This is a genomic window from Prochlorococcus marinus subsp. marinus str. CCMP1375 (genome assembly GCF_000007925.1).
GTDB classification, from domain to species: Bacteria; Cyanobacteriota; Cyanobacteriia; order PCC-6307; family Cyanobiaceae; genus Prochlorococcus_E; species Prochlorococcus_E marinus.
Window position 1 is genome coordinate 341,622 of the sequence record NC_005042.1, and the last position, 113,628, is coordinate 455,249.

Here is a 113,628-nt window from a genome sequence, read left to right on the forward strand (position 1 = left end):
CGCCTTCAAAAGTTGAATAAGGAAGAGCTTTTCCCCAGAACCCTAATGAATCAAAGTCGAATGAACCGACACCGCCAGTCAGGTCCCAACCATTCCAACTACTTGTAACCCCTAAGCGGGCCATAAAAGGCATGACATACATGCCTTGGCGCCACATAGGGTTCAAGACTGGATCGCTAGGATCGAATATGGCCAATTCATATAGGGCCATGGAGCCGGCCCAGCCGGCTAGCAAAGCTGTGTGCATGAGGTGCACGGCCAGAAGTCGGCCAGGGTCGTTAATTACGACTGAGTGCACCCGATACCAGGGCAATCCCATGGGTAAGATTTCGAGTAACGAAGCTGCTTATTATGCAGCTAGACCCGATGATCGTAAAGGTTCTTCTATCGAGAAGGGGCAGGTTGTGCTCAGCTGCAACGACTGTTGATATTCCAGCAACATTGAAAAATGAATTTAGAACCGAAAGAAAATCAGTGAAAATGTTCTTTTTGCCAGTTATTTAGGGACATTTGGCTGTTTGACAAGTCAAAATTGAATTGCAACTTTGTTGTTTTTCGAACTATGCCAATTATTCGTTTCGTTAGAGAAGGAAGAGATGTTAAGTGTCAATTTGGAGAAAATCTTCGAGAAGTTGCTTTGAGGGAAGGTCTGGAACTTTATGGATTCAAAGGAAAATTGGGAAATTGTGGAGGGTATGGTCAATGCATTACTTGTTATGTTTCTGTAGCAGAAGGGCAACAAGATTCTTTGTCACCTATTACGGACATTGAGCAAACCAAGCTGAGAGGTCGTCCAGGTAATTGGAGACTCGCTTGTCAGGCGGTTGTCAAAACTTCTGCAATTGTCCTCACTAAGCCACAGTCTCCGCCAGCTAACGTTGAATCATTGATGGATGAAGCTTTGTCTAAGGATTTACCAAAATAATTCCTGGTTTTTTGCAATTAAGCTTATGAATATTTTGATTGTTTCTCGTTACAACATCTAATTCTTCAAGCTCTTTGCAAATGAGTTGGCTGTTATCCCTTTATAGTCTGAATTAATTCCTAGCTTTTTAGCGGCTTTTTGAGTTCATGGAAACCACAAATTTCGGTTTTATTATCAGCTTGCTCTTTGTTGGCATCCCAACGATTTTCCTGGTAGGTCTATATATCTCCACCAGTGATGGAGAAAAATCAAGTTTCTTCTCTGATTCCAGTAAAGGAAAGCTTGGGCCAAAAAGTTAAGTAACTACTTAGCTGAAAATCAGAACCTAAGAGATTTAAAGACTTTTTCAATTGTTGAGTCTTTAGTTCTTTAAAGTTTTTTTTATGGCTGGAAATTCTGAAATTAAGCCTTGGGTTCTTAGAAAAACTGTCTTGCCTCAAAATGCAGATCATGCAGGTGTTATGTGGCATGGATCTTATTTAATGTGGTTGGAAGAGGCCAGGATTAATGCACTATCTAAAGTTGGCTTAGCTTATAGCGATTTATCAAATCAAGGATTTGAAATGCCAGTTGTGGATTTACAAATAAAATATATGCGCTCACTTTTGCATGGTGAAGAGGTTTTGCTTAAAAGTTGGATTTTCCAAGGCAAAGGTCCTCGATGGAGATGGAAAACAGATTTTTTTAATAATTCAGGAGAGATCGCTGCTTTGGCTAATGTTGATTTGGTATTAATTCAACGTGATAATTCAGGCGATCGTCTATTGAGGGAAGGGCCAGAGCAACTTTCCAAAGCACTTAGGGATTTGCAACGGGGACCATCTAAAAATTAAATGTCTTTTGAAAGATTTTTTTCAGCAGAAGAAATTTTAATTTGGAGAAAGCAAGAGTTGTCTAAAGGAGGCCGAGCAGTAGATCTTGATTGGTTATTAGATATCGGAGGAGGATTGGGTTGGAGTACTTTGCAAGAATTGAAAATTTTTCAAAGCTCTTTTCATAAGCTTGATTTATCACTTGAAGAACTCTCATTGATTTGGATGAGACATTTAAGTGATCAAATTCCTTTACAGCATCTAGTAGGTAAATGTCCTTGGAGAGACTTTGAGCTGAAAGTCAATTCTTCAGCTTTGATACCTCGCCAAGAAACTGAAATATTGATAGATATAGCTTTGAAAAAGGTAGACGCAGGATTAATGAAATATGGGAGATGGGCTGATTTAGGTACCGGTTCTGGAGCATTAGCAGTTGCATTGGCAAGAGCTTTGCCTTTATGGGAAGGTCATGCAGCTGATTGCTGCAATGATGCCTTAGCTTTAGCAGAATCAAACATAAATACCTTAACTGAAAATGCCAATGTTTCTTTGCATTTAGGAGATTGGTGGGAGCCTCTAAAACCTTGGTGGGGAAATTTTGATTTAGTTGTTGCTAATCCGCCTTATATTCCTAAGACTCATTTAAGTGAACTTGATCCTGTTGTTCGTGATCATGAACCAATTTTGGCGCTTAGTGGCGGGGATGATGGAATGGATTCATGCCGTAAAGTAATCAAAGGTGCAATGAAAGGCCTTCGTTCGGGTGGGTGGTTGCTGTTAGAACACAATTTTGATCAAAGTGAACAGGCATTAAATCTTATGGTTGACTCTGGCTTTTTGGAAGTTGATTTTGAAAATGATTTGGAAGGAGTAAGACGTTTTGGATTAGCTCTTCGCCCTTAAAGACAGTTTATTCCCTCAATCAATTATGAATTTCCCGTTTTGCGAATCTAAGGAGCTACTGCAATATCTTGACAAAGGATCTCCAGTTTTAATCCCTACAGATACTTTGCCAGCATTAGCTACTTTCCCTAAGAATGCAATTGAATTATGGAACATTAAGAAGCGGCCAAAAAGTAAGCCTTTGATTTTAATGGGCTCAACAACAGACCAATTACTAAAATATGTTTTGCCAGTTGCAATAAAAGACGCAATCAGAATGTGTTCTTCTTATTGGCCAGGAGCTTTAACAATTGTTTTACCTGCTTCAGGAGAAATAGTGCAATCACTTAATCCAAGTGGAGATTCAATTGGTATTCGAATACCTGCATGCGAAGTGTCTATGGATTTCCTTAATAAGAGTGGGCCACTTGCCACTACTAGCGCAAATTTATCTGGTCAAGAAACATTAATTGATCCTTATGAACTTTCTCAATGCTTCCCAAAATTGCCTCTTTTGAGCCCTGTCCCTTGGCCCACATCGTCTGGACTGGCAAGCACCTTAATAAAATGGAAATCACCAGGGAAGTGGCAGTTATTAAGAAGAGGTGCTGTTATACCTAAAGAGCTTTATTAAGAATGACTTGGCTTTTGATTCTAATTTTGATTCTTCAATCTGGATTCCATTGGATTTTAAAGCCAACAATATTTGTTGGAACTTATTTACTGGAATTCAGGAGCTTAGGTTTAATAAGTATATTTTTAATTTTATGGTTCTTTTCAGGAAGGGGATTTACGAAAGAAACTTATGAAGATTGAATTGATTCAAGAAAGGTTTAGATGCCGGCTAACAGATTTGAACTGATGACCTTCGCTTTACAAAAGCGCTGCTCTACCGCTGAGCTAAGCCGGCACTCATTATTAAATAGACTAGAGGAATGTTTGGCCTTTTCCAAACTTTTTTATTTTACTAGCAAAGCAGATTGGGTTTAGTTCTTCGTTGCAGGGACTAAATGTAATTTGTATAGATGAGTTTTATCAGGAAACGGCTTTTGCAGAATTATCTGCTGAAGACTGTTCTTTTATTTTTATTTCTCCAGAAAGAGTTCTTTTAATTGGAAGATTGGCAACTAATGCAGTCATTCTATCTTCAGTTTCAAGACTCACTGCACCTTCTTCAAAATCTATTTCTACATATTTAGCTACAACGCTAAGAATTTCTTCTCTCATTTGTTCCAAGAGATCTGGACTTAAATCAGTTCTGTCATGAGCGAGTACTAATTGCAGCCTTTCTCGAGCTTTTGCAGCACTCGCAGGCTGTCTGCCCATCAATTTGTTTAGAATGTCTCGAAGTGTCATTTCAGTTAAAAAATCTTTGTTTGCATCAGTCGGCGGAATTTGTCTGCTATTCCAGAACCTTCTTGAGAAGGGTCAATAAGAGGGATCTCTTCCCCTCGAAGACGCCCTGCGATATTTGAATAGCATCTAGCTGCAGGTGATTGACTCCCACTGAGAGTTAGAGGCTCTCCTCTGTTAGTACTAACTATTACTTGCTCATCTTCAAGAACTAGGCCTAATAAAGGTAGAGCTAGAATATCTGTCACATCTTCAATTGATAGCATTTCTTGGCTTTCCATCATTTTTGGTCGCACCCTATTCAAAACCAGTTGGACAGGTTTGATCCCATGTGTATTTAGGAGTCCAATTACCCGATCAGCATCTCTTACTGCAGACACCTCAGGGTTAGTAACAATAATGGCTTCTTTAGATGCGGCTACTGCATTCCTAAATCCATCTTCTACACCAGCAGGACAATCTATTAATACATATTCAAATTGCTTGGTAAGCATATCAACTATTTTTTTCATATCTTCTGGCTTAAGCCAATCAAGCATCCTTGGATTGCCAGCCGGTAACAGGGATAGGTTTGGCTCTTGTTTATGCTTTACCAAGGCTTGATCAAGGCGACAAGTCTCTTCTAGAACTTCTTGAGCTGTATAAACAATACGATTCTCTAAACCTAATAAAAGATCTAGATTACGTAAGCCAAAATCAGCATCAAGAACAGCAGTAGGGGAGCCTTTTCTGGCTAAAGAAATCCCTAGATTTGCTGTGAGAGTAGTCTTGCCGACACCCCCCTTGCCTGAGCAGATAAGTATCACTCGCGTAACTGACGTCACTGACCTCTTCGAAGTTGAACAATTTTAAGTGCATTCTCTCTAATAACAATGTCTAAAATTAAAATTATCAATTTAGATTGAAAGGAAAAATTTTTTTTCTAGATATAACTGGGTTTTTCTTTATGAAATGAAAAATGTTCAGGTGGTTCTTGCTGGTTTAATGACAATTACTTCCTCTTGGATAGTTGCCTCTTCTGCTAAACCTAACTCTGGTTTTTCTTTAGGACCTCTTGCAATTTTGTTTGCAATCCTTAATTGAACAGGCCTAAGCTGAAGAGCAGTTATTTTGGCTTGATTATTTCCATATTTGCCTGCATGCGCTATTCCTAGAAGCCTTCCCCAGATCATTACATTCCCACCAGCTAAAACTGTTGCGCCTGGATTCACATCTCCGAGAATTAAAATATCTTCATCAGCTTCCAATACTTCTCCAGACCTTAGAGTCCCTTTATGAAATAACAATGCTGCGTTTACTTTGCTTTCTGAGAGATCTTTAAAATCTGATTTTACTTCTGTAAAAACATTATCTTTTAATTTTAGGTTTGCATTTAGGCCTAATGCAGAAGCGCTAACAATACTTTCTGCGTTAGTTGATTCAATAGATATTATTTCCATTCCGACTCCATTACATATTCTTTTTAATTCATTTATGTCTTTGCAAGTTAGGGGTAATGCTCCAGAGTTAATTTTGATGAATCCTTTTTGGTACCCTTTAATACTTAATCTTAATTCCTCTGCCCAATTCTCTGATAATAATTGAATGGAAATAAAATTTTCTTTCTTGTTAAGATTATTAAGGCTCATAACATTTTAATATTATATAATTATATTTTTTGTGTTTGCCTTAATTTTGAGAGTTTCTTTTTGAGACTAGAATTAATTTCTTTAGGGTATATTAACCATGTATTTTTTGAAGGGCTAATTAATCTTTCAATTAGTAAAGATTCTTTCTCAAGAGCTTTGAGATTCTCTCCATCCCATAACCTTAATCCTTTTTTATAAGGTTCATAGCCATAGATTTTGTTATGTCTAAGACCACAATAAATGTTTGAATCTTTACCAAGTTCTTCTGTAAGTCTCTTTGTTATTGAAAGAGCTTCTAATTGAAATTCAACTTTTAGATCCTCAATATTGATTGCTTTAGGTAATTTTCGATTTAAAAAACATTCACATAGACCTCTTAAAGGTTGAGGTGCTTCATCTTTCCATCTTGATAAGTGATATATGGTTCTTACATCATCATTGGCCAAAAATGTTTCTATATTTATTTTTTTTGGATTCCAAAGCCATGTAGAAAAATAGCTATCTGCCCAAATTGCCTTAGGGCCCAATTGTCTTGCTAATTCAATAATTTTTTCTAGAAGCCAGTTGCAAACCTCATTTAACCTATGATTATATATGCTTCTATACATAAGATTCCTAACTACTAAATAATGTTCTACAGCTAAAAGTCCTTTAGGATTTATTGCAAGATCCCCATCAGGTGCAATTGTTAATGCTGAGAGAATTCTTTCTAAGTCAATTTGTCCATAATGAGTCCCACTGCTATGGCTGTCTCTCATTAAATAATCAAGTCGATCACAATCAAGTTGGCTACTAACCAAGGTTTTTATTAGTTTATGATTAGTATCTTCTCTTCTAAATAAATTTGATACTTCAAGGCTTAGTGAGCTTTTTAATTTGTTCAATATATTAGTTATTTCAGGATGCTCTTTTATTACTTTGAAAGACCATTCTTCATGATTTAGACCAAACATTCCTTCACTTGTATGACTTAAAGGCCCATGCCCAATGTCATGAAGTAGTGATGAAGCATATAAAAGACCTTTAAATTGAATTAATTCAGGTTCAAGTTTTAATAGTTTTTTTAAAGCTCTTCTTGCAATATGAAATACCCCTAGCGAATGAGTAAATCTGCTTGATTCTGCACCATGAAAAGTAAGTGAGGCTGGACCAAGTTGTTTGATTCTGCGTAAACGTTGAAAAGGAGATGAATCAATTAAACCTATTATCATTTCCTCTTCAGGTATTTTGTCGTCAAGAGTTATGCCTTGGTGAAGAGGATCGTAATAAGTTCTTTTTGCCATTAATTGTTATCTACAATTTGTAAGTCAGTGGAATTTTCAGAATCGTTAGAGCTGAATTCAGTTCTCTGAACCACTTCAATCTCTTCATTCAATTCAATATTGTTATTCTCCTCTTCTTTTTGAACCTCTTGCAAGTCAATATTGGCTTCCATCAAAAGCTCTGCGTCAAGAAGCCATCTGTCTTCTGATCCTCCAGGATCAAGGGGTTCAGGCATTTCTAAATTTCTATCAGGCTCGATACCCAGATTCTGAATATCTCTCCCTGATGGAGTGAGGTAGCTGGCTACTGTTACTGCCAAACCACTACCATCGCTTAAATTTGTAAGTGATTGAATAAGACCTTTGCCAAAAGTACGTTTGCCTAATAAAAGAGATCTTTGATTGTCTTGAAGAGCTCCAGCTAGAATTTCGCTTGCGCTTGCTGTCCCTTCATTTACCAAAGTTATTAGAGGACCGTCAAAAAGGGTTTCTTTGCCTGAAGGTATTGGATCATTGATTTCATTTCGATTTTTGGTCTCAACAATTGGCTTTTCACTTAAAAAGGCATCTGCTACAGCAAGCCCTGAGCTAACTAGACCGCCTGAATTATTCCTTAAATCTAATACGATTCCTTCAACTTCCTTTTCTGAAAGCTCTTTTAAAGCTTCTTTTACTTTTTCAGGGACTCCTTCACTGAATTGGGTGATTCTTAGGTAACCAAGTGTATGCTTTTCAGTTCTTATTCTTTTAGTTCTAACGGGGCGTAAATCAACACTTCTTCTTTCGAGAGTTATTTCTTTTGTTTCGTTCTCTGGGGATAAAAGGGTTAATAAAACTTTTGAACCAGTTTCTCCTCTTAATTTTGATGCTGTTGCTTCTAATCCAAGTCTCTTAGGCGATTCGTCATCAACTTTAATTAGAATTGAACCACTCTTGATTTGGGCATCTGCTGCGGGAGAACCCTCTAATGGAGAAATTACAACAATCTCTCCATCATCATTTCTTGCACCAAGTTGAAGCCCTACACCATTAATTTCACTTCCAATATTGCTTTCCTTGAGATTTTTGAAATCATTAGGCCTTAAAAGACGTGTATATGGATCTCCTAGTGGAAGGAGCATGGTTTCAATAGCTGAATATGCTTCATCTGATGTTGTAATTGGTTTTTCTATAGCTTGTTGACGTAATCGTCTCCATTGAACTTCATTGAATTTTTCAGGATTTAAAAATCCTTCATTTACAATATTCCAGGTCTCTAAAACCAATTGCTGACCATCGTTTAGAGCGATTAGAGGCTCTGCGCTTATTGAAAAAATAATGGCAAAACTGATTAAAACAGCGAAAAATTGCCGGATAATTTGTGAAAAGGTTTTTACAGTTGGAGGCATTGGATTAATCAATTGCGCGAACCATGAGGCACATTCAGTAGACTGTTTTTATTAATTATCAAGTTCATTAGATTCAATGGCGAACTCCTCACCTGTCTACGACTGGTTCCAGGAACGACTTGAAATACAAGACATCGCAGATGATGTCACTTCAAAATACGTACCTCCACATGTAAACATCTTTTATTGTCTTGGAGGCATCACACTTGTCTGCTTCTTGATTCAATTTGCAACTGGGTTTGCAATGACTTTTTACTATAAGCCCACAGTTACAGAGGCTTATAACTCGGTCAGTTACTTGATGACAGATGTCAGCTTTGGCTGGTTAATTAGATCAGTCCATCGTTGGAGTGCCTCAATGATGGTGCTTATGCTTATTTTGCATGTTTTTAGAGTTTATTTAACGGGCGGATTTAAAAGACCTAGGGAGCTTACTTGGGTTACAGGAGTTGTAATGGCAGTTATAACAGTTGCTTTTGGCGTTACAGGCTATTCTTTGCCTTGGGATCAAGTCGGATATTGGGCTGTAAAGATTGTTTCAGGCGTTCCTGCTGCCATCCCAGTTGTAGGCGACTTCATGGTTGAATTGCTTCGAGGAGGTGAAAGTGTTGGCCAGACAACACTTACCCGTTTTTACAGTCTTCATACTTTTGTATTGCCTTGGACATTGGCAATCTTTATGCTCATGCACTTTCTTATGATTAGAAAACAGGGTATCTCAGGTCCTTTGTGATTCAAATGCGTAAAAAATAATTTATGCAGGACTGTGGCATTCTTTTTATCCAAATCTTTTACCTAATTTAATTTTTAAATATGTCCACTCTAAAGAAACCAAATTTATCTGATCCAAAGCTAAGGGCTAAGCTTTCTAAAGGTATGGGCCACAATTATTACGGCGAACCAGCTTGGCCGAATGATCTTTTATATATTTTCCCGGTTGTAATTCTTGGAACAATTGCATGTGTAGTGGGACTTGCAGTTTTAGATCCTGCATTCCTTGGTGATAAAGCTAATCCCTTTGCTACTCCCCTGGAAATTCTTCCAGAGTGGTATCTTTACCCAGTCTTTCAAATTCTTAGAGTTGTCCCAAACAAACTTCTTGGTATTGCATTGCAAACACTTATTCCTCTGGGCTTAATCCTTATACCTTTTATTGAGAATGTAAATAAATTTTCTAATCCTTTTAGAAGACCAGTGGCAATGGCCTTTTTCTTATTCGGAACTGCCCTGACAATTTATTTAGGTATAGGGGCCTGTTTGCCAATAGACAAATCCTTGACTTTGGGACTTTTCTGAAACTTGATTTATTGATTTAAATCGAGCATTGAAACGTCCTCAGGAGATGTTTTTAAGAAGTGATGCATTAAAAGGAATCCGACAATAGTCCAAGTTTGATAAGTCCTAGATTGTTGGCCTACCCAAGTTCCAGTTGGGCCATCAAAATATTCAGCCCATTTTTGTTTAGGTAATTGGTTGAGTTGACTCCAATAACATTCTTCTAATAGTGATCTCATTTGACCCATTAGTAAAACATCAGCTTTTGGATATCTTTGTTCATGTAGGAGGATCGAAGCACCAAAGAACCAAAGAATGCTTGGCCAATGTCCTCCATTGTGATAACTCCACGGCCAATTTTTTGGGTCAGATCCAGTTTTGTTTTGCCATTCCTCTACTTCCATCGGAGGATGACATATTCTCATGGGCATTTGGGCCATTAAATGTTGTCGATTATGAAGAACTAATCTAAAAAGAGCTCTTTGTTGGGGAGCTGTTAATACTCCAAACATGCAAGCGAGTGAGTTGCCAAGGCTATAAAAACGAAAATCAGGACGACCGGTGCGAATATTGCCAATTAGATATCCCCCTCTATTCTCTAGCCAATCTTGTAACCAAGAAGGAACAATTTGAGGTTGAACATTGAATTCATTTTGGTGTTGATCTTCTCCATATTGTTCAGTGGGTCTTCGTCTAAGTACTTGCATTGTTTTACTTGTAACCCAGTAATGTTTAAGTAGGAATTGACGAAGATCATGTACCCATTGTCTTGTAAGAAGAAGCCTTTGATCTAGTAAGCGACTGACTTGATGCTTACTACTTAGATCCATTAACTCTATACAGCTACTCAAAGATGCATAGAGAAGCACCTCTACTTCCAAAGGCGCCCCCCATACATCCATTGGGCGATCAATCATGAATGAGCAGTCAGGGACAAACAGAACTGGCGTGCCTTCAAAAGTTGGATGTAGAACTAAATCTAAAAGCAGTTGAATTCCACGTTGTACTTTTTGACTAATTCCAAAAGTAGTGTCTTTACTTTTTCTTACGTATAGCCAACATAATATTGGCCACCACAAACTTGCATCAGCTGAAGTTATCCTTCCAATTGATCTTTGTCCATAGTCAGCAATTAATTCATCTTTTTCCTCTACAAAACTTGTAGGAAAAACACCTCGTGTTTGGTAACTAGTACTTTGAAGGTCAAGACATACAGTTAAGAATTTTTTGACTATGTCATATCGTTTTTGAGTTAGCAAATAAATCATTACCGGGACATTGTCCCTTAAAAAGATCTCTCCATAATTGAGGGCATCATTATTCGCAGGATGTTCAAGAGCAGCAACGCTCCCAGCCAAATGACCATTGATTTTGATTAAAGAACGCTCAAAATGCTCTTGAGCTCTCTTTACAACTGCTTCCTCATTTGAATTTGGCCGCACTCTTTGGCGCTGTTGACTAAATCTTTCTGGCATTTATGTGGTTTTTGAAGCAATTCCCAAAGTCTTGCTGTAGCAAGCTCTTTCTATCATAGAGAATAAAAAGAAGATCAACTAGACAGAAATTATTGATTTATCTATTGCGCATAAATAGGTTTGTAGTCTAAAATTGGGGACTGGACATGAGTTGGGCTAAAACCTGATTCAAGGCTATTACAAAGCTGGGTTTAACTCAGTTTTGCAGTGGCATCTTATATCAACTTCAGGAGTAATCCAATCGCTGATATAGGGCTCCAATGTGATCTTTGATCACAACGCTTAGGCTCTTTTTTTAAGGGGTCCAAGCAGAACCTGGACAACTAAAAAGTTTAGGAACTGACGCTTTTGTCGCGTTCAGTGAGTTTTATACTTGCTTGAATGTAAATGCGATAGAAGTGTGAGGTCCCGTCAAAAGAATTAATTGCTAAAACCTGTTCATTGATGAAGATTGAGTTATGGAGTTCACGCCCATACTTGATCGTTATTCAAACAAGTTTTTGCAATGACCGGATCTGAGATCTCGGAAAGTCACAAGAAAATATTCTTAGTGCACTCTTTAGAACCCTTAAATAATTTTAAGGAGGCTCAAACTACTATTCTGTACGCCAGTGCAGTAATTAGTGGATTTAAGCAAGTCATTCTGCGTTATTAAAGCTTCATCGCTTTTTAACAATAGGGTCTGATCTACAACGGAGAGTTTGATCCTGGCTCAGGATGAACGCTGGCGGCGTGCTTAACACATGCAAGTCGAACGAACCTTCGGGTTAGTGGCGGACGGGTGAGTAACGCGTGGGAATCTGCCCTCAGGAGGGGGATAACGGTTGGAAACGACCGCTAATACCCCATATGCCGAGAGGTGAAATGAATTTCGCCTGAGGATGAGCCCGCGTCTGATTAGCTTGTTGGTGAGGTAATGGCTCACCAAGGCTTCGATCAGTAGCTGGTCTGAGAGGATGATCAGCCACACTGGGACTGAGACACGGCCCAGACTCCTACGGGAGGCAGCAGTGGGGAATTTTCCGCAATGGGCGAAAGCCTGACGGAGCAACGCCGCGTGAGGGATGAAGGCCTCTGGGCTGTAAACCTCTTTTCTCAAGGAAGAAGATATGACGGTACTTGAGGAATAAGCCACGGCTAATTCCGTGCCAGCAGCCGCGGTAATACGGGAGTGGCAAGCGTTATCCGGAATTATTGGGCGTAAAGCGTCCGCAGGCGGCCTTTCAAGTCTGCTGTAAAAACGTGGAGCTTAACTCCATCATCGCAGTGGAAACTGAAGGGCTCGAGTGTGGTAGGGGCAGAGGGAATTCCCGGTGTAGCGGTGAAATGCGTAGATATCGGGAAGAACACCAGTGGCGAAGGCGCTCTGCTGGGCCATAACTGACGCTCATGGACGAAAGCCAGGGGAGCGAAAGGGATTAGATACCCCTGTAGTCCTGGCCGTAAACGATGAACACTAGGTGTCGGGGGAATCGACCCCTTCGGTGTCGTAGCTAACGCGTTAAGTGTTCCGCCTGGGGAGTACGCACGCAAGTGTGAAACTCAAAGGAATTGACGGGGGCCCGCACAAGCGGTGGAGTATGTGGTTTAATTCGATGCAACGCGAAGAACCTTACCAGGATTTGACATCCTGCGAACCTCTTAGAAATTTGAGGGTGCCTTCGGGAACGCAGTGACAGGTGGTGCATGGCTGTCGTCAGCTCGTGTCGTGAGATGTTGGGTTAAGTCCCGCAACGAGCGCAACCCACGTTTTTAGTTGCCAGCATTTAGTTGGGCACTCTAGAAAGACCGCCGGTGATAAACCGGAGGAAGGTGTGGATGACGTCAAGTCATCATGCCCCTTACATCCTGGGCTACACACGTACTACAATGCTACGGACAAAGGGCAGCAAACTCGCGAGAGCAAGCAAATCCCATAAACCGTGGCTCAGTTCAGATCGTAGGCTGCAACTCGCCTACGTGAAGCAGGAATCGCTAGTAATCGCAGGTCAGCATACTGCGGTGAATACGTTCCCGGGCCTTGTACACACCGCCCGTCACACCATGGAAGTTGGCCACGCCCGAAGTCGTTACTCCAACCCTTGTGGAGGAGGACGCCGAAGGTGGGGCTGATGACTGGGGTGAAGTCGTAACAAGGTAGCCGTACCGGAAGGTGCGGCTGGATCACCTCCTAACAGGGAGACAACAATCGATTGTGATGTCTAATTTTCAAAATTTAGGCCATAATCCTGTCACCTTAGGTCGATCGGTACCTCAAAGTAATAACTTAAAAAATTGAGCAATCACTTTATAAATAGTTTTTATTTTCAGTTCCTAAACTTGTCTAGGTCACACCCAACAAACTTTCTCCTGGGCTATTAGCTCAGGCGGTTAGAGCGCACCCCTGATAAGGGTGAGGTCCCTGGTTCAAGTCCAGGATGGCCCATTCGTTGTTGGGGGTATAGCTCAGTTGGTAGAGCGCCTGCTTTGCAAGCAGGATGTCAGCGGTTCGAGTCCGCTTACCTCCACTGATCAACTACCTGATAACTCAATTTGGAGATTATCGTTTGTTTAATGTGACTTAGAGTTGTTCGTCTGAATGAACCTAGCTTCCTATCATTCCTTTCTTTTAGGCCGATAAGACGCTGGGCTCAACTAATATTCTTCAGATTATTAGTTTGATTCAGCAGAACCTTGACAACTGCATAGGAAAAGTCTGGAAAGAATAAAGCATCTCATAGATGCACTGAAATTTACTTATTAAGCAAAGCTAAATAAAGAGATTTCAATGCTTAATTCTTGAGTTAGAGCATATTTACTAAAATTTAGTTATTTCAAATAACTTTTTAGTGATTATTAATGGTCAAGCTACAAAGGGCTCACGGTGGATACCTTGGCACACAGAGGCGATGAAGGACGTGGTTACCTGCGATAAGTCTCGGGGAGCTGGAAGCACGCTTTGATCCGGGAATTTCCGAATGGGGCAACCCTTAATACGGCCAGCTGAATATATAGGCTGGAACGAGCCAACCCAGCGAACTGAAACATCTTAGTAGCTGGAGGAAAGGAAAGTAAAAACGACTCCCTAAGTAGCGGCGAGCGAACGGGGACAAGCCCAAACCGATAGTTTCGACTGTCGGGGTTGTGGGACAGCAACGTGGACCAATGAACCTAGAAGAAGCGTTTGAATGGCGCGCCATAGAGGGTGAAAGCCCCGTAATCGAAAGGAGAGTTGGCCTAGCTGTATCCCGAGTAACACGGAGCACGTGGAATTCCGTGTGAATCTACGAGGACCACCTCGTAAGGCTAAGTACTCCTGTGTGACCGATAGCGAAACAGTACCGCGAGGGAAAGGTGAAAAGAACCCCGGGAGGGGAGTGAAATAGAACATGAAACCGTGAGCTTACAAGCAATGGGAGCCCGACTAATCGGGTGACCGTGTGCCTGTTGAAGAATGAGCCGGCGACTTATAGGCACTGGCGGGTTAAACCGGGAATGGTGGAGCCATAGCGAAAGCGAGTCTTAATAGGGCGTTTGTCAGTGTTTATAGACCCGAACCCTGGTGATCTAACCATGGCCAGGATGAAGCTTGGGTGATACCAAGTGGAGGTCCGAACCGACTGATGTTGAAAAATCAGCGGATGAGCTGTGGTTAGGGGTGAAATGCCAATCGAACCAGGAGCTAGCTGGTTCTCCCCGAAATACGTTGAGGCGTAGCGTCTAGTGCTCCAGCAGGGGGGTAAAGCCACCATTTCGGTGCGGGCTGCGAAAGCGGTACCAAATCGATATGAACTCTGAATACCCTGTGTGTAACTAGGCAGTCAGACTGTGGGGGATAAGCTCCACACTCGAAAGGGAAACAGCCCAGACCGCCAGCTAAGGTCCCAAAATCAGTACTAAGTGATAAAGGAGGTGGGATTGCTTAGACAACCAGGAGGTTTGCTTAGAAGCAGCCATCCTCAAAGGAGTGCGTAATAGCTCACTGGTCGAGCGATCCTGCGCCGAAAATGAACGGGGCTAAGTGCTGTACCGAAGCTGCGGATTTACTTGTAAATGGTAGGGGAGCGTTCTATGTGGGGTGAAGCGTTAGCGTAAGCGGGCGTGGACTGCATTGAAGTGAGAATGTCGGCTTGAGTAGCGAAAACATGGGTGAGAATCCCATGCCCCGAAACCCTAAGGGTTCCTCCGGCAGGCTCGTCCGCGGAGGGTTAGTCTGGACCTAAGGCGAGGCCGAAAGGCGTAGTCGATGGATAACAGGTCAACATTCCTGTACCGGTTATGTTTTGGGAAGGGGGACGGAGAAGGCTAGCCAATCCAGATGTTGGTTACTGGTTCAAGCGTTCAAGGCTATGAGGAACGGAGAAAACGTTCTGAGCTAAGGCGTGAGTACGAGTTGCTACGGCAACGAAGTTGGTGATGTCATGCTTCCAAGAAAAGCCCTATACCCGTTAAGGCATAACTGCCTGTACCCGAAACCGACACAGGTGGGGTGGTAGAGAATACCGAGGGGCGCGAGATAACTCTCTCTAAGGAACTCGGCAAAATGGCCCCGTAACTTCGGGAGAAGGGGTGCCAGCGAGAGCTGGCCGCAGTGAAGAGGCCCAAGCGACTGTTTACCAAAAACACAGGTCTCCGCTAAGTCGCAAGACGATGTATGGGGGCTGACGCCTGCCCAGTGCCGGAAGGTTAAGGAAGCCGGTTAGCGTAAGCAAAGCTGGCGACTGAAGCCCCGGTGAACGGCGGCCGTAACTATAACGGTCCTAAGGTAGCGAAATTCCTTGTCGGGTAAGTTCCGACCCGCACGAAAGGCGTAACGATTTGGGCGCTGTCTCGGAGAGAGGCTCGGCGAAATAGAATTGTCTGTGAAGATGCGGACTACGTACACCCGGACAGAAAGACCCTATGAAGCTTTACTGTAGGTTGATATTGGTCTCGGGCTCTGAATGCGCAGGATAGGTGGGAGACTATGAAGTAGTGCTTGTGGGTGCTATTGAGTCAATGGTGAGATACCACTCTTTCAGAGCTAGGGTTCTAACGCTTACCCGTTATCCGGGAAGCGGACAGTATCTGCTGGGCAGTTTGACTGGGGCGGTCGCCTCCTAAAAGGTAACGGAGGCGTACAAAGGTTCCCTCAGGCTGGTTGGAAATCAGTCGCTGAGTGCAAAAGCAGAAGGGAGCTTGACTGTGAGACCTACAAGTCGAACAGGGACGAAAGTCGGTTTTAGTGATCCGACGGTTCTGAGTGGAAGGGCCGTCGCTCAACGGATAAAAGTTACTCTAGGGATAACAGGCTGATCTCCCCCAAGAGTTCACATCGACGGGGAGGTTTGGCACCTCGATGTCGGCTCATCGCAACCTGGGGCTGAAGTCGGTCCCAAGGGTTGGGCTGTTCGCCCATTAAAGCGGTACGCGAGCTGGGTTCAGAACGTCGTGAGACAGTTCGGTCCATATCCGGTGTACGCGCAGGAATATTGAGAGGATTTCTCCCTAGTACGAGAGGACCGGGAGGAACGCACCTCTGGTGTGCCAGTTATCGTGCCAACGGTAAACGCTGGGTAGCCATGTGCGGAGTGGATAACCGCTGAAAGCATCTAAGTGGGAAGCCCACCTCAAGATGAGTATTCCCATGGCATAAGCCAGTAAGGTCACGGGAAGAACACCCGTTGATAGGCTCTACGTGGAAGCTTGGTAACAAGTGCAGCGGAGGAGTACTAATAGACCGAGGGCTTGACCTTCTTCTTCATTTAACAATCGTAATTAAGCTTTTTTTCAGATTAAAAAAATTCCTATGCAGTTCTCAAGGCTCAAACCTTGAACATGAAAATGTTTTCCTGGTGTTCATCGCGATGTGGACCCACTCCGATCCATCCCGAACTCGGTTGTGAAACGCATCAGCGGCGACGATATTTGGGGGGAAGCCCCCTGAGAAAATAGCTCAATGCCAGGTAAAACATTTTCAAAAAATTTTAAAAATAGTCTTTTATAATTCTTGCCTGCTCTTTCTTAAGAAGAGTAGGCTTTATTTTTGGCAATTGGGGCACCAATGAGTACCTCTACCAGCCACTTTTGCCTTTAAGATTTTAACTCCACATTTTCTACAGGGCTTGTTTTCTCGTCCGTAAACCCATGCCTGCCCACCATATTTTCCATTTACACCTTCTAAATCTCTAAAATCTTTAAAAGATGTTCCTCCTTCCCCAATACTTATTTTTAAAATATGCGTAAGACTAGTGCATATCTTTTTAATTTCAGTTTTATTGAGCTTTTTTGATTCTTTCGTAGGGAGAATACCAGCTTGAAAAAGACTTTCATCAGCATAAATATTCCCTGCACCTGCAACTATTGATTGATCTAAAAGAGATGATTTTATTGATCTTTTTCTTTTTTTGAGAGATTCTTGAAGGTAAAAAGGATTGAATTCTTTGCTGAAGGGTTCTGGCCCAAGTTTTTTTAGGCCAGTTATTTTTTCTGTAGGTAAAAATGTTGGAGATATCCACCACATCTGACCGAAGTTTCTAGTATCAACAAAACGAATTTCGGCCCCGTCTTTGTTCCATATCCTTACTCTTGTATGTTTGCAGCTTTTGGTTTTCTTTTGGAACCATTGAAACTGGCCTGTCATTCTTAAATGAACAACCCACCACCCAGCTATTTCTTCTCGGTCTGAGGAATGAAGAGAACAAATTAAATATTTACCTCTCCTTGTCCATTCACCTGACTTTAAGCCAATGATATTTTTAACAAAAGCCTTTGATCCTCCTTCGCTAGATATAGATCTTGGTGTAATTACTTCAACATCGTGAATATAAAAATCCTTTAGCCTATTTTTTAGACCTCTTTTAACTGTTTCTACTTCTGGAAGTTCAGGCAATAATCTTTAGACAGCTTCTAGTTCAGCTTCAGCAAAGTTGTTTGTATTATTACCGCCATCAACTCCACTAAATGCAGAATAATTTACTTTCTCAAAACGGACTACAACTGGGTATTTAATTCCAGAAGTGTCTACTGAAGCTACTTTACCTATCTCGTTATACCAATAGGATTCAGGTCTTTTGACCCTGACCTTGTCGCCTCTTGAAATAGCCATTGTTTTTATGCTGTTATTTCAATAATAAGATTATCGTGGGACAAGTGAAATTTCGCTCTAGCGTCACAGAATGTCGTCCCTTTCTGCTTTTTAAAGCAGTGTGAGCTCATTTTTAGGTTTTTGTGGAAACAATACTAAACCCAGACCCATCAACCCTTCGGTTGGATTTGCCTGATCCAGACAAGGATGATCTCAATAGCCTTCAGTTTTTAGATCGTTTGCAAGAAGCTTGGTCGATATGCGAAAAGTTTGATCTTCATACAGATATTTGGAGAGGTCGTATTTTACGTGTGATAAGAGATAGAGAAAAACGTGGCGGCGATGGGCGCGGAACGGGATTCTTACAGTGGCTCAGAGAAATGGATATAAGCAAAACAAGAGCTTATGCTCTGATTCAATTAGCAGATTCAGCTGATGAGCTTTTTGTGGGAGGTGTTCTTGAGGAGAGCAGCGTCAACAATTTTTCAAGAAGATCTTTTGTAGAAACTGCCAAATCTTCTCCTGAGGTTCAGCAAATGATTGCAGAATCGGCAAATAAAGGGAATGAGATTACTAGAAAAGATGTCAGAAGACTTTCTGATGAATTTACCTCTGCAACAAGCCCCCTTTTGCCAGAGGGAATTCGACAACGAACTCAAGAAAACCTTCTTCCGCCAAAAATAGTGGCACCTTTGGCTAAGGAATTATCGAAACTTCCTGAAAACTTGCAAGAAGATTTGCGCAAAACTTTGGAAGGGTCACCAGATGTTGAATCTATTAAAGGTGTTACTGCTGCTGCTAGATGGATAGGCAAGTCAAATGATGCAGCACTGTCCTTGAGAGCCTTGCAAGTAGAAGGATTGAATGTTGATAAAGCCACTCAAGAGGCACAGCGAATTGAAGCCTTGGGTTTTTTGGTAGATGCTTTTACTCAAGCAAAAAGCATTGAGACATCAGTGTTAAGACTTCACACTGCTTGGAGACGTTTAGGCGACATACACGAAACACTATGGATAGAAAGCGGTAGTAGTACCCCATACCTCAGAGATGTTCTTAAGGCGCTTCAAACGCTTAGTGGTTCAACTATGAAAGTTTCTTTAGGAGAACTGAGTGGAGGGAAAAAACTAAGATTGCAAATAGTGGAAGAAGCTGCTGATCAGTTAGATCCACCTAAGATAATAATGTAAATTAAACTCTAATATATGTTTGATAACTAATCAGTTTTTTTTGCTGCATAGCTCATCAAATAAGCTAAATTCAAAATCATTTTTAGGTGTTAACCATCTGTTCCATTTGCCATTTGAACCGCTCCAGTTAATTTTAGTTGAATTACAATTTATTGCTAAAAATAACGGCTGACCTTCTTTATTAATTGCAGGAGCAACTTTACTCCCATTAATAGTTTTCCAGTTAGACCAGTTTATTTTTAACGGACCAAAATTTCTCCACTCATAAGGTTCACTTTTACCTGAGCTGTTCCAAAAATTATGATCATTAACATCGTTCCCCTTATTGGTTAGGGCAGCACTATTTTGAGCATCTTCAAGTATTAACTTAGCACCAGGCTTAAGACGATTGGGGCTAATTATTTTATTAAATGCTATTATTTTTTTGACAGGGATGTTATATATTCTTGAAACCTTATACAATGTTTCACCTCTTTTAAGAATATGAAAATCCAATTTATTACTGTTGTCTAAGGCAGTTTTCTTTGCACTTTTTGGCAATTTAAGCACCTGCCCTAAAAGTAAAATATTAGCATCTTTAATGTTATTTAACTTTATTATATCCAGTTCATTTACTTCATATATATCTGATATTTTAGCTATGCTTTGACCAGCAGTAACAGTATGAGTAAAGCTGGCAATATCATTTACTTTTGAGGCATCCTTAGGTAACTTTATTTTTTGGCCGACTTTTAAATTATCAGCATTATATATACCATTAGTATCCATCAGTGATCTGACCGAAATATTATATTCAGCTGCTATGTCAGATAAAGTGTCACCTTGGTTAATAGTTATTTCTTCTGCACTTGAATAGGCTTGACAAATTAGAAATATTATAAAAAAGAGGATTGCGTTCCTTTTCATAATTTATTTTCATTGCTTTTCAAAGATAGACCTGCTTTATATATTTTGCTAGATTTTTAATTGTATTTGATCTAGCAATAAAAAATTGCACTATCTCATAAGCTTACTCATAAAAGAGATATCGATTTTATAAGGGGGGTAACGGAATTTCAAATCTAACCAAAAAGGTCTTTTCAAAATGGATTTGAGATGTGAAAAAGTTTCAAAACCTGCTTTGCCATGGTAGCGACCTATTCCGCTTAAACCTATCCCTCCGAAAGGGAGCTCTGGAATACCAGCTTGTATTACTACATCATTAAAGCAAACTCCCCCTGAACTTGTTGATGATAGGAGCTGGTTCTTCTCTTGCTCATTTCCCCCAAACATATAAATCGCTAGTGATTTTTCTTGTGATCTAATATTATTCAGTGCGCTATCAAAATTTGAATAAGAAAGGATAGGGAAGATTGGGCCAAAAAGCTCGTCCGAAATTATTGATTCTTCTAAGTTTTCTATATGTATTAAGGTAGGAGATACTTTCTTGTCAATCGAGTTTATTTCCCCTCCTGAAATTATTTTATTTTCTTTCTGAGCTTTTTCAATTAAGGAGATAATTTTTTCAAATTGATGATCATTAATCTTTGCTAAATCCTTAGATTTTTGGGGTTCTTTTCCATAGAAAGAATTAATATAATACTTCATTTTTTCTATTAATTCCTTCTCTATATCTTTATGAACTAGAAGATGATTTGGTGCTAGGCATGTTTGCCCAGAATTAATACTTTTCCCCCATATAAGTCTTTTTGCAGTTATATCAATGTTGGCATCTTTAAGAACTAATGCTGGGTTTTTACCTCCTAGTTCAAGTGTTATAGGAGTTAAATATTTGGATGCTGCACTCATTACCTTTTTGCCAGTCTCACTTCCACCTGTGAAAAAAATGTGGTCAAACTTGTGTTTTAATAGTTCTGCTGCAAAGTATTCATCACCTTGACAAACTTTTACGATGTCAGGAGGGAAATATTTAGTAAAGAGTTGTTCTATTAGCTCAGAAGTCGCAGGGGAATATTCTGAGGGTTTTAAGATGGCTGTATTGCCTGCGGCTAATGCAGATATTAAAGGTTGCAAAGTAAGCATGAATGGATAGTTCCATGCTCCGATAATTAGAACGCATCCCAATGGCTCAGCTATTACGCTAGCCTCGCCAGGTTTAAGCCATAAAGGAACTTTGATATTCTGTGGTTTCATCCAAGATGAAAGTTGATTCTCGTATAATTGCAGTTCTTGTCTGAGTGAAAGGATTTCGAAGAATGCTTCAGTAGAAGGTTTTTGGAGATCTTCAGATAATGCATTTAGAATTTCCTTTTGGTTTTGATCAATAATTCCTTTTATTTTTTTTAGTTGAGCTCTTCGCCATGATTCAGATCTTGTATGACCTGAAACCACTTTGTTGCGAAGGTTTTCTATTTGGAATCCTTGAATCATCAGTCAGTTAATAGATACTTTGTGCCAGATCAAGACCTATATGTTCATTCTAAGCATGTGAAGTTTAGACCTTCCTCTCTAGTAAAATTAGCGCTCCAAATTCCTTGACAGATATCAATAAGTTGTGAAATAAGTTGTTGATTATTCCCAGATTCAATCCATTGAGCTTTAATTAAAGGAATTTTTTCTTGCATAGGAAGCATGGGAATTTGAATTAATAAGAGACTATTGTCTGAATTAACTCTTTTGATAGAACCAGATTCACTTTTTTGGAAGACTCTAATGAGGAGTTCTTTTAGCAGCTCTTCCCCTGTTTCTTGATTGTTTTTTGGATCAAAGGATTTTTTTATAGATTTCCCTCCAAGCGGAATTGATCTCTTCCCTTCTTGCTCAATTAGAGCAAGCGCTATTAAATATGAATTGTCTTCCATTGTTCAATGATTTATAGATTAATGAATTAAATCATAAACAAGAATGTATCTATTATGTTTTGCTTGTAAATTTTAAAAAACAAAAATTATTTATTTAATAAATCTTTTGCAATAGCTCTTCCTGCAATCCAGCCACTAGACCAACAGTGTTGGAAGTTAAACCCTCCTGTTATACCGTCAACATTTAAAACCTCGCCAGCAAAATAAACATCTTTGCATCTCCTGCTCTCCATAGAGTGGATAAAGATTTCCTTTAAATCAACTCCTCCTGCAGTAACAAATTCTTCACCAAAAGGTCCTTTGCCTTTCAATTTGTGAAAGTCTTTTGCAATTAACTCTCTTATATATACTTCATCTGAACGGCATAAATTTGCCCATTTAGTGTCATTCTTAATGTTAAGCTTTTCGAGGATTGATAGCCACAGACGTTTAGGTATATTTTTAAATGGGCATGATGCTCTAAGAGTATTACGAGCGTAATCTTTTCTATAATTTCTCAAAGCAAGATCAATTGAATTAATATCATTCCCTGACCAATTGATTAGAAGTTTGCAGCGGTAGTTATCTTGCCTCATATGACGAGCTGCAAATGCAGATAGCTTCAAAACTGCTGGCCCACTTAACCCCCAATGTGTAATTAATACCCGACCATATTGCTGGAAATCTATTCCTCCTGCTATTAATTTTAGATTTACATTATCAACAGAAATTCCAGTACATTTGGTTAGCCATGGAGCATCTAGCTTAAATGTAAATAGAGAAGGAACGGCATCTATGATTATATGTCCAAGTTGACTTGCTATTTTTTTCCCAGTCGGACTATTTCCTGTTGCAATTAAGATCTTTTTTGAGTAAATAATTCTCTGGTTACGACATTTTATTTTAAATCCTTGGTCTCCTAGGCATTCAACACCTTGCACTCCCATTTGCGTTGCATAATGTACCCCGGCTTTTTCTGCAGCATTGTGAAGACATTTGATCACTTCGATTGATGAATTTGAATTAGGAAATATCCTTCCATCATTTTCAATTTTTAAAGATAAACCTTTTTCTTCAAACCAAGCAATAGCATCACCTGTTGCGAATCTACTAAAAGCGCCGAGCAAAGGCTTTTTCCCGCGAGGGTAATTTTCAACTAATTCTTTTGGATTCAAGCATGCGTTTGTTACATTGCATCGTCCTCCACCGCTAATTCTTACTTTCTCAAGGGTTTTTTGTGTTGATTCAAGTAATAAAACTGAAGGGACTCCTTCTTCAGCAGCTGTAATTGCACCCATAAAACCTGATGCGCCTCCACCGATAACTGCTAAGTCAATAGATTCTTGCAATTAAAAGTTGCATTTTTTCGTTCTAAAGAATAGGACCTTTTCTTCCTATAAGGAAATGAAGTACTTACTTATTCAGAAAACAAATACTCCAAATAGCTTCAAAAAGATAGTTCTTCTAGAAATGACAAAATTAAAATAGGTTGTTAGCAGTTCGGTCGTTGGATATGTTTTTACGTTAAGGCAGAAGAAAGCTTCTTATTCTCTCGAACAGATTATATGGAGCTCATAAAGAATCATCGATTTTAATGATTAGCTGTATAAAATAAAAAAACATGATTTATTTTGCTATAAAGTAATTATGAAGCAGTTGCTAAGAATTAAATTCCTTTCTAAATATTCATTTTTAGCCGTATTGGCAATAATTCTGATCTTTAGCTATCAAAGTTTTGATATAAACCAAATCAATAACTTAATTGAGAGTAGTCAAGAAAAAAAGTTAGATGCATTTTTGCCAGCAGTATTATTAATATTTTTCTTGAGATTTATAAGTATTATCATCCCTATATTGCCTGGAACATATTGCTCAGTAATCTCTGGATATTTGTTTGGAATTAAAGGTGGTCTGATACTTATTTTCTTTGCTGATTTTCTCTCGTGCTCATGTTCATTTTTGTTGTCAAGAAATCTAGGCAGAGGATTTGTTAGAAAGATTTTAGGTTCACAACAAATGCAGCGTGTTGAGAAGATTAGCAAAAATTATCTTGAAGATAATTTTTTTCTTATGACTGGTTTCTTGATGACCCAATTCTTTGATTTTGTTTGTTATGCAATTGGTTTAACAAAAGTATCATGGAAGAAATTTATGCCAGCATTAATAATCAGTATATTAATCTCAGATATACCATTTGTTGCAGGAGGTTATACTATTAGCGCTCTTAAGGATATAAGCATAAAGCAAGTTTTGAGTGGCGAGGTGCAGGCACTTAAAGGCCCTTACTTAATGCTATTTATCATATCAGTGATGATTATATTCGGATTAGGAGCACTGAATATCTTTCTTAAGAAAAGATCTAATTAATTACCTAAATGAAGTTGCTATGATAAGTAGAGACTGCTTGTATTTGAACTTCAAGCCTAGAAAAGTTAAATAAAATTATTTTGGGGAATTGGATTGCTTTCTTCTAGTAACGGAGAACTTTAAACCTTTTCTTACTTGCCTTACATAAAGGACAGACCCAACTGGCTGGTAAATCATCAAAAGGCACACCAGGAGGGACCCCTTGGGAGGGATCGCCTAGTTTGGGATCATAGGAATAGATGCAATCTTTGCATTGATGTTTCTTTTGAGTGAACGTTGAAGTCAAGACTGTCCATTAATCTAATCTAAAAATGGCAAAGATTATTACCCTTGACAATTAAATCTTTCGAGAAGCAGAGATTTTCTAGAATTTTTGTAGAAATTCTTCTTTGAAGGATTTAAATTTTAGATATCAAGCCAGCACTATCTAATAACAAGTCTTTTATATGCTCAATAGTCCCACGAGTTTCCTCTTCGGGACTTGAACCCTAGGCCACTCCCTTACTAAGGGAGTGGCTCTTCCGCTTAGCTACAAGGGCTTGTGGAAGGTGGACAGGGTTGGTTCACCTAAAGGACCTTGCAAGACATTGAATTGATTAATGCTCAAGCAATTTAGACCAAATATTGAGGCAGACCAAATCTTTTTTAGGGAGTGCTGGGATCTGTTCTTAGTCCATTTTAAGTATGTTTAGTCCACTGTAATTCAACCTTGATTGTTCTTTCTAATCGCTTGCTACTATAAATACATCAACTTGTATACATTAGTTTTATGAAATATAATAAATTAATCAGTTGGATAATTCCTTGCTTCAATGAACAAGAAGTTCTAGAAATAAGTATTCGAAGAATAATTGATTTTACTGCTTATTCTAGTCATTATGATTGGGAATTTATTTTTGTTGATGATGGAAGTAAAGATAATACAAGAGACATCATTAAGTCCTATAACTTGCAGGATGATAGAGTTAAATTAGTTGGATTATCAAGGAATTTTGGACATCAATATGCTGTTCAAGCTGGCTTAAATAATGCATATGGAGATGCAGCAATAATAATAGATGCTGATTTACAAGATCCTCCAGAGATTGCTAAAGAAATGATTTCAAAATGGGAAAAAGGGTTTGATGTGATTTCCGGTAGACGAGTTGAACGAGTTTCGGAAACTTTCTTTAAGAAAATAAGTGCTTCCTGTTTTTACCGCATATTAAATTTACTTACTGAAATCCATATTCCTTTAGATACAGGAGATTTTAGACTAATAGATAGGAAGGTAATTGATACACTAAAACAAATGCCCGAGAAAGGACGATTTATTCGTGGTCTAGTGAGTTGGACTGGGTTTAAGCAGACTCAAATTAAATATAAAAGAGAGCCTAGACTAGCAGGTAAAACTAAATATTCTTTAAAAAAAATGATTGTATTTGCCTTAGAAGGCCTTACAGCATTTTCAAGTCGGCCCTTGCGTTTAGCAACTATATTTGGTTTAGTTTGCTCATTCTTCTCCTTCTTGGCAATTTTGTATGTCTTATATATAAGATTATTTACTTTTGCTTGGGTTCCTGGTTGGGCTGGATTAGCAGTTGCAATATTATTTGCAACAGGCGTACAGTTAATTTCTATTGGTATATTAGGGGAATATATAGGAAGAATATATGATGAGTCTAAAGGGAGACCTATGTATATAATTGATGAAAATCTAGGTTTTAGTAAAGATAAAGACTAGATATTGCTTAATATAGTATAAGCAACTTTTTGTCCACCTAGATGATAAGAGAAAAGGCTCAACCAATAACTCTAACTCTCGAAGATAGATCTATTAAGAGAGTTTTTGCTTTATCATTTTTAATTGGATTTATATTTTGGTTTCTAGCAGCTTTTAGACATTTTCTTTTACAAAGTAATGCTTTTGACTTAGGCCTTTTTGATCAATGGGTTTGGCTGCAAAGCGTAGGTGAGCCTCCTTATTCATCTATGACAGGACTTCATCTAATGGCTGATCATGGAGCCTGGCTATTATATATCCCAGCTTTTCTTTATAAAATTCAACCTTCAATTCATTGGCTTTTAGCAACACAGTCTTTTTCCTTGAGTTTTACATCTTTACCTTTATGGATGCTTTGTAAGCAAAAGGGATTAAATAATCGTAAAAGTTGGTTAATCTGTTGCTTGTGGTGGCTTCAGCCAGTTGTATTTAATGTAAATATTTTTGATTTCCATCCAGAAGTCTGGGCTATGCCATTGTTGGCCTTTTCATATTTGTCTATTCGTGCTAATAAGAATTTCTTATGGATTTTCTTGATCTTCATAATTCTGGGTACTCGAGATGGTTTGGTTTTATTAACTCTTGGTTTAGGTTTTGAGCAGATCCTAAGAAGAAATTTCACTAGGGGAATTTCTGTAATTTTGTTATCTTCTTCCTGGCTATTATTTTTAAATAATATTCTCTACCCACTATTGAATCAGGGCAAAGGATCTATTATGGCTGTAAGTCGATATTCATATCTAGGCAACTCCCTCGAAGAAATACTTTTTAAAATAATTACTAATCCAATAATTATTTTTCAAAGCATTGATTGGTCAGGTTCGATTTTTTATTTGATTATTTTGTTTCTGCCATTTATATTTTTTCTTAGATCAAGCTCATTGATAGTTTTATCTGCTTCAATTCCTTTACTTCTGACAAATATTTTATCGGATTCTTTTTCTCAACGGACTTTAATACATCACTATAGTTTGCCAATCATAATGATATTAGTTGTTGCTTCAATCGATGGGATGGCTCAGAGTAATATTAAATCAGAAATATCGATCAGGAATAGATATTTATGGATTCTTCTGACTTGGTCATTATTAGCAAAACCATTATTTTTTATTGGGCCATATTTAAGTAGAATATCTTTAATTCAATCAGCTCATGAAGCTTTTTCACTGATCAAAAGTGATTCATCTATTCTTACAACAAGCTATCTTGCACCTCACTTAACACAAAGATCACAAATCACATTTCCAAGGGATACCAAAGATATTAATAGTATTGATATTTACGATGTTATTCTGCTAAACCCATTGGACCCAGGCTGGCAATCTGATAGGAAAATTCAGGAGGAATATTTGAGCAAGGCTAGATTAGAAGGTTGGGACTGTAAAGAATGGAGCAATGGCCAGGAATTATGCATATCCGATTAATAAGAAACTATTCTTTAAATATATACAGCTTGCATAAGATATAAAAAGTTATAGTGTAGCTTAGCATTGCAAAACCTTGAGCTATAGGGGAATTAATACTTTGCTCTAAGAGGATATTAAGAGTTGATAGATTGATTGTATAAGCCAACAAGAAACCTAGCAAAAATTTAATAAATTGACTGATCTTCTTATTGCCTCGTGATCTAAATACATATCGCTTATTTAAAATAAAGGAACATACAATACCTATTAAATAACCAATAATATTGCTAAGTTGAGGGTTCAATTTAAGAAGAGTTTCACAACTTAGAATTGTGCTATACCCTATACAAGTGTTTATAAACCCTACAGCAAGATATTTTATTAATTCTATTTTAATTTTCATATATTAGTTTGCTTGGGGAATAATTGCAGTAATATCATTGATTATTATCTGATAGATATGAGATGCAATCTAGAGCCATCATTTTTGAAATAGGATTTAATTCATAATTTTCTAAATTTATATTTACAGCTATTTTATTTGCGGTCTTAATATTATTTCTTGGATTTGAATGCATTATCATCGAGATGTTAGTCCACTCTTTTATTAATAGAAAGTAAAGATCATCGATAGAGTTTGCATAGTTAAGTCTATAAGAAAGCTTTTCTACTCTTTCTAAGAATTGTGAAATCCCAAGAACTCTCCCAGATATTTCTAAAAAGCTCTTCGGTATTTGTTTGATAAATAATAAAACTAAAGGCCGTAATTTGGGATCTTCCATGCCTCGTGAATCATGTGTTGGAGACGGCTGATCTAGCCTTTAATTTGAATTTTAGTCATTGTCTGGTCTCTTGAACGTCATAATTGGGTTTCATAGAGTACTATTTTTCGTTTCACCAAAGAGCAAAATGTCTGATGGAAAGTTCTTCGAGTCGAACTCCTTCCATCCAATTGCTGGCTATTGCCTTTAAGGGATATTGCTCGTTATGACCACTGCGGTGTTCTTGCAGCGGCCCATCGATATACAAATCAATGGCTTCTTTGAGGTTTTGCGGTGGTGTTGATCTAATTGAGCTGGTCTTTGTAGAGAACTTTCAACAGCATTTGCCCATAACAAAGCTTGGCTTTTGGTCCTTGATATTCCTTCTTTCTAATTAATGCTTGCCAGCTTTTGCCGCTCCTTCAAATAGTTGCCATTTCTTGAATTGCATCAGGTCAGATGCATCAAGCAAGAATGAATCGGAGAGCCAAAGTGGACTAAAAAGTGGAGGTCCACTTTCTTTCTTTAAGAACCTCTGGTGCCTGAGAGGTTTTCTCTTGGAAGAGGTTGAGGAAAGTGCCCTCGTCGGGACTTGAACCCGAGACCTCTCCCTTACCAAGGGAGTGCTCTACCGCTGAGCTACAAGGGCTTGTGGAAGGTGGGCCGGGTTGGATTTGAACCAACGTAGGCAGAGCCAGCGGATTTACAGTCCGCCCCCATTAACCACTCGGGCACCGACCCTAACCACAAATTGACATTACCAGTTAAAGCGACTCAATTTTTGGAATATGTTGGTCGTTTCATCGTGAGATCGATACGATTTAGGTGCTAATTGATTAATGAACACTGATGAAGTTCTTGTTGATTAACGGACCAAACCTTAATCTTCTTGGCCAAAGAGAGCCTTTGATCTATGGTTCTGAAACTCTTGAAAAAATTGAGTTAAACCTTAAAAAGAAAGCCAAGTTGCTGGGAGTTGAGCTTGAATGTTTTCAGAGTAATTCGGAGGGAACGTTGGTTGATTGTATTCAGCAAGCCTTGGGAAAAGTAGATGCAATTTTGATCAATGCAGGAGCCTATACTCATACTTCTGTAGCTTTAAGAGATGCCTTATTAAGCACTGGTATTCCTTATGTTGAGTTGCACCTGAGTAATACACATTCAAGAGAATCATTTCGTCAAAAGTCTTTGCTTGCCGATCGTGCAATAGGAATCGTTAGTGGTTTTGGGGCAATGAGCTACTCCCTTGCCCTAGATGGCGCTTTGGATTTTTTAAAGAGCCAAAAGTCAGGAGTATGAAAGTTTTAAGAGCTAAGGAAAAGTCTTTTTCACAAATCAAGTGGCTCCTTACATCAACTAGTAAAAGTTGGTTGGAGCAGGCACTCTCTAATCCTATTGAAGTGCTTATAGATCATGCTAATTGTGAAAGAAAAGCTGCTGGGGTTGCTATTCAGATGATGTTTAGATATTTGAGTGAGCCAGGATTGGCGGAAGTCTTAAGCCCTCTAGCAAGAGAAGAGTTAGATCATTTTGAGAAAGTTCTTGAAATTCTAAAATCCAAAGGGCGATATCTAGAGCCATTGGCAGCGCCTCCTTATGGAGCATTATTAACTAAAAATGTAAGAAAAGAAGAACCACTAAGAATGTTAGATAGCTTCCTTGTGGCTGGTTTGATTGAAGCGAGAAGTCATGAAAGAATGTCTTTGCTTGCATTGCATAGCCTTGATAAAGACATTAAAGATTTATATGCAGATTTGCTTGAAAGTGAGGCGCGCCATTTTGGAGTTTACTGGAAATTAGCTGAAAAGAGGTTTGAGAAATCATTGATTCTTTCTAGGATGAAAGAGCTGGCTGAGATAGAATCTAATATTTTATCTGAGCTTTATTGTCAACCAAGAATGCATAGTTGATAAATGGAGATTGTTAATATTTACAAGAGAATATTATCTATATTTAACCCTAGTTTAAGTAGCTTAAAAAGTAAAACAGGAATAACCTTTGTAGGAGTTGGTCCGGGTGATCCTAAATTGTTAACTATTGCCGCAGTTGAGGCGATTAAAAAAGCAACTTTAGTTGCTTACCCAGTTGCAAAGTTAGGATCAAAAAGTATGGCAAGTGAAATTGCCTGTAGTTTTATTAAAAATAAGAAATGCTTGCCAATAGTGTTCCCTATGATCACTGATAATGAAGCCCTAAAGAGGGCATGGGCTTTTGGTGCTAATAAATTAATAGAAGAAGTTAAGAAGGGAGAAGAAGTTGTTTTACTTTCGCAAGGAGATCCGTCTTTATATTCAACTAGTGCTTATATTCTTTTAGAAATTAAATCAAATTTTCCTTTAATCCCTTTAAAAGTAATTCCTGGCATTTCTTCTTTTAATGCAGCTGCTGCAGAAGCTCAATTTCCATTATCTTTGCAAAAAGAAGAATTATTGATATGCGCAGTGCCTGACAATCCAAATCATTTAAAGGAAATGCTTGATAATGCAATTAAAACTAAAAGAGTACTTGTCTTAATAAAATTAGGGAAGAGATGGGAATGGGTTAGAAAAGTTTTAGATGAGAAGGGCTTATTAACAAAAACTCTTTTCGCTAAGAGAATTGGATTCGCCGACCAGTTAACTATTAAAGCCAACAATATTAGCAATGAAGAAGCTCCTTATTTTTCTCTATTAATAATAAGAGAAGACGCTATTTTTTAAGATTACTATTAAAGAGCAATTCGTTATTTATTGTTTGTTTGTAAACATGCATATAATAAATAGAAAATATTTATATGTTTATAAAAAATATGTACTCCCCTTGGCCTCTTAGTAGGGATTTGTTTTGTAAGATTCTTTCTGATCAGATAAGCGATAGATTTGTATGTAATCTTGTTTGGGAAAGGATTGGTTATAAGGCTATAACGAACTCAGGGGAAAGCAATCCTGCAGGGCCTAATACACCTCGTTATTGGCGTGAAAAGTTCCCAGAGGCTCCTCAAATTATTTCTAAAAGAGCAGCTTCAATTCATTTAACTCGGTCAATACCTAAGGAATATAAGCAATCTCTCAAAGAATGTTTGAATTTTGAAGGCTACTCTATCAATCAGCTTTACCCTAGGCGAACTCGACGAGCTACAGCGATAAACTGGCTTTTAGCATGGATTTTAATGGAGGGAGAGACTATTCCTCAAAGTGGACCTTTACCTGTTTTAAATGCTGCTCCAGTTGATCCTCTTAAGGGACATCCTGGGGACCCTGAAATTTTTTGAATATTACTTTGTATAGGAAATAATATCTAAACTTTTCTCGATTTTCCTAAGAAGGATTTTTGCAATTTTAGGTTTTAGAAAAAAAGTTTTGTTTATTGTCCTATGCCTAAGTATTGTCAATATGAATCATGTTTAGAGAGAATGGCGCGGCCAATAGTCGCAATAATTGGACGTCCTAATGTAGGTAAGTCAACCTTAGTTAATAGGTTATGCCAGAGCAGGGAGGCAATAGTTCATGATCAACCTGGGGTTACTAGGGATCGTAGTTATCAAGATGGTTTTTGGGGGGATCGAGAATTTAAATTAGTTGATACTGGTGGACTTGTTTTTGATGATGAAACAGAGTTTCTTCCTGAGATAAGAGAGCAGGCTAATCTTGCGCTTTCGGAAGCGTCAATAGCCCTTTTGATAGTTGATGGCCAGCAGGGCCTTACTGCTGCAGATGAAGTTATAGCGGCGTGGCTGAGGCATTCTAAATGCGAAATTCTTTTGGCAGTAAATAAATGCGAATCAGTTGAATTAGGACTTTCAATGGCCGGAGAATTTTGGCGATTAGGTCTTGGTGAGCCCTATCCGGTTTCGGCTATTCATGGTGCAGGCACTGGGGAGTTGCTTGATCGCTTGATTTCAATACTTCCGCCCAAAGAATTAATCAAAGATGAGGAGGAGCCTATTCAAGTCGCAATTGTTGGTCGACCAAATGTAGGCAAGTCAAGTCTGTTAAATGCAATATGTGGTGAGAAACGGGCAATAGTTAGTGCTATCAGGGGGACTACACGTGACACTATTGACACTTCAATTGTTAGAGAGGGTAAGCTTTGGAAATTGATTGATACTGCAGGTATTAGGCGACGTAAAAGTGTTAATTATGGACCTGAATTCTTTGGGATTAATCGTAGTTTTAAAGCTATTGAAAGAAGTGATGTATGCGTTTTAGTTATAGATGCTTTAGACGGTGTAACAGAGCAAGATCAGCGACTTGCTGGAAGGATTGAGGAAGAAGGTAGAGCATGTTTAGTAGTAGTCAATAAATGGGATGCAGTTGAAAAAGATACTTACACTATGCCTTTGATGGAAAAGGAACTTCGCTCAAAACTTTATTTTTTAGATTGGGCTCAAATGTTATTTACTTCTGCTCTCACTGGTCAACGAATAGATCCCATTTTTAGTTGCGCATCTTTAGCTGTTGAACAGCATAGGAGAAGGGTTTCTACCTCAGTAGTTAATGAAGTTGTTTATGATGCATTAAGTTGGAGAAGTCCACCTACTAGTCGTGGAGGTAGGCAAGGGCGAATTTATTATGCTACTCAAGTAGCAAGCTCCCCTCCTAGCTTTACTCTATTTGTGAATGAACCAAAGTTATTTGGAGATTCATATAGACGATATTTGGAGCGTCAATTAAGAGAAGGCCTTGGTTTTGAGGGGACTCCGTTAAAGTTGTTTTGGCGAGGGAAACAAAAGCGTGAGGTTGAAAAAGATTTAAAACGTCAACAAAATAAGTCTTCTGATTAATTAAATGGAGTTTTTAAGAAACGTTCCTATTGGTCAGTATGTAACAGGGAAAACTGGTTGGTTAAGAAATTTAGACCCTAGGTTGAAATTTGCTTGGGTGTTGATGTTTTTGATTACACCCGTATTGGCCGGACCTCTTTGGAGAATAGGATTGTTGCTATTTCTTTTGGCAATTTCTGTACTTGGCGCAGTACCACTAAGAATTTTTTGGCGATCTCTTTTTTTCTTATTCTTTATTTCTTGTTTCTTTGGATTATTAGCGATTTTTCTTCCAACAAACTTAGCTGTTCCAATGGATACAGTTCGTTCTCCTCAAGAACTTAATGATGCAATTGTGGTAGGGAGTTCTTGGGAATTAATAAGAACAACATCAATACAAATAGGCCCACTTTCTTTGGGCTCAATTGTTGTTGATAGGCGCTCAGCTGAATTAGCTATCAAGACTTCGACATTAATTTTTACTGTCGTTCATAGTGTCAACTTGATGTTGATAACAACTTCTCCTGAGGATTTAATGTGGACTTTGAGGTGGTATCTAAGACCACTTTCATTCTTAGGACTTCCCTTAGATAGATTGAGCTTTCAACTCCTTTTAGCATTACGCTTTATTCCATTAGTACAAGAAGAGTTCCAAAATCTAATTAGGTCTTTAGTTACTAGAGCTGTTGATTTTAGAAAATTAGGTTTCAAGAGGTCCTTAGAGGTATTTCTTTCTATAGGAGAACGTCTGCTGGCAAATATTCTTTTAAGAGCTGAACAAGGTGCTGATTCGTTATTAATTAGGAATGGCGGCTATTTGCTACATCCAGAATTATTTAAACCAAAATGTCTGTTTAAGCCAAAAACGATGTTCTTGAACTCATTCTCTATATTGACACTTTTCATCATCTTACTTTTGAGACGAAAATTTGGATCTTTTTGATTCTTTCTCTACCTATAAAAACTAATATTGAGCAAATGAATTTTTGTTTGTTTTGGTTCCGTATTAGTAATAAGTGGTTTCTATAAATAGGTATTATCCTATCTTTTATAAATGCTTACTTTTAAAGCAAATTGAGCTCAGGTTCAGAGCGATATCTTAATCATCCCACTTTTGGGATGCTTTATTTAGTTGCTCCTGCAGGTGAGGGGAGAGATATTTATGCAACTTTGTATGCCCAGAAGATCTTCTTTTTAGTTACTCTTCAGCCGCGAGGTGCAGATTTTGAAGTAATCCCATACATGGATGCAAGGCATTACGCTGACATAAACGTAGCTCGTTGTAGAAAGATGAGAACTGAAGATTTAGAGGTTTGGGAGGAATTATTTAAACAGACCTTTATTTAGAAAATTTTGTAAAGTTGTTATGCATTTTAAGAGCTTTCTTAATTCTCTTCCTAATGGCGTCAAGTTGGTAGCAGTTAGCAAGGGTCAGTCAACTAGTCAAATTCGTTCCTTGGCTTCTCAAGGCCAAGTTGACTTTGGTGAAAGTAGATTGCAAGAGGCTTTACCAAAATTGAATTCATTAAAGGATTTAAAAACCGTTCGATGGCATTTTATTGGTAGTTTGCAAGCAAATAAAGTTAGGCAAGTAGTCAAGGCTTTTGATGTTATACATTCAATTGACTCTTTGAAGCTCGCTAAAAGAATCTCACGAATTTCTGCTGAAGAATGCAAGAAACCTAGGGTTATGGCTCAAGTTAAATTTCGCAATGATCCAAGTAAATTTGGATTTACTCCTGATGGGCTACTAGAGGTATGGAATGAATTTATTGCCTTACCTAATATTGATGTGATTGGTTTGATGACTATTTCTCCTAAGGAGCTTGATCTAAATCAAAGGAAAATTCTTTTTAGAGAATGCAGAGTTTTCTCGGAGAAGCTGGGTTTAAAGGATTGTTCAATGGGTATGAGTCAAGATTGGAAAGAAGCTGTAGAGGAAGGAGCTACTTGGATTCGTGTAGGGTCATTATTGTTTGGTGGGAGATAGTTTCGAACTCAAATACTCACAGATATCAATAAAATCAATTGAAAACCTTGCCCCTGCCTATAAATAACGTTATTTAGGTATTAAGGATACATTTTCCTTTCCCCAAGGCTAATCTCCTTAAAAGTTCGGTATTAGCCGAAACAGTAAAAATTATTCAGAGAGGATTCAACTGGTGTCGCTTATTTCACGCCTTAGAGCAGTTGTTGCTGGTGATGATTACTTAGACGGTGATTTTGATGAGCTTGACTATGAAACAGGCGATGATTTTGATACTGGGAATGATGGGGGTGGAAATTACTCAAGTGGATTAGCCGCTTTGTCAAATGCAAATCCTTTTAATAATCGAGGAGGATCTTCTAAAGTGATTGGAATGCCAGGTATCTCCACAGCTGCGGCAGAAGTTAGTTTGATGGAGCCAAGAAGTTTTGATGAAATGCCTAAGGCAATTCAGGCTTTAAGGGAAAGGAAAACGGTTATTTTAAATCTGACAATGATGGAGCCTGATCAAGCTCAAAGGGCAGTTGATTTTGTAGCTGGCGGTACTTTTGCAATAGATGGTCATCAGGAGCGTGTTGGGGAAAGTATTTTCTTATTTGCGCCCAGTTGTGTCACTGTTACAAATTCCTTTCAAGAAGAACCTTCCCCTTCAAGCGTAATGAATAAGGATAATGAAGGCCCTGTTAGCGAGAGTGTTATGGCTCCAGAGCCTGCTTGGGGAGCCTCTGTTCCATCGGCTATTTAAGGCTCTTAAGTGGCTTGTTCTCTTGGTGTTATTGGTTTAGGAAGAATGGCACAAGTCATTCTTCAAAGTTTATTTGAAGCAGGCCAATTTAATCCGGAAGAGGTTTTCGGTGTTGTAGGGAAAAAAAATAGTGTGGAGAGAGTACTCCATCAATTTAAGAGTCCCTTTACTGTCGTTGATGTAAATGATAAAAATGCTATTGATGTTTGGAACACACCTGTAAAGATATTGGCAGTAAAACCACAACAGTTGAATCAAGTTCAGGAGAAATGTTCTAAAGAATTCCTTGCAAAATTACCTGCTAAGCCGTTGTTAATTTCCATATTGGCTGGAGTGAAATTAAAAAGATTGCAATCGTTGTTCCCTGATCATGTATGTGTGCGTGCTGTGCCTAATACTCCTGCACTTGTAAGTGCTGGTTTAACAGGCCTTTCATGGGGGGAAGAAGTGACAGAAGATCAGAAGTCTTTAGTGGAATCTATTTTTAAGCCCATTAGCCAGGTATTTGAATTGCCTGAAGACCAATTAGATGCTTTCTTAGCTCTTACATCTTCAGGTCCTGCATATTTAGCTCTGATTTCAGAGGCACTAGCTGATGGCGCGGTAGCAGCAGGACTGCCTAGAGCTTTGGCACAGTCTTTGACAAATTTCACTCTTGAAGGCACAGCAATATTGCTTAAGAAAAAGGAGTTACATCCAGGGCAACTAAAAGATATGGTTGCTTCTCCCGCAGGTACAACTATTTCGGCTTTGCGCCATCTTGAAAAAGAAGGAGTTCGCTCTGCGTTGATTGAGGCTGTTATCCTTGCGGCAAAGAAAAGTCGTGAGATGGCTTGATTGATTCTAAAGGAATTTTTTGTAAACATTTTCCAGAGAATCTATGTTTTTTTCCAAGGTGTATTGATCTAGAACTCTTAAACGAGCAAGTCTTCCAAGTTCTGAGGTTAAGAAAGGATGTTCTTTGAGAACAGGTAATAGAGTCTTTAATTGAGAGGTCACTCCTTCAGTGCTGAGAATTATTCCTGCACCATCTTTGAGAACTTCTCCGTCTGCTCCGGCGTCAGTAGCTATACAAGCTGTACCGGTTGCCATTGCTTCTAATAAAGCCAGTGATAAGCCTTCAACCAAACTAGGCAGTATAAAAACTTCTGTGCATTGAAGAAGAGCAACTTTTGTTTTTAAATCTGCTTCATAACCCCACCAAAGAATTTTAGAATCTTGAGTTGACAAAAAATTATTTTCTAAGGTGGGTCTTAAAGGCCCATCGCCTACAATTACTAGTTGGCAACCTTCCGTGTTTGTTGCTTTCCAAGCTTTTAGAAGAGCTTCTACATTTTTCTCTGCAGCAATTCTTCCCATATAAAGAAAAGTTCTTTTTCTTCCAAGCCTTTTTTGAACCTTTAATAGTTCTGATTCTGCTGACTCATTGGTATTAGGTGCCCACAATTTTGCATCCACTCCATTAGGAATGACAGCAATACTTTTTTCTTTTACACCTAACTTTGTAAGCACCTCAGCTTGTTTGTCTGAAAAGACTATTACATTGTTAAATCGGGAAAGTGAAGGTGCATATAGTTGATAAGTAAGTTGTTGTGTACTTGCGGTTAGGCTTCTGATACTTGAATCAAAAGGGGGATGGAATGTTGCTAATAATGGGACTCTGATTTGTTGGCAAAGATCTGGGAGTCTGAAATCAAGAGGAGACAAAGTAAGACTTGCATGAACAATGTCTGGTTTTAATCTTTCTAATGATTCTCTTAATTCTCGTTGAGCTCTTGGTGAAGGAATTGTATAAACCTGCGATTTGATTAAATATGGAAGACTGACGTCTGGGTCATTTGCTAAAAGAGATGTTTTGGAATTCCCAGAGTCAGTTGGATTATCAAAGTGAATAAAACTTGTTTGATATCCTCTCCCTTTAAGGGCTGTTGTAGTACTTAGGCCATAGCTGACGTTTCCGCAAAATGGAGATTTTTTGCCAAGCCAGGCTATATGTGACACCTAAGTATTCTGAAATGAGCTTCTAGAAAGTTAGCAGGAGTTCAAGTTATCTTCTAGAAATTTTTGCTACCAAAAAATATATTTGCTTTAAAGAAGAATTTTTTTCAGCATTGAAAGCGCATTAATATTGCGATTTAAATGAGTCTCTATCCAAAGTTCTATTACTCTTAATAATTTCATCCAAACTTTCATTGGGCCCAAAAGTTCCCCAGTTTGCTTTAAAGGAAGTATTGGTTTTAAGAGACGTTGCAGCAGTGCTAGCTCAGAAGCATTTAATGTGATTTCTGCATTGGTAATTTCACCGATTGCGAATCCCTCGCTTTCTATAAGACTGCAACGCCATGTCCAGTCACCAATGGGAGGGATAAGATCTATTCCCGTCCAGCAACATTTTTGAATAGGTAGACCATATCCTCCTAGAGCAAGTAAATGAACACAAGCTTGAACGCAATTTGCTAAGGCTTCTACAGGTTTGATGTCTTCTTTTTGCAAACGTTCAAGATGAATTAGGACAGCTTGCAATATTTCAGGTTGTGGATCATTGGTACCTACTAATAACATTGCAAGTTCAGATAATGCTTGAGCTGCGGAAAGGGTCTCTAGTTTTTCACCTAGTTTGCTGAAACTTTTAATCACTTTGATTTGCCGTGCTCTGCGAAGAGTACTTTTCCCTCCGATGAGAAGCTCAAGGAAAGTCAATGCTGATGTTGCCGCAAGACGACTTTTTGGCCGCCTTGCTCCTGGGACAGCAATACGAACAATTCCTTCTTCATGAGTTAAGAGGGTTAATAAGCGGTCATTTTCTCCTAAAGGCCCAACTTTTAGGCAGAGGCCTTTAATAGTTCTATCTGCAATCAATTTTGATGATTGTAAATTTTAAATTGTTTTGCCAAATCTGCTCCGACTGATGTTCCGATCGAAGATGCGCCAGCCTCAACAAGCTCTAACACTTGATGAAGATTTTTAATGCCACCGGCAACTTTGAGTTCACAGCGGTTTTTTATCAATGCTCTTAATTTCAAAATATGTGAGGCTTGTATTGGAGTGCCAAATCCATTACCCGCCTGAATGCCTCTAGCACCTGCATCTATTGATGCTTCTATTGCTAAAGAAAGCTTTTCTTCAGGGATTCTTATTGAGTCTAAAATCACCCTATAAGGAAGCCCTATCTTAAATATTTCTGCAAGTTCTTCGGCAAAGCTGTCGATTTTTCCTTCGTAAAGCTTCAGGTAATTTGGAACTATGTCGAGCTCTTCGGCACCATGCTCTGCTGCCAATTCCGCTTCAGTTTTTTTTATTGAGTTAGGAATATCGCCAAAAGGAAAGGCTATAACAGCTATAAGTTTGGTTTGTTTGTTTTTCCCAAGACTTTTTCTGGCAGCTTGGATTCGAATAAGATTTGTACACAACCCTGCAAAATTAAAATGTTTGCATACATCACAGATTTGATTTAGTGAATCTAAATTAATATGTGGATCAAGAGCAGCTTGATGGATAAAAGAATTTATTTCACTTATTTCTAAATTATTTGATTTGTATTGCATTAGTTTTTTGCTTGTATTACACCATACCCTCCATTTTTTCTTCTATAAATAACCTGCAATTGTTCACTTTCTGCCTCTTTAAATAGATAAAAATCATGATCTATTAGATCAAGTTGATGTTGCGCTTGCTCAATGTTCATGGGATGCATTGGGAAATATTTGCGACGAATTCCAGGCTTTGGGAGCTTGGCTTCTTTGCCTTCTACAAGCGATCCATTTATTGATTTGTCTTCTAGTACTTCTTCAGTTGTTGGGGTTATAGAGGCTCTGTGACCAGGGCTGTGATGATGGTCACTATGTCTTTCTTTGTACCTTCTTAATTGACGACACAATTTGTTTGAGACTAAGTCAATGCTTGCATAAAGGTTCTGGCTGCGTTCTTGTGCACGAATTACAGTCCCATTAGCAAAAACAGTAACCTCAGCAGTTTGTTGGGGGACTCTTGGATTCTTTGCTACTGATAGATGGACATCAGCCTCTTTGACCATGTCACCAAAATGGTGAATAGCTTTTTCTAGCTTTGATTTTGTGTATTCGCGCAATGCAGGAGTCAACTCAAGATTTCGTCCATGAATCAGCACTTTCATTTGTACTTCTCCTTATCTAGAAGATATGCATAATTTAGTTATAAATGATTTACCAGAAGAAGGTCTCCCTACGGCTCTTTTTGAACCATCTGAATTAATAGATTTTAAGATTGCATGGGATTGGCAAAGAAAATGGCAAGAAAAACTTCTAGCAGAACCATCTAATAAGCAGGCAGTTTGGATGCTGGAGCATTTTGATTGTTATACCTTAGGCCGAGGGGCTAGCGAAGATAATTTGCTTTTTGATGTTGAGAAACCACCGATTGATTTTTATCGAATTGATAGAGGAGGTGATGTGACTCACCATTTGCCTGGTCAATTAGTTGTCTATTTAGTACTTGATCTTCGTCGCTATAAAACAGATTTGGATTGGTATTTGAGGCAACTTGAGAATGTTTTGCTTGATGTATTAGATGGGTTAGGTCTAAATGGTTATCGAATCAATGGGATGACAGGTGTTTGGTGTAATGGGAAAAAGGTAGCTTCTATTGGGATTAGTTGCAGAAGATGGATTACTCAACATGGTATAGCCCTTAATGTTGACTGTGATCTTTTAGGTTTCAATCAGATAGTTCCTTGTGGGCTGAAAGATTATCAAACTGGGCGACTCAATTCTTGGCTCCCAAAATTACAAATGAAAGAAGTTCGTTTTTTAATGAAGAAAAGCTTGAATAAGCGTTTCGGATTGTTATGGATATAGTAAAAAAAACTCTGAAAACAGATAAGAATTAAGTATTGGGAAATAAATTTTCAATGTCAAAAATTTGGAGAAAAAGCGTGGATTTTGATAAAAGAGTCAAACATTTCAGGAAAAGGAGCAATTTAGACTTAGCAGAATCCACTTGGATTCCTGCTAAGGAAGAGAAGCAAGCCTTAGAAGCTCATATTTCTGTAAAAGGAATTAATAGAGTTGATCAAATTTGGCCATGGTTGAAAGAAAATCACGGCAATGTTTTAGCTGTTAATTCACCTCATTATATTTTCCCAGAGCGTTATAACTATGAAGAACTTGCAGACAAGATTGCTGTTGCAGCAGCTGCTTTTGAATCCTTAGGAGTTGTTAGTGGAGATGTTGTGGCTTTATTTTCAGAAAATAGCCCTAGATGGTTGATTGCGGATCAAGGGTTAATGAGATTAGGCGCATCAAATGCAGTGCGAGGAAGTTCAGCACCAGTTGAAGAACTTCGGTACATCTTGGCTGATTCTCGTTCGGTTGGATTGGTAGTTCAATCATCGGAGTTATGGAAAGCCCTTGCTTTAAGTGAAGATGATAAGAAGCAATTTAAGTTTGTTTTACAAATAGAAGGCCAACCAGAAAATAATCTTCTTGGGTGGGAAGAGTTTTTACTTAAGGGTGCCAATAAAAGTCCAATTAATGCTTTTAAGGAGGCTACTGGGATTACAGCAAATTCTTCTATCGCAACTATTCTCTACACCTCAGGGACTACAGGAAAGCCAAAGGGTGTTCCGCTTACTCATGACAACCTTTTGCATCAAATGAGGTCTTTAGCATGTATAGCCAGTCCTCCACCAGGGACTCCTTTGCTTAGTGTTTTGCCAATTTGGCATTCTTATGAAAGAAGTGCTGAGTATTATTTTTTCTCTTGTGCATGTTCTCAACATTACACCACTATTAAGCATTTTAAACAAGATTTGCAAACAGTAAGACCTGTTGTTATGGCTACTGTTCCAAGGCTTTGGGAAGCTGTTAAAACAGGATTTGACGAAGCCCTAAAGAAAATGCCTAGATCGCGTCAAATGGTCTTAAAAGCAGCTCTTAATAACAGTCGTTTGTTTAAGGCAGCCCTACGTAAATCAAGGAATTTATTGTTGCTTGAGATCAATAAAACTAATAGAGCTATTGCTTTTTCTGAAGTCGTTTTTCGTTGGCCAATTCATGCACTTGCTTCTAAGCTTTTGTGGCCGAAGGTTCTTCAGCAGTTGTCAGGAGGCAGGTTACGTTTTCCTATTAATGGAGGAGGAGCGATAGCGCCTCATGTTGATACTTTCTTTGAGGCCTTAGGAGTTGAATTATTGGTTGGGTATGGACTTACTGAAACAAGCCCTGTTTTGAGTTGTAGGCGAACTTGGAGAAATATTAGAGGCAGTTCAGGCTTGCCCTTGCCTGAAACTGAGTTTCGCATTGTTGATCCTCTCAATGGTGGACCACTGAAGTTTTCTCAACAAGGGAGAGTTCTAGTGCGTGGGCCTCAAGTAATGAATGGCTATTTAAGAAAGCCTGAAGAAACATCCAAAGTACTAGATCAGAAGGGCTGGTTTGATACTGGAGATCTTGGGATGCTCCTTGCTGATGGTTCTATTGTTTTGACTGGACGTGCTAAAGACACAATCGTATTAAGTAATGGAGAAAATGTTGAACCAGGACCTTTAGAAGAGTTCTTGTTAGGAAGTCCGCTTATCGAACAGATAATAATGATTGGTCAAGATGAAAGACAATTAGGCGCTTTAATAGTCCCTGATATTGATCAAATTTTGAAATGGGCACATCAAAGAAATCTTTTCTTAAAAGAAGATTTAGGTGGGGGAATGGGCGATTTAAAACTCAGAAGATTGCTTCAACGAGAAGTGAATGACATTCTTTCAAAACGCCCAGGTTCTCGCTCAGATGAAAGGGTGGCAGGTATTGCATTGGTTAAACCATTCTCAATAGAGAATGGTTTGTTGACTCAGACGCTTAAGCAAAGGCGCAATAAAATCGTAGAAAGAGACCAAAAAGCAATTGAGGATATTTTCAACCGATAATTATTTACCTATTTAGTTGACCTAATTACCATTGGCTGAGAACCTTGGCGTTGGTAATAGTTTTTTCATGGCCGAAGTAAATTCCATCTCAATTAAGCGATCCATCACAATTCGTGCGGTGGTTACTCCTGCTTGGAAAGAAGAAGCAGAAAGGGAAATCAGTGCTGCAATTGCAACAAGTGATCAGCAATTAGCGCAATTAGAAAAAGAAGGCCAACAAGTAGTCGAAGGATTGAGGACTCAAAGTGCAAATCCTTTAGACCCAAGAGTGCAAGAACAAGTTGCGCAAGTTCAACAACAAGTTGCTGCAAAAAGATCTGAATTGGAAGAACAAAAAACAAATTTGCTTCAACAGCAAAGTCAAGTAAGGGAATTAGAGATGGAACAGATCGTTGACCAGGGACAGATAGAGAGCTTCTGTGATCTAAAAGTTGGGGATAATTTAGTTAAGAAAATGCAAGTTTCATTGCTCGTTCGAGATGGTGTTGTTGAATCTATTGATCAAGATTAATTTTTTGCTTTTGTTTCTTGGGGCAATAGGTCTTTAAGATTGGTTCAAAACTTTAGGGAGAAGGCATTGGCAAGTCACGACATTTTTATGCCAGCTCTTAGTTCGACTATGACTGAGGGAAAGATTGTTGAATGGTTAAAGCAACCAGGAGAGAAAGTCTCTCGCGGTGAGTCAGTACTTGTTGTTGAATCTGATAAAGCTGATATGGATGTTGAGTCATTTCAAGATGGCTTCCTGGCCGCGGTTTTAATGCCCTCAGGAAGCACTGTGCCAGTAGGAGAAACGATTGGCTTGATAGTTGAGACTGAAGCGGAAATCCCTGCAGTTCAGGCCGCTAACCCAACCAAAAGTAATGTTTCGCCTCCAGAGAATCTTTCTGTTTCTAAAGACTCCAAACAAACTTCAGATGATTCCAAACAAACTCCTGAAGATAAGCCCTCTACAGCTGAACCTTTCACTTCTCCAAAAGCATCAAGTGCATCATTGCCTGCTAAAGCAATAATCAATCAAGGTCGAATCGTTGCAACACCTCGTGCAAAAAAACTTTCTACTCAACTTGGGGTTGATCTTGCAACCGTTTCTGGTACTGGTCCACACGGAAGAATCCAAGCAGAAGATGTCCAAAAGGCTCAAGGGCAACCAATAACTGTTCCATGGATTGCTGAAAGCAATGCGCCTGCCTCTATTCCAACTGCACCATCAGTTGTTGTCACTGAGAGTTCTAGGAATAGATCGCAGCCAGTTGAAGTTCCAAAAGGCAATAGTTTTGGAAATCCTGGCGAAACTATCCCATTTAATACCCTTCAGCAGGCAGTCAATAGGAATATGGAGATGAGTTTGTCTGTTCCTTGTTTCAGAGTAGGGTATGCAATTACAACAGATAAGCTTGATGCCTTTTATAAGCAAGTAAAGCCTAAGGGTGTAACTATGACAGCGTTGTTGGCAAAAGCTGTTGGCAAGACTCTTGCAAGGCACCCTCAGCTAAATGCAGCTTGGAGCAATGAGGGAATGACATATCCAAAACAAATTAATGTTGCAGTAGCAGTGGCAATGGAAGAAGGAGGTCTTATTACCCCTGTCCTTCAGAATGCTGATCTCACAGATTTGTTCGAATTATCACGTCAATGGGCTGATTTGGTCAAACGTTCTAGAACCAAGCAACTTCAACCAAATGAATACAATAGCGGGACATTTACACTTTCAAATTTGGGTATGTTTGGAGTAGATCGTTTTGACGCGATACTTCCTCCTAATACAGGAGGCATTTTGGCAGTTGCAGCGTCTCTCCCTAAAGTCATAGCGGGGAGAGACGGATCCATTTCAGTTAAGCGTCAAATGCAAGTAAATCTAACTGCTGACCATCGAGTTGTTTATGGTGCAGATGGTGCTTCTTTCTTAAAAGATCTTGCTAATTTAATTGAGAATAATCCTGAAAGCCTTTCTTCTTGAAGCTGTTCTCCCTTCTTATTCAGGTGGTTTGTAATTATTTTTGAAATCCATTGGTTATTGATCCGAGAGATTTTTTACTTAGCTCTTACGACTATGAGTTGAATTCAAGCCTTATAGCGCAAGAACCAATTGAGCCTAGGCATAATGCTCGTATGCTTCATGTGTCTAAGCGAAGCGGGGAAGGGCTTAAGGCTTTTCACTTAAAGGTTTGGGACTTATTGGCTGAGCTAAGAGCGGGCGACTTGCTTGTAATGAATGACACGCGTGTTTTGAAGGCAAGATTGAAGGTGAGGTTGCGGAATGGTACTTTTGTAGAACTTTTCTTGTTAGAACCAAAAGGCCAAGGGCGATGGTTGTGCCTTGCGAAACCAGCAAAGAAGCTTCGTGCTGGTGATTGTATATGGATGGAATCTTCTGGAGAGGAATCCATTCCGTTGAAGATTATTGATCAAGACATTAGTACTGGAGGAAGAATAGTACAGTTCCCTGAACTTTTTAGTGATAGGCGGAAGATAGAGCCTCTTCTAGAGAAATTCGGAGAAATACCATTGCCTCCATATATAAATCGATGCGATTTCAAGGATGTTAATCGATATCAAACTAGATATGCATCTACTCCTGGAGCTGTTGCCGCACCCACGGCTGGCTTGCATTTAAGTGACCAATTTTTGGAGGCTTTATCTCAACAAGGTATTAAAGATGCAAAAGTGACTCTTCATGTTGGACTGGGTACCTTTAGACCATTAGTTGAGGAAAACCTAGCCAATTTGCATCTACATAGCGAGTGGGTTGAAGTAAAAGAAGAAGTTGTTTCAGCAATTAAAGAATGTCGTGATAGAGGTGGAAGGGTTATTGCTATTGGTACAACTACTGTTAGATCACTTGAGGCATCTTTCTTGGCAGGCGATGGTTGCTTGAAACCTTTTAAAGGTGAAGTTGATCTAGTTATCAAGCCTGGTTATAAATTCGGAATAGTTGATGGGTTACTAACGAATTTCCATCTTCCGAAAAGCTCATTGTTATTACTTGTGAGTGCTCTTATTGGACGAGAAAACTTGCTTGAACTGTATAAAGAAGCGATTGACCAAAAATATAGGTTTTTCTCTTATGGGGATGCAATGTTTATTTCCCCAGAGGGCGTTTTGCCATCTGCACGACTTTAGTTGGTTTTGGGTTGTTCGATAATACCTGTTGGGACTTCTGCGAACATTACTGATGAGAGATAGCGCTCAGCAAGGTCTGGTAAAACAACAACAATTGTTTTGCCAGCAAATTGTTCTTGTTCGGCCAATCGAATTGCAGCTGTTGCTGCAGCTCCGCAAGATATACCAACTAGTAAGCCTTCTTCTTTTGCCAAGCGAAGAGCCATTGCGATTGATTCTTCATTACTGACTTGCTCAACTTGGTCAACTAATGAGAGGTCTAAATTTTTAGGGATAAATCCAGCTCCGATGCCTTGTATTTTATGAGGTCCTGGCTTTACTTCTTGGCCATTGATGGTTTGGGAAATCACAGGGCTATGGGATGGTTCTACTGCTACGGAAAGAACTTGTTTCCTTTTCTCTTGCTTTAAAAATTTTGATACACCAGTAATAGTTCCTCCAGTGCCTACTCCTGCAACAAGTACATCAATGTTCCCATTGCAGTCATTCCAGATTTCTGGACCTGTTGTTTTGAAGTGAATCTCTGGATTGGCAGGGTTGTCAAATTGTCCAGGCATGAAATATTTATTAGGATCACTTTCTGCAATCTCTTTTGCTTTTGCAATAGCGCCAGGCATACCTTTTGCAGCTTCAGTAAGAATTAGTTCAGCACCAAGGACTGCCATTACCCTCCTCCTTTCCAAGGACATTGACTCAGGCATTGTGAGTGTTAGTTTGTAACCCTTTGCAGCAGCAGTAAAAGCAAGGGCAATACCAGTATTACCTGAAGTGGGTTCAATAATGGTTTGCTGTTTATTGAGGAGACCTTTCTTTTCTGCATCCCAAATCATGTTCGCTCCAATTCTGCATTTGACGCTATATGCAGGATTGCGACCTTCGATTTTTGCCAAAACTGTTGCTTTACAGTTTTTGGTAACAGAGTGAAGTTTTACTAGCGGGGTGTTGCCTATTGCAAGGCTGTTGTCTTCGTATATTGGGGTCATGATGATTAATCAACCATTTAATAATTAGCTAAGGAATTTGCTTCTTGCATAATTCTGATGTTGATCTAAAAACTGTTAAGGGCTTTATTTAGTTATTCAAGGCTTTTTGAAATCTATCCCAAAGGTCTTCGGTTGCTTCAAGACCAACGGAAACCCTTATAAGCGAAGATGGGACACCACATTGTTTTGCCCAATTTAGTTCGTTGTAATGGGCTAACAGAACGTATGGACATACCAAAGTAAAGATTGTTCCTAAGCTAGGCCCTTTGCAAACTTTTAATGAGTTATAAAATCTTTCTGCTTTTGAGACACCTCCATGTAATTCAAATGAAAACAAACAGCCGAATCCTGCATTTGGTTTCATAAGCAATTGAAAGTTCGGGCATTGTGCAGGATGCAGGACTCTTGCTACATCTGGGTGAGCCTCTAAACGATTCTTGAGATTTATGCATGCTTTGTTTAATTCAGGTATACGACTAGTGACATCTTTACTTGCCTTTTGAAGAGCGATTGCATCTGAATCAGATAAGTTGCTTACAGAGACCAAAGGAATTATTTCTTTTAAGACTTCTTTCCATGGAGACTTTGGACTGATTGTTAGAGAACCTGCCATGATGTCTCCTTGTCCTGCGAAGCTTTTAGTAAGAGAGCTAAAGACAAGGTCTGCATACGGTAGAGGGTCAATGTTTATGGCTGAACCAATAGTGTCATCTGCAATTACTGGGATTCCACGATCATGAGCCATCTTTGTAATTAGAGGCAGATCAACACATTTGAGCATAGGGTTACTAGGCAATTCAACTATTACGGCTGAAGGCTTTTTCTGGTCAAGTTGTTTGGCAAGCTCTATTGGATTAGGGTTAAGTAGCAATTCACTTCCATCAAATATCACTTGAGGAAGCTTTAAGACATCAACATATGGGAACCCCAGTTGAAATGCTGCTTTCCTAGGCCTGATTTCTCTTAAAGCCTCAAGAGCTGTGGTTAAAGCAGCCATGCCTGAAGGGTGCAGTTGAATTAAATCAGAGTTGCAACCATAAATTTTGGCAAGCCTTTTGCGGATAGAGTTTCTAGCTGCCTCACCTTCATTAATTGAAGGAGCCTTTTCTTTATTAAGAGCTATCGCTGCTTGTCTAGATGATGCCCCTAGCCCTGTATGTTGCCAGAATGCTTTTGCGGCAGGAGTTGCTTTATCGTCAACTATTAAACATTGAAGTCCAGAAAATTCTTGAATAATTACTTCTGAATTTGAATTTAATTTTTGGCAGTATTCTTTGGCTTTTTTTGCGGAGTTAATATTGGGATAAGGCCAGACGCTTTGTGACTCGTTTTCTTGAAAAACAAGTGCCTTTTTTGCTATTAGTTTAATTAAAGGGTTGAAACCAAAACGTGGATAAATTGCTTGAAGTGCATTTATGCAGTATGGATCTTTTTCCTCATACGCAATAACATCTTGCCAACGAGGTAATGCTACTGAAACTGCATGGGGACTTTGTGGAATTGCCTGCCCAAGATGTTTGGCTTCCCACAAGGGGTCTGATAGCAAATTGTTTCCAATCACTTCAGTTTTTCTAAACTTTGTTTTAGATCTTGATCGAGATCTAAAACGTCTTCACATCCTATTGAAAAGCGAACTAGTGATTCGCTGATGCCTAACTTTTCTTTTGTTTGAGATGATACTGATGCATGAGTCATAGTGGCTGGATGGCAAACAAGACTTTCCACTCCTCCAAGGCTCTCAGCCATGGTGAAATATTTAAGCCTTTCACAAAATGCATAAGTTTGATCAAGATTTGCTTTCAGTCTGATTGTGATAATTGCCCCTCCTGCTGCCATTTGCTTTTTTGCAATTTCATATTGAGGGTGGTCTGATCTAAATGGATAGCTAATCCATTGCACATATTCATTCTTAGCTAATTGATTAGCAAGAGATGTTGCATTGGAAACTTGCCTTTGCAAACGAAGAGGGAGAGTTTTAACGCCTCTAGTGATTAGCCAACAATCAAATGGAGAGGCTTGCAGTCCTAAAGCTTTTTGAGCAAATCTCATTTGCTCATGCCAATAAGAGTCTTGAGTGCACACTGCGCCACCTAAGGCATCAGAATGCCCATTAATGTACTTTGTTGTACTTGTGAGAGACAGGCTTGCTCCTAGGTCCAATGGTTTTTGTAAAATGGCCGTAGAGAATGTGTTGTCAACTACTACTGGGATTTGATTCTCTTTTGCTTTCGTACAAATTGTCTTCAAATCAAGAACTTTTAATAGAGGATTAGTTGGACTTTCTAACCAAATCATTGCTGGGCTTAGCTTCTTAATCTCATCGAAGCAAGATGGGTTCGAGAAATCTAACCATTTAGTTCGCAGACCGAATTTACTAAATACCTTTTCAAATAACCGAACTGTACAGCCATAAAGGTTTTCCTCACATAAGACAAGATCTCCTGATTTAAGGGAACTTGCGATAGCCGTAATAGCACTTACTCCGGAACCAAAAACTGTTGAATACTTGCAATCTTCTAAAGATGCTAAAACAGACTCTAATATTCGAAAGTTTGGATTTCCTGAGCGGGTGTAATCAAATCCTTCTTCATTACCTTGTCTAAAAGTTGAGCTTTGAAATATAGGCGGCATAACTGTGCCAGTGGTTTTAGCGAAACTTTCACCGTGATGAATTACCCTTGTATTTATTCCTGGGTGGGAGCCCTCCTTAAGTTCTGTTGATTCCAATTGCTTAAATAGTAATTTTTTAGGCTAGATGATAATTCTATAAAAACCGCTCTGTATAAATCAATCTAATAATAGCTGTCTTAATTAATTTCTTTTTAAAATCTCATCTTTCAGAATATATAAAATTTAAACTAGGCAATATATCTTTTCTAAATAGCTAGTTCTTTATTTCATTTCATAAGCCTCTAAAGATAAGATCTTTTTTACCAAATCTACTTTTTTTAATCTAGATATTTTTTCAACTCCCTTTAAAAGAGATTTTAACTCAATATTAGTTTTACCCATTAAGAATGATTCTCTTTCCTCTATTGCTAGTTTTTTGAGTGCTAGTGGACTTGAGGATATTAAGTTGATTAATTGATCCCTCTCTAGATTGGGGATTAGCTCAAGCCCTTTTAGAAGGTCCCTTAGCTCAAGATCACTTTTCTTATCTAATTGTTTAGAAATAGCTTTTTTATTAATTCCATTAGATGGCCCAGTACTATTAATTTGTGAATTATTCAGATACATTCTGAATAATTCAATAGAAGCTTCATATGTAAGCAAGAAAACCGTTAGAATAGGTAATGCAACTTTGTTTGTGTCAACACCTGTCTCTTTAAAGAAATTCTGAAAATGATCTTTCAAAGGAGTTCTTTTTCTAACAGGAACTTTTACTATTATATTGTCAGCTAAAGTTAACTTATCTGAAGAAAAATTTTCTTCCCCCTTTTTTTTAATTGCTAATTTTGGGCTTGTGATTGCAGATGCATTCTTTATTAGGGACTCTAGCTTTTTAGGATTACTTCCCTCTTCCTTCTTAATGCTCAAACTTAGACTTGTGATTTCAGATTTATCCTGTAGGGAAGTCTCTTTGCTTGAATTACTATTATTATCTTTTTTGGGAATTATTTTCATTGGTTTTATAGAGTCAAGATTTTGGACCGAATTTTTTAAATATCTTCTAGTTGAAAGATATATCACAAGAGAAGAAAAAGTGATTATCAAGAGTAATAGTAATCTATAGCCACTAAAAGATAAGAAATCGAACTTATTAAGGTCTAATAGTTTTGCATAGCTGATTGCTCCTTCTTCAGACCAGCCTATTAGCCTAAGCTCTTCAACAGTCTTTATGAGTTCGTTTGACAAAACATTTGTGCCTTTCAACCAATGTTGCTTAGATAATTGATGAATGTCTGTCCAATTTTATTTTTTGAAAAAAACCTTGCAATTATGCTTAAAGCAAAGCAAAATCAATATTTGCCTTAGTAACTATTACTTAGGTACTTTATCTTAATTAATAAAAGTCATTAAAAGAAAAATATTTGTGCTAATAATGTCTTCAATTTTAGAGGGGTATAGATCATGTCTAAAAGGGAAGGTGACTTGCTTCAGCTTAATGAGAGCGATGCAATAGATTCTTATTTTGAGTGCATTACTGAATGCAGCTTGGATCAAAAAGGTATGGAGTGTATTACGCAATGCGTAGAAGTGCATCTAAAAAAGGAGGATCAATAATGAAAAATAATTCTCCTAGACAACGCAAAACAACGCTTAAGTGGAATTCTGATGGTGAATTAACTGCTATTGATAAAGCTAGAATTTTAGAGAGGCTTACCAATAAAGAATTGACAGAATGTGAATTGTCCTGCAATGCATTGAGCACATTGAAAAACAAGAAATAAATTCAAATACCAGTAGATTTAATTAAGCTTTTCTATAAAATTTTTAGCTTTAACAAATTAATGTGGGATGTTTTCTTTTACATTACCTGAATTTTGTTTCTGTCTTGAATGCCCAACAAAAGTATCGATTAAAAATGGTTGAAAATGGCCTTAGCTAGCAGCAGATCTTCTTCTTACTGTTCTTCTTCCTTCTGAGGAAGATTCACTTGTGGAATCATTTTTGTTTGTTGACTCTTTAACTTCACCTTCATTACTACCTTCATCTTCTTCCATCTCTAAGCAAGTAGCAACTACCATTGCAGCTTCAATGGGATTAGGTAGATCGCCAATAGTGATTAGCGCTTTAAGCACAAGTTGCATTCTTGGATCTTTGCCAAGATCAGGACGCAATTTTTTGACTGATTGCCAAAGCTCTTTTGTGACTTCTTTCATCAAGGCTTTGTCAGTAACCACAGCAATTTCCTTATATATGATTACTTAACGTAACAGCTCATCAGAAAAAAGCTTCATCAAAGATAAAAAAAGGGCACTTAGTGAGCTCAATAAGAGAATCTTTACCCGTGGATGATCATTTGATTTTTTGCAAATACAAAAATACTTCAGAAAAAAATAACCCTCCAAAGTTTGAAGGGTCATAAATAAATTTTAAAACCTAAAGAATTAATCTAACTAGAATCATTTAGTTAGACCTTACGTGAGTAGTACTCCACAACTAATAGTTCATTTATCTCAATGGCCACCCATTCTCTATCACATTTGCCTGTGACTTTTGCTGTCATCTTTGACTTTTCAAGCTCAAGATGAGGTGGAACATTTGCAAGCCCAGGGAATTCAAGGTTCCCTTCAGCTAGCTTTTTACTGCCTTTCCTTTCACGAATAGCAATAGTATCCCCCGATTTGCATTGATAACTTGCTATATCAAGGGTTTTTCCATTTACAGTTACATGTCCATGGTTTACTAGTTGGCGCGAGCCTGGAATAGTTGGTCCAAAGCCAAGACGGAAGCAAACATTATCTAGCCTTCCTTCTAGTAATTTAAGAAGATTTGTTCCTGTAGAGCCTTCCATTGCCCTTGCTTTCTTGACATATCGAACAAGTTGTCGTTCCGAAATGCCGTAATTAAATCGAAGCTTTTGCTTTTCTTCTAAACGAATCGCGTATTCAGAGCGCTTGCGACGGGCATTGCCATGCTGACCTGGTGGATTAGACCGCTTTGCGGCTTTCCGGGTGAGACCTGGGAGGTCTCCCAAGCGACGCGTGATCCTCAATCGAGGTCCACGGTATCTAGACATAGATAAAATAAGTAAGGGACAATTGTGATGAAATGAGCCATGCTGGAAGAAATGCTCCTCCTGACGCTTTTTCACTCACTAATTTAATATTCTATCTTGAAGCATGATTAAGAAAATCAATGCAGTTATTAGTAATTTGTTTTTGACATTGATCCGCTTTTATAGATCTTGGATTTCACCCTTGCTGGGGCCAAGTTGCCGCTTTGTCCCAACTTGTAGTGAATATGGAGTAGAGGCAATTGAGAAGCATGGTCCTTGGAAAGGAGGATGGTTGACTCTGAAAAGACTTTTACGGTGCAATCCTTTGACTCCATGTGGTTACGATCCTGTCCCAGACAAATGAGGCAAAATAGATTAATTTTATTCAGCCGAGCAGGCTGTTGTTTGTGTGAAGGATTAGAAGCTCGCTTAAGAAAGCTTGCTTTAGAGCATTTAACCCCTCCTTTAACTCTTTCAGTAATAGATATTGATGGAGCAGATGTTACTAGCGAGGAGAATGCCCGTTATTCATTGGAAATTCCAGTTTTGTTTATTGAATTAAAGAGTCCAGTGAGAAGATTTGAATTGCCAAGAGTTTCTCCAAGACTTACAGAAGAGGGGCTTTTAAATTGGCTTAAGAAAAATCTTCAAGAAAAAATGGAAAGAATCTAGCTGTATTTATTTACATGAATTACCAATTACATGAACTTTTTAAAGCAGTGGGGATCCACCGGCAGATTGTTGGGAAAGATTTGATCATTGACAGTATTAGTTGTGACTCACGTCATATCAGTAAGGGCGGATTGTTTTTTGGCTTGCCTGGAGAGAAAGTTGATGGAGGAATTTTTTGGCGCAAGGCTCTGGCATCAGGTGCTGTGGCTGCTGTGATAGGGGAAGAAGCAGCGCAAAAAGATCCTCCAAGTAATGAAGATATGGTTTTTGTTGTTTCAGATCCAGTTGCACATTGGATGGGTGAAATGGCCTCAGTGTTTTGGAAGAGACCATCTTCACAGATTGATTTGATAGGTGTTACAGGGACTAATGGGAAAACAACAACGACATATCTAATAGAACATTTATGTAAACAATCTGGTATAACTTCTGCGTTGTTTGGAACACTCTATAATCGTTGGCCTAAACATAGCGAAGTAGCTATACACACAACTGCTTTCGGAGATGTTTTGCAATCGCAACTTGCACAAGCAGTTGCAGCTGGGGCTCGATTGGGAGTCATGGAAATTAGTTCTCATGCTCTAGATCAAAGGCGTGTTGCAGGGTGTAGTTTCTCAGGAGCTGTATTTACCAATCTGACTCAAGACCATCTTGATTATCATGAATCTATGGAGGCGTACTTTCAATCTAAAGCGCTTTTATTTCAAGCTCCTTTATTGAGAGATAAAGAAAGCTGCTCTGTTGTCAATATTGATGACCCATGGGGACTGCGATTGTCAAAGCAATTAAATAAGAGCTGTTGGCGTGCTTCGTTGGAGAAGCGCGTGATTGACTCTATTCAGCCAGAACTATTTCTTACGGATCTAAATATAACTAACAAAGGTATTGAAGGTGTTTTGCACAGTCCTTTCGGACAGGGACCTTTCGTTTCTTCGCTCATAGGTAGGTTTAATTTAATGAATATGCTTGAAGCTGTTGGTATTTTGATTCAACACGGCGTTTCATTGCAAGAGCTTTTACCCTCGATCAAAAGTTTTTCTGGAGTTCCTGGACGAATGGAACAAATCAAGGTCGAAGGTGACTTGCCAGTAGTATTAGTTGATTATGCTCATACTCCTGATGGTTTAAAAAATGCTTTGATTGCTTTACGCTCGTTTGGTTCAGGAAGACTATTTTGCGTGTTTGGTTGTGGTGGTGATAGAGATCGAAGCAAGAGACCTCTGATGGGAGCTATTGCCTCAAAGTTCGCTGATCATGTAACACTCACCTCTGATAATCCGCGTACTGAAGACCCTCAGCAGATTCTTAACGATGTTCTTCCTGGAATAGCTACTGAGACAGAGCTTATTATCGAGATTGACCGAGCCAATGCAATTCAAATGGCTATAATGAAAGCTTTGCCAGGTGATATTGTTTTAATAGCTGGGAAAGGACATGAGAATTATCAAATTCTTGGATTAGAAACAATCGAATTTGATGATAGAGAGATTGCAAAAAAAATATTGCATTTAAAATTAAACCCTTGAATATTTAATTATCATTTCATTGCCAACTCTGAAAGTGCTTCTATAAGTTTTGTTATTTCTTTTTGGGTGCTAGTGACATGTAAACATGCACGAAGCCAAATCGGGTCTTCTAGGACTCGTATCCAAATTGATTGCTTACCAAGAAGTTTAATAGCCTGATCAGGAGGAATTGAGCAATTCATTGAAAAACTTACCAGCCCTGCTTGGGGAGCATCTTGAAGAACTGGACTTACCTTGTTGATGTCCTTAAGTTCAGACCACAGTTGGTAGCTAAGTCGCTGAATCTTTTTAATTCTTTCATGTGCAGACCCTTCTTTTTCTAAAAGATTAAGAGAAGAGCGCAGTCCGGCTAATAAGGGAGTACAGGATGTTGCGATTTCAAAGCGTCTCCCATCTACATGAAAAGGCTCTGGGTTATTTTTATAAATACTTCCTTCGTGTTTAAGGCTTTTCCATCCAATAAATGTTGGCCTTGCTTGCTCTAGTATTCTTTCTGAAAGGATTACTCCTCCTAATCCCTCTGGGCCAAATGCCCATTTGTGGCCTGTAAAAGCATATATATCTGTTTTTGAGACAACTTGATCTATAGGGATTTGCCCAAAGCTTTGAGCTGCATCAACTAATAAGAAAGGTCTCTTATTATGATTTTGTAGTATGTCACCAATTAACTCTATTGGGATGATTTCACCAGTGTTCCATAGTAGATGAGATATAACTACTAGTTTGGTGTTTGTCGTTAGGCTTTCTTCTAATTCTGAAATTAACGCTTGATTCCGTGTGAGCTTTGGATTCACTCCTTTGTGCAGTCGTTGAAGCTTAAGAATGTCTATCTCTAAGCTTTTGTGTCTGGCTAATTCTTTGCAAGCTGCAACTACACCTGGGTGTTCGCAATCACTTATCAGCAGACGATCTCCTTTTGAGAAAGGCAATCCCCATATTGGCAATACACAGCCACTCGTAACATTTTCAGTTAGAGATACTCGATTAGGCTTTACACCACAAAGTTTTGAGACTTGTTCTTTTGTTTTCTGGATTTCATTGGAGACATATGGCCATACGTCATTTGTAAATGGCCCTAGTTCTTGGATTTTCTCCCAGCTTTTCACCATCGCCTTTAGCGATGGTGAAGGTAATGGTCCTTGCCCGCCATAATTAAAATAATACTTGTTTGATAATGCCGGGAGGTTTTTTCTAAGGTGGCTCATTTGGAAACTTGATATAAAGCTTTTCTCTTAAGTTAAGTTGAATCAGATAATTTATAGATATAAATCTAAAGTAAATAAGCTTATTTAATATGTTGGGGACATTTTAAAAGTGCAATAGCAACTGCAGAGAAATTTAATGCATCAGAATCTTTTATCACATTCCTTACTTCTTTGACTCCATATTTTTCACTTGCATCGCTGTAAGCTAAGAGTAGAGACTTGTATGTATCGCTTCCTTCAGAACGGTATGCACAGAACTGATCTCCAACAGTATTTAGAAGTACCATTAAAGTTAGTTCAACCATTGAATTGATTTCTTGCTAATTTGCAGATCATAAGACTTTTTTAACTAAAATTTTGGAAAGTAGTATTTAATTATAAATTTTCGAATTGTAATCTTGCCGTACTGTCGTTCCTACTTCAAATTATTATCTTGCATTTAAGCTAGCACTTAATCCAGCCAGATATGCTTTTTACGTTAATTGTTTAGGAAGACATTGATCAAAAAAAGCCTCCTTAAAAGAGGCTTTTTTTAGTTTTTCAGATTTATCAGATTTAATTTTCCAGCTATATCTGATAAGGGATACCACGATATGTTAGTTGAGCATGATCAGTTGAAGCTTTTTTCTTTCTGTTTGAATAGACATTGCGTCTATAAGTTAATTCAACGTACTGCTTTTTAGCAGCTTCTTTGTGTTGAACGTAGTTTGATCCTCTATAAACAAGGTTTGTCATTTGCAGTGTCCTCTAATTTGTAAGGTCCCCGTTCCGTGGCCTTATTGGGTCTGCGCCCTGAAGTATCAGGGTGAACGTTTTTGTAGCAATCGCTACAAAATACATTTTGCAATCTTCGCTCTTTGAGAGGAGTTCAGATTGATACAAATCGAATTAAACTATAGATTTTGTTAATGTTTTCAGATCATTGCTTTAGGGTATAAGTAATTATTACCTCTGACGCTCATTTTTTTCTAGTAGAAAATTGAGGTGGAGATTTTCTTTATTCTTTGAGAAATTAATTGAAGATGAAAGCTTGTTTGTTTTTCCTTGGATCAGCAATTAGATGGATGGGAAGTGCTCCTAGTCGATTCCTGTATTTTCATTTATATCTTTTATGTGTTTACTTCTTCACATATTTTGCCAAGTTAGGTTCACTAGAAGTTTATAGACTGATCTTCACTCTTGGAATATTAAGTCCTTTTTTGTTTGCAATATATAGGGGACTCCCTTTGGATTGCCTGAATTTTGAGTCAGCACTTAAAAAGGAATTCCCTGAAGCTTAAACTTATGATTTGATTATTTAAAGCACTTGAATAACTTCGCTAACTTCGGGGATCATTTCACATAGTTTTCTTTCTATGCCCATTTTTAGAGTCATAGTGCTACTGGGGCAGCTCCCGCAAGCCCCTTGCAATCTAACTTTTACGATAGGACCATCAATTTCTACAATCTCTACGTTCCCACCATCAGCCATTAGAAATGGTCTTAATTCGTCTAATACTTTTTCAACATTCGCATGTGTAAGAGCCATTGTTTGATTTTCCATAAGGATGTTTATTGTGTTTAATTAGGTCTAGCCTACTCATCTCTTGAACTAATAGGAAAAAAGGATTCGTGGTCTTATCTGATTCTCTAGCCTCTGATACTCGTTTTGACGCAGTATTAATAGGTGCTGGAATTATGAGCTCGACATTGGCTGTATTGCTTCATGAGTTAGACCCTGAAATGCGAATTTTGATTGTTGAAAGATTAGAAGCCCCAGCATTAGAAAGCAGCTCGGCTTTGAACAATGCTGGTACCGGACACGCTGCTAATTGTGAGTTTAACTATACGCCTTGTCACCCAGATGGAAGTATAAATATTCAGAAGGCATTAGTTATTAATAGTGCTTTTGAAAGAAGTTTGGAGTTTTGGGCTTCAATGACGGAACTGGGGAAATTGTCGCCAAAAACTTTTTTGAATTTGGTGCCACATATAAGCTTTGTGAACTGTGAAGAAGATGTTCTGTTTTTGCAGCAACGCTATAAAAAGCTCAGTGCTATTAATGCTTTTAGAGATATGGAGTGGAGTGCAGATAAAGAGGAATTGAGCGAATGGATCCCGTTAATAATGAATAATAGGAACCCTGATCAAAAAGTAGCAGCAACACGGGTTAAACGCGGAACAGATATAAACTTCGGAGCTCTTACATTGGCTTATCTGGAGACATTGCAAGAGTCTGGAGCTGTAGAACTAAAATTGTCTACCGAAGTTGTAGATATTTCTAGGCTTCAAGAAGAAACTTGGGAAATTTCTCTAGCCAACACTGCAGGAACCTATTGTGTTCAAGCACCATTTCTTTTTCTTGGAGCTGGTGGGGGAGCATTGTCCTTATTACAGAATTCAGGAATAGAAGAAGGAAAAAAATATGGTGGGTTCCCAGTAAGTGGTCAATGGTTGGTGTGCAACGATTCAAAACTCGTAAAAATGCATCATGCAAAGGTTTACGGTAAAAGTGCAATAGGTGCTCCTCCAATGTCAGTTCCTCACTTGGACACTCGTTGGATCGGGACAGAAAGGTTTTTATTGTTTGGACCATTTGCAGGGTTTAATACTAAATTTTTAAAAAATGGATCAAATTGGGATTTTTTACGATCAATTCAATTCTCAAACTTTGCTCCAATGATACAAACAGGTTTACGGAACTTTGATTTGATTAAATATCTGATTGGCCAACTTAAGCTTGATCACGATGACAGAATTGCTGTGTTGAAAGACTTTTTCCCAGAGGCTAGATCGTCTAATTGGACATTATCTCTAGCTGGTCAGCGAGTTCAGATTATCAAGAAGACCTCTAAGGGGGGTGTCCTTAAGTTAGGAACAGAAGTTGTGACTTCATCAGATGGTTCCCTAGCAGCATTGTTAGGGGCCTCGCCAGGAGCGAGTACTGCCATATCAATTATGTTGGAGGTATTACAACGCTGTTGGGGTAAGAAAATGTCAACAGATATTTGGCAGAAGAGATTAAGAGATTTACTGCCAAGCTTTGGCCAAGATATTAATCATGACAAATCTTTGCTTGATAAACTTAGAAATCGAAGTGATTCTCTGCTTGGATTGAGATAAGAGTTTTATGCAACTTTTCTTCTTGGCTAGGGTGCATATCATCCGAAACTCATCCCGTGAATTGAACGCAAATGACTGATATACCTGTTGCTCGATTGAGAAATTTTTGCATAATTGCCCACATTGATCATGGGAAGTCAACGTTGGCCGATCGACTCTTGCAAGAAACAGGAACAGTTTCTTCTAGAGATATGCAAGAGCAGTTTCTTGACAACATGGATCTAGAAAGGGAAAGAGGCATAACTATTAAGCTCCAAGCAGCGAGAATGAATTATTGCGCTAGTGATGGAGAGCAATATGTACTCAACTTAATTGATACGCCTGGTCATGTTGACTTTTCATATGAAGTGAGCAGGTCTTTGCAAGCATGTGAAGGCGCTTTACTAGTAGTTGATGCAAGTCAAGGAGTTGAGGCGCAAACCTTGGCTAATGTTTATTTAGCGTTAGAAAATGATCTTGAAATAATTCCTGTATTAAACAAAGTTGATTTACCCGGTGCAGACTCTGAACGAATTAAGCAAGAAATTGAGTCGATAATTGGCTTAGATACCTCTACTGCAATTGAATGCTCTGCAAAAACCGGAATAGGCATCCCTGAAATCTTGCAGTCTGTAGTAGATCGCATCCCACCACCTAAAGATTTGCTGAATGATCCTACAAAAGCTTTGATTTTTGATTCTTATTACGACTCTTACAGAGGAGTAATAGTCTATTTCCGTGTAATGACCGGTAGCATTTCCCGAAGAGACAAGATCCTTTTAATGGCTAGTAGAAAGAGTTATGAACTAGATGAAATAGGTATTATGTCACCTGATCAGAGAAAAGTTGAAGATCTTCATGCAGGAGAAGTCGGTTATTTATCAGCATCAATTAAAGCTGTCGCAGATGCTCGTGTTGGGGATACTATTACATTAGTTGATGACTCAGCAAGTGAGCCCTTGCCTGGATATACAGAAGCAAAGCCAATGGTATTTTGTGGATTGTTCCCAACAGATGCTGATCAATATCCAGATTTGAGAGAGGCTTTAGACAAATTGCAACTGTCAGATGCTGCTTTGAAGTATGAGCCAGAAACAAGCAGTGCAATGGGGTTTGGATTTCGGTGTGGATTTCTTGGATTGCTTCATATGGAGATAGTGCAAGAAAGATTAGAACGCGAATATGACCTTGATTTAATAGTTACTGCTCCATCAGTTATTTATCAAGTTAATATGATTGGTGGAGAGACTTTGTTGATTGACAATCCTGCGACATTACCTGATCCACAAAAGCGTGAATCAATTGAAGAACCTTATGTTCGAATTGAAATTTATGCACCTAATGAATATAACGGTACCTTAATGGGGCTATGTCAAGATCGTCGAGGTGATTTCGTTGATATGAAATTTATAACTACTGATCGAGTAACTCTTATATATGAGATTCCATTAGCAGAGGTTGTTACTGATTTCTTTGATCATATGAAGAGTAGAACTAAGGGCTATGCTTCTATGGAATATCATCTGATTGGATATCGTGAAAATGATTTGGTTCGCTTAGATGTATTAATAAATGCTGAAAGAGCAGACCCTTTAACAACTATTGTTCACCGGGAAAAAGCTTATGGGGTTGGGAGGGGATTGGTTGAAAAGTTGAAAGAACTTATTCCTAAGCAACAATTTAAGATACCTTTGCAAGCCTCGATAGGGAGTAGAATTATTGCAAGTGAAAGCATTAGTGCCTTGCGTAAAGATGTTTTAGCAAAATGTTATGGGGGGGATATTTCACGCAAGAAAAAATTACTTAAGAAGCAGGCTAAAGGTAAGAAAAGAATGAAATCAATGGGTAAAGTGGATGTCCCTCAGGAGGCTTTCATGGCAGTACTTAAATTAAATCAATAGGAAATTGATATTTATAGTAAAAATTCAATCAGAAACAACTTTTTTTACTTCTAGAGCTAATTTCTCATTGAACTTAGTAAGATGGTTGGTGAAGATTGAATGAATTTGCTTTGATCGGATTCTTGATTCCTTGAAATATTTGTCCAAATCAGACCAGCAATTATTACTATTGCAATTGTTATAGTTAACTCCCCAACAGTCAGACCTTGATCTTGCGAGTTCATGTTGATTCTATTTATTTACATATATTTAAGCGCTTGTGCATAAATTTTCTACCTTTTATTATGAATTTTATAGCTGAGTTTTTCTTTTGAAATATCTTTCTGCTTTTGGACTTCTAGAGACGAGGAAACTCTCTAGTAAAATGGCTCGCTGGGGAATTGTCTTACTAGGGCTTTACTTGATTGCTGCTTTTTTAACCCCTGTATTGGTTGGTTTAGGGTTTTTGCCTGATGGACAAATGGGCCTAGATAGCCCCATGTATTCCTCTCCATCTTGGGGACATTGGTGTGGAACTGATCGACTAGGCAGAGATGTTTGTGTGCGGACTTTGCAAGGAACGAATGTGGCACTCCAAGTTGTTCTTTTAGCAGTTGGTTTTGCTGTTCTTATTGGTGTGCCTATAGGTATTCTTAGCGCTTATATGGGTGGTTTTGTCGACAGAATAATGGTTTTGATAATGGAAACACTTTATACAGTTCCTGTTTTGTTGCTTTCAGTTGTTATTGCGTTCCTTTTGGGGAGGGGGATTCTGAATGCAGCAATTGCGTTATGCGTTGTATATATACCTCAATATTTTCGTGTTGTTAGGAATCAGACTATGCAAGTTAAAACGGAACTTTATATTGAAGCGGCAAGATCAATGGGAGCTGGCCCTCTTTGGATAATGAGAAGGTATCTTTTTAAAAATGTAATTACTTCTGTGCCTGTTCTTCTAACACTAAATGCTGCTGATGCAGTTTTAGTGTTAGGAGGACTTGGCTTTCTAGGACTTGGCTTGCCTGAAACTATTCCGGAATGGGGGAGTGATTTAAATATGGCTTTAGATGCTGTTCCAATAGGCATTTGGTGGACAGCACTATTCCCTGGAATTGCTATGTTTGGCTTAGTTCTTTCACTTTCTTTACTGGGAGAAGCTCTTGAAGATTTCATCAGTGGAAATGAACTTGTTAAAGAATAATTGTCTTACTGAAATTCAATTCTTTTAGTCTGAGCTCTAGTTAATACCGTAGTTTTATTGTTCTTGGAAGATTCTCTAGAATCTCTCCTTTTGAACCTAGCTTTGGATATTCACGCCCTTGATCCTTACACCAATTTGCTACTTCAGGGTAAGACCATTCGAACAAGGTTTTGTTATATAGGTCCGTGTTAAGCCCCTCTCCAGAGTTGGGTGATATCCCGACTTTTTCGCGCTGTCTTAATGCTTCAAAAAGGAGTGTTGCTGAAGCTACTGAGACATTTAAAGACTGCACCATCCCTCTCATAGGTATAAAAATAGATTCATCGACAAGACTTGTAGCCAACTGACTGAGCCCCCATTTTTCTGCCCCCAATACAAACGCTGTCGGGCCTTTGTAATCAAAAAGACGATAGTCTTTAGCCTGTTCATTGAGATTGGTACCATATATCTTAAACCCCTCTCCTTTAAGCGATTTTATTGCGACTTCAATATTTGGGTGTTTTACAAGTTTGACCCATTTTTGGCTGCCCTGAGCCGTACTGTTAAAAGTTGGTATTTTGCTTTGCTTGAAAACTGCATGTGCTTGTAATATCCCAATAGCATCACAAGTTCGAAGAATAGCGGAAAGGTTATGAGGCTTCTCTACTTCTTCAGCAAGGACGGTTAAATTGGACATCCTCCGATTAAGAACAGACTTGATGCGGTCAAATCGACGTGGCAAGAGAGGCATAGAAATAAAAAATAATTTAAGAAGATGTAGGTGTTGTGAATCACAAAATTCTTTTAATAGCCTATAACTACTTTTGCAATCTATGTGGAATTGTTGATTAGCTTTAAAAGCGAAGATGTTTTTGTTTCGAAGGATTTATATTTTATCAGCTTTTTAATTACTTGAGATGAGACTTTGTTGATAGCTGCTTTAAAATTAAGTTGTTAAATTGAATTTTCTTAAAGGAGTAAAAGAATTATTTCAGAACTGTTGTTAAAAAAAGGATTACTTTCCAGGCTTGCAGCCTGGGAAATTCTTCAGACTGTTGGTAGAGGAGCTTATTCTGATATCGCAATAGATCATTCATTCCGGAAATATAGTTTGAGTATTGCTGATAGAGCACTGGCGACTGAATTGGCGTGTGGTGCTATTCGTCAACGTCTTGTTTTGGATTGTTGGATTGATTGTTTAGCAAAGGTGTCAGCAGAGAAACAACCACCATTGCTAAGGTGGCTGCTTCATGTCGGCCTTTATCAGATATTTTATATGGATCGAATCCCCGTCTCGGCAGCAGTTAATACAACTGTGGAGTTGGCAAAAAAAAAGAATTTAAAGTCTCTTGCTCCTGTAGTTAATGCAATTTTAAGAGAAGCAATTAGAGCTCGTGATCTTGGTAAAGAATTACCTGGGTTAATTGAGCCGCAAGATCGTCTTTCGCTAAAACATTCAATACCAACTTGGTTGGCATACGAATTGATTGAGTGGAAAGGAGAAAAAGGGGCTGAGATTATTGCAAAGGCTTTTAATCAGGCTCCTGCAATTGATTTGAGAGTCAATTCTAAGCGTTCGAGTGTTAAGAGTTTAAGGCAGAAATTTCAAGATTCTGGGATAGAAAGCAAGCTTATAGAGACCTGTCCTTATGGATTAACTGTCACATCCGGTGCCGGAGACTTGCGTCAGTGGCCTGGTTATGAGCAAGGGGAATGGTCAGTTCAAGACAGGTCTGCACAGTGGGTAGTCCCTCTCTTAGAGCCAAGATCAGGAGAGGTGGTTCTGGATGCTTGCTCAGCTCCAGGAGGGAAAACAACTCATTTAGCAGAATTGATGAATGATATTGGTGAAATTTGGGCTGTCGATCGATCTCCAAAACGTCTGCAGAAAGTTTCTTTAAATGCAGCTCGTCTTGGACATCATTGCATAAAGTTCTTATCTGCTGATGCTACGAATCTGATAGAACTAAAGCCTTCTTGGAAGGGATATTTTAATAAGATCTTATTGGATGTTCCTTGTTCAGGGTTGGGGACATTAGCGAGGAATCCTGATGCTCGATGGAGGATGTCACCTTCTCAAATAGAAGGATTAATACAACTTCAATTCAATCTTTTGGAAGGAATCCTTCCATTACTTAAACCAGGAGGAAGGATCGTCTACTCAACTTGTACTATTCATCCGGATGAAAATTTTAGACAAATTGAGAAATTTGTTTCTATGCATCAGCCGCTAAACCTTGAGAGGCAAAAACAAATATGGCCTGGGGATGCTCAAGGCGGAGATGGTTTTTATGCAGCAATTATTGATTCGGGTTAGCCTTTAAAATAACTATGTCATTGGAGACCAGTTTTGGTGACTTAGGGGGAAGATGGCCTTTCAGGAAAATCTGACAATAATAAGTCTTTATCTATTCCTTTCATGAATTTCTTCCAAGCGAGTGCTGCATCCCCACTACTACCTTTTATTTCTTCGTTGTCATCTTTGCCAAACCAAATGCCAGTTGTGAGTTGTGGAACTGAGCCAATAAACCAAAGGTCTCGAGCCCCTTCAGAAGTTCCAGTTTTTCCTGCAACTTCTCGACCTTCCATCGAGGCAGCAAACCCTGAGCCTTCCGAAACAACTTTTTTTAACATCCAGTTCATTGTGTCAGCTACGTCGACATCTAATGCTCTAGTCCCCTTATTGTTATTAGCTCTCTGACTCCATATAACTTTATTGTCAGGTCCTCTTATCTCTTTAATAGGGGATGGCTTATGATAAACACCTCTGTTTGTAATGCCCGCATAAGCTGCAGTCATGTTAAGCACTGTCTCTTCATATGCCCCTATTGCTAAAGGGTAATAATGACCAAGTTTTCTTTCATTTCCTACACCTAGTCTATTAGCAATAGATATTACTTTCTTAAACCCTACTTTTGATAGTAGATCGACAGCTATAGTGTTCAAAGAATTTGAGAATGAATTGACTAGCGATATCTCCCCAAAGTACTTATTACCAAAGTTCTTTGGACAATACCCATACCAGCATCTTGGGGTGTCAAAAAGAATGTCTTCTGGCTTGTAGCCCTCGCTGATAGCAGCTGAATATGGGAATACTTTAAAAGTGGAGCCAGGGGACCTAAGTGCTTGAGTCGCTCTATTAAATTGATTCTTGTTATAATTTTTTCCTCCTATAAGAACTCTAATTAGTCCAGTGCTTGGTTCAATAGAGACGATTGCACCTTCCGCGTTATCTGGGCTTTGAGTTTTAGTTATTTCTCGAGCTTTTGATTGCCAATCAAGAATAATACTAGTGTAAATCTTAAGACCACCAATCTCCATTTGCTCTTTTGACAACAGATGAGGGAGCTTTTGCTCTACGTAGCTTGTGAAAAAAGGAGCTTTACTCTTTATAAATTTTGGAGCAGCAGGTTTTAGATTTAGTGGACTACTTAAAGCTGTTAATAATTCTGAATCCGAGATGAAATTTTCAAGCCTCATTTTTTTAAGGACAATATCTCTACGCTTTAGGGCTAAATTGGTGTTCACTAGAGGTGAATATAATGAGGGTGCAGGAGCTAATCCTGCTATTAGAGCGGCTTCTTCAAGGGTTAACTCGCTAGGGTCTTTTTGAAAGTACACCCACGCTGCATCTGAGATTCCATATGCACTAGACCCTAAGTAGACATTATTTAAATATTGCTCGATTATTTCTTCTTTAGTTAAATTTCTTTCTAGCTTGAATGCCAGAGCAATTTCTTTAAGTTTTCGAGTTATAGTTCTATCTTGATTGAGGAAGATTATTCTTGCCAATTGCTGTGTAATTGTGCTGCCTCCTTCAACTAATGACTTCTCATTGATATTTGCCATTAATGCTCTACTAATACTCCAAAAATCAACACCTTCATGTTTGTAGAAACGCCTATCTTCTGCTGAAATAAATGCGTCTTTGACAATTTGTGGCATTGCTCCTGAGGTCATTTTCTCACGAGTAACTGGCCCTCTCTTCTGAATTATTTCTCCTTTTGATGAAAAGAACTCAATAGTTCTAGGACGACTAAAGACATTTACTTTATTTGAAGGTGGTAGAAAAGAATCAATGGATTTACTTATGAACCCTTCAGATATTGCTGTGAGTGAACCTATGGCTAGTGTGCCTGTTGTTATGAACAGCCAATTTCGAAATTCAACATTCACTAAATATTAATTAGTGAGCTATGTCCAATAGCTAAGGCTGTGACTAACATCCCCAAGATTAAGAAAGGTTGTGCACTTGCTTGATATTTGACATCAAATTCCAAAGGATCTCTAAGCAACCAAATATCTTGAAAAGTAATCTGTGGAATGATTAATAGAATAAGAATAACTGAAGCAAGGTGTTGACCAATTAAGATCAATACACCAACCATTGCTAGTTGAAAGATATCGATCATCCCAGCACTAATGAAGCTGGCGTTCCTAATTCCAAAAACTACAGGAAGTGATTGCAGCCCTAATTTTTTGTCCCCTTCAACACTTTTAAAATCATTAATTACCGCAATCCCCAACCCTGCCAAGCTGTAGGCCAACGTTAACAGTGCTGTTGTCCAAGTTAGTTGACCAAAAAGTGCCTGGCCAGCCCACCAAGGTAGAGCTATATAACTGGCGCCAAGTGCATAATTGCCAAGCCATCCGTTTTGCTTAAGTTTTAATGGCGGAGCTGAATATATATAACTAACAAGGGATCCTCCAAGGGCTAGATATAAGACTGATGGTGATGAGTGTCCTGCCCATCTATCAAGCCCATAAGCAAAAGATAGTCCTAACAAAAGAAGCACCCAAATTTGTATTCTTACTTGTGTTAGGGATATTGCTCCAGAAGGGATAGGTCTACTTGGCTCATTAATCGCGTCTATTTCCCTGTCATAGTAGTCATTTATAGTTTGTGTGTAACCTGTAAGAAGAGGACCACTCATGACCATGCACGCCAGAGAGGCAAGGAAATTGCTTAAGTTCCAGTGATAATTGCCGCTTGCAGCTGCACCACAAATGACTCCCCATAGTAAAGGTATCCACGTAATAGGTTTCATGAGCTGCAGACGCAGCTTCCAAATATTTGTTGTTTCTGATCCTCCTTTTATGCCAAGGAGCTGACGAGTATCACTCACTTTGTTAATCCTCAGCTAGGTCCAATTTCATTCTCAAAAAACCAATTTTTTGTTCCATCAGCAAGCTTAACTACAAGACCCACTCCTCCTCCATCAGTCATTTTGTAGTCAGTGACAGTAGCTCTAGGATCAGAGTAGATCTTTTTAATCAAATTACTTGATATTCTATCTTGAACTTTATCAAGATCAATCTTGATCCTTGAACCTATTCTCGTAAGATTTGCTGATTGGGGCATGACCGACAAGACTTAAGTAGTTGGGCAACCCTAACAGTCGCTGTACTATAAATTGGAATTATGGTTGCTCTTCGTTTAATTCCTTGTCTTGATGTTGCAAATGGACGGGTTGTAAAAGGTGTTAATTTCGTTGGCCTTAGAGATGCTGGAGACCCTGTAGAACTGGCCTGTAGGTATAGCAGAGAGGGGGCTGATGAATTGGTTTTCTTAGATATAGCTGCAAGTCATGAAGCGAGAGCAACGTTGGTAGAGATTGTCCGTCGCACTGCTGAATCTGTAACTATTCCATTTACAGTTGGGGGTGGAATTAGCTCAATAGAAGGTATAACTGAACTTTTACGTGCAGGTGCTGACAAAATTAGCTTGAATTCATCTGCAGTTAAGGATCCTGGCTTGGTGTCTAGAGGGGCATGCCAGTTTGGATCTCAGTGCATAGTTGTTGCAATAGATGCTAAACGTCGTTTGGAAGAATCATCTGGATGGGATGTATTTGTAAATGGGGGGAGAAAAAATACAGGCTTAGATGCATTGTCTTGGGCGAGAAAAGTTGTGGAATTAGGCGCTGGGGAAATACTTCTAACTTCAATGGATGGAGATGGAACTCAAAAAGGGTATGACTTGGAATTAACAAAAACAATTTCTCAGTCAGTACAAGTACCAGTTATCGCTTCTGGAGGTGCAGGCTGTCTTGAAGATGTTTTTGAAGCCTTTGAATATGGGAATGCATCTGCTGCTTTATTGGCATCTTTATTACATGATCAAGATTTAACAATAGAGGAAATCAAGAATTATTTATTAAAAAAGAATTTAATAATAAGACCTACTAATTATTGAGAAAGCTCAATTGAAAATTTTTTCTCATTTACTTCTACAGTAAGTCTTACTTAATATGCTTAATTTCAATTAAAGTAAATAATTATTCGTATAGGCTTACTTTTTTTATATAAGTGAAACCTCAAGATCCCATAGCAATTAAAGAATTATTTGACTCGGTTTCTAAAAACTATGATTTTCTCAATGATTTATTTAGCCTTGGGTTTCATAGGATATGGAAAAGACAATTGTTGACATGGCTTAAGCCTGCTTCAGGAGAAAAATGGATTGATCTTTGTTGTGGAACTGGAGATCTAAGTTTACCTTTGGCTCGACTAGTACGTCCTTTTGGAAGTGTTATAGGAGTTGACTTCTCTAGAGCGCAAATAAATTGCGCGCATAAAAGGAGCCTAAAGGAACCATGGTTACCTATTTCTTGGTTGAATGAAGATGTTCTTAAGGCAGGACTTCCTTCTTCTACTTTTGATGGTGTAGTAATGGCATATGGTTTGCGCAATCTTTCAAGTCCAGAAGCTGGCTTAAAAGAAATACACCGTCTTTTGAAGCCTGGTGCAAGAGCTGGGGTTTTGGATTTCAATCACACAATTGAGGGCTCGAAAAACTCTTTTTTTCAGAAATTTTATTTACGTAATTTTGTTGTTCCAATCGCTTCAAAAATGGGGCTAAAGGAAGAATATGCTTATTTGGAAGAGAGCTTAAAGAAGTTCCCTGTGGGACTTATTCAAGAACAAATAGCTATTAATGTAGGGTTTCAAGAAGCTAACTACAAAACTCTTGCTGGAGGTCAGATGGGAGCTCTTTTATTAAGAGCATAATTCAAACTCTTCTCTTAGGAGTGAGATCTTGCCTTCTACAAAGAAGACATTTCCCCCATAAAGATATTTCTCCAGAAGGTGCAGGAACATTGCATATTGGGCAACAATTTTTCCCGTGTATATCTGATCTACTTGGATGTTCTTCCCAAATAGCATTTTCAGTTTCTTTTTGAATACTTTTTTGAGGATAGTGTTGTTTGATTCTTATATCTTTGATTTCATGTCCTTCTGCTTTAAGTGCTGCTAGAAGTTGGATACGATTGAACATTAGCGCTTGTATCCATTGAGGGTGATTTGCTCCAATTGTTAAAATGCCTCCATGGAAAGTTAAAGGAATACAATTTGATGCAATCTTAGGACCTGCTATCTTTGGCCAGTCTTGCCAAAGTGAAGCAATGCTTTGATTTTTATTCCATTCAACTTTTAATTGGTCTAGGCATTTAGATAAAGAAGATGGATTTGAAGTATTACCAGAGTTTGAACCTTCCCCAACATTGATTTTTGAGTTGGCGTAATTATCGAAATTCATTGCTTAATATTAAGCCGATTTTACTAAAAAACTTGGTTTGCTGGATTAATTCCTTAGTGAGTTTATAGATTAAAATCAAAAGGGATATGCTTAAGTTATAGAAGTTGTAAGAGCTAAAACATAATTGCTGTTTTATGCAGAATTCTTTGCCATGGACTGGAGCTGCCCCAATCACCTGTCTTATAAAAAGATCGGAGGTGTTAAAAAAATCTTGGGTCTTAAGATGGAAGCCCGTTTGCGGGAGTACAGATATTGAACTCTCTAGGTGGTTAAAGCAAAAACCATTGTCAGTAAATAATCCAAGAGCATTTTTAACTGGTAGACAATCACATGGCAGGGGACAGAGAGGACGTATTTGGGATTCGCCGTTAGGTGGAGTTTGGCTTAGTGCAGCAATGACTTGTGATGTATCAGTTAAATCTGCTGGATTGTTTGGACTCGCAGTGGCTGTAGCATTGTCAAATAGGCTTGAGAGAAGCTTGATACCAGTTCAAATCAAATGGCCTAACGATTTATTAGTTAATGGCAAGAAAATAGCGGGATTATTGCCTCGTGTTTTTAGTAGAGGGCAAGAAGCGAATTTTTTATCTTTGGGAATTGGTTTAAATGTTTGCAACCATGTTCCAAAAGGAGGAATTTCGCTTTTGAAATGTTCAGGAAAGAAGAATATTTCCACATTAAAATGGTCTTTAGAAGTTCTTTTGGCTATTGAGCAAGCGAAGATGCTTTTGCTTGATCCAAAGCATCTATGTAAAGAGGGAGAGAAATTTCTATGGGCAAAACAAATAAAGAAATCTCAATCAAATGAGATTTGGGATGTTGAAGGATTAGATCTCGATGGGAAACTTAGAGTAAGCAGAGGTTTTATAAAAGAGAATTGGAACCGTTGGGAATAAAAAACTTTTTGAGTTTTAAGAAAGTTGAATGATTTTTCCATCTTTAAATAGAGCCTTCTTTTTTGCTCTCAAAGCCACTTCATCTTCGTGTGTGACTAGCACTAGAGTTATCCCTTGACTATGCAAATCATCAAATAAATTCAGTACATCCTCAGTAGTATTAGAATCAAGTGCTCCTGTGGGTTCGTCTGCAAGTAGAAGCGAAGGTTTATTTATGATTGCTCTGGCAATAGCAACTCGTTGTTGTTGACCTCCGGAAAGCTGATTTGGCCGATTATTCATTCTTTCCGTTAAACCGACTCTCTCAAGTGCTATTTCTGCCAATTCTTTTCTTTCAGCAGGAGGTATGCATGCGTAAAGCATTGGCAGCATTACATTTTCTAGTGCAGTGGCATCTTGCAGAAGATGAAATTGTTGGAAGACGAAACCAAGCTCTTGATTGCGCAGATCTGCAAGTTCATCGTCACTAAGCTCCTGGACGGCATTCCCATTAAGTTGATAGTGACCGTAAGTTGGCCTATCAAGGCAGCCCAAAATGTTCATAGCAGTACTTTTCCCAGATCCACTTGCTCCCATGACAGCAAGATAATCTCCTTTATTAATTTCTAGGTTTAATTCGTCTAGAGCTTTTACTACTAAATCTCCTTCTCCATAGTGTTTGCTTACATTAGAAAGCTTTGCGACAAGATTATTCATTCAATTAATTCAACCTATTGCACCTTTTTCTGCTGCAAGAGTCAGGGCTTCTTGAAGTAAGGGCGTTCCAGCAACTGCACTATTTGCCCATTTGAATAATGGATTTGATAGAACACCCCCTATCGCAGTTGCAAAAACACAAGTCAGGAGAGCAAATCTTAAAGTAGGCATTCCAATGGAATTCCATTGGATTAATGGATAAGCTTTTACAAGTTCGGATGCTTCTTGAGGTTCTTTAACTACCATCATTTTTATTACCGAGATGTAGTAATAAATCGAAACTACAGATGTTACAAGCCCCACAATTACTAATAAATATTGTCCGTCCGACCAACCTGCAAAGAAAAGGTATATTTTGCCGAAGAATCCAAGCATTGGGGGGATGCCTCCTAAAGAAAGCAGACATAAACTTAGTCCTAAAGTAATTAAAGGATCTTTTTGGTATAGACCTGCATAATCTGCAATCCGGTCGCTACCGGTTCTAAGTGAAAAAAGAATAATGCATGCAAATGCCCCAAGATTCATAAATAAATAGGCAGCCATATAAAGGATCATTGCGGCATAGCCTTCTTCAGTTCCACAAACAAGCCCAATCATGACAAAACCAGCTTGCCCTATAGAGCTATATGCCAACATTCGTTTCATTGATGTTTGAGCAAGGGCTACAACGTTCCCTAAAGTCATACTCAGGACAGCTAAAACAGTAAAAAGAAGTTTCCATTGATCATCAAACGCGTTAAAGCAGCCAACTAGAATTCTTACTGCTAAGGCAAACCCTGCAGCCTTTGAACCGACTGAAAGGAAAGCAACTACAGGTGTAGGAGACCCTTCATAGACATCTGGAGTCCATTGATGGAATGGCACTGCCGCTATCTTGAAGGCAACAGTTGCAAGAATAAATACAAGAGCCAACGCTGCTAATGGGGTTGGACTTGTTTGAAGTGCTATCCCAATACTTTCAAGACTTGTTGATCCACTTAACCCATAAAGCAATGATGCTCCGTATAGAAATACGGCAGCGGCAGCAGATCCAACAAGTAAATATTTTAGAGCCGCTTCAGAACTTCTGGCATCTCTCTTTAGATATCCGGCGAGTAGATAACTTGCTACTGATAGGGTCTCAAGAGAAATAAAAATGCTTATTAAGTCTGTAGATCCACATAAAAGCATTGCTCCAAGAGTTGCCGCTAAAAGAATTGCTGCATATTCTCCAACTGGGCTACCACTTTGTTCAGCATATCTCCAACTGATTAGAAGTGATATAAGAGTGGAGAGTGCAACAACTGCTCGAAATGCAATTGAAAAATTGTCGGCTATAAATGCACCAAGGAACGCAGATTCAGGTGATTGGTTCCATCCAAAGCCAAGAATGATTAATGCAGACCCTAGACCTGCATAGCAGATAGGGGGTGACCATCTTTTTGAGATTTCTTCCCCGGCAAGATCAACCAACAAGGTCCCAATCAAGGCTAAGAGAACAAATCCTTCAGGTAAAATTGCTTTTGCATTTAGCGAAAGATTTAAGAGTTCTCCAGGGGAGGCCATCCCTTGGATAGTTAAAAGAGGTGTACCCATATCGGGCATTGTTTTTACGAAAAAATACCTGCTTTTTTAACTCTAGCGATGTTATGAAATATGCCTTAGTTATGACTATGGTCTATGCATTTTGGTGGTTGATGCGATAAAGATAAATAACAGTTATTTCTTCGCCTGTGGGGCACACCTTGGTCATCGTAGAAAGTCCAACCAAAGCAAGAACTATAAAAAGCTTCTTGCCCAAGGGTTTTCAAGTGATTGCTTCTATGGGGCATGTTAGGGACCTTCCAAAAGGTGCCAGTGAGATTCCTGCTGCTATGAAGAAAGAAAAATGGTCAAGGATTGGAGTTAATACAGCAGAAGATTTTGAACCTTTGTACGTAGTTCCAAAAGATAAGAAGAAGGTAGTGAGAGAATTGAAGTCAGCATTAAAAGATGCAAAAGAGGTTTTATTAGCAACTGATGAAGATCGAGAGGGGGAAAGTATTAGTTGGCATTTGTTGGAGCTATTGAAGCCCAAGGTTCCAACAAAACGAATGGTTTTTCATGAAATTACAAAACAAGCTATTACCAAAGCTCTGCAAAAAACCAGAGACCTTGATATGGAACTTGTCCATGCTCAAGAGACTAGAAGAATTCTTGATAGATTAGTTGGATATACCCTTTCACCACTTTTGTGGAAGAAAGTTGCATGGGGACTTTCTGCTGGTCGTGTTCAGTCTGTTTCAGTAAGACTATTGGTTAAACGTGAAAGAGAAAGGAGGGCCTTTCAACGAGCAAGTTATTGGGATCTGAAAACAATTCTTGAAAAAAATAATGTTCCTATTGAAGCGCGTTTGATTAATTATGCTGATCAAAAGATTGCCAAAGGGAGTGATTTTGATGAAAAAACGGGGAAGCTTAAAGTGGGAAACAAATCAAATTTGCTTAAGGAAAAGGAAGCAAAAGAGCTGGTAACTTTATTGGCAGCAGACAAGTGGATAGTTAAATCTGTAGATAAAAAACCAACTATTAGGAAGCCTGTTCCTCCGTTTACAACAAGTACTTTGCAACAGGAGGCCAATAGGAAGATGAGGCTTTCCGCTAGAGAAACAATGCGTTGCGCTCAAGGCTTGTATGAACGAGGGTTTATCACATATATGAGAACAGATTCTGTAAACTTGTCGGAACAAGCAATTAGGGCTTCTAGAAAATGTGTTGAATTGCGCTATGGAAAAGATTATCTAAGTGAAGCCCCTAGACAATTTGCTTCAAGCACAAGAAATGCACAAGAAGCTCATGAGGCTATTAGACCCGCAGGAGAAACTTTTAGAGCTCCAAATGATACAGGACTAAATGGTCGTGATTTGGCTTTGTATGAGCTGATATGGAAAAGGACTGTTGCTAGTCAGATGGCGGAAGCTCGTTTGACAATGCTTTCGGTGGATATCAGTGTTCGAGATGCGATTTTCAGAGCATCGGGTAAAAATATTGATTTCCCTGGTTTTTTCAGAGCTTATGTTGAGGGTAGTGATGACCCAGAAGTTGCTTTAGAGGGACAGGAAATTGTTTTACCTGTTCTCAACGTAGGTGATGTGCTCTCTCCTAAGTCAGTTGATGCTATGGGACATGAAACGAAACCTCCCGCTCGTTATAGCGAAGCATCTTTAGTAAAGACTTTAGAAAAAGAGGGAATTGGAAGACCTTCTACTTACGCAAGCATTATTGGAACGATTGTTGATAGAGGGTATGCATCTTTGAGTGCTAATTCTCTTGCACCTACTTTTACAGCCTTTGCAGTAACGTCTCTTTTAGAAGAGCATTTCCCTGATTTAGTAGATACTACATTTACAGCTCGCATGGAATCTTCTCTAGATGAGATTTCTTCTGGCACGGTTCAGTGGCTTCCTTATCTAGAATCTTTTTATAAAGGTAGAAAGGGGTTGGCTGCGCAGGTTGATAAGAGAGAAGGTGATATTGATGGGAAAGCTTATAGAAAAGTTGACCTTGAGGGGATCCCTTGCACAGTTCGCATTGGGTCTAATGGACCCTGGCTGGAAGGGAAGAGGATTAATGAGGAAGGTGAAGAAGTTGATGCAAAAGGGAATTTGCCAATAGATATTACCCCCGGAGATCTTGATGAAGAGAAAGTCAAGCAAATATTGGATGGTCCTTCAGATCTTGGAAATCACCCTGATACAGGCGAAAAAGTTTATCTTCGCTTTGGTCCATGGGGACCATTTGTTCAACTTGGAGAAGCTTTAGATAAAAAAGAAAAACCTCGCCGTGCATCACTTCCTAAAAATATAAAAACTCAAGAACTGTCTTTAGATGAAGCTGTAAAGCTTTTAAGTTTGCCTCGCTTACTTGGAGAACACCCTGATGGTGGAACAATTGAAGCTCGTACAGGGCAGTTCGGACCATATGTTGTTTGGGATAAAGGTAATGGTGAAAAACCTGATAATCGTTCTCTAAAAAAAGAAGATGATGTATATGAAATTGATTTAAAGAGAGCTATTGAACTTTTAGCAATACCTAAACTTGGGCGGGGAGGACGAATGGCCTTAAGAGATTTAGGTGTACCTAAAGGAGGAGAAGAAAATATTCATGTTTATAACGGACCTTATGGTCTTTATGTTAAGCAGGGGAAGATAAATGCATCTTTACCAAAAGGGAAGGGTGCTGAAGAAATTACAATTGAGGAAGCTATCCAATTATTAGAGGTAAAGAAATCAAGTAAAACATCTTCAACAACAAAGAAAAAAAGTACAACAACAAAGAAAAAGAGTACAACAACAAAGAAAAAAAGTACAACAACAAAGACAGGTCGTTTAAGAGCAAGTCAAGTAAAGGTTATTAAGCCAAAAGATAAGTAATGATTATTTTAAAATTAGTCATTTCTAGAAAATCATGAAGATATTTTTGGCACTAATTTGCTTTTTTGTGATTCAGTCATGTTCAAATTCGAAAGTTGGCGAAAGACTTGCCAATAGCTTTGAAGCCCCCGTTCAATCACAAGGAAAGGATAGGAAAAAAGATGAACCTATAGGAGATAAAACTTCTAAAGCAAAAAGTAATAAGATTACAATTGCTAAACGCGCTTCAAAACAAAAAGTAAACTTAGAAAAAAAGAAAAAGCCTCATATTACTAAAAAAAAATTGACTCCTTCCCCTAAAAGAGATAGATCTTTTAAACCTAAACCTTATAGAATTATTATTAGATTGTCAGGAGCAAATCCTTCTGCTCCAGCAGAAGAAGTAACAAATGCCTTGCGTGATGCTGGCGTGAGTTTTGAAATTGAAAAAATAGAGAGTTTTAATAAAAAAACAGTTTCTAAAGATTCATTCTCGAGGTAAGTGATTTGAGGAGTCTTAATAAGGCCATGGTCAGGCAAAAAAATGCTTTTCGTATACCTCTCTCACGAAGGAAGTCGGTTCGCATAGTAGAAACCTCTTACTTGGCTGCTGCTTCTGCATTGATATGGATAGCTCTTTATTATTTACCTATCGGGGGGGCTTTTTTCAGGATTGCCTTGCCCCTTCCTTTAGCTCTTTTGCAAGTCAGGAGAGGCCCCTCTTCAGGTATAGAAGGAACAGCTCTTTTAGTGATGCTTTTAGTGGGATTAATGGGGCCTGTGAGAGGTCCTTTGGTTTTGTTCCCCTATGGATTTCTTGCTCTTTGGCTTGGCTGGAGTTGGTTTAGAGGCTTTAGTTGGTGGGTGAGTTGGTCTATAGGTGTGATGATTGGAACAATAGGTTTTCTTGTAAGAGTTTTTTTGCTTTCTTTTTTAGTTGGCGAAAACCTTTGGGTTGTTGTTACTAGAGCAGGATTAATTTTACTTGAGCGAATAATAGATCTATTGAATCTCTCATTCGTCCCAGATTTATTCTTTGTTCAAATAGCGGCGTTAATGTTAATTATTCTTCAAGAATTGATTTTTGTTCTAACTTTGCATGCTGTTGCGTTTTGGATCTTTCCAAAATTGCAAGCACCATTGCCATTGCCCCCACGACTATTAAATAATTTGATTTTATGGGACCCAGTTTGAATCAGTTTGAATCTACTCAAAGCAATATCTTTTCATTAAGGTCATCTGATAGATGCAATGTATTTGGGTCATCATCATCATCACCATCTCTTTTGAATCGTTGGATAGATATTTGGAGTACTTCTATTAGTGATATAACAAGTATTTTGGTTTTAGCAGGTACTAAGACTGCCGAAATAGAAGGTATATCAGCAGCTGGCGCAACTAAGGAGTCTAGACGTTTTACTGCTGTTGCAGATGCAGAGTTTCTTTTGCACGGTCCTACTGCTTCAAGAAGGTGGCCTTTGCCCCCTCTCTCAGCAGGTGTTTCTCCTGCACTAATTAGTTATGTGGCTTCTGACTTAATAGGTGTTAAGTCACTAATTGCTCAGGCTGGCATTCTTCAAACTCCTTCTTTCCCTTGCCTTTCAATTGAATCACCTTCCCAGGGCCCCTCTGAATGCATAACCACTGGTAAAGCTATGGATATCAATAGAGTAGAAAACCTTTTTGAAGAAGGCATGAAGATGGGATTAGAATTAGCCAGCCCATTGCTACTTACAGAATGTGTTCCAGGAGGAACGACTACTGCACTAGCGGTATTAACTGGACTTGGTATTACAGCAAGTGAATTGATCAGCGGTAGTAGTCGTACCCCTCCTATGACTTTAAAAAAGAAGATAGTTGAAAAAGGTTTGCAGTCCTTATCTTTAGGAGCAAAACCATGCCCTAAGGAGTTATTAGCGGCGGTGGGAGACCCGTTTCAGCCATTTGCAGTTGGCCTTTTGTTAGGTGCAAGAAAAGTTAAACAACCTGTTTTGTTAGGTGGAGGTAGTCAGATGTTAGCTGTATTAGCAACTGCTCTAGCATCTATTGATTCTTCATTAAAGGATGATTTTGTAGAAGATATTTCGATTGGGACAACATATTGGCTTGCAAATGAATCATTATCTTTATCCATAGGTCAGAGTGCTTTCCAATCTTTGATTAAACTTGTAGAAGATTCTTTTGAGGTATCTCTTTTAGGCCTTTCTGCTGGATTACGTTTTACGAAAAGCTCTAAGCAGGTTCTGCGAGATTATGAGATTGGATATGTAAAAGAAGGAGTAGGTGCAGGAGCATTTGTTTTGTTAGCACAAAATAATGGCGTTAGTTGCAAGAAACTAATTGAAGAATGTGAATTTGCAGTTGATCAATTAGATAAAATTTAATAGGTATGCTTTTGATAGTTTTAGGGTCTTGACCATGAAAAATTTGACCCTTGGGAGAAGAGAGTTTATTCGTTTAGGGGCTTTGACTGGATTGTTGAGCCTTTCAGGTTGTTCTTATGCGTCCAATAGAGCAACTTTAGTTTTGCCTAAAGATGTTTTACCCAGAGAATTTTTGCAGAGTTTGCCATCATCCTGGAGATATCAATTTTTGGCTTCTTCAACAGAAGTAAAATTCAATAAAAATCAATTAGACAAACAGATTGATTTAATAGCGCTTGGAGATGGATGGCTTAGTAATTGTCCTTATGAGCATTTTCAAGCTATTGGAGACGTTACTTTATATGAGGAGCTTAATAGCCAAGCAATATCATTCTTAAATAGTTTTAAGGCTGATATCTCAGCTCGGCTTTTACCTCTAGCAGTTAGTCCTTGGGTATTGATTTTTCGAGGAGGAGATCGTTGGTTGCCTAAGGCAAGAGAATCTTGGGAAGTTCTTTTAGAATCTGATCTAAGAGAACAGGTGATCTTGCCCAGTAGCCCTCGAGTGATAATGTCCTTGGCTGATCGAATGCGAGATACAGATTCATTAAGACTTTTAAAGCTTCAAGCGAGAAGCTTTGACGATAGGAATGGATTGAATTGGCTGCTTTCAGGAAAAGCAAAAGTAGCTGTTTTACCACTTCATTTTTGCTTAAAAGCTCTTGCAAGTGATCCTCGCTTAAGTATTGCCTTCCCTAAGGAAGGAGCTCCTTTAAATTGGACATTGTTGCTGCGACCAAAATCAACATCTCAACCATTGCCATCAGAATGGATCAAGAAAAGTAGGGAGTTGCCGTTGTTGCTTAAATTGCTTGCAAGAGGTGTTATCCCTCCTGTCAAGTACGCTTATCTCAAGGAGGGTATAAATTCTTTGCCTAATAGATATCAAACCATTTATCAATTTGAAGAAAATTTTAAGAATTCTTGGTCACTTCCTCCTTTAAATAGTCTTGAAAAGGAAGCTCTTGAGGACCGTTGGAATAATTCATCCCCATAATCTTCTTTCTGGTTTATCAATTAATTTAGAATGAGTTTCTTCAAGAAGTTCTGGAATATTTAGGTTATTTGGACATCTAGGCAGGCAATCTCCACATTTCATACAAGCACTTGCATCATATTTTTCCCACCAATGCCCTGCTTTCCCAATGAGATTATATCTTTCTTTTGAGAAAGTTTGAAGATTAAGTCCAATGTCGAGGTTTCGGAGGCGTAAAATATTTGGGATTGGGACTTCATTGGGACAAGGTAAGCACTCTCTACATTGGCCACAAAATGTATTCCCCAAGCGATGAGTGATGTTTTTCATTAGGCGATCAATTAAAAGCTTTTCGGAACTAGATAGTGGTGAATTTGAATCCCCAAGCTTTTTTGCAAGGTATAAGTCTTTAGTCTTATTTGCTCCTAAGGTAAGAGTGCTAATTCCTTGTGATAATAAGTATCGATAAGCCAACTCGAGTGGCTTGAATGGGGAACAATCTTCAATCAGAGTTTGACTTGGTGTATGTAAATGACCTCCTTTATCTGCAGGTGAAATGGCTATAACTCCCATTCCTTTTTTTAAAGCTGCCTGTGCCAGCGGTATCCTTTCTTGATCTAATAAATGTAGATGAAGACTGCAGAAATTAAATTGATTACTTTCAATTGCCTCATTGATTAATTGAAATGAGCCATGAGAGCTGAAGCCTACTTGTCCAATTAGGTCCTCAGATTGGGCCCATTTTAGCAATTCAGCACCTTCTCCTTGTAAAGCCCAGTTAAGGTGCTCAGGGAGATTTAAGCCATGAATTGCAAGATTATGAACTTTGGATATTCCTAGTCTCTTGATGATTCCTTTAAGTTGTTTTTTGCCATTGGAGAATTTAATGCTTGGAAGAAGTTTGCTGGTTATTATCCAACCACCTCTAGGCTCAATTCCTTTGGCTTTCAGCTTTTTTAGAGATTCCCCTAGGAAAATTTCTGCTGGTCCATATGCAGGAGATGTTTCTATATGATTAATTCCTGCAAAATAAGCTTCCTTAAGAATCAAATACATCTGATCTATTGATTCAATTGCGCGCATTGTCCCTAATGTAAATAAACTCACCTCAGGGCCAAGACCAAATGGATTTCTTTTATGACTCATTTTCCATTGATTAGAACGCATTTCATGATCTCTTCGCTGTAATCTTAGGTATCGCCATTTAATTTTCTTCGCTTTAGATTGCTTGCTTGATTATGGCTCAGTATTTTCTTTTTAGGACTATCTAATGTTTACGGGTCTTGTACAAGCAGTAGGAACTATTCATCGTGCTGGCAAGAAAGTATTGGTAGAGGTTCCTACTTCCTTCCCTTCTATAGCGCTTGGAGATAGTATCGCTGTTGATGGCGTTTGTTTAACAGTTGCTGCATTAAGGAATAAAGGTTTTTTTGCTGATGTAAGTGAAGAGACTTTAGCCAGGACTTCGTTGGGAGAGAAGGCTACGGAAAGAGGCTTTGTCAATTTAGAACCTGCTTTGAGGATTTCTGATCGCTTAGGAGGACATTTTGTTAGCGGTCATATTGATGGTTTAGGGAAAGTTGTTTCTATTAAAGAGTTAACTAGTTCTTGGGATTTGCAAATTCGCTGGCAAGAAAATATTTTTGCAAAATATACCTGTGATAAAGCAAGTATTGCTTTGAATGGTGTAAGTCTTACTATTGCAAAAAGAAAGGAAGGCAACATACTTTCAATAGCAGTAATTCCGCATACTTGGGCAAATACCTCATTGCAATACTTGCTTGAAGGTGAATTTGTTAATCTAGAAGCAGATTTAATAGCTAAATATACTGAAAGCTTGCTTGAACAAAGATCTGATATGGCTGATAAAAGTAATCAATTGAAAACAAAACCTCTTGAAATATCTGATAATTGGCTTAAAGCTAATGGATATTCATAAAACTTGAACCTATTAATAAAATAGAAATATACCAGTTGAATTCTGTTTAATTGTTGATTTCTAATTTTTTACCCCCAAGTGGGAGTAAACATATGGCCCCAGAATCTCTCCTTACATCGATTCGAAACTCTTGACCAGGCTCTAAGCCCATCTTTTTTGTATATGCATGGCCAATTAGAAGATTGCCATTCCCATGGACTTTTGTTTTAAATTCTGCCTGCCGTCCACGTGAGGATCTATTGCCAGGTCTTCCAGGACCATTTGAACGTAGCTTATATCCTTTGGCTTGTACTAATGCTCTGTAGTAACTTTTACGCAAAACCCTTCCGCTTGGGCCTACGTAACCACAGCCTCTTGCGATTTCATCCTCAGAACATTTGCTTAAGGATCTGGCTTTGTCGAGTAATTCCTTGCCTACCAGCATTTAATAGTTCTATTAGTTTCTATTAATTCTGACGAATAAGTGCAATTGTGGCAATAAACCATGTGAAATATTTTTTTTGCTATCAAGAATTCAAGATTAAAGTAGATAAAGGATGATGAATAAAATTACCCAAATCCCATCAACAAAGTGCCAATAGAGTTCTGCGGCTTCCAAAGGAAATTTATTTTCTGTGGTTATTCGCCCCCCTGGAGAACGTGCTTGCCACCAGACAATTAAAATCATTATCGCGCCTAGAGTTACATGTAGGCCATGAAAACCAGTGAGAGCATAGAAAGTACTTGCGTAAAGATTGTCGGTAAGCCCAAAGGGCAAAGTAAAGTATTCAAACATTTGACTTACAAGGAAAGCTATTCCAAGGCCAGCGGTTATTAGTAACCATCTTTGGCATTTTTCTGATTCTTTCGCCTCCAAAGCCTTCCCAGCTCTATGGAAGGTTGCACTGCTAACAAGCAGCAAAATGGTATTTAGTGTTGGTAGAGGTAGTTCTAATTCGTATATAGCGTCAGGTAGCAGTGGGTTGACTGCTTTGAAAGTTAAATATGCTGCAAAAAAGCCGGCAAATGTCATTCCGTCTGCAACCAAGAAAGAAACTAGGCCAAATAATCTGAGATCGGGATGTTCTTCTGTTTGCGAAGTTAATTCTTCAGCTTTTTTGTCAACAGATGAAATAGTTGTCATTATTTTTTGTCCTCAATAAAGGAATTGGGAATTTCTTTGGACAGTTGGCTTTGTCCATAGCCATAAGGCTTAGTTACTAGAGGAGGCTCTCCAACCCAGTTCTCAACGGGAGGGGGGGAACTGGTAAGCCATTCAGGCGTGAGTGCTTGCCATGGATTATCCCCAGAAGATTCTCCGCGAAAGGCACTATGGAAAACATTCCAAAGGAATGGAAGAGTACTTAGAGCCATTAGGAGAGCCCCAACACTACTAATTTGATTGACAAAAGTGAATTGAGGGTCGTATTCAGCTACTCGTCTTGGCATTCCATTAAGTCCTAGCCAGTGTTGAGGAGCAAAACAGAGATTAAATCCAATAAAGGTTAAAAGGAAATGAATCTTTCCAAGTTTCTCGTCAAGCATTTTTCCTGTGAATTTTGGATACCAATGGTAAATAGAAGAAAATATTACAAAAACTGACCCCCCATAGACTATGTAATGGAAGTGAGCAACTACAAAGTAGGTGTCATGAACATGAACATCAAAAGGCACTTGAGCCAAAGCTACTCCAGTAATGCCTCCTAAAACAAAGTTAACAATAAAACCACAGGAAAATAGTATTGCGCTATTAAGAGAGATACGCCCTCCCCATAGAGTTGCTACCCAGTTAAAGAATTTTATTCCTGTCGGTACAGCAATAAAGGAAGTGGCAATAGTAAAAAAGAGTCTCATCCAAGGAGGAGTACCACTTGTAAACATATGGTGAGCCCACACCACAAGTCCCAAAACTACAATCCCCATGATTGAGTAAACCATTGTGGCATAGCCAAAAAGAGGTTTACGTGAATGAACTGGAAGGATTTCACTTACTAATCCAAAGGCAGGCAAAACCATGATGTAAACAGCAGGGTGTGAATAAAACCAAAAAAGATGTTGATAAACAATTACGTTGCCGCCAAGAGACGGATTAAAGAAACCTGTATGAGCAACAATGTCAAAACTCAGCAGGATAAGAGTGCCCGCTAAAACAGGTGTTGATAGAACTACCAATATGCTTGTACCTAGCATTGCCCAGCAATACATAGGTAATTGCATCAGCTTTAATCCTGGCCGTCGAAGCTTGAGAATAGTCGCGATGAAGTTAATTCCACCAAAAATAGAGCTTCCTCCTAAAAGAAGAACACTTAATATCCATACAATTTGGCCTGCTGCAGGCGTCGTAATACTTAGAGGAGGGTAAGCTGTCCATCCTGATTGGGCTGCACCATTTATAAAATAACTACTAATGAGCATTAATCCTGCTGGAGGTATTAACCAGAATGCAACTGCATTTAGGCGAGGGAAAGCCATATCTCTAGCCCCTACATAGAAAGGTATTAGATAGTTACCAAATGCTCCATTTACTACTGGAACAATCCAGAGAAATATCATTATAGTGCCATGAAGAGTAAGAACTTGGTTATATACATCTCTAGGCATAAAGTCAGAGATAGGGCTGGTTAATTCGATGCGTATTGCACTTGCAAGTGCTCCACCAATTAAATAAAAAATGAATCCACAAACTAAATATTGGAGTCCGATGACTTTGTGATCAAGGCTAAAACTAAAATAACGCAACCACCCTGTTGGCTGAATGCCTTTAGAGCTTTGTTCAGTGTTTGGTGGAACTGAAATACTCATAGCGCTACCTCAGGTATTTTTGAGTTTTTGTTGAACCAAGATTCATATTCTTCCGGCTCCTCAACTACTACAGTTGATCTCATTCCCCCGTGGTATGGCCCACAAAGCTCTGCGCATATTATGGGATATCTACCGATTTTAGTAGGTGTAAAATTTAAAATTGTTGGTTGACCGGGAATTATATCTTGCTTTAGTCGGAATTCAGGGACCCAAAAGGCATGGATGACATCTTTTGAATCCATTTTCATACTTACGGGACGACCTGCTGGAACATGAAGTTCTCCAGAGATTATTTCTCCTTTGGGATAATTAAAAAGGAATGCAAATTGCATTGCAGTTACTTCAACATTAACGGGGGATAGAGCTCCTTCAGGATTCTCTTCTTGCGCCGTGCCAATACCTCCCCATATTCTTTCGTCTTTCATCATTAAGCTGTGATCATGTGAATTATTAGAGGCTAATTGCATCCCACCCATTCGTTCGTATATGTCGTAGCTATAAAGACCAACAAACAGAACAACTATTGCAGGTACAGCTGTCCAAAATATCTCTAAAGGCAGATTGTCTTCTATTGCTATGCCGTCACTAGTTTGTCCTGGTCTTTTTCTAAATGTGATAAGACTATAAATTACTAAGGCTGTCATCCCAACAAATAAAATTATTCCAATAACAAAAAGAACCCTGAAGAGTTCATCATAAATAGGAGCATTTGAGCTAGCGACAACTGGCAATAAATTTAGATTGTCCTCAGCCCATATACCCCCCAAAATGAGGGCTAGGCTAATTAATATCGTATATATAGCCGTTAGTGGCAATACAAAACTCCTCAAATCTATATATATCTAACTTATATATAATCTTTCCTTTTAGCATGAACAACGAATGTATTTTGATTAGATTCATTAGAATTTCTTCCTTTTTTGGACTTTTTGGTATTGAGAAACCCGCAAGAGAATATTTTTTGTCAGGAATGGGAGATTTTAGGAACAATTTAAGGTGAAGTCCTGAGAAATATCGTGCCGTAATTCTCTGAATAGCTAACTTGCTATACAAGAAGACTATTTATTGCTGAGCTTGACTATTAGTCTGACTTCAAATTTGATTAGAGACCGCCTTGGTAAATTGGCTGCTCATATTGTTGTAGCACTAGTTTTTCTAGTTGTTATTGGGGGTGCTACACGTGTTATGGAAGCAGGGTTGGCATGCCCAGATTGGCCTCTTTGTTATGGAGTCCTTTTCCCGAAAGGACAAATGAATGTTCGGGTTTTTCTTGAGTGGTTTCATCGTTTAGATGCTTTTTTTGTTGGAATAACTATCGCAATACAATTTTGCTTGTCTTTAATCTTTAAATCTTATTTGCCTAAATGGTTCCCTTGGATTAGTGGATTGATATTTGCTTTAGTTATTTTTCAAGGTGGTCTAGGTGCTATTACGGTTGTAGATCTTTTGCCATCAACTATTGTTATGGCACATTTGTTTTTAGCTTTAACACTTGTTGCATTGATGAGTGGTCTGACTAGGAGATTACTCTCTCCTGCTGGTATAGAGCCTCCTCTTTGGTGGAAACTTTTTAGTGGAATATCTCTTTTTGCTGTAATTGCTCAAAGTTTGATAGGGAGCAGAATGGCAACCACTTGGGCTGCTCAAAGATGCCTTGCCAATGGACTTGACTGCAAATTGCTTGACTTGCATAGATTTTTATCAATACCTGTTTCCTTATGGCTTTTTTCTTTTGTTTTAACTGCGATTTTTTTAGGCGGTTGGTTTCGTGCTCAATGGCCATTCCTTTTATTTGTATTAGTCCTCTTATCTATGCAAATTATGTTAGGGATTCTTTCTGTTCATTCAATCCTAAGCGAACCTCTAATTCGAGTTTTTCATCAATTATTTGCATCTTTGTTAGTGGCCTCTTTATCAGCACTTTGCTGTAGCAAAGATCTCTATTCTGTTTCGATTTCTTCTGGTGAACCTGAAGGAATTTCTTTGGAGGCTTGTCATGGTTAGTTCAACTTCTCAAATCATTTCCACTTCTCCAAGTCGTGACGATGTTGTTCCTTCTAGAAAGAAAGTTACTCTCCCGCCTTGGTTAGAGGTGGCCAAGCCTCGCCTCATCCCTCTGCTTTTAGCTACAACACTTGGTGGGATGGCTTTGAGCGAGGGTTGGCCTTTACCTTCCCCAAGACTTGCTTGCACTCTTGGTGGAGGAGCTCTCGCTGCTGCTGCTGCTGGAGCTCTTAATTGTCTTTGGGAGCAGGACTTAGATGGCCGAATGAAACGAACAAGCTCTAGGGCATTACCTGCTGGCAAGTTATCTCCTTCAGCTGTTTTTACAGGCGCTATTTCTTGTACTTTGGCCGCAGCAGCTCTATTGGTAAGTGGTGTTAATTGCTTGGCTGCAGGTTTATCTTTGCTTGGTTTATGTAGTTACGTTCTTCTTTATACAGCATTTTTGAAGCCGCGCACTTCTCAAAATATTGTTATAGGAGGAGTGGCAGGTGCAATTCCTCCTTTGGTTGGAGCTGCAGCCGCAACAGGTCATATAGGTCTTAGTGGATGGTGGCTATTTGCATTGGTAATGGTATGGACTCCTGCGCATTTTTGGGCTTTGGCAATTCTTCTCAAAGATGACTATCGATCCGTAGGGATACCAATGTTACCTGTAGTGAAAGGATCTGTATTTACTGCGAAAGCAATAGCTCAGTATGGTTGGGCAACAGTACTATTGAGTTGTTTTGGTGTATTTGCCTTGCCAGAAGGCGGTGCTTTGTATGGGATTTTGCTAGTACCTTTCAATGTACGACTTTTACAGATGGTTCGTAGATTAGCTGCTGATCCAGAAGATTTGCAAAGGGCTAAAGGACTTTTTCGATGGTCTATTCTTTATATGTTTGGGATTTGCCTTCTACTAGTTGTTAGCAGATCTACTTTGGCCGATCAATTTCATAATCAGGCTATTTATCTTTTTACTAATATGGGCAGTGTCTTTTCTATTGCCTAAAAAGAATATGATTAATAGCTTTCAAAATACACTTAATTTGAATTTACTATCTAGATTATAAGAAAGTAATTAATTAGCTGATTTCTTCTTTAATGTCATTTGTAGAGTTAAAAGATATAGAGAAGTCCTATGGCCCTGTAAAAGCTTTAAGGAAGTTTACTCTTTCAATTCCTAAAGGGTCTCTTTTTGGTCTTCTTGGGCCAAATGGATCTGGGAAAAGCACTACCCTTAGGATTCTTTGTACGTTGTTGGAACCTGATTCTGGAGAGGTCATTGTCGGAGGAGAAAATGCTTTGAAAAACCCAAGAGGTGTTAGAAAAAAGATTGGTTATGTTGCTCAAGAAGTTGCAATAGATAAAATATTATCCGGCAGGGAACTACTTCAACTGCACGGAGATCTTTATCATTTACCTAGAACTTTTCGAAACAGCAAAATACAGGAGCTAATTGCTCGACTTGATATGAGTGAATGGATAGACCGTAGAACTGGCTCTTATTCAGGGGGCATGAGAAGACGCCTTGACCTTGCTTCAGGTTTAATGCATGAACCGGAGTTATTGGTTTTGGATGAACCTACTGTTGGCTTGGATATCGAGAGCCGAGCCGCTATTTGGTCTTTATTAAGAGAACTATGTGCAGATGGCACAACTATTCTTTTGAGCAGTCATTATCTTGAAGAGGTTGATGCACTTTCTGATCAAATGGCAATCATTGATTCAGGCAAAGTTATTGCAAGTGGATCACCTGATGAACTAAAAAGTAAACTAGGTAATAAAAGAGTAAGTTTAAAAGTAAGAGAATTTAGTAATGAAGAAGAGGCTGAAAAAGTCAAGTCTATTATTGAAAATATTAAAGGATTGCATGACATTATTTTAAATCGTTCCCAAGGGTTTTCTTTAAACTTTTTTGCTGATGATTCAGAGCCTCTGAATATTTTACGTACTCAATTAACTAACGCAGGATATGATATTTTTGCGCTTGCCGAAAGTCGCCCAAGTCTAGATGATGTCTATCTTCAGGCAACTGGCCAAACACTTATGGATGTGGAACTTGAGATTGCAAGCAAGAGAGATTTGAAGAAAGAGGCTAAACAGGCAATGAGATAAAAATTTGCTTTTACTTATTGCACTTCCTTAAAAAATCTCGGTATTTTAAACTTATGGACATGACTATCTCTTCATCAATCTCAGCTAAAACAAATCAAGATTTTAAATTTCTGCAATTTAGCCAAGAAGTTCTAGCTCTTACCAAGAGGCTTTTTCTACAGTTAATACGTAGACCTTCGACATTAATTGCTGGAATACTTCAGCCTTTGATATGGCTTATTTTATTTGGAGCTTTGTTTTCAAATGCTCCCGCAAATTTTTTGCCAGGAGGAATGGATTATGGAAGCTTTCTTGGTGCAGGAATAATTGTATTTACAGCATTTAGTGGTGCTCTTAATGCTGGGTTGCCAGTGATGTTTGACCGTGAGTTTGGTTTCTTAAATCGTTTATTAGTTGCTCCATTAGAGAGCCGAAGTTCTATTTTGATCTCTTCAGTGATTTATATAACCACTATTAGTATATTGCAGAGTTTTGCGATTATGACAGCAGCATTTTTTCTTGGATATGGATGGCCAGCTAATGGAGGTATTTTTCTCGTTTTGATAACTCTTTTAATATTAGTTTTTGGTGTAACAGCATTAAGTTTGGGTTTGGCATTTGTTTTGCCAGGACATATTGAATTACTAGCAGTGATATTTGTTACCAACCTTCCTTTGCTTTTTGCAAGTACTGCTTTAGTTCCAATTTCTTTCATGCCTGCATGGTTGGGCTGGCTAGCAGCACTTAATCCTCTTACCTTTGCTATAGAACCTATTCGAGCTGCATATAGCAGTTCCTTTAATTTAGGTAGTGTTCTTATTCATGCTCCTTATGGAGACATATCAGGATATGGATGCTTATTCCTTTTAACGGTTCTAACAATAGGATTGTTCTTTGCTATTAAACCACTCCTAAATCGCAAACTCATTTAATTCCTTGATTACAAACAATGCCAATAGAAATTTCCCCTCGTAGAAAAGATCAACTCCGATCACAAATTCAAGAAGCAGTCGAGCTTGATGCTAACGATCATCTTCATTGCTTAAAGGCTCAATGGGTACATCGTTATGGCATTGAAACTCTTCAAGAAATTGAATTAAAAGAAAAAATTCTTGAGGTTTCGACAAATAAGGATCTCGAAATTTTCCAGCCTTCTAAGAGCGACATGTTTGATGAGCAGAAAAGCATAGAGGAAAATAAAACCCTTGCTAATACCCTAATTCAGGAAACTTCTTTGCAAGACAGTTCAAATTCTCAAAGCTGTCAACTTGATAATGTTGAACTTGAGACTACTGAATTAATTGATAAGGCTCAAAGTTGTAGCTCTGATGAAGATAATGATCAATTATTTACTCCTCTAAGTAGTCCTAACTCACCACCACCACCACCACCATCTTTAAACCATTTGAGACGTTGGCTTCCGTTGATTGGTGATTCACTCCCTAAAGCTTCTTAGTTGATTCAAAAACACATTAGGTATATAGATTTTGTATGAGTGATTTTTTATATAGATAATCAATCACATCATCCCAGGCATGCCCATTCCGCCCATCCCAGGCATGCCCATTCCGCCCATTCCGCCCATTCCGCCCATTCCGCCCATTGGATCTCCACCACCTTCTCCACCAGCAGGAGATGGCGGTTCTGGTTTGTCTGCAATAATTACTTCAGTTGTTATAAGAAGAGATGCGATTGAGACTGCATCTTGTAGAGCTAGCCTAATTACTTTCACAGCATCAATAATGCCAGCTGAAATTAAGTCTTCATATTGTCCTGTGGCGGCATTAAATCCTTTCCCAAGTCGCTGTATTTCAGAAACTACAACATCTCCATTCTCCCCTGCATTTAAAGCAATTTGTTTTGCAGGAGCAGAAAGAGCTTTCTTGATAATATCTACGCCTGTAGCTTGATCACCATCTAAACTTTTAGAAAGTGAATCAAGCTCTTCTCCTAACTTAATTAGAGTAGACCCACCTCCAGCAACAATACCTTCCTCTACGGCAGCACGAGTTGCATTTAGTGCATCTTCAATTCTTAGCTTGCGATTCTTTAATTCGGTTTCGGTTGGGGCACCTACTTTGATAACGGCAACCCCTCCAGCGAGTTTCGCAATCCGCTCATTTAACTTTTCTTTATCGTAATCAGAATCTGTTTGATCTAGTTCTCTTTTTATAGACGCCACTCTAGAGGCAACCTCTTTTTTTGTGTCGTCATTGGCAACTATTGTGGTCGACTCTTTTGTAATTGTTATTTTCCTAGCTTTACCTAAGTCAGCTAATGAAACTTTATCTAATGTCATAGCTTTGTCTTCGCTAATTAATGTTCCTTTTGTAAGAACTGCAATATCTGCTAGAGCAGCTTTTCTTCTTTCTCCAAAAGATGGTGCTCTTACTGATGCAACTTGTAGAACTCCACGATTTTTATTGACTACAAGAGTAGCTAAAGCTTCTCCATCAACTTCTTCAGCTAAAATAACAAGAGGGGAAGAACTTTTCTGAACAGTTTCTAATACCGGAACAAGATCAGCAATTGAACTTATTTTTCTATCAGTAATTAATAATAAAGGGTTTTCAAATTCACAAATCTGTCTTTCTGCATCAGTAACAAAGTATGGAGAGCTATATCCTCTATCAAAAGCCATTCCTTCTGTTATTTCTAACTCGGTGTTCAATGATTTTGACTCTTCTACTGTAATTACTCCGTCAACCGATACTTTATCCATTGCTTCGGCAACCATTGCTCCAATTTCTTCATCACCACCTGAGCTAACTGTTGCAACTTGAAGAACTTTGTCCCCACTAATTTTTTTGCTTTGTTGTTGGAGTTTGTCAACAATATGAGAAACAGCTTTTTCCATCCCTCTCCGAATTTCAATTGGACTTGCTCCTGCAGCAGTATTCTTTAGACCTTCATGCACCATGACTTGAGCTAAGACTGTTGCGGTAGTAGTACCGTCACCCGCTTTGTCTTTTGTTTTAGAAGCAACTTGTTCAATAAGTTTTGCCCCTAAGTTCTCAAAAGGATTTTCAAGCTCAATATCTCTAGCAATGGTAACTCCGTCATTAACGATGTCTGGAGCTCCAAATTTCTTTTCAAGTACGACATTCCTGCCTTTTGGACCAATAGTTACTTTGACTGCATCTGCAAGAGAATTCACCCCATTCTCTAGAGCTCCTCTGGATTCATCGGAAGATCTAATAATTTTTGACATTTTTGTTTTTGGAGCCTGTTCACAATTTGTGTATTAACACTCTTACGCAAAGCTTGATGTTAATAAGTGGGGAAATCCGAATCCTTTGAATTTTAGATTCAAATAGTGCTTAATGCCTCTTGGCAGATTATGGTTCAAAGTATGAATGATTCAGGATCACTGTTTTTCATATTGATGGCTGGCCTGGCAGGGACAATGACTTTGATTTATTTCCCTTTACGCCTTTTCTTAACAGCCACAGCTAGAAGTAGAAGGTTAAAGCTATTACAGCGTATTCGGAAGCTTCGCGATGAGCTTGGCCAACCGATTGAATAACTTGTGATGGAGCTAGTTTTTCTTTTTTCATAAGAGAAGGTTGTTTAACCAATTTTTTTTGAGTTGAGACTTCCTTGAGTAAAGGCCTTTAAATTTATTCACGCCTATTTGGTAGCTCTATTTTCCCTTTTGATTATTATTTCTTGGCATTCCGTGAGAATAGATTCCTTTGTTAGTTAGAAGCTTTTAGCAGATGGAACTTGAAAAACTTGATTAAGGGCATTTTTGAGTAGAGTATGTTTGAAATTTTGCTCTTAAAAGGCATTATAGAAATATGGAAAATGATTTCGCAGCAACTCTTCAGAAATACTTTCTCTTTGTGCTCTTAGGCATTGCTTTGTTTGCAATCCTTGGGCTCTTTGTGTTTTTTCTTTTATCAACTTATTAAATAGTTGTGTATTTAATAGCAAGTCTTTGAAACTTTGTAGCTAAGGCGCCATTATGAATTTATGAAAAGAGTTTTTGGCCGTTGGATAATCCCTAGCTGGGCAAGCATGTCATCTCAAGAAAAATTGCAGTGCAAAAGGTTTTGTTTGTTACCTTTATTTGCTTATGGGGTACTCATATTTCTAAATAAATATGCGCTTACTCTTCTGATAATGCTACTTATATATTTTGCATATCAATACTTTGAAAAGAAGAAGAGATAAATAGTCAATCTTTTCTTGTGTGAATCCAACCAAAGTATTTTAACATTCGTTGATGGATATAGAACATCTGAGTTTTGTTTAAGATAAATGGTTCATTGCGTTTATTTTTAAAAACTTGCAAGGCTATATAAGACTGTATCCCTAGGAAAGCAATCAGTATTGTAGCAAGACCAATCACCTCAAAAATGCTTTGATTTAAGTCTAATGATCTTAGATTTAAATTGCATGATAGCCTTTAAAAAAGTTCTTAAAGTCACTTTAATTGTAATATTTTACTGGTCTTGCTGATAAATTTACTTGAAGAATCCTCTAAAAAGTGTTTTTTATTTTTGATCTCTATTGACTTAATTCAAGTATCTCCAGAAAGGTATATAGAAATGGTTGAATTACAGTGCTAAAAGTTTCAATGCATTGAATTAATTTATAAGATTTAATTCTTAGCTTTGAAAATATTTAAAGGAAAGGGGCCAAAAGTATTCGCAATTTTCTGATCTTTATTGTATTGACAACTTAAGAGGACTCCTTCGCCTAAGCCATATTCAACTCTGATATGAACATCTCCTGTGTTTTGATTAGCTTTAAGGAAAACGGGCCCATCTTCTTGAGGCTTTGTTGCTACTTTCATTGGGGACCAACTAAAAAGACTTTCCATTTCTTTTAAAACAAAAATCGCATGCATGCATGAAGGAGCCATTATTCCAACAGTGAACCAATCAGCGTCATCCATATATGAACTAAGTTCTTTTAATAATCTTTTCTCTTGGTTTATATCTAGCATTGGAGCTGAGCGAATCTTTCTAAGATCATTAAGAGAATTAATTTCCGCATTAATCATTCCTTGCTATAGCATGTATCATTTGTCTTCATAACGTTCCAAAAGGCAGCTGTCTAGAGAGCTGCTTCTCTTGCAAGTGTTTTATACAATTATCATTGGAAAATACTTAATTATTTTGTTTGGAAATTCTTAGCTCATAACCATTCCACCATCAACTTGAAGAACTTGCCCTGTTATATAAGAAGAGGCTGGATCTGCAGCTAGAAAACGAACTGTCCCAGCAACATGCTCAGTACTCCCAAAATGCCCTAATGGGATCGCTGAAAGTATTGGTTCTGCATCTAACTCTTTTGTCATATCTGTTTCTATAAAGCCAGGTGCAACAGCATTTACTGTGATACCTCTACTAGCAAATTCTTTTGCAGCACTCTTTGTGAAGCCAATTACCCCTGCTTTTGCAGAAGCGTAATTTGCTTGTCCTGCATTACCCATTAATCCTACAACTGAAGTGATATTGATGATGCGCCCTTTTCTTTGTTTAAGCATTGATCTTGAAACTGCTTTAGTGCACAGGAAAACACCAGTGAGGTTTAGATTTAATACTGATTGCCAATCTTCAGTTTTCATCCTCATTAATAGACCATCTTTGGTTATACCCGCGTTGTTTATCAAAATATCTATATGATCACTTTTTTCTAATACAGTATCTACCAATTCATTTACAGAACTCTCGTCTGCCACATTTGCTTGCAATGCATATGCTTTCCCTCCAGTGCTTTTGATTAAGGAGACTACTTCTTCTGCTTTGGTTGCTGAATTTGCATAGTTCACTACAACTTCTGCGCCTGCCTGAGCAAGGTTCAAGGCAATAGCTTTCCCTATTCCTCTGCTTGCCCCTGTGACAATTGCAGTTTGGCCAATAAGAAGTGATGAAGAAGTCATACGATTTTTGTTTCCTTGATCCAATAGATCAACGTAGTTTGTACTAAGCCTAATAAATTAGATCAGTGTTGATTAAGTTGAAAGGAGTTAAGACCTTTCTTAAAAGGAGAAAGTTTTGCATTTATTAATTGCTGCTGCCGGTAGTGGTAAACGCATGGGAGCTAATTGCAACAAGTTATTGCTAAAAGTTGCTGGTAGATCAGTTTTAGCATGGACCTTGGATGCGGTTAAGAGATCGAATTCTATAAGTTGGATAGGAATTGTTGGCCAGCCTTCTGATAAAGAAGCAATAGTTTCTATTTTTGATGAATGTGCTCTTCAAGCTAAATGGATTAACGGAGGTGATTCGCGCCAAGAGTCTGTGCAATTAGGTTTAGAGGGTTTGCCTCTTGATGCAAAACATGTTCTTATTCATGATGGTGCGAGATGTTTGGTAGAACCAGAATTGTTTGACAAGTGTAGTGAGATGCTCAGGCAAGGGGTTTCTGTGATTGCAGCAACTCCTGTAATTGACACGATAAAAAAAGTTTCTTTGGATGGCTTTATCAACAAAACCTTCAATAGAGCTGAATTGTGGGCAGCTCAAACACCTCAGGGCTTCAATGTTGAACAATTAAGACAAGGACACAAAAAGGCGCTTGTTAACAATTGGACTGTTACTGATGATGCATCACTTTTCGAAAAACTAGGTTGGCCTGTGAAGATTTTGGAATCTTCTCCATCTAACATTAAAGTTACTACTCCATTTGATTTGCTTATTGCTGACGCATTGCTTTCTAGCAGGGGTGCAGACTAAGACGACCTGAGTAACCATCAAGGGTTGCTTCCCATCCAAGAGGCAGAGCAGCATTTCCGCAACAATGACCAATCGGCAAGTTTGCTATCACAGGAATATTTAGATCAATAGAGCGTTCTTTAAGAATTTCGTTCAGAGTAAATGCTTGTGAAGCATTGTCTGTGTCTTGATCTACGCAATCAATGAAGCTTCCAAAAGCTAGTCCAGCAAGATTCTGGAGAATCCCATTTAGACGCCATTGAGTTAACATTCTGTCAATACGGTATGGTGCCTCTCCAATGTCTTCAAGTACCAAAATTACACCTCTTAAATCTGGAATATGTCTACTTCCAAGTAGATGAGAGGCTACGGTTAGATTAGTTGCAACTATTGGACCTTTGGCAATGCCTCCAACCCATGGCTCACCATAGAGGTCAGGTGCAGACTTGTTAAATAAAATAGATTTCAGCCTTTCTTTGCTCCATTCAGGCTCTTTAGCAATAGAAGTGACTAGGGGACCATGAATTGAACCATCAAATCCTGCGGAAAGTCTCGCAAGAAGAATTGATGATAAATCTGAAAAGCCAAGGAGCCATCCTTTTTGCCATGGTTGATTATGTTCTAATAGACGTGCTGCCCCCCACCCTCCTCTTGCAAAGGCAATTAAATTGGGCGTTTCTTCTGGGTGTAATTCCTTGAGCCTAACTGTATCTTCGCCTGAAAAATAACCCCAATGTCTTCCTTTTACAACTTGATTTTTGCATATTAAGCCCCATTCTTTAAAGACTTGCAATCCCTCAAGAAGAGAGGTGTCATTATTAATGACTGAACTGATCGACACACTAAGCACATCATCGCCTTTTTGTAGTCGTGGTGTAATGGTGTAAGGCTCAAGTAAAACCATTCTTAAAAATTTCCAAGTATCAATCCGAATAGTATTAGGCCACCTAAAAATACTTGATTGCGAAAATGCTTGCCAAATTTGTTTGTATTAGCCTCAAGCTCTTTTAAAGAAAAAACCTCTTTTTGCATCCCTATACTTGCTATAAGCCAAAAAGGCCAGAATATTATTCCTATGTCTTTGGTTAAGGCGCTAAACGCGATCAGTGTTGATGTAAGTGCATAGCAAATAAAAACCGATTTTAAAGCTTTTTGACCAAGAGATAAGGCACTGCTTTGCAAACCTAGTTTTTTGTCGTCATCCTTGTCGGCCATTGCGTAAACAGTATCAAAACCAAAAGTCCATACCATTGTCGCCAACCAACAGGTAAGTAATGGAAAGCCACCATTTAATGAATGTTCACTTGCTGCCCAAGGAATTAGAACAGCAAAGCCCCAGCAGAACGCAAGAAGAACTTGTGGATATCTAAACCATCTTTTAGATGATGGATATATAAGTATTGGAACCAATGCCATTGCCGCCAGTTTTAAAGAAAGGTTTTGGCTAGGGGTTGGTAGCAACAAAATGACTTTCAAGCTTATAATCAGTAGAAATATAAGCAGAGAAAATGCCTCTACTATTGAGAGACTGCCATTGGCTAAAGGTCTGTTTTTAGTCCGTTTGACCTTTGAATCTATTTTTCTATCCCAAAGATCATTAGCAATACACCCTGCGCCGCTAACAGATATCGCTCCTGCAATTATTAATGTAACCAACTCTTTAGAAGGAGGTGCATTAGGAGTGAGCCATAATGACCACCCCGCAGGAATTAATAAAATCAGCCTTCCTGTAGGTTTATTCCAACGAAGAAGATGAAAAATATTTAGGAGTTTTTTGGTTAATAGGAAAGATTTCACTTGCAGATTGTTTTAGTAAGGTGAATCAATTGCTGCTAGATTCAATTTTGATCCTTTGGGACTTGTTGTGTCAAAGAGCCCTGTTGAAATTACAGGTGAGGAGTCAATATCAACTAGTCATGCCGAAATTTATCAAAGTAAAGATTCCAGGTTTAGAAATAATGAAAAAATCCGTCGAGTAGCTGCTGTTGATATAGGAACAAATTCCATTCATTTGGTTATTGCATCAGTAGACCCTAGTTTGAATACCTTTAGCATTGATCTTGCAGAGAAATCTTCTACTAGATTAGGTAATAGAGATCCAGAGAATGGTGATCTGACTGAATCTGCAAAAGAGAGAACTATTGAAACTTTGAAACGGTTTAAAGATCTTGCTTTCAGTCATAAGGTAGATGAGATTCTTTTAGCAGCAACAAGTGCAGTTAGAGAGGCTCCAAATGGAGCAGGTTTTTTGCAGCAAATTAATGCCAATCTTGGCCTAGAAGTAGAGCTGGTGAGTGGACCTGAAGAGGCTAGGCTCATTTATCTGGGCGTTCTTTCAGGAATGCCTTTTGGTGAAACTCCTCATATCTTGCTTGACATTGGTGGTGGATCAACAGAATTAGTGCTTGCTGATGGCCAAGATGCGAGAGCTTTAACTAGTACAAGACTTGGTGCAGTAAGCCTGCAAAGAGATTTCGTAAAGGAGGAGCCAATATCATCTCAGCGACTTGAGTTCTTGAAAACTTTTATACAGGGATCTTTGGAACCAGCTATTAATAAAGTTTGTTCTCGTATTAATGAAGGAGAAAAAACTGCTTTAGTTGCCACTAGTGGGACTGCACTTGCAATAGGAACTTTGGCCGCATCAGAACAGCAAAACTTTGAATTTAGAAAACATGGTTACAAATTCACTAAAGAACAATTAGACAAATTAATTGAAAAATTATTAATTATGACTCCTGATCAAAGGAGAAAGCTCCCTTCAATAAGTGATCGACGAGCTGAGATTATTGTTCCAGGTGCATTGATAATGCAAGTTGCAATGCAGATGCTTGATATAGAAGAGGTTATTCTCAGTGAAAGGGCCTTGCGAGAAGGCTTGGTTGTAGATTGGATGTTTAGGAAAGGGCTATTAAAGGATCGCTTTAGTTTTCAAGGAAGCATTCGTGAAAGAACCGTAATTCATCAACTAGAAAGGTTTTCAGTTAATAGACAACGTGCCGAGCGTGTAGCAGCAAATGCATTGGATATTTATGACAATACACACGGAGCATTGCATCACGATGAAGGGGATGGGAGAGATTTGCTTTGGGCTGCTGCTTTGTTGCATTCATGCGGCCAACATATCAATTTAGCCTCTTTTCACAAACATTCTTGGTATTTAATTCGGCATGGTGAATTATTAGGTTATTCACAGGCAGAGCATTTAATGGTTGCTGCTATTGCTAGATATCACAGGAAAAGTCTGCCTAAAAAAAGACATGAGGCTTGGCAATCTTTGTTTAATAAAGAGCATCGACGAATTGTTTCTGAAATGTCTTTAATTCTTAGATTGTCAGCTGCATTAGATAGACGCCCTGAACCAGCAATTGCTTCTCTAAGAGTTGCATGCAGTTCTTCTGAAATTATCTTTTACCTTGTCCCAGAGGGTACAAAGCAAAATTTAGCTCTAGAGATTTGGAGCTTAAGTAATTGCATCCCAATAGTAAAAAGTTTAACTGGATTTGATTTAAAAGTTTTAGTTGATTGAAATTTATATTGAGCGATAAAAGATAATTTCATTGATATACTTTAGGACTTGATTTATTGTTTTTTGGTACTTTAATAGCTTTTTTTAGTCACCTTTAAAACAAAATTAATCCCAAACTTCGTTGTTGATGCAGCTAAAAACAAATCAATTAAAGACAATATAAGTACAAAAATCTATGTTCTTTTCTTTTTTGATAGGGATCACTTATTTTTTTCTAAATAAATGCTTGTGTTCATCAGAATAAAGCTTTGAGCGTTTGTCATGTGATTTTAATGCAGGGCTAATGATGTAGAGGGTAGTCCTAAAAAGTCCTTTGTCTCTTGATGCTGCTGCCATTTGATTCAAAGGAACTATTTTTAACCATTGATCTTTCCATGTGACTCTATAGCCAATTGCTACTGGGGTGTCTTTCGGGTAATAAGTCAATAATGTTTTTTGGACATCTTCTACATGCCTTGCGCTTAGATATAAGCATAAAGAAGCACCTATTTTGGCCAGGTTTTCTAATTTTTCTGCTTCAGGGATACCAGTCCTCCCTCCCGATCTGCTAAGGACAATAGTTTGAACTATTCCTGGAATTGTCAGCTCTTTTTTTAATTCTGATGCAGTTGCTTGATATGCGCTAATACCTGGAATAATTTCAACATCAATGCCTTCTTCTGCCAGAGCATAGATTTGTTCTGAAATTGCTCCATATAAGCAAGGATCACCATCATGTAATCGAACTACTCTCTTGCCTTGCTGGGCTTTACTTATAAGTAGAGCAAGAATTTCTTCAAGAGTTAATGAACTGGTAGCAAATTTCTCACAAGTTTTTGATGTTAACTCAGCAATTTCAGGAGAAATTAATGAATCTGTCCATATCAAAACCTCTGCATTTTGTAATCTATTTAATGCTCTTAGAGTTAATAAATCTGCAGAGCCTGGACCTGCTCCAACTATTGCAATTTTGTTCATTTCTTTCTATTCCTAGTGATACCAAAATTTGGCATTTTTCTTTTGCTTTGATAAATCCACCAAAGCCCAAAGGAGCCAAGGCAAATCAATAGAAAACTTATTAATTGGGCGATTCGAAGTCCTCCTTCACAGAAAGGTGGGGAACCGCCTAAACAAAGAGGATCAATTCTTAATCCTTCAATCCATATACGTCCAAGACTATAGGTAATTAAATATATGCAGCTCAAAGCACCTGAAGGTAGTTTCATCAATCCTCTAATATTTAATCGAAATAAGAAAATTAGTATTAAAAAAATGCAAATATTCCAGAGTGATTCATAAAGAAACGTTGGGTGAAAATAGCTTTGATCAGAAAAGGATTCTGGCCTTGAAGAGAAAGGGATGAATAGTTTCCAAGGTTGGTTAGTTGGTAGTCCAAAAGCTTCATTGTTAAAGAAATTCCCCCATCTACCTATTGCTTGTCCCAAGGCAACTGATGGTACAAGAACATCTAGAACATCCCAAAATCTTTGTTTTTTTATTCGACAGAAAAGAATTATAGAGATTGTGCCCATAATTAATGCGCCATGTATAGCAATACCTCCATTCCAAATTTCAAGAAAACTTGGTATGGGAATTTGTAATCCTAAAAGATGTACTTTGCTCCAAAAATTAACTCCATTGTAGTTATTCCATTCAAAGGAAACGTAATAAAACCTTGCGCCAAAAATCGAGCTTAATATTAGTATTGGCATTAGGTCATTAATTATTCCAGGATTGATATTTCTATAACTCCCAAGACGGGTGGATAGCTTTAGGCCAATTAATACTGATATTGCAATAAGTATTCCATACCATCGAACAGTTAAAGTACCAAGTTCTATTAACTCAGCACCTGGAGATCTAAAGGTAGCAATTATACCTTCCATTTATAAAGGAAGTTTTATTCTTTTAGATTCCCTCTGCAGCTTGAACTTTTTCAACTTGCTTTTTCTTTAAAACTAGTAATATTTGAGTTAGTGCAACTCCTGCAAAGAATGCAATTAAGCCTATAACTCTTGCAGGACTTTGAAGAACAATTTCTGTATCCAATTGTCCAAAACCTCCAACATTAGGATCTGAAGTTAGAGGTATTCCTATATCGATAGTTTGACCTTCTTTAACAACTAAGCTAGGACCTACAGGTATCTCCTCTATAATTGCTTCCCCTGATTCAGTCTGAATAGTTATATTCGTACCACCATCTTTATTAGGCTCAATGGTTGAAATTAACCCAGCTGCTGTAGAAGTGAAAATAGAATTATTGCTTTTTTCTCCTGTGGGATAAACCTGCCCTCTTCCACGATTACCTCCTACATTAATTGAATATTTTCCGAAATGAATATTCTTATCTTTTGCAGGATCAGGAGAAAGTATAGGGAAAACTATTTCTTTATTTTGATCTCCAGGTAAAGGGCCTACAAGAATAATATTGTCTTTTTCTTCACTATATTGAGTAAAATAAACACCTTTGGTTTCTTCTTTTATATCTTCAGTCCAACGATCTTGTGGTGCAAGTTTAAAGCCGTCAGGAAGCATTACTACTGCACCTACTTGAAGAGGTACTTTGCTGCCATCTGCGCCGATTTCTTCAGTACCAGGTTTGTAAGGTATTTTGACAGCTGCTTTAAATACACTATCTGCACCAACTGACTGAGGAACTTCTACTTGAGTTGTCATCTTTGCTAAGTGACAGTTAGCACAAACTAATTTCCCTGTAGCCTCTCTGGGATTTTCATAATTTTGTTGGGCCCAAAAAGGATAAGCAAAGCTTGAAGATGGAGAAATTATTATAGAAAGCCCAATAATTATTGAGCCTAGGAAAAAAGTAAGTATGCGGCGCATGATTTGATTCTAATGATTGAGAAAGAAGTAAGGAAGAATTGACATTCTGGAAAAATTTATGCCCACCATGGCTTATCTCCAGTCCTGAAATCTGTTTCAGTCCATTGACTAACCAATACGTTGTCATCATCTATATCTATATGAGTTAAAGCTAAAGAAAGTGGAGCAGGCCCCCTTACAACTTTCCCATTTGCATCGTATTGGCTTCCATGACAGGGGCAAATGTATTTATTTGCTCCACTATTCCAAGGAACTACACAACCTAGATGAGTACAGATTGCATTTATTCCAAAATTGCCGATAGCTGCATCACCATCAACAATTAAATAAGTCGGATCTCCTTTTAGACCCTGGACAAGACTTCTATCACCAGCAGGATGATTGGAAAGCCATCCAGTAGCTGTTACTGCATTGCCGAGTTCATCTTTAGCAGTTGTTCCTCCAGTACCTCCCCCTGCTCTTAATGGCATGAAGAAATTGGCAACAGGGTACAGAGCACCTAATGCAACTCCAGTAGCAGTGCCAAAAGTAAGAAGGTTCATGAACTGACGCCTGCCCATGGAGGGCACATCACTAGGACTCATTTGTGTCATGCCAGATGTTCACACAGCTCATAATTGTTACCATTATGACCTGTAAAGGTACTCTCCTGCTTGAAAAAATAGGGATCTAAATATGATTTAGTTGATTTTGAGGCTAATTCCATTTCTGGTAGTGCATCTTCTCCATTAAAAGTTGATGAGGTGATCGGATTTCTTCGTAATAAATGGGGGGTTAGATATGAATTAAGACTTTTAGTCAAAGGTAAAAGCATGTACTTACAAATAATGTGGGGATACTTGGAGCAGCAATCTTTTCCTTTGTCTGAAAGTGAATATCGGGCAATGCTAGCTGAAATACTTGAAGTTATAAATCGTTTAGGAAGAGCTTGCATGGTTAGATCTTGGTTATTACAAGTAAAAAGGAAGCCTAGAGTTGGAAAAGCACTTAGTTTGCCTCTTAGGGTGGATGAACGGTCGGAGGAATTTGTTCTTTGAATTGATCTGTAATTGCTACAAGTAGAATTCCTAAAAGGAATAAAAACAATATTGAAGTTGCTAGTAGCAACATTGTAATTGGATCAGTAGAAGGCGTAATAACTGCACCTGCTATAGCCGAGCCCATAAGTACCCATCTCCATGCTGACAGCATTTGTTTCCATTGAACAAGACCAAACAGTCCTAAAAGGAATTGTAAAATTGGAATTTGAAAAGATAAACCTGTTCCAACCATTAGAAGCAAAACAAAATCTAAATATTTTTCAATCGACCAAAGAGGCTCAACTACATCTGCTCCATAACTTATTAGGAATTTTAATGCAGCAGGAACTAGAGCCCACCAAGCAAAAAATATTCCAAATATAAATAAAATTCCTGAACCGGCTACTGCAGGGGCAATTAACCTTTTTTCATTTTCATTAAGGCCAGGTAAAACAAAAGAGAGTATTTGAAAAACAATATATGGCAGTGCAATTATTAACCCTGCATAACCGGCTACTTTAATCGATACAAACAGAAATTCTCCTGGGGCAAGTTGAAGAAAATGAATGGAGCCAGCAGGTGCTTCTAATATCTTCACTAATGGCTTTACTAGAAGAAGCGATAAAACAGCGCCAAGTACAATCGCAAAGAAACTTTTCAGCAATCTTTGACGCAATTCTTCAAGATGATCAAAGAATGGCATTTGTTTGTCCTGAGAAGGCTCTTTTGACATTTTTTTTTGAGCTGTTCAGGAAAGTTGTAAATTCTTTTTATTTATACTAATGATATTAATAATAAAATAGAGGCAGATTATTTTTAAGATATAAATTTGAAAAGGTTAAATTATTGAATACCTTTAATATATTGGTTCGTAGATTTATAAAAGGTTTTAAGTATTCCTTTAGGCAAATCTCCCTCGTTTGGAGGTGTTTTGCCGGTTATTGCTAGATTTAGATTTAGGGTTTGTTGGATCAGGAAGTATGAAAGGAGGACATTCGTTTAAAGTTGATGCTCCATAAGTCTCATATTCTTTATAGCCTCCCATCTTTCCATTGGTTTTCATTAAGGCACTTATAAATGCTAATAGGAGAAATACGGTTGGTGCGCCAATGATTAATGCTGCCCCAAAAATGTAGCCGACTAGAAACTCCGCAAAAGTATGATTCCCTAGGAATTCATGCGATCCAACAATAAATTCAAACATTCAAATTACTCTGCTTGGCTACAGATGATACGTCATTCTAGGCATTTTTAGTTGATTGCTCTAAATACTTTTGACCATTAGATGGGTAGCCCCATAAAACTTTGCTATCTCTTGGGCTTACCATTCCAGGGGCAGTGCCTTTAAGTTTTTTAAGTTTATTGGTTGGAACCATTAGAATAGAAACTTTTTTGTTTTGTTTCGCTTTGCTAAACAATGCAGCCAAATCAGCTCCTACTTTTAAATCATCTTGATCTATTTTTCCATTGGATGCTTTTATAACGACATGGCTCCCAGGACTCTCTTGAGCATGAAACCATATATCACCTTTATTAGCTTTCCTGATACTGATTAATTCATTTTGATGATGATTGCGACCTATTTGTATTATTAATCCACTAGGGCTTTGCAGTTGAAGTATATTAGTAATATCTTTTTTTTGTTTAATCTTCTTAGTTCCTTTTTGTTGTTTTAATAAGAGATAGTTTTCTATATCTTCTTTAAGAATTAAAATATCTTCTATTTTGCTGGCTTTATTTTCTTTAGTATTATTCATAATATATTCTAGAAATAGCTCAATTTCATTAGCAAAACTAAGTCTTTCTTTGTGATAGGAAATTCTTTCCATTAAAATTGCTTTTGATCTTTTAAGCTTTTTGACTTTGTTATAGAGCTTTTGAGCTTGGGCTACTTGTTTTTTGGTTGGATTATTTAAACAAAGTATATTTTCTGCTTGAATCTGAAGTGATTTAATTTCAGAGATTTTAGAAAATAACTCTTCTTGGGTTTTAAGAGATTTTTCCTCATTTGCCTTTATTCTGATGATGTCTTCAGAAAGTCTTTTGTAAGTATGGTTTAATTTTTTGGCTTCTAAGTTGTTTTTGTAATAATTGCCAAGGGATAGACTTATCTTTTTGTAATTATCATCATTTGAGAGATTTGGTTTCCATACTCTATAGGCACTAGGTCCACTAAAGCTAATGCAGAAATTTTCTCTTTCTAAATCTTTTAGCCATTTAGACCATCTGTAATGAAGGCGCTTCCAATCAGTTTGTGATAATGCTTGAACTTGAAGGTTCAGAAATTCTTCGGCAGATTCTTTCTCTTCACTTGCTAATTGAAGAGATAAGGAGGGACTAATCCCTTGATAGCAATCCTTTAAAGCTTCTTTTAGTGTTTTTGGAAGCATCGATAAATTACTTTTCCATTCCTCAAACGATTCACTTCTCTTAGGGGGCTGGCCATTTAAGGGAGGAGGAGGCACATACTTATCACCTGTACCAATTGGCCTTAGACGAGATTGATTTTTGCGCACTTGTTTACCAAGAGTTATTACTTGTCGAGATTCATTGAGTAACAAAAAATTGCTATGACGTCCCATGATTTCTAGAACGAGGAACTTTTCAAAATTTTCATTTGGTCTAAATGCAAGACCGAATTCAACTATTCGTTCGAATCCATTCTGCTTTAATTCGATTAAAGCCATTCCTTTAGTCCCAAATTTTATTTGCTTGCATAAAGTGCTTTCACCAGAAATTTTAGCTGGGGGGTCTATCTGAACAATGCGAGCTGAATCTGCGTGCCAACAAATTTCGATCCAAATTAAATCTCTTAATGTACGAAAACCGATTTGCAAGGTGTGATTGTCAGATTGCTGAACTTTTTCAAGGCGACTTGGCACTATTTCTTTTCGCAAATCTGCCAGCACAGCCTGCAGACTGGTTATGTCCATCATTTGAAGAGGTAAATCATTCATATGATTAGAAAGATCATTTGGCGCAGAAATTCTTTTTGCTTATCCACTGGATTCAATCAATGCTATGACTAATTACAATGGTTTGATAGTAATTACTGGACCCAGTGGGGTTGGTAAAGGAACTCTAGTAAAGAAATTGCTTCTTGAAAATCCAGAGATTTGGCTGTCAATTTCGGCCACTACTCGTACTCCTAGAGAAGGAGAAATTAATGGTAAAGACTATTTCTTTTTAAATAAAAAAGAGTTTATAGACCTTGTAGACAAGGAGGGGTTTCTTGAATGGGCTGAATTTGCCGGCAATTTTTATGGAACCCCTCGAGCCCAAGCTCAAGAGAAAATCTCAGTTGGTAAGAAAGTTTTGCTAGAAATTGAGTTAGATGGAGCTAGGCAGGTTAGAAAGACTTTCCCAGAAGGATTCCAAATATTTATAGCTCCTCCTAGCTTTGAAGAACTTGAAAAACGTATTAGAACAAGAGGTACTGATTCTGAGCTAGCCATTCAAAGTCGTCTGAACAGAGCAAAAGAAGAATTATTAGCTAAGAATGAATTCGATGCGATAGTAATTAATGATCAGCTAGATATTGCTTTATTAGAAATAAAAAAACTAATTAAAAGCTAGTACTTTTTATTAGTTATAGGCCAGGATGGAATAATAGATCTGGTACAAATCTATTCCATTCAACAAGAATACCTGCAGTAATAACAATCCAAATTGTTGCTACTACTGGAGCAGATCTAAACCATTTGGTAGAGAAGATTTTAAACATTTACTTAAGTTTGTAGTGGTAAGTGAATAGTTGGTTAAGTAAGTGATGAAATATTTTTATTAGCGAGGACCATTTAAACTAATGTTTTCATCTTTCTCTCTAAGATCACCACTTCTACCTTGTTTATTAGCCTCTACAGGCCATGCAGCTCCTTTGATTAAACATTGTCTTGCAAGGGCAAAATCAATGATTATCTCATTTTCAGCAGGGTTTTTAGTCTTTTTAGATGCTCTTAGGTATTCTCTGCCAGACCATCCAATAATGCCTGCAACATAAATGAAAATATGGCCCGGAATTAAAATATCCCCTTCATGATGCCTATTTGCAAGAGCACCCCAAGGTTCGATAGTCGCAGCTATTACAAGATGTGGTAACCCATCATCTCCGCAGGAAGCTTTGCTATATCTCTCGAATCTGGCTATGTCTTTGGGAGTAGTGGCCTGGCTAGCACGCTCGTTAAATCGAGTATTCTCAGAGCATGTGGTCAGTGCTGAGGCTGTGAAGTCAGTGGCTGCCCTGTCGGCATTGACAGCTTCACCAGCTGCATTAACGATTGGAGCTAAACCTAAAAGAAGGAAAGCTGATAGAAGAATTGAGAAGAGACGACGCATTAGTTCGAATCCTTATTTAACCTGTCTTAATTAGAACAGGATTCACTACAACTACGTTAAATGAGATACGCCTAAATGATGCAAACAGTACTCTCCCTCGAAACAAGTTGTGACGAGAGCGCCGCAGCTCTAGTGAAATTTAATGAAGGAAAATTTGAGATTTTGGCAAATTCTATTGCCTCTCAGGCCAATGAGCATGCTAAATGGGGAGGAGTTGTCCCAGAAATAGCATCAAGAAGACACCTTGAGAGCTTGCCTTTTTTAATTCAAGAGGTTTTCAGTCAATCTGGGATTAATTTCTCTGATGTAAATGCAATTGCAGCAACAGTTGCTCCTGGTCTAAGTGGAGCATTATTAGTTGGTTCAGTAACAGCTAGAACATTGTCCTGTCTTCATGATCTCCCGTTTTTAGGTATTCATCATTTGGAAGGACATCTTTGCTCTGCTTTGCTTTCGGAGAATCCTCCCGTTCCTCCTTATTTAGTGTTGTTAGTAAGTGGTGGTCATACTGAGTTAATCCAAGTAGACAGAAATTTTACTTATAAAAGGGTTGGGAGAAGCCATGATGATGCTGCAGGAGAAGCCTTTGACAAAGTTGCAAGGCTATTAGGTCTTTCTTATCCAGGAGGACCTGCTATTGAGAAATTTGCGAAAAAGGGAGATCCTGCCAGCTTCCATTTCCCTAAAGGTAGAGTTTCAAAGCCAGAAGGGGGGTTCTATCCTTATGATTTTTCGTTTAGTGGACTTAAAACAGCTGTATTGCGAAAGGTAGAAAGTATTAGATCAGAAGGAAAACAAATACCTTTAGCCAACCTTGCGGCAAGCTTTGAAAATGTAGTTTCTGAGGTTTTAGTGGAAAGAAGTGTCAAGTATGCTTTTGATCATGGACTGCATTCATTAGTAATGGTTGGAGGAGTTGCAGCTAATACTTGCTTGAGAAAGATGATGGTAAGCAAAGCAGAAGATAAGGCTATTGATGTTTATATGGCACCAAAAGCTTTTTGTACTGATAATGCTGCAATGATAGGCACCGCTGCATTAGTACGTTTAATATCTGGAACAAGTCCTAGTTCATTAGAGCTTGGTGTCTCAGCAAGGTTTGAATTAGATCAATCTGATCTTTTATATAAAAGTGAACCCCCTTTTTAAATGCCATTTATAGCTTCCTTTTTAATAAGCTTAGATTTATGAACTCTCAATCCACTAATAAAGAAAAAAAAGAATCTACTCAATCTGTTGAGAAGAGCGAACTTAATGCCTGGAAAAGAGGGTTTACGCCTCAAGCAGAAATATGGAATGGACGTATGGCTTCAATAGGATTAATTTTAGGGTTGATTGTTTTGATTCTTATTAATAAATTCTACGGGTAAAAAAATTAGCTTTTTTTCTCTAATGTTTTTTTTTCATTATCTCCTATGGATCGCTTACATTATTTAGGTTATTAATTAGTTTTGCAGGGATTTAAAATACGAAATTCAAACTCTTTCAGAATAGTCATTAAGGTGATTAGTCTTATTCAAGATCATTTTGGAGTTAATTCTTTTGATCGGATTTATTGCTTTCTATGACTCCTGAGCGTCTAGGACTGCTTTGGGGAGTCACTGTTTTTGCAGGTGCTGGAGCAAGACTCTTGTCAGTTATTACTGGCTTCCCTGGAGTTGTTTTGCTTCTACTCTCTGGTTTATTGATAGGTAGATCTGGACTAGGACTTGTTGAGCCGCTTGACTTGGGTCAAGGCCTTGAAATAATTGTGGGCTTACTAGTGAGTCTAGTTTTGTTTGATGGAGGCTTAAACCTTCGATTACCTGGAGACACTATAAAAACAACAGTTTTTCGTATTTTAGTAATCAGGCTGTTTATTTCTTTTGCGGCAGTATGGATAGCTGCTCATCTTCTTGCGGGATTGGCTTGGAATGTTTCTGCTGTATATAGCGCAATTGTTCTGGCAACTGGTCCAACTGTGGTTACTCCTCTTGTACAGCAGATTCGATTGGCTGCACCGCTAGGAGATGTTCTTGAGGCTGAAGGATTGGTTTTAGAGCCTGTGGGAGCAGTTTTAGCATTGCTTTTACTTGAATTATTGGTTGGAGACCTTCATGGATGGAAAGAACTGGTGTTTGGTTTATTAGCAAGATTGGGTGGAGGAGTTGCTATTGGATCATTCGCAGGATGGATTCTTTCCGAAGGCCTTAAAAGAATTAAGGCTGATTCAGCAATAGGAATAAGGCTTCAAATAACTTTGGGGGTTTTGTTTTTGTTATATGGAATTTGTGAATGGATTCTGCCTGAGTCAGGATTACCTGCTTCTGTTGCTGCAGGTTTCATTGTAGGAAGAAGTCCATCGATTGAGGTCGACAAATTAGATGAATTGATTAGAGAGTTGGCACAATTAGCTATCACAATGCTTTTCCCACTTCTTGCTGCAGATGTTTCTTGGAGTGAATTAAGCCCTTTAGGATGGGGAGGTGTGAGTTGTGTATTGGTATTGATGCTTGTGGTTCGACCAATGGCAGTAAGCCTTGCAACTATTGGCTTGCCATTGGATTTTAAACAACGTTTATTCCTTGGTTGGTTGGCCCCAAGAGGCATTGTTACTGCTGCAGTTGCGTCACTTTTTGCTATACGACTTGAACAAGCAGGAGTATTAGGCGCTGGTCGACTTCAAGGGTTAGTTTTTTTAACTATTTTAATGACTGTAGGTATTCAAGGGCTAACAGCAAAGCCATTGGCTAAAAAACTGGGATTACTTGCTGAGGATTAGAGAAATTAAAAAACTTTATTTATAAACACCTTTTAATTCTTGCTTGGTCATTCTCCATCATTGCGAGAAGTCCCCATGATGTGATTAAGTCGGGGCCTTGAAGGGTACCAAGTAAAGCTGCTCTAAGACTTTTCATTATTATTCCTTTCTTTATATCTAATGATTTAGAACAACTAGTTATTAATTCAATAGCTATTTCATTTTCTTTCCCATGCCAAGGAGTTTCCTCCAATTTTCTACATATGAATTTCAAAGCTTCTTTAGCTCTTGGTATTTCTAATTGTTGAATCGCATCTTTTTTTAGCAAGGGCTCTTCAAAAAAGACTCTGCTTTCTTCAATCCCATCATTTATGAGAATAAGTGATGGCTTAATTAGATGGACAAGTTTTAACCCCCAGTCTTTACTGGATAAATTCCAACCTTCTTTTGTCCAAAGAGGGATTAGGGAATCAAGAAGTTTTTCATTTGACCAATTATGTATTTCTTGAGAATTTAGCCATTGAAGTTTGTCCCAATCAAACTTTGCACCTGCATTATTAACTCGATCAAAGTCGAATACTGAAGAAGATTCTTTTAAGGTAAATTTTTCTCCCATCCCTTCAGGAGGAGACCAGCCTAGAAGAGTCATGTAGTTGGTCATTGCTTGAGATGTATAACCCATGGTTTTAAAATCGCTGATTGAAGTAACACCATCGCGTTTAGAAAGCTTTCGGCCATCCTTATTTAGGATTAAGGGTGTATGAGCAAATGATGGCTCTTTAAAACCAAGGGCCTTATATAAAAGCAATTGTTTTGCTGTATTCGCTATATGGTCTTCTCCTCTGATCACATGAGTAATTTCCATTGCCGCATCATCTAATACAACAACCAAGTTGTATAAAGGATCACCAATTTCATTTGCTGGAGCTCTTCGAGATATAACCATATCCCCCCCTAAATCTTTACTATTCCAGTGAATAGGACCTCTAACCATGTCGTTCCAATGGACAGATTCTTCATCCTCAATTCGAAAACGGATCACAGCTGATCTTCCATCTTTAATAAATTTTTGTTCTTGTTCTTTCGTTAGTTTTCTATGACGATTGTCATAACGAGGGGCTTCTCCAGAATTGATTTGAGCATCTCTCATTGTTTGCAACTCTTCTTCAGTTGCGAAACATCTATATGCAAGACCTTTATTAATCAAGCTCTTAATAGCTTCCTTATGTTCATGAATTCGCTTGCTTTGAATGATTGGAGCTTCATCCCATTTCAATCCAAGCCATTGAAGACCTTCAAGGATATTAGAGGTGAATTCATCTTTCGATCTCTCTTTATCAGTATCTTCTATTCGAATCAAGAAGGAACCTTTGTTTCTTTGAGCAAATAACCAGTTGAATAAAGCAGTTCGTGCAGTGCCTATATGCAAAGAACCTGTTGGACTAGGAGCAAGTCTTACTCTAACTTTCAAGTTTTTAGTCAATTTGGAAACGGGACCGACGGGATTCGAACCCGCAACTTCCGCCGTGACAGGGCGGTGCTCTAACCAGTTGAACTACGGTCCCAAGGATTAGCGAACTTTTTTAAAAGTCCTGCTGGAGGTGTCTTAATGCCTTAAGTCTGGCAAAAGAAGTATCAACCTATCACCTCACTTACGTCAACCCTTTAAAAAGCTTGCTTTAGAGATTTTTCGTTCTTTAAAACAATTTGTTAGAGATGAACACTTCCAGCTTTAAGGGCGAAAACCAGCTGGTTCAATAAGCCTAACTTGATTCCCTCTAGCAGTAAATTCTCGACCTTGATCGCTTTGTACTACAACCCTCCCACCAGATTTGACTCGTATTACACGTGCCCTAACCCAGCCAAGAGCTGCAGACTCAAGGACTTTTACTACATCACCTGGTTGAAGATCTAACTCCATTCGTAAAACAAAGAAACTGCTATAAGGGTTGTCGAACGCGCCGTGGAGGACTTGAACCCCCGACATCAGGTTTTGGAGACCTGCGTTCTACCAACTGAACTAACGGCGCATTGTAGATGCCCTAGTACCAATGTTGTGACAATGGTATTTGGATCGAACGAGGTCAAGACCTCAGCGATCGAAGCGCTGCTTGACTCGAGTGGCTTTACCAACACGATCACGCAGATAAAAAAGCTTCGCTCTTCTCACTTTACCGCGACGCTCAACTTTAATAGAAGCGACTTGTGGGCTATGCACCATGAATACTCTCTCGACACCAACTCCTTGGAAGATGCGACGGACAGTAATAGTTTGATTTAACCCTCCATGACGTTTAGCAATAATTACTCCTTCATAGGGCTGAACTCGTTCTTTATTCCCTTCACTTATGCGCACTCCTACACGAACAGTATCTCCTACATAGACCTCAGGGACTTTCTTTTTTTGTTGTGACTTCTCAAACTGAGCAATAAGAGCCTGAGCGCTTAGCTTTGTTTTTGAAGGAGAGTCCTTAGGTTTAGTCTCACGGGTTGCCTTTGGAGTTGCTTTGGAGGACTCTTCAATTTCATTGCTTTCCTCTTTGCTTGGAGAGGTATTTTTTAAATCTTCCGTCATCCCAAATACAATTTTATTTTCCGAATAATTATTGTAACTGTTCATAAATCACTTTTTGATAATATTTTGTTTTTTTTCTTGGTAAAACTTTTTTTAGAAAGAACACTTCCTCCTCTGAAGAGCATCGAGAAAAGCCCAAATGTATTTCATGATCCCTCTTGTAGCAAAGCCTTCAGCTTATATATGGTCTTAACCAGTTCATCTGGCCTTTTAAAGGTCCCTCCTTCGGGATTTTTGGTCAGGAGATAACAAAGCAATGTTTAACAGTCATTAACAAGGGTATTGTCGCTTAGGGTGCAATTGAAAGATGAAGATATATAGAAGTTATGACCAAGCTTGTTTTGGGAATTTGATGTATATATGAATATTGATAGCTTGGAGCAACAGTTTCAAGCAAGCTCTATTAGTGAGCATGGGAAATTAAATTATTTTATTTTCGAAGATGAACAAACTATTTGCTGATTTACTTGCTTCATCTTCAGGGTCTAAGAACAATCAAGGGCCCCGCATTCAGAAGAGAAGAGGAGTGGAAATAAAGTCAGCTAGAGAGGTTCAGATCATGCGTAAGTCGAGTCATATAGTTGCAACTGTTCTTAGTGAAATAAATAAAATTGTTGAGCCTGGAATGACTACAGGTGGGTTAGATGAATATGCCGAAAGGAGGATTAGAGAGATGGGAGCTGTGCCAAGTTTTAAGGGTTATCATGGCTTCCCTGCAAGTATTTGTGCAAGTATTAATAATGAAGTTGTTCATGGAATACCAGATTTAAAAAGAGTAATTAAGGCTGGAGATTTATTGAAAGTTGATACGGGTGCATTTTTTGATGGTTATCACGGAGATAGCTGCATAACAATTTGTGTTGGAGATGTTTCTGAAGAAGCGAGTAAATTAAGTAGAGTCGCAAATGAAGCATTAATGGCTGGATTATCACAAATAAGGGCTAATAATACCCTTTTAGATATAGCTGGAGCAATAGAAGATCACGTAACAAAAAATAATTTCAGTGTTGTTGAAGATTATACAGGCCACGGGGTAGGTCGGAACCTTCATGAAGAGCCTTCTGTTTTTAATTTTCGTACAAACGATCTTCCAAATATTAGACTGCGTGAAGGAATGACTTTGGCTGTTGAGCCAATACTTAATGCAGGGAGTAAAGGATGCAGAACACTTCAGGATCAATGGACAGTTGTTACCAAAGATGGAAGCTTATCTGCTCAATGGGAACATACAATTTTGGTAACTAAAAAAGGTTTTGAAATATTGACAGACCGCTCTTGAGATTAACTTTTAATCTCCATATTCATTTATTTTCAAAAATTCTAAAATATAAACCTCTAAAAATCTCTGTGATAGGCATTACAAAATAAGTTATAGGATTTGGCGTTACAATTATCAATTTAAACCCTAAAGATGCTTGGCATATTACTTGACTTGCCACCCATTGCACATTCATTATGCCAATAGGATTTAATTTTGAACGGAATGGACCTAATATAATTTTCCTGATTTTTAACTTAGATTTTTCTATTTGAGTCAATGAATTATATTTAAAGCTAACTAATTGTCCAATTAGTCTTTTACTTATTTCATAAGATGGGCTGAATGCAGGTTGTATTTCAGCTTCTGAGGTATTAACCCAAATTTCTTTCTGAGTTGTATTTTCTTTTTCATTAAAAATAATCTTTTCAAAATTTTCAATTAAACGCCAATTACTTAAAGCATTTATTTCAAGTGCAAGGTTTAGCCCTTCACTATCTAGGTTCCCGCCTGGATTGATTCCATGATTAAGAACTAAGACATCGATAGTTTTAAATAGTTCTTCAAGTTCTTTCTCTTTCCCGCATTCCCAATGCACCCACTGCTGGGGACCTTCATCCGAAGTATTATTTTCGTTATAGTTTGATTTATGTGTTAGGCCAATCACAAAACCTCCCTTTGCACGAATTGCTTTGGATAGCGCCATTCCAAGAGTGCCTGAAGCACCAGTGATTGCAATTCTGCGCTGTGCCCAAGGTTGCTTAGAAGCCTCTCTATTAATCATTTCCTTTAGAAGAAAAGACATTTGTTAGAAAAATTTTTAATTATGGAATTTAAGGATGAGATTGAGAAGAGCAATGGACTTTGTAAGAGATAATTCTTTTGATCCCAAATTATTTTGGCAAATACTATTCATAAGGCTAATAGATGATTAAGATTAGCCAGATCTGATTAATGGAGTCCGGTCATGGGTAAGACCTTAATGATCGGGT

122 protein-coding genes, 7 tRNA genes and 3 rRNA genes (2 of these 132 running past the window's edge) are annotated in these 113,628 nt (G+C 38.4%); 65 read left to right on the top strand and 67 right to left on the bottom strand.

The window, feature by feature from the left end:
• Positions 1-319: the 5' portion of a photosystem II chlorophyll-binding protein CP47 gene (psbB, locus tag PRO_RS01795; RefSeq protein ID WP_011124509.1), read on the bottom strand. It extends 1,235 nt beyond the left edge of the window; 319 of the gene's 1,554 nt are visible here — the first part of the coding sequence; the start codon lies at positions 317-319; its stop codon lies off the left edge, out of view.
• Between the two features lie 243 nt (positions 320-562).
• Between psbB and PRO_RS01800 the strand changes: the two genes are divergently transcribed.
• The 5 genes from PRO_RS01800 to PRO_RS01820 all read left to right on the top strand — a co-directional run bounded on the left by PRO_RS01800 (position 563) and on the right by PRO_RS01820 (position 3,253).
• Positions 563-925, top strand: coding sequence for a 2Fe-2S iron-sulfur cluster-binding protein (locus PRO_RS01800; protein WP_036891667.1), 363 nt, complete (start codon positions 563-565; stop codon positions 923-925).
• A 146-nt stretch (positions 926-1,071) separates the two neighbouring features.
• On the top strand, positions 1,072-1,224 hold the full coding sequence (gene psbM / locus PRO_RS01805) for a photosystem II reaction center protein PsbM (RefSeq protein WP_011124512.1): 153 nt from the start codon (positions 1,072-1,074) through the stop codon (positions 1,222-1,224).
• Positions 1,225-1,308: 84 nt separating this feature from the next.
• On the top strand, positions 1,309-1,758 hold the full coding sequence (locus PRO_RS01810) for an acyl-CoA thioesterase (RefSeq protein ID WP_011124513.1): 450 nt from the start codon (positions 1,309-1,311) through the stop codon (positions 1,756-1,758).
• Positions 1,759-2,640, top strand: coding sequence for a peptide chain release factor N(5)-glutamine methyltransferase (gene prmC, locus PRO_RS01815; protein ID WP_011124514.1), 882 nt, complete (start codon positions 1,759-1,761; stop codon positions 2,638-2,640).
• 25 nt (positions 2,641-2,665) lie between these two features.
• Positions 2,666-3,253: an L-threonylcarbamoyladenylate synthase gene (locus PRO_RS01820; RefSeq protein WP_011124515.1), complete on the top strand. Its 588-nt coding sequence runs from the start codon at positions 2,666-2,668 to the stop codon at positions 3,251-3,253.
• Positions 3,254-3,457: 204 nt separating this feature from the next.
• On the opposite strand, the gene PRO_RS01825 is transcribed toward PRO_RS01820, so the two are convergent.
• From PRO_RS01825 to ctpZ, 6 genes are all read right to left on the bottom strand, one after another.
• Positions 3,458-3,529: transfer RNA gene (locus PRO_RS01825), tRNA-Thr, on the bottom strand.
• Between the two features lie 125 nt (positions 3,530-3,654).
• On the bottom strand, positions 3,655-3,975 hold the full coding sequence (minE, locus tag PRO_RS01830; RefSeq protein ID WP_011124517.1) for a cell division topological specificity factor MinE: 321 nt from the start codon (positions 3,973-3,975) through the stop codon (positions 3,655-3,657).
• Between the two features lie 5 nt (positions 3,976-3,980).
• Complete coding sequence (gene minD / locus PRO_RS01835; RefSeq protein ID WP_011124518.1) at positions 3,981-4,796, bottom strand: septum site-determining protein MinD; 816 nt, start codon at positions 4,794-4,796, stop codon at positions 3,981-3,983.
• Between the two features lie 138 nt (positions 4,797-4,934).
• Complete coding sequence (gene minC, locus PRO_RS01840) at positions 4,935-5,600, bottom strand: septum site-determining protein MinC (RefSeq protein ID WP_011124519.1); 666 nt, start codon at positions 5,598-5,600, stop codon at positions 4,935-4,937.
• A gap of 20 nt (positions 5,601-5,620) precedes the next feature.
• Complete coding sequence (locus tag PRO_RS01845) at positions 5,621-6,883, bottom strand: HD domain-containing protein (RefSeq protein ID WP_011124520.1); 1,263 nt, start codon at positions 6,881-6,883, stop codon at positions 5,621-5,623.
• Positions 6,883-8,250 carry a carboxyl-terminal processing protease CtpZ gene (gene ctpZ, locus PRO_RS01850; RefSeq protein WP_193328861.1) on the bottom strand — a complete coding sequence of 456 codons (1,368 nt, stop codon included), beginning with the start codon at positions 8,248-8,250 and terminating at the stop codon, positions 6,883-6,885. The genes PRO_RS01845 and ctpZ overlap by 1 nt, the downstream gene beginning before the upstream one ends.
• 76 nt (positions 8,251-8,326) lie before the next feature.
• Between ctpZ and petB the strand changes: the two genes are divergently transcribed.
• Together petB and petD are read left to right on the top strand one after the other, a co-directional pair.
• Positions 8,327-8,983 (top strand): cytochrome b6, encoded by a 657-nt coding sequence (gene petB / locus PRO_RS01855; protein WP_011124522.1) that lies wholly within the window; start codon positions 8,327-8,329, stop codon positions 8,981-8,983.
• A gap of 80 nt (positions 8,984-9,063) precedes the next feature.
• A complete protein-coding gene (petD, locus tag PRO_RS01860) occupies positions 9,064-9,546 on the top strand; it encodes a cytochrome b6-f complex subunit IV (RefSeq protein WP_011124523.1) in 483 nt (160 codons plus the stop codon).
• 8 nt (positions 9,547-9,554) lie between these two features.
• Here the strand turns inward: petD and PRO_RS01865 are convergent, their stop codons facing one another.
• Complete coding sequence (locus tag PRO_RS01865; protein WP_011124524.1) at positions 9,555-11,000, bottom strand: glycoside hydrolase 100 family protein; 1,446 nt, start codon at positions 10,998-11,000, stop codon at positions 9,555-9,557.
• Positions 11,001-11,689: 689 nt separating this feature from the next.
• Here PRO_RS01865 and PRO_RS01870 point away from each other — a divergent pair.
• From PRO_RS01870 to rrf, 5 genes are all read left to right on the top strand, one after another.
• Positions 11,690-13,174 (top strand): 16S ribosomal RNA (locus PRO_RS01870).
• Between the two features lie 177 nt (positions 13,175-13,351).
• Positions 13,352-13,425: transfer RNA gene (locus PRO_RS01875), tRNA-Ile, on the top strand.
• A gap of 9 nt (positions 13,426-13,434) precedes the next feature.
• Positions 13,435-13,507, top strand: a tRNA-Ala gene (locus PRO_RS01880).
• Positions 13,508-13,840: 333 nt separating this feature from the next.
• A 23S ribosomal RNA gene (locus tag PRO_RS01885) occupies positions 13,841-16,714 on the top strand.
• A 95-nt stretch (positions 16,715-16,809) separates the two neighbouring features.
• A 5S ribosomal RNA gene (gene rrf, locus PRO_RS01890) occupies positions 16,810-16,926 on the top strand.
• The 16S, 23S and 5S rRNA genes sit together here with 2 tRNA genes alongside, the layout of an rRNA operon.
• 72 nt (positions 16,927-16,998) lie before the next feature.
• Here the strand turns inward: rrf and PRO_RS01895 are convergent.
• Together PRO_RS01895 and PRO_RS01900 are read right to left on the bottom strand one after the other, a co-directional pair.
• Positions 16,999-17,850, bottom strand: coding sequence for a DNA-formamidopyrimidine glycosylase (locus tag PRO_RS01895; RefSeq protein WP_011124525.1), 852 nt, complete (start codon positions 17,848-17,850; stop codon positions 16,999-17,001).
• Between the two features lie 6 nt (positions 17,851-17,856).
• Positions 17,857-18,066, bottom strand: a complete 210-nt coding sequence (locus PRO_RS01900) for a photosystem I reaction center subunit IV (RefSeq protein ID WP_011124526.1) — start codon at positions 18,064-18,066, stop codon at positions 17,857-17,859.
• Between the two features lie 122 nt (positions 18,067-18,188).
• Between PRO_RS01900 and PRO_RS01905 the strand changes: the two genes are divergently transcribed.
• Positions 18,189-19,232, top strand: coding sequence for a hypothetical protein (locus PRO_RS01905; protein WP_011124527.1), 1,044 nt, complete (start codon positions 18,189-18,191; stop codon positions 19,230-19,232).
• A gap of 30 nt (positions 19,233-19,262) precedes the next feature.
• Here the strand turns inward: PRO_RS01905 and PRO_RS01910 are convergent, their stop codons facing one another.
• The 4 genes from PRO_RS01910 to PRO_RS01925 form a co-directional block, all read right to left on the bottom strand.
• Entirely contained in the window at positions 19,263-20,138 is an 876-nt protein-coding gene (locus tag PRO_RS01910) for a muramidase family protein (RefSeq protein ID WP_011124528.1), read from the bottom strand.
• 90 nt (positions 20,139-20,228) lie between these two features.
• On the bottom strand, positions 20,229-21,602 hold the full coding sequence (locus tag PRO_RS01915) for an aldehyde dehydrogenase family protein (protein WP_011124529.1): 1,374 nt from the start codon (positions 21,600-21,602) through the stop codon (positions 20,229-20,231).
• 44 nt (positions 21,603-21,646) lie between these two features.
• Positions 21,647-22,033, bottom strand: coding sequence for a hypothetical protein (locus tag PRO_RS01920; protein ID WP_011124530.1), 387 nt, complete (start codon positions 22,031-22,033; stop codon positions 21,647-21,649).
• A gap of 86 nt (positions 22,034-22,119) precedes the next feature.
• Positions 22,120-23,361 carry an NAD(P)/FAD-dependent oxidoreductase gene (locus PRO_RS01925; RefSeq protein ID WP_011124531.1) on the bottom strand — a complete coding sequence of 414 codons (1,242 nt, stop codon included), beginning with the start codon at positions 23,359-23,361 and terminating at the stop codon, positions 22,120-22,122.
• Between the two features lie 298 nt (positions 23,362-23,659).
• Here PRO_RS01925 and PRO_RS01930 point away from each other — a divergent pair, with 298 nt between their 5' ends.
• Complete coding sequence (locus tag PRO_RS01930) at positions 23,660-24,379, top strand: TVP38/TMEM64 family protein (RefSeq protein WP_011124533.1); 720 nt, start codon at positions 23,660-23,662, stop codon at positions 24,377-24,379.
• 103 nt (positions 24,380-24,482) lie between these two features.
• Here PRO_RS01930 and PRO_RS01935 read toward each other — a convergent pair whose 3' ends face one another.
• Complete coding sequence (locus PRO_RS01935; protein WP_011124534.1) at positions 24,483-24,665, bottom strand: rubredoxin; 183 nt, start codon at positions 24,663-24,665, stop codon at positions 24,483-24,485.
• Positions 24,666-25,148: 483 nt separating this feature from the next.
• Here PRO_RS01935 and PRO_RS01940 point away from each other — a divergent pair, with 483 nt between their 5' ends.
• A complete protein-coding gene (locus tag PRO_RS01940; RefSeq protein WP_011124535.1) occupies positions 25,149-26,102 on the top strand; it encodes a glycosyltransferase family 2 protein in 954 nt (317 codons plus the stop codon).
• Positions 26,103-26,143: 41 nt separating this feature from the next.
• Positions 26,144-27,565: a DUF2079 domain-containing protein gene (locus PRO_RS01945; protein WP_011124536.1), complete on the top strand. Its 1,422-nt coding sequence runs from the start codon at positions 26,144-26,146 to the stop codon at positions 27,563-27,565.
• Positions 27,566-27,572: 7 nt separating this feature from the next.
• On the opposite strand, the gene PRO_RS09665 is transcribed toward PRO_RS01945, so the two are convergent.
• From PRO_RS09665 to PRO_RS09570, 3 genes are all read right to left on the bottom strand, one after another.
• Positions 27,573-27,950: a GtrA family protein gene (locus tag PRO_RS09665; protein WP_011124537.1), complete on the bottom strand. Its 378-nt coding sequence runs from the start codon at positions 27,948-27,950 to the stop codon at positions 27,573-27,575.
• Positions 27,951-27,984: 34 nt separating this feature from the next.
• Positions 27,985-28,329 (bottom strand): hypothetical protein, encoded by a 345-nt coding sequence (locus PRO_RS01955; protein WP_011124538.1) that lies wholly within the window; start codon positions 28,327-28,329, stop codon positions 27,985-27,987.
• Positions 28,330-28,441: 112 nt separating this feature from the next.
• Positions 28,442-28,576: a hypothetical protein gene (locus PRO_RS09570; RefSeq protein ID WP_268741276.1), complete on the bottom strand. Its 135-nt coding sequence runs from the start codon at positions 28,574-28,576 to the stop codon at positions 28,442-28,444.
• 4 nt (positions 28,577-28,580) lie between these two features.
• Between PRO_RS09570 and PRO_RS09575 the strand changes: the two genes are divergently transcribed.
• Positions 28,581-28,706 carry a hypothetical protein gene (locus PRO_RS09575; RefSeq protein ID WP_268741277.1) on the top strand — a complete coding sequence of 42 codons (126 nt, stop codon included), beginning with the start codon at positions 28,581-28,583 and terminating at the stop codon, positions 28,704-28,706.
• 179 nt (positions 28,707-28,885) lie between these two features.
• Here the strand turns inward: PRO_RS09575 and PRO_RS01960 are convergent.
• Positions 28,886-28,957: transfer RNA gene (locus PRO_RS01960), tRNA-Thr, on the bottom strand.
• 10 nt (positions 28,958-28,967) lie between these two features.
• Positions 28,968-29,049 (bottom strand) — tRNA-Tyr (locus PRO_RS01965).
• Between the two features lie 108 nt (positions 29,050-29,157).
• Between PRO_RS01965 and aroQ the strand changes: the two genes are divergently transcribed.
• The 10 genes from aroQ to proC all read left to right on the top strand — a co-directional run bounded on the left by aroQ (position 29,158) and on the right by proC (position 36,618).
• Positions 29,158-29,607 carry a type II 3-dehydroquinate dehydratase gene (gene aroQ, locus PRO_RS01970; RefSeq protein ID WP_011124539.1) on the top strand — a complete coding sequence of 150 codons (450 nt, stop codon included), beginning with the start codon at positions 29,158-29,160 and terminating at the stop codon, positions 29,605-29,607.
• Positions 29,604-30,218 carry a tRNA-(ms[2]io[6]A)-hydroxylase gene (locus PRO_RS01975; protein ID WP_011124540.1) on the top strand — a complete coding sequence of 205 codons (615 nt, stop codon included), beginning with the start codon at positions 29,604-29,606 and terminating at the stop codon, positions 30,216-30,218. Before aroQ ends, PRO_RS01975 begins: the two co-directional genes overlap by 4 nt.
• Before the next feature lie 3 nt (positions 30,219-30,221).
• Entirely contained in the window at positions 30,222-31,007 is a 786-nt protein-coding gene (gene cobI / locus PRO_RS01980; protein ID WP_011124541.1) for a precorrin-2 C(20)-methyltransferase, read from the top strand.
• 89 nt (positions 31,008-31,096) lie between these two features.
• Positions 31,097-31,558 (top strand): DUF1823 family protein, encoded by a 462-nt coding sequence (locus tag PRO_RS01985; protein WP_164923201.1) that lies wholly within the window; start codon positions 31,097-31,099, stop codon positions 31,556-31,558.
• Positions 31,559-31,699: 141 nt separating this feature from the next.
• Positions 31,700-33,070 (top strand): ribosome biogenesis GTPase Der, encoded by a 1,371-nt coding sequence (gene der, locus PRO_RS01990; protein ID WP_011124543.1) that lies wholly within the window; start codon positions 31,700-31,702, stop codon positions 33,068-33,070.
• Between the two features lie 4 nt (positions 33,071-33,074).
• Positions 33,075-33,992, top strand: coding sequence for an energy-coupling factor transporter transmembrane component T family protein (locus PRO_RS01995; protein WP_011124544.1), 918 nt, complete (start codon positions 33,075-33,077; stop codon positions 33,990-33,992).
• A gap of 131 nt (positions 33,993-34,123) precedes the next feature.
• A complete protein-coding gene (locus PRO_RS02000) occupies positions 34,124-34,396 on the top strand; it encodes a PipX family protein (protein ID WP_011124545.1) in 273 nt (90 codons plus the stop codon).
• 19 nt (positions 34,397-34,415) lie between these two features.
• The gene (locus PRO_RS02005; RefSeq protein ID WP_011124546.1) at positions 34,416-35,039 is read left to right on the top strand and encodes a YggS family pyridoxal phosphate-dependent enzyme; all 624 of its coding nucleotides are present in this window, start codon (positions 34,416-34,418) and stop codon (positions 35,037-35,039) included.
• Between the two features lie 172 nt (positions 35,040-35,211).
• Positions 35,212-35,781, top strand: coding sequence for a cell division protein SepF (locus PRO_RS02010; RefSeq protein ID WP_011124547.1), 570 nt, complete (start codon positions 35,212-35,214; stop codon positions 35,779-35,781).
• Between the two features lie 9 nt (positions 35,782-35,790).
• Positions 35,791-36,618 (top strand): pyrroline-5-carboxylate reductase, encoded by an 828-nt coding sequence (gene proC / locus PRO_RS02015; RefSeq protein WP_011124548.1) that lies wholly within the window; start codon positions 35,791-35,793, stop codon positions 36,616-36,618.
• A 6-nt stretch (positions 36,619-36,624) separates the two neighbouring features.
• Here the strand turns inward: proC and PRO_RS02020 are convergent, their stop codons facing one another.
• From PRO_RS02020 to hpf, 4 genes are all read right to left on the bottom strand, one after another.
• Positions 36,625-37,782 carry a glycosyltransferase family 4 protein gene (locus PRO_RS02020; protein ID WP_011124549.1) on the bottom strand — a complete coding sequence of 386 codons (1,158 nt, stop codon included), beginning with the start codon at positions 37,780-37,782 and terminating at the stop codon, positions 36,625-36,627.
• Between the two features lie 87 nt (positions 37,783-37,869).
• Positions 37,870-38,640, bottom strand: coding sequence for a DNA repair protein RecO (recO, locus tag PRO_RS02025; protein ID WP_011124550.1), 771 nt, complete (start codon positions 38,638-38,640; stop codon positions 37,870-37,872).
• Positions 38,637-39,326: a deoxyribose-phosphate aldolase gene (locus PRO_RS02030; RefSeq protein WP_011124551.1), complete on the bottom strand. Its 690-nt coding sequence runs from the start codon at positions 39,324-39,326 to the stop codon at positions 38,637-38,639. The genes recO and PRO_RS02030 overlap by 4 nt, the downstream gene beginning before the upstream one ends.
• Positions 39,326-39,913, bottom strand: a complete 588-nt coding sequence (hpf, locus tag PRO_RS02035) for a ribosome hibernation-promoting factor, HPF/YfiA family (protein WP_011124552.1) — start codon at positions 39,911-39,913, stop codon at positions 39,326-39,328. Before hpf ends, PRO_RS02030 begins: the two co-directional genes overlap by 1 nt.
• Before the next feature lie 25 nt (positions 39,914-39,938).
• On the opposite strand from hpf, the gene lipB reads away from it, so the two are divergent.
• From lipB to queA, 5 genes are all read left to right on the top strand, one after another.
• Complete coding sequence (gene lipB, locus PRO_RS02040; protein WP_011124553.1) at positions 39,939-40,613, top strand: lipoyl(octanoyl) transferase LipB; 675 nt, start codon at positions 39,939-39,941, stop codon at positions 40,611-40,613.
• A 53-nt stretch (positions 40,614-40,666) separates the two neighbouring features.
• On the top strand, positions 40,667-42,676 hold the full coding sequence (locus PRO_RS02045) for a long-chain fatty acid--CoA ligase (protein WP_164923202.1): 2,010 nt from the start codon (positions 40,667-40,669) through the stop codon (positions 42,674-42,676).
• A gap of 67 nt (positions 42,677-42,743) precedes the next feature.
• Positions 42,744-43,187 carry a YlqD family protein gene (locus PRO_RS02050; RefSeq protein WP_011124555.1) on the top strand — a complete coding sequence of 148 codons (444 nt, stop codon included), beginning with the start codon at positions 42,744-42,746 and terminating at the stop codon, positions 43,185-43,187.
• Positions 43,188-43,253: 66 nt separating this feature from the next.
• Positions 43,254-44,636: a dihydrolipoamide acetyltransferase family protein gene (locus tag PRO_RS09555; protein WP_011124556.1), complete on the top strand. Its 1,383-nt coding sequence runs from the start codon at positions 43,254-43,256 to the stop codon at positions 44,634-44,636.
• Between the two features lie 50 nt (positions 44,637-44,686).
• On the top strand, positions 44,687-45,799 hold the full coding sequence (gene queA / locus PRO_RS02060) for a tRNA preQ1(34) S-adenosylmethionine ribosyltransferase-isomerase QueA (RefSeq protein WP_011124557.1): 1,113 nt from the start codon (positions 44,687-44,689) through the stop codon (positions 45,797-45,799).
• On the opposite strand, the gene cysK is transcribed toward queA, so the two are convergent.
• The 4 genes from cysK to PRO_RS02080 form a co-directional block, all read right to left on the bottom strand.
• The gene (gene cysK, locus PRO_RS02065) at positions 45,796-46,782 is read right to left on the bottom strand and encodes a cysteine synthase A (protein WP_011124558.1); all 987 of its coding nucleotides are present in this window, start codon (positions 46,780-46,782) and stop codon (positions 45,796-45,798) included. The two genes, queA and cysK, sit on opposite strands and share 4 nt — an antisense overlap.
• Before the next feature lie 88 nt (positions 46,783-46,870).
• Positions 46,871-48,343 carry a PLP-dependent transferase gene (locus tag PRO_RS02070; protein ID WP_011124559.1) on the bottom strand — a complete coding sequence of 491 codons (1,473 nt, stop codon included), beginning with the start codon at positions 48,341-48,343 and terminating at the stop codon, positions 46,871-46,873.
• Positions 48,340-49,509 carry a trans-sulfuration enzyme family protein gene (locus tag PRO_RS02075; protein ID WP_011124560.1) on the bottom strand — a complete coding sequence of 390 codons (1,170 nt, stop codon included), beginning with the start codon at positions 49,507-49,509 and terminating at the stop codon, positions 48,340-48,342. Before PRO_RS02075 ends, PRO_RS02070 begins: the two co-directional genes overlap by 4 nt.
• Positions 49,510-49,674: 165 nt before the next feature.
• Complete coding sequence (locus tag PRO_RS02080) at positions 49,675-50,637, bottom strand: hypothetical protein (RefSeq protein WP_164923203.1); 963 nt, start codon at positions 50,635-50,637, stop codon at positions 49,675-49,677.
• A 293-nt stretch (positions 50,638-50,930) separates the two neighbouring features.
• On the opposite strand from PRO_RS02080, the gene PRO_RS02085 reads away from it, so the two are divergent.
• Positions 50,931-51,173 carry a hypothetical protein gene (locus tag PRO_RS02085; RefSeq protein ID WP_011124562.1) on the top strand — a complete coding sequence of 81 codons (243 nt, stop codon included), beginning with the start codon at positions 50,931-50,933 and terminating at the stop codon, positions 51,171-51,173.
• 150 nt (positions 51,174-51,323) lie between these two features.
• Here PRO_RS02085 and PRO_RS02090 read toward each other — a convergent pair whose 3' ends face one another.
• A complete protein-coding gene (locus PRO_RS02090) occupies positions 51,324-51,626 on the bottom strand; it encodes a TIGR03894 family protein (RefSeq protein WP_011124563.1) in 303 nt (100 codons plus the stop codon).
• A gap of 230 nt (positions 51,627-51,856) precedes the next feature.
• Entirely contained in the window at positions 51,857-52,465 is a 609-nt protein-coding gene (rpsD, locus tag PRO_RS02095; protein WP_011124564.1) for a 30S ribosomal protein S4, read from the bottom strand.
• Positions 52,466-52,568: 103 nt separating this feature from the next.
• Between rpsD and yidD the strand changes: the two genes are divergently transcribed.
• Genes yidD through PRO_RS02110 form a run of 3 tightly spaced genes read left to right on the top strand, consistent with a single transcriptional unit; the run spans position 52,569 to position 54,642 of the window.
• Positions 52,569-52,808 (top strand): membrane protein insertion efficiency factor YidD, encoded by a 240-nt coding sequence (yidD, locus tag PRO_RS02100; protein WP_011124565.1) that lies wholly within the window; start codon positions 52,569-52,571, stop codon positions 52,806-52,808.
• Positions 52,805-53,116, top strand: a complete 312-nt coding sequence (locus PRO_RS02105) for a glutaredoxin family protein (protein WP_011124566.1) — start codon at positions 52,805-52,807, stop codon at positions 53,114-53,116. The genes yidD and PRO_RS02105 overlap by 4 nt, the downstream gene beginning before the upstream one ends.
• A gap of 14 nt (positions 53,117-53,130) precedes the next feature.
• A complete protein-coding gene (locus PRO_RS02110; RefSeq protein WP_011124567.1) occupies positions 53,131-54,642 on the top strand; it encodes a UDP-N-acetylmuramoyl-L-alanyl-D-glutamate--2,6-diaminopimelate ligase in 1,512 nt (503 codons plus the stop codon).
• An 11-nt stretch (positions 54,643-54,653) separates the two neighbouring features.
• Here PRO_RS02110 and PRO_RS02115 read toward each other — a convergent pair whose 3' ends face one another.
• The 3 genes from PRO_RS02115 to PRO_RS02125 all read right to left on the bottom strand — a co-directional run bounded on the left by PRO_RS02115 (position 54,654) and on the right by PRO_RS02125 (position 56,582).
• Positions 54,654-55,847, bottom strand: a complete 1,194-nt coding sequence (locus PRO_RS02115; RefSeq protein ID WP_011124568.1) for an aminotransferase class V-fold PLP-dependent enzyme — start codon at positions 55,845-55,847, stop codon at positions 54,654-54,656.
• A gap of 80 nt (positions 55,848-55,927) precedes the next feature.
• Positions 55,928-56,152 carry a hypothetical protein gene (locus PRO_RS02120; protein WP_011124569.1) on the bottom strand — a complete coding sequence of 75 codons (225 nt, stop codon included), beginning with the start codon at positions 56,150-56,152 and terminating at the stop codon, positions 55,928-55,930.
• 262 nt (positions 56,153-56,414) lie between these two features.
• Positions 56,415-56,582 (bottom strand): DUF4278 domain-containing protein, encoded by a 168-nt coding sequence (locus PRO_RS02125; protein WP_011124570.1) that lies wholly within the window; start codon positions 56,580-56,582, stop codon positions 56,415-56,417.
• Between the two features lie 287 nt (positions 56,583-56,869).
• Between PRO_RS02125 and PRO_RS02130 the strand changes: the two genes are divergently transcribed.
• On the top strand, positions 56,870-57,127 hold the full coding sequence (locus tag PRO_RS02130; RefSeq protein WP_036891699.1) for a hypothetical protein: 258 nt from the start codon (positions 56,870-56,872) through the stop codon (positions 57,125-57,127).
• Positions 57,128-57,144: 17 nt separating this feature from the next.
• On the opposite strand, the gene PRO_RS02135 is transcribed toward PRO_RS02130, so the two are convergent.
• On the bottom strand, positions 57,145-57,390 hold the full coding sequence (locus PRO_RS02135) for a NifU family protein (protein ID WP_011124572.1): 246 nt from the start codon (positions 57,388-57,390) through the stop codon (positions 57,145-57,147).
• Positions 57,391-57,458: 68 nt separating this feature from the next.
• On the opposite strand from PRO_RS02135, the gene PRO_RS02140 reads away from it, so the two are divergent.
• Both PRO_RS02140 and lepA read left to right on the top strand, forming a co-directional pair.
• Positions 57,459-58,949 carry a malate:quinone oxidoreductase gene (locus tag PRO_RS02140; protein ID WP_011124573.1) on the top strand — a complete coding sequence of 497 codons (1,491 nt, stop codon included), beginning with the start codon at positions 57,459-57,461 and terminating at the stop codon, positions 58,947-58,949.
• Between the two features lie 71 nt (positions 58,950-59,020).
• Complete coding sequence (gene lepA, locus PRO_RS02145; protein WP_011124574.1) at positions 59,021-60,829, top strand: translation elongation factor 4; 1,809 nt, start codon at positions 59,021-59,023, stop codon at positions 60,827-60,829.
• A 56-nt stretch (positions 60,830-60,885) separates the two neighbouring features.
• On the opposite strand, the gene PRO_RS02150 is transcribed toward lepA, so the two are convergent.
• Complete coding sequence (locus PRO_RS02150) at positions 60,886-61,053, bottom strand: hypothetical protein (RefSeq protein WP_164923204.1); 168 nt, start codon at positions 61,051-61,053, stop codon at positions 60,886-60,888.
• Between the two features lie 140 nt (positions 61,054-61,193).
• Here PRO_RS02150 and PRO_RS02155 point away from each other — a divergent pair, with 140 nt between their 5' ends.
• Positions 61,194-62,009, top strand: coding sequence for an ABC transporter permease (locus PRO_RS02155; protein ID WP_036891701.1), 816 nt, complete (start codon positions 61,194-61,196; stop codon positions 62,007-62,009).
• 40 nt (positions 62,010-62,049) lie between these two features.
• Here the strand turns inward: PRO_RS02155 and trmH are convergent, their stop codons facing one another.
• Positions 62,050-62,739, bottom strand: coding sequence for a tRNA (guanosine(18)-2'-O)-methyltransferase TrmH (trmH, locus tag PRO_RS02160; RefSeq protein ID WP_011124576.1), 690 nt, complete (start codon positions 62,737-62,739; stop codon positions 62,050-62,052).
• Positions 62,740-62,988: 249 nt separating this feature from the next.
• Between trmH and PRO_RS02165 the strand changes: the two genes are divergently transcribed.
• Positions 62,989-64,305, top strand: a complete 1,317-nt coding sequence (locus PRO_RS02165; RefSeq protein WP_011124577.1) for a 16S rRNA (cytosine(967)-C(5))-methyltransferase — start codon at positions 62,989-62,991, stop codon at positions 64,303-64,305.
• Positions 64,306-64,346: 41 nt separating this feature from the next.
• Here PRO_RS02165 and PRO_RS02170 read toward each other — a convergent pair whose 3' ends face one another.
• The 3 genes from PRO_RS02170 to petP are packed head-to-tail and all read right to left on the bottom strand — an operon-like array spanning position 64,347 to position 67,350.
• A complete protein-coding gene (locus PRO_RS02170; protein ID WP_011124578.1) occupies positions 64,347-66,164 on the bottom strand; it encodes a transglycosylase domain-containing protein in 1,818 nt (605 codons plus the stop codon).
• Positions 66,164-67,114 carry a chlorophyll synthase ChlG gene (chlG, locus tag PRO_RS02175; RefSeq protein WP_011124579.1) on the bottom strand — a complete coding sequence of 317 codons (951 nt, stop codon included), beginning with the start codon at positions 67,112-67,114 and terminating at the stop codon, positions 66,164-66,166. Before chlG ends, PRO_RS02170 begins: the two co-directional genes overlap by 1 nt.
• Before the next feature lie 11 nt (positions 67,115-67,125).
• Complete coding sequence (gene petP / locus PRO_RS02180) at positions 67,126-67,350, bottom strand: cytochrome b6f subunit PetP (protein WP_036891705.1); 225 nt, start codon at positions 67,348-67,350, stop codon at positions 67,126-67,128.
• 60 nt (positions 67,351-67,410) lie between these two features.
• Between petP and hisF the strand changes: the two genes are divergently transcribed.
• Complete coding sequence (gene hisF / locus PRO_RS02185; RefSeq protein ID WP_011124581.1) at positions 67,411-68,184, top strand: imidazole glycerol phosphate synthase subunit HisF; 774 nt, start codon at positions 67,411-67,413, stop codon at positions 68,182-68,184.
• 113 nt (positions 68,185-68,297) lie between these two features.
• A complete protein-coding gene (gene ubiE, locus PRO_RS02190) occupies positions 68,298-68,999 on the top strand; it encodes a bifunctional demethylmenaquinone methyltransferase/2-methoxy-6-polyprenyl-1,4-benzoquinol methylase UbiE (protein WP_011124582.1) in 702 nt (233 codons plus the stop codon).
• A gap of 1 nt (position 69,000) precedes the next feature.
• On the opposite strand, the gene PRO_RS02195 is transcribed toward ubiE, so the two are convergent.
• On the bottom strand, positions 69,001-69,528 hold the full coding sequence (locus PRO_RS02195; protein WP_011124583.1) for a DUF721 domain-containing protein: 528 nt from the start codon (positions 69,526-69,528) through the stop codon (positions 69,001-69,003).
• Positions 69,529-69,662: 134 nt separating this feature from the next.
• Between PRO_RS02195 and PRO_RS02200 the strand changes: the two genes are divergently transcribed.
• A complete protein-coding gene (locus PRO_RS02200; RefSeq protein ID WP_011124584.1) occupies positions 69,663-70,424 on the top strand; it encodes a biotin--[acetyl-CoA-carboxylase] ligase in 762 nt (253 codons plus the stop codon).
• A 15-nt stretch (positions 70,425-70,439) separates the two neighbouring features.
• On the opposite strand, the gene PRO_RS02205 is transcribed toward PRO_RS02200, so the two are convergent.
• Positions 70,440-71,120: an ABC transporter ATP-binding protein gene (locus PRO_RS02205; protein WP_011124585.1), complete on the bottom strand. Its 681-nt coding sequence runs from the start codon at positions 71,118-71,120 to the stop codon at positions 70,440-70,442.
• Between the two features lie 9 nt (positions 71,121-71,129).
• Positions 71,130-72,704, bottom strand: a complete 1,575-nt coding sequence (locus tag PRO_RS02210) for an NAD(P)H-quinone oxidoreductase subunit N (RefSeq protein WP_011124586.1) — start codon at positions 72,702-72,704, stop codon at positions 71,130-71,132.
• A 128-nt stretch (positions 72,705-72,832) separates the two neighbouring features.
• Between PRO_RS02210 and topA the strand changes: the two genes are divergently transcribed.
• The 5 genes from topA to PRO_RS02235 are packed head-to-tail and all read left to right on the top strand — an operon-like array spanning position 72,833 to position 78,910.
• Positions 72,833-75,511, top strand: a complete 2,679-nt coding sequence (gene topA, locus PRO_RS02215; RefSeq protein WP_036891706.1) for a type I DNA topoisomerase — start codon at positions 72,833-72,835, stop codon at positions 75,509-75,511.
• A gap of 34 nt (positions 75,512-75,545) precedes the next feature.
• A complete protein-coding gene (locus PRO_RS02220) occupies positions 75,546-75,992 on the top strand; it encodes a hypothetical protein (RefSeq protein WP_011124588.1) in 447 nt (148 codons plus the stop codon).
• Between the two features lie 26 nt (positions 75,993-76,018).
• On the top strand, positions 76,019-76,684 hold the full coding sequence (locus PRO_RS02225) for a DUF2232 domain-containing protein (RefSeq protein WP_036891708.1): 666 nt from the start codon (positions 76,019-76,021) through the stop codon (positions 76,682-76,684).
• Positions 76,669-77,874, top strand: coding sequence for a nicotinate mononucleotide-dependent phosphoribosyltransferase CobT (gene cobT / locus PRO_RS02230; protein ID WP_225866399.1), 1,206 nt, complete (start codon positions 76,669-76,671; stop codon positions 77,872-77,874). Before PRO_RS02225 ends, cobT begins: the two co-directional genes overlap by 16 nt.
• 34 nt (positions 77,875-77,908) lie before the next feature.
• The gene (locus PRO_RS02235; protein WP_036891711.1) at positions 77,909-78,910 is read left to right on the top strand and encodes an ABC transporter substrate-binding protein; all 1,002 of its coding nucleotides are present in this window, start codon (positions 77,909-77,911) and stop codon (positions 78,908-78,910) included.
• Here PRO_RS02235 and PRO_RS02240 read toward each other — a convergent pair.
• Positions 78,899-80,056, bottom strand: coding sequence for an aldo/keto reductase (locus PRO_RS02240; protein WP_413315576.1), 1,158 nt, complete (start codon positions 80,054-80,056; stop codon positions 78,899-78,901). The genes PRO_RS02235 and PRO_RS02240 overlap by 12 nt on opposite strands.
• 103 nt (positions 80,057-80,159) lie before the next feature.
• Between PRO_RS02240 and PRO_RS02245 the strand changes: the two genes are divergently transcribed.
• A complete protein-coding gene (locus tag PRO_RS02245; RefSeq protein WP_011124593.1) occupies positions 80,160-80,828 on the top strand; it encodes a riboflavin synthase in 669 nt (222 codons plus the stop codon).
• A gap of 46 nt (positions 80,829-80,874) precedes the next feature.
• Here the strand turns inward: PRO_RS02245 and PRO_RS02250 are convergent, their stop codons facing one another.
• The 4 genes from PRO_RS02250 to PRO_RS02265 form a co-directional block, all read right to left on the bottom strand.
• Complete coding sequence (locus PRO_RS02250) at positions 80,875-81,252, bottom strand: AbrB family transcriptional regulator (RefSeq protein WP_011124594.1); 378 nt, start codon at positions 81,250-81,252, stop codon at positions 80,875-80,877.
• Positions 81,253-81,348: 96 nt separating this feature from the next.
• Positions 81,349-81,951 (bottom strand): cytochrome c oxidase subunit 3, encoded by a 603-nt coding sequence (locus PRO_RS02255; RefSeq protein WP_011124595.1) that lies wholly within the window; start codon positions 81,949-81,951, stop codon positions 81,349-81,351.
• The gene (gene ctaD, locus PRO_RS02260; protein WP_011124596.1) at positions 81,951-83,609 is read right to left on the bottom strand and encodes a cytochrome c oxidase subunit I; all 1,659 of its coding nucleotides are present in this window, start codon (positions 83,607-83,609) and stop codon (positions 81,951-81,953) included. The genes PRO_RS02255 and ctaD overlap by 1 nt, the downstream gene beginning before the upstream one ends.
• Complete coding sequence (locus PRO_RS02265; RefSeq protein WP_036891713.1) at positions 83,606-84,424, bottom strand: cytochrome c oxidase subunit II; 819 nt, start codon at positions 84,422-84,424, stop codon at positions 83,606-83,608. The genes ctaD and PRO_RS02265 overlap by 4 nt, the downstream gene beginning before the upstream one ends.
• 283 nt (positions 84,425-84,707) lie before the next feature.
• Between PRO_RS02265 and PRO_RS02270 the strand changes: the two genes are divergently transcribed.
• The 5 genes from PRO_RS02270 (at position 84,708) to PRO_RS02290 (ending at position 89,148) form a co-directional block, all read left to right on the top strand.
• Positions 84,708-85,613 (top strand): COX15/CtaA family protein, encoded by a 906-nt coding sequence (locus PRO_RS02270; RefSeq protein ID WP_225866400.1) that lies wholly within the window; start codon positions 84,708-84,710, stop codon positions 85,611-85,613.
• Positions 85,606-86,607, top strand: a complete 1,002-nt coding sequence (locus PRO_RS02275) for a heme o synthase (RefSeq protein ID WP_011124599.1) — start codon at positions 85,606-85,608, stop codon at positions 86,605-86,607. The genes PRO_RS02270 and PRO_RS02275 overlap by 8 nt, the downstream gene beginning before the upstream one ends.
• 92 nt (positions 86,608-86,699) lie before the next feature.
• Positions 86,700-87,713: an ABC transporter ATP-binding protein gene (locus tag PRO_RS02280; RefSeq protein WP_011124600.1), complete on the top strand. Its 1,014-nt coding sequence runs from the start codon at positions 86,700-86,702 to the stop codon at positions 87,711-87,713.
• Positions 87,714-87,772: 59 nt separating this feature from the next.
• Entirely contained in the window at positions 87,773-88,624 is an 852-nt protein-coding gene (locus PRO_RS02285; protein ID WP_011124601.1) for an ABC transporter permease, read from the top strand.
• A 17-nt stretch (positions 88,625-88,641) separates the two neighbouring features.
• On the top strand, positions 88,642-89,148 hold the full coding sequence (locus PRO_RS02290; RefSeq protein ID WP_011124602.1) for a hypothetical protein: 507 nt from the start codon (positions 88,642-88,644) through the stop codon (positions 89,146-89,148).
• A 63-nt stretch (positions 89,149-89,211) separates the two neighbouring features.
• Here the strand turns inward: PRO_RS02290 and groL are convergent, their stop codons facing one another.
• Positions 89,212-90,903 carry a chaperonin GroEL gene (groL, locus tag PRO_RS02295; RefSeq protein ID WP_011124603.1) on the bottom strand — a complete coding sequence of 564 codons (1,692 nt, stop codon included), beginning with the start codon at positions 90,901-90,903 and terminating at the stop codon, positions 89,212-89,214.
• 129 nt (positions 90,904-91,032) lie between these two features.
• Here groL and PRO_RS02300 point away from each other — a divergent pair, with 129 nt between their 5' ends.
• Positions 91,033-91,218, top strand: a complete 186-nt coding sequence (locus PRO_RS02300) for a hypothetical protein (RefSeq protein WP_164923186.1) — start codon at positions 91,033-91,035, stop codon at positions 91,216-91,218.
• A gap of 1,080 nt (positions 91,219-92,298) precedes the next feature.
• Here the strand turns inward: PRO_RS02300 and PRO_RS02305 are convergent.
• Both PRO_RS02305 and fabG read right to left on the bottom strand, forming a co-directional pair.
• Complete coding sequence (locus PRO_RS02305) at positions 92,299-92,703, bottom strand: DUF1824 family protein (protein WP_011124606.1); 405 nt, start codon at positions 92,701-92,703, stop codon at positions 92,299-92,301.
• 129 nt (positions 92,704-92,832) lie between these two features.
• Positions 92,833-93,585 carry a 3-oxoacyl-[acyl-carrier-protein] reductase gene (fabG, locus tag PRO_RS02310; RefSeq protein WP_011124607.1) on the bottom strand — a complete coding sequence of 251 codons (753 nt, stop codon included), beginning with the start codon at positions 93,583-93,585 and terminating at the stop codon, positions 92,833-92,835.
• A gap of 115 nt (positions 93,586-93,700) precedes the next feature.
• Here fabG and ispD point away from each other — a divergent pair, with 115 nt between their 5' ends.
• Positions 93,701-94,381 carry a 2-C-methyl-D-erythritol 4-phosphate cytidylyltransferase gene (ispD, locus tag PRO_RS02315; RefSeq protein WP_011124608.1) on the top strand — a complete coding sequence of 227 codons (681 nt, stop codon included), beginning with the start codon at positions 93,701-93,703 and terminating at the stop codon, positions 94,379-94,381.
• On the opposite strand, the gene PRO_RS02320 is transcribed toward ispD, so the two are convergent.
• Positions 94,362-95,264: a S66 peptidase family protein gene (locus PRO_RS02320; RefSeq protein ID WP_011124609.1), complete on the bottom strand. Its 903-nt coding sequence runs from the start codon at positions 95,262-95,264 to the stop codon at positions 94,362-94,364. The genes ispD and PRO_RS02320 overlap by 20 nt on opposite strands.
• Positions 95,265-95,266: 2 nt before the next feature.
• Positions 95,267-96,157 (bottom strand): 4-hydroxybenzoate polyprenyltransferase, encoded by an 891-nt coding sequence (locus PRO_RS02325; RefSeq protein WP_011124610.1) that lies wholly within the window; start codon positions 96,155-96,157, stop codon positions 95,267-95,269.
• A 106-nt stretch (positions 96,158-96,263) separates the two neighbouring features.
• On the opposite strand from PRO_RS02325, the gene PRO_RS02330 reads away from it, so the two are divergent.
• Positions 96,264-97,889 (top strand): Ppx/GppA phosphatase family protein, encoded by a 1,626-nt coding sequence (locus tag PRO_RS02330; protein ID WP_052039688.1) that lies wholly within the window; start codon positions 96,264-96,266, stop codon positions 97,887-97,889.
• Positions 97,890-98,093: 204 nt separating this feature from the next.
• Here PRO_RS02330 and cobM read toward each other — a convergent pair whose 3' ends face one another.
• Genes cobM through petC form a run of 4 tightly spaced genes read right to left on the bottom strand, consistent with a single transcriptional unit; the run spans position 98,094 to position 101,302 of the window.
• Positions 98,094-98,846 carry a precorrin-4 C(11)-methyltransferase gene (gene cobM / locus PRO_RS02335; protein ID WP_011124612.1) on the bottom strand — a complete coding sequence of 251 codons (753 nt, stop codon included), beginning with the start codon at positions 98,844-98,846 and terminating at the stop codon, positions 98,094-98,096.
• Positions 98,843-99,754: a prolipoprotein diacylglyceryl transferase gene (lgt, locus tag PRO_RS02340; protein WP_011124613.1), complete on the bottom strand. Its 912-nt coding sequence runs from the start codon at positions 99,752-99,754 to the stop codon at positions 98,843-98,845. The genes cobM and lgt overlap by 4 nt, the downstream gene beginning before the upstream one ends.
• Before the next feature lie 22 nt (positions 99,755-99,776).
• On the bottom strand, positions 99,777-100,709 hold the full coding sequence (gene petA / locus PRO_RS02345; RefSeq protein WP_011124614.1) for a cytochrome f: 933 nt from the start codon (positions 100,707-100,709) through the stop codon (positions 99,777-99,779).
• 56 nt (positions 100,710-100,765) lie between these two features.
• Positions 100,766-101,302 carry a cytochrome b6-f complex iron-sulfur subunit gene (petC, locus tag PRO_RS02350; RefSeq protein WP_011124615.1) on the bottom strand — a complete coding sequence of 179 codons (537 nt, stop codon included), beginning with the start codon at positions 101,300-101,302 and terminating at the stop codon, positions 100,766-100,768.
• Between the two features lie 150 nt (positions 101,303-101,452).
• Between petC and PRO_RS02355 the strand changes: the two genes are divergently transcribed.
• Complete coding sequence (locus tag PRO_RS02355; protein ID WP_011124616.1) at positions 101,453-101,746, top strand: DUF3067 family protein; 294 nt, start codon at positions 101,453-101,455, stop codon at positions 101,744-101,746.
• Here PRO_RS02355 and tatC read toward each other — a convergent pair.
• The 3 genes from tatC to PRO_RS02370 all read right to left on the bottom strand — a co-directional run bounded on the left by tatC (position 101,709) and on the right by PRO_RS02370 (position 104,685).
• Positions 101,709-102,461 (bottom strand): twin-arginine translocase subunit TatC, encoded by a 753-nt coding sequence (tatC, locus tag PRO_RS02360; protein WP_011124617.1) that lies wholly within the window; start codon positions 102,459-102,461, stop codon positions 101,709-101,711. The two genes, PRO_RS02355 and tatC, sit on opposite strands and share 38 nt — an antisense overlap.
• 168 nt (positions 102,462-102,629) lie before the next feature.
• Positions 102,630-102,932: a hypothetical protein gene (locus tag PRO_RS02365; protein ID WP_011124618.1), complete on the bottom strand. Its 303-nt coding sequence runs from the start codon at positions 102,930-102,932 to the stop codon at positions 102,630-102,632.
• A gap of 37 nt (positions 102,933-102,969) precedes the next feature.
• Positions 102,970-104,685 (bottom strand): NFACT RNA binding domain-containing protein, encoded by a 1,716-nt coding sequence (locus PRO_RS02370; RefSeq protein WP_011124619.1) that lies wholly within the window; start codon positions 104,683-104,685, stop codon positions 102,970-102,972.
• Positions 104,686-104,749: 64 nt separating this feature from the next.
• Here PRO_RS02370 and gmk point away from each other — a divergent pair, with 64 nt between their 5' ends.
• Positions 104,750-105,304 (top strand): guanylate kinase, encoded by a 555-nt coding sequence (gmk, locus tag PRO_RS02375; RefSeq protein ID WP_011124620.1) that lies wholly within the window; start codon positions 104,750-104,752, stop codon positions 105,302-105,304.
• Between the two features lie 13 nt (positions 105,305-105,317).
• On the opposite strand, the gene psaJ is transcribed toward gmk, so the two are convergent.
• Both psaJ and PRO_RS02385 read right to left on the bottom strand, forming a co-directional pair.
• Positions 105,318-105,452, bottom strand: coding sequence for a photosystem I reaction center subunit IX (gene psaJ, locus PRO_RS02380; RefSeq protein ID WP_011124621.1), 135 nt, complete (start codon positions 105,450-105,452; stop codon positions 105,318-105,320).
• Positions 105,453-105,511: 59 nt separating this feature from the next.
• A complete protein-coding gene (locus PRO_RS02385) occupies positions 105,512-106,063 on the bottom strand; it encodes a photosystem I reaction center subunit III (protein ID WP_011124622.1) in 552 nt (183 codons plus the stop codon).
• 78 nt (positions 106,064-106,141) lie between these two features.
• Between PRO_RS02385 and tsaD the strand changes: the two genes are divergently transcribed.
• From tsaD to PRO_RS02400, 3 genes are all read left to right on the top strand, one after another.
• The gene (tsaD, locus tag PRO_RS02390; protein ID WP_011124623.1) at positions 106,142-107,212 is read left to right on the top strand and encodes a tRNA (adenosine(37)-N6)-threonylcarbamoyltransferase complex transferase subunit TsaD; all 1,071 of its coding nucleotides are present in this window, start codon (positions 106,142-106,144) and stop codon (positions 107,210-107,212) included.
• Positions 107,213-107,250: 38 nt separating this feature from the next.
• Positions 107,251-107,433: a high light inducible protein gene (locus PRO_RS02395; protein WP_011124624.1), complete on the top strand. Its 183-nt coding sequence runs from the start codon at positions 107,251-107,253 to the stop codon at positions 107,431-107,433.
• Between the two features lie 194 nt (positions 107,434-107,627).
• On the top strand, positions 107,628-108,824 hold the full coding sequence (locus tag PRO_RS02400) for a cation:proton antiporter (protein WP_011124625.1): 1,197 nt from the start codon (positions 107,628-107,630) through the stop codon (positions 108,822-108,824).
• Positions 108,825-108,843: 19 nt separating this feature from the next.
• On the opposite strand, the gene gltX is transcribed toward PRO_RS02400, so the two are convergent.
• The 5 genes from gltX to rplS form a co-directional block, all read right to left on the bottom strand.
• The gene (gltX, locus tag PRO_RS02405) at positions 108,844-110,274 is read right to left on the bottom strand and encodes a glutamate--tRNA ligase (RefSeq protein WP_011124626.1); all 1,431 of its coding nucleotides are present in this window, start codon (positions 110,272-110,274) and stop codon (positions 108,844-108,846) included.
• Between the two features lie 20 nt (positions 110,275-110,294).
• A tRNA-Asp gene (locus PRO_RS02410) sits at positions 110,295-110,368 on the bottom strand.
• 167 nt (positions 110,369-110,535) lie between these two features.
• Positions 110,536-110,724 (bottom strand): hyperconserved protein Hcp, encoded by a 189-nt coding sequence (locus PRO_RS02415; protein ID WP_006043540.1) that lies wholly within the window; start codon positions 110,722-110,724, stop codon positions 110,536-110,538.
• 36 nt (positions 110,725-110,760) lie between these two features.
• A tRNA-Trp gene (locus PRO_RS02420) sits at positions 110,761-110,833 on the bottom strand.
• A gap of 62 nt (positions 110,834-110,895) precedes the next feature.
• On the bottom strand, positions 110,896-111,378 hold the full coding sequence (rplS, locus tag PRO_RS02425) for a 50S ribosomal protein L19 (RefSeq protein WP_011124627.1): 483 nt from the start codon (positions 111,376-111,378) through the stop codon (positions 110,896-110,898).
• A 442-nt stretch (positions 111,379-111,820) separates the two neighbouring features.
• Here rplS and map point away from each other — a divergent pair, with 442 nt between their 5' ends.
• Positions 111,821-112,657, top strand: coding sequence for a type I methionyl aminopeptidase (map, locus tag PRO_RS02430; RefSeq protein WP_011124629.1), 837 nt, complete (start codon positions 111,821-111,823; stop codon positions 112,655-112,657).
• Between the two features lie 22 nt (positions 112,658-112,679).
• Here map and PRO_RS02435 read toward each other — a convergent pair whose 3' ends face one another.
• Positions 112,680-113,441: an SDR family oxidoreductase gene (locus tag PRO_RS02435; protein ID WP_011124630.1), complete on the bottom strand. Its 762-nt coding sequence runs from the start codon at positions 113,439-113,441 to the stop codon at positions 112,680-112,682.
• A gap of 162 nt (positions 113,442-113,603) precedes the next feature.
• On the opposite strand from PRO_RS02435, the gene PRO_RS02440 reads away from it, so the two are divergent.
• Positions 113,604-113,628, top strand: the 5' portion of a protein-coding gene (locus PRO_RS02440; protein WP_036891726.1) for a phosphotransacetylase family protein. The gene runs 1,061 nt beyond the window's last position; 25 of the gene's 1,086 nt are visible here — the first part of the coding sequence; the start codon lies at positions 113,604-113,606; its stop codon lies off the right edge, out of view.

Coding starts and splice junctions, on each gene's coding strand:
- PRO_RS01800 (WP_036891667.1), top strand. CDS start 563: ATGCCAATTATTCGTTTCGTTAGAGAAGGAAGAGATGTTAAGTGTCAA.
- psbM (WP_011124512.1), top strand. CDS start 1,072: ATGGAAACCACAAATTTCGGTTTTATTATCAGCTTGCTCTTTGTTGGC.
- PRO_RS01810 (WP_011124513.1), top strand. CDS start 1,309: ATGGCTGGAAATTCTGAAATTAAGCCTTGGGTTCTTAGAAAAACTGTC.
- prmC (WP_011124514.1), top strand. CDS start 1,759: ATGTCTTTTGAAAGATTTTTTTCAGCAGAAGAAATTTTAATTTGGAGA.
- PRO_RS01820 (WP_011124515.1), top strand. CDS start 2,666: ATGAATTTCCCGTTTTGCGAATCTAAGGAGCTACTGCAATATCTTGAC.
- minE (WP_011124517.1), bottom strand. CDS start 3,975: ATGACACTTCGAGACATTCTAAACAAATTGATGGGCAGACAGCCTGCG.
- minC (WP_011124519.1), bottom strand. CDS start 5,600: ATGAGCCTTAATAATCTTAACAAGAAAGAAAATTTTATTTCCATTCAA.
- PRO_RS01845 (WP_011124520.1), bottom strand. CDS start 6,883: ATGGCAAAAAGAACTTATTACGATCCTCTTCACCAAGGCATAACTCTT.
- ctpZ (WP_193328861.1), bottom strand. CDS start 8,250: ATGCCTCCAACTGTAAAAACCTTTTCACAAATTATCCGGCAATTTTTC.
- petB (WP_011124522.1), top strand. CDS start 8,327: ATGGCGAACTCCTCACCTGTCTACGACTGGTTCCAGGAACGACTTGAA.
- petD (WP_011124523.1), top strand. CDS start 9,064: ATGTCCACTCTAAAGAAACCAAATTTATCTGATCCAAAGCTAAGGGCT.
- PRO_RS01865 (WP_011124524.1), bottom strand. CDS start 11,000: ATGCCAGAAAGATTTAGTCAACAGCGCCAAAGAGTGCGGCCAAATTCA.
- PRO_RS01900 (WP_011124526.1), bottom strand. CDS start 18,066: ATGGCTATTTCAAGAGGCGACAAGGTCAGGGTCAAAAGACCTGAATCC.
- PRO_RS01910 (WP_011124528.1), bottom strand. CDS start 20,138: ATGAAAAGGAACGCAATCCTCTTTTTTATAATATTTCTAATTTGTCAA.
- PRO_RS01915 (WP_011124529.1), bottom strand. CDS start 21,602: ATGATTCAAGGATTCCAAATAGAAAACCTTCGCAACAAAGTGGTTTCA.
- PRO_RS01920 (WP_011124530.1), bottom strand. CDS start 22,033: ATGGAAGACAATTCATATTTAATAGCGCTTGCTCTAATTGAGCAAGAA.
- PRO_RS01930 (WP_011124533.1), top strand. CDS start 23,660: ATGAAGCAGTTGCTAAGAATTAAATTCCTTTCTAAATATTCATTTTTA.
- PRO_RS01940 (WP_011124535.1), top strand. CDS start 25,149: ATGAAATATAATAAATTAATCAGTTGGATAATTCCTTGCTTCAATGAA.
- PRO_RS01945 (WP_011124536.1), top strand. CDS start 26,144: ATGATAAGAGAAAAGGCTCAACCAATAACTCTAACTCTCGAAGATAGA.
- PRO_RS09665 (WP_011124537.1), bottom strand. CDS start 27,950: ATGAAAATTAAAATAGAATTAATAAAATATCTTGCTGTAGGGTTTATA.
- PRO_RS01955 (WP_011124538.1), bottom strand. CDS start 28,329: ATGGAAGATCCCAAATTACGGCCTTTAGTTTTATTATTTATCAAACAA.
- PRO_RS09575 (WP_268741277.1), top strand. CDS start 28,581: ATGGCTTCTTTGAGGTTTTGCGGTGGTGTTGATCTAATTGAGCTGGTC.
- aroQ (WP_011124539.1), top strand. CDS start 29,158: ATGAAGTTCTTGTTGATTAACGGACCAAACCTTAATCTTCTTGGCCAA.
- PRO_RS01975 (WP_011124540.1), top strand. CDS start 29,604: ATGAAAGTTTTAAGAGCTAAGGAAAAGTCTTTTTCACAAATCAAGTGG.
- cobI (WP_011124541.1), top strand. CDS start 30,222: ATGGAGATTGTTAATATTTACAAGAGAATATTATCTATATTTAACCCT.
- PRO_RS01985 (WP_164923201.1), top strand. CDS start 31,097: ATGTACTCCCCTTGGCCTCTTAGTAGGGATTTGTTTTGTAAGATTCTT.
- der (WP_011124543.1), top strand. CDS start 31,700: ATGGCGCGGCCAATAGTCGCAATAATTGGACGTCCTAATGTAGGTAAG.
- PRO_RS01995 (WP_011124544.1), top strand. CDS start 33,075: ATGGAGTTTTTAAGAAACGTTCCTATTGGTCAGTATGTAACAGGGAAA.
- PRO_RS02005 (WP_011124546.1), top strand. CDS start 34,416: ATGCATTTTAAGAGCTTTCTTAATTCTCTTCCTAATGGCGTCAAGTTG.
- PRO_RS02030 (WP_011124551.1), bottom strand. CDS start 39,326: ATGCAATACAAATCAAATAATTTAGAAATAAGTGAAATAAATTCTTTT.
- hpf (WP_011124552.1), bottom strand. CDS start 39,913: ATGAAAGTGCTGATTCATGGACGAAATCTTGAGTTGACTCCTGCATTG.
- lipB (WP_011124553.1), top strand. CDS start 39,939: ATGCATAATTTAGTTATAAATGATTTACCAGAAGAAGGTCTCCCTACG.
- PRO_RS02045 (WP_164923202.1), top strand. CDS start 40,667: ATGTCAAAAATTTGGAGAAAAAGCGTGGATTTTGATAAAAGAGTCAAA.
- PRO_RS02050 (WP_011124555.1), top strand. CDS start 42,744: ATGGCCGAAGTAAATTCCATCTCAATTAAGCGATCCATCACAATTCGT.
- cysK (WP_011124558.1), bottom strand. CDS start 46,782: ATGACCCCAATATACGAAGACAACAGCCTTGCAATAGGCAACACCCCG.
- PRO_RS02085 (WP_011124562.1), top strand. CDS start 50,931: ATGCAGCTTGGATCAAAAAGGTATGGAGTGTATTACGCAATGCGTAGA.
- rpsD (WP_011124564.1), bottom strand. CDS start 52,465: ATGTCTAGATACCGTGGACCTCGATTGAGGATCACGCGTCGCTTGGGA.
- yidD (WP_011124565.1), top strand. CDS start 52,569: ATGATTAAGAAAATCAATGCAGTTATTAGTAATTTGTTTTTGACATTG.
- PRO_RS02105 (WP_011124566.1), top strand. CDS start 52,805: ATGAGGCAAAATAGATTAATTTTATTCAGCCGAGCAGGCTGTTGTTTG.
- PRO_RS02110 (WP_011124567.1), top strand. CDS start 53,131: ATGAATTACCAATTACATGAACTTTTTAAAGCAGTGGGGATCCACCGG.
- PRO_RS02115 (WP_011124568.1), bottom strand. CDS start 55,847: ATGAGCCACCTTAGAAAAAACCTCCCGGCATTATCAAACAAGTATTAT.
- PRO_RS02120 (WP_011124569.1), bottom strand. CDS start 56,152: ATGGTTGAACTAACTTTAATGGTACTTCTAAATACTGTTGGAGATCAG.
- PRO_RS02125 (WP_011124570.1), bottom strand. CDS start 56,582: ATGACAAACCTTGTTTATAGAGGATCAAACTACGTTCAACACAAAGAA.
- PRO_RS02130 (WP_036891699.1), top strand. CDS start 56,870: ATGAAAGCTTGTTTGTTTTTCCTTGGATCAGCAATTAGATGGATGGGA.
- PRO_RS02135 (WP_011124572.1), bottom strand. CDS start 57,390: ATGGAAAATCAAACAATGGCTCTTACACATGCGAATGTTGAAAAAGTA.
- lepA (WP_011124574.1), top strand. CDS start 59,021: ATGACTGATATACCTGTTGCTCGATTGAGAAATTTTTGCATAATTGCC.
- PRO_RS02150 (WP_164923204.1), bottom strand. CDS start 61,053: ATGAACTCGCAAGATCAAGGTCTGACTGTTGGGGAGTTAACTATAACA.
- PRO_RS02155 (WP_036891701.1), top strand. CDS start 61,194: ATGGCTCGCTGGGGAATTGTCTTACTAGGGCTTTACTTGATTGCTGCT.
- trmH (WP_011124576.1), bottom strand. CDS start 62,739: ATGCCTCTCTTGCCACGTCGATTTGACCGCATCAAGTCTGTTCTTAAT.
- petP (WP_036891705.1), bottom strand. CDS start 67,350: ATGCCCCAATCAGCAAATCTTACGAGAATAGGTTCAAGGATCAAGATT.
- hisF (WP_011124581.1), top strand. CDS start 67,411: ATGGTTGCTCTTCGTTTAATTCCTTGTCTTGATGTTGCAAATGGACGG.
- PRO_RS02195 (WP_011124583.1), bottom strand. CDS start 69,528: ATGAATTTCGATAATTACGCCAACTCAAAAATCAATGTTGGGGAAGGT.
- PRO_RS02200 (WP_011124584.1), top strand. CDS start 69,663: ATGCAGAATTCTTTGCCATGGACTGGAGCTGCCCCAATCACCTGTCTT.
- PRO_RS02205 (WP_011124585.1), bottom strand. CDS start 71,120: ATGAATAATCTTGTCGCAAAGCTTTCTAATGTAAGCAAACACTATGGA.
- PRO_RS02210 (WP_011124586.1), bottom strand. CDS start 72,704: ATGCCCGATATGGGTACACCTCTTTTAACTATCCAAGGGATGGCCTCC.
- PRO_RS02220 (WP_011124588.1), top strand. CDS start 75,546: ATGAAGATATTTTTGGCACTAATTTGCTTTTTTGTGATTCAGTCATGT.
- PRO_RS02225 (WP_036891708.1), top strand. CDS start 76,019: ATGGTCAGGCAAAAAAATGCTTTTCGTATACCTCTCTCACGAAGGAAG.
- cobT (WP_225866399.1), top strand. CDS start 76,669: ATGGGACCCAGTTTGAATCAGTTTGAATCTACTCAAAGCAATATCTTT.
- PRO_RS02235 (WP_036891711.1), top strand. CDS start 77,909: ATGAAAAATTTGACCCTTGGGAGAAGAGAGTTTATTCGTTTAGGGGCT.
- PRO_RS02240 (WP_413315576.1), bottom strand. CDS start 80,056: ATGCGTTCTAATCAATGGAAAATGAGTCATAAAAGAAATCCATTTGGT.
- PRO_RS02245 (WP_011124593.1), top strand. CDS start 80,160: ATGTTTACGGGTCTTGTACAAGCAGTAGGAACTATTCATCGTGCTGGC.
- PRO_RS02250 (WP_011124594.1), bottom strand. CDS start 81,252: ATGCTGGTAGGCAAGGAATTACTCGACAAAGCCAGATCCTTAAGCAAA.
- PRO_RS02255 (WP_011124595.1), bottom strand. CDS start 81,951: ATGACAACTATTTCATCTGTTGACAAAAAAGCTGAAGAATTAACTTCG.
- ctaD (WP_011124596.1), bottom strand. CDS start 83,609: ATGAGTATTTCAGTTCCACCAAACACTGAACAAAGCTCTAAAGGCATT.
- PRO_RS02275 (WP_011124599.1), top strand. CDS start 85,606: ATGGTTAGTTCAACTTCTCAAATCATTTCCACTTCTCCAAGTCGTGAC.
- PRO_RS02280 (WP_011124600.1), top strand. CDS start 86,700: ATGTCATTTGTAGAGTTAAAAGATATAGAGAAGTCCTATGGCCCTGTA.
- PRO_RS02285 (WP_011124601.1), top strand. CDS start 87,773: ATGACTATCTCTTCATCAATCTCAGCTAAAACAAATCAAGATTTTAAA.
- PRO_RS02290 (WP_011124602.1), top strand. CDS start 88,642: ATGCCAATAGAAATTTCCCCTCGTAGAAAAGATCAACTCCGATCACAA.
- groL (WP_011124603.1), bottom strand. CDS start 90,903: ATGTCAAAAATTATTAGATCTTCCGATGAATCCAGAGGAGCTCTAGAG.
- PRO_RS02300 (WP_164923186.1), top strand. CDS start 91,033: ATGGTTCAAAGTATGAATGATTCAGGATCACTGTTTTTCATATTGATG.
- PRO_RS02305 (WP_011124606.1), bottom strand. CDS start 92,703: ATGATTAATGCGGAAATTAATTCTCTTAATGATCTTAGAAAGATTCGC.
- fabG (WP_011124607.1), bottom strand. CDS start 93,585: ATGACTTCTTCATCACTTCTTATTGGCCAAACTGCAATTGTCACAGGG.
- PRO_RS02320 (WP_011124609.1), bottom strand. CDS start 95,264: ATGGTTTTACTTGAGCCTTACACCATTACACCACGACTACAAAAAGGC.
- cobM (WP_011124612.1), bottom strand. CDS start 98,846: ATGAACAAAATTGCAATAGTTGGAGCAGGTCCAGGCTCTGCAGATTTA.
- lgt (WP_011124613.1), bottom strand. CDS start 99,754: ATGGAAGGTATAATTGCTACCTTTAGATCTCCAGGTGCTGAGTTAATA.
- petA (WP_011124614.1), bottom strand. CDS start 100,709: ATGCGCCGCATACTTACTTTTTTCCTAGGCTCAATAATTATTGGGCTT.
- petC (WP_011124615.1), bottom strand. CDS start 101,302: ATGACACAAATGAGTCCTAGTGATGTGCCCTCCATGGGCAGGCGTCAG.
- tatC (WP_011124617.1), bottom strand. CDS start 102,461: ATGTCAAAAGAGCCTTCTCAGGACAAACAAATGCCATTCTTTGATCAT.
- PRO_RS02365 (WP_011124618.1), bottom strand. CDS start 102,932: ATGTTTGAATTTATTGTTGGATCGCATGAATTCCTAGGGAATCATACT.
- PRO_RS02370 (WP_011124619.1), bottom strand. CDS start 104,685: ATGAATGATTTACCTCTTCAAATGATGGACATAACCAGTCTGCAGGCT.
- gmk (WP_011124620.1), top strand. CDS start 104,750: ATGACTAATTACAATGGTTTGATAGTAATTACTGGACCCAGTGGGGTT.
- psaJ (WP_011124621.1), bottom strand. CDS start 105,452: ATGTTTAAAATCTTCTCTACCAAATGGTTTAGATCTGCTCCAGTAGTA.
- PRO_RS02385 (WP_011124622.1), bottom strand. CDS start 106,063: ATGCGTCGTCTCTTCTCAATTCTTCTATCAGCTTTCCTTCTTTTAGGT.
- tsaD (WP_011124623.1), top strand. CDS start 106,142: ATGCAAACAGTACTCTCCCTCGAAACAAGTTGTGACGAGAGCGCCGCA.
- PRO_RS02395 (WP_011124624.1), top strand. CDS start 107,251: ATGAACTCTCAATCCACTAATAAAGAAAAAAAAGAATCTACTCAATCT.
- PRO_RS02400 (WP_011124625.1), top strand. CDS start 107,628: ATGACTCCTGAGCGTCTAGGACTGCTTTGGGGAGTCACTGTTTTTGCA.
- PRO_RS02415 (WP_006043540.1), bottom strand. CDS start 110,724: ATGGAGTTAGATCTTCAACCAGGTGATGTAGTAAAAGTCCTTGAGTCT.
- rplS (WP_011124627.1), bottom strand. CDS start 111,378: ATGACGGAAGATTTAAAAAATACCTCTCCAAGCAAAGAGGAAAGCAAT.
- map (WP_011124629.1), top strand. CDS start 111,821: ATGAACAAACTATTTGCTGATTTACTTGCTTCATCTTCAGGGTCTAAG.
- PRO_RS02435 (WP_011124630.1), bottom strand. CDS start 113,441: ATGTCTTTTCTTCTAAAGGAAATGATTAATAGAGAGGCTTCTAAGCAA.